Below are 113,944 nucleotides of genomic sequence, written 5' to 3' on the forward strand. Positions count from 1 at the left end.
CGTCATCGAGCTTTTGCCGCAGGCGCCCGGAAAGGAAGGCGAAGCCTTCGAGCAGGCGCTCGACATCCGGATCACGCCCGGCCTGGCCGAGAAACGGCGCCAGCGCCGGGCTGCGCTCGGCGAAGCGCTTGCCCAGTTGGCGCAGGGCGGTGAGTTCGCTTTGGTAGTAGTGGTTGAAAGACATCTATCTATCCTTGATCAGTCGGAGCCATTGGTGGGTTCAACCAAATACTCGATCCATTCATCGCTGGCCTCGTGTTGTTTCAGGTAGGCCATGCGGACTTCATCGGAGGCGTGTTGCCAAAGAGGCATACAAAGCGATGACATACCAAAGCTGTAACTTTTTGCAGGCTCATTACTTACTCCCCAACATGCTTTTGGCTTTGGGGGTACACCAAGTGCTGACGTCGTCCCTCTGAAAGCCTGGGCAAGGCTGATCCTTGCTCATCAGCAGGTATTCGCGCCCTGGCTCATAGGTGAAGTGGTAGTAGTTGTCGTTGTCTTCGGCATAGAGCCAGTACGAGCTTGATCCCTCGTTGATGACATAAGGATCGAGAGTGAAGATCGAGGCCTCTTTGGGTACGAAGTTCTCGCGATCCATAACTAGCATCAAGCCATTGCCGACCACTCGGGTGAACAGCAGCACGCCCAGCAGGACGGCCGCTATGGCCAGAAAGACAGCGCGTTTAGCGTTCATAGAAATACAAAGTCGCGGCGCCCGTTTTGGCGCGATCAAGAAGATCCATGGCATCGCTGGCGTATTTTTCGGCCAGAGGGCCTGAGCCGTTGTAGCCACCGATAACCGCCTTCAGTTCCTGCTCTGTCAGGCTGCCCTTGTGGCAGGGGGTGCCGGTCACGCGGTCAATCAGTTCGCGCAGGTGGGCGGCGGCGTAGTAGAGGTCAGCCTTCCAGTCGTCGCCGGGAATGCGGGTGTCTTGGTTGTAACCGAAGATGCGGTACTGGACGTCCTCCGGCATGGGCCGCTTGCAGTAGTAGTTTTCGGTATAGGTTGCAGCCTTTCGTAGCGTGTTACGGCTCATGTTGACGAAGCCGCTAGAACTGCCGGCGATCCTGTCCGGAACGATGTCGAATGCGACCTCGTCGACGATGGCGAGAAAGGTGGTGAGCGAGCGCTCACCGAACTGCAGGGCCTGCAGTGTCTTGCTGGCTCCGGGGCCGTTCTCCTGTTGCAATATCACCGCAAGCAGGATGTGGGGAATGCCATGGTATTTGGCGGCATCCCTGATCCAGCCGCGAATTTCGGAGTCCGAGAATTCGGTTCTGAGAACTTCGTTACCCTCGGGGGCATACCACATGATCTGCAGGGGCGAGGGCAGGTCGCCCGTATAACTGGGTACGCTCGCGTACTCGTGAAGGGTGGTCACTTCCTGGCCAGTACAGCGACAGTACGACAGCACTTCCGGTTCGGTTTGCTGCACCTCTGTCGAGGTGGACGTACCCGCTTTGACGTAGGTGACACCGTCTTTCTGTCGGGTGGGTTGATCGGCCATCTCGCGCCTCCTCAGAATTCGATGAAAACTTCGAGCGGCTCGGCCGCGCCGTGCGGTGCCAGGCGATGCGTCATCCCCTGCGTATCCGTCACCCCGGCCTCTTCGCTTCCGTCCTGACGAACGATCAGATAGCGGGTGTTGGCCAGTGGATCCCCGAGGCTATTGGTGAGCTGGTACTGAGCATCGAAGCTGCCCGGGAAGGACAGTGTTGATGGCGAAACGAATGAGGCGGCGGAGTGTGCCGTGCCAATCAACACCGTCCCCGACCCACTCACCACCACATTGCCGTGACTCCCCACACTCCCCACCACTGCCGCCGGCTTGCCGTTGATCAGCACGGTAGGAATTACCGCGCCGGACATGGCGCCGCCGCAGGCGGAAGGGTCACCCATGCGCGCAGCCGGCAGGCTGTCGAACAGCACGTCGGGCGAACCGGCGGCGATCGGGTTGGTGCCGTGGCCGGGAATCGGGCAGGCGGTGGGGTCGCTCAGGCGGGCGGCGGGTTTACCGGACATGTGAGGCTCCTGGGTTGACCTTGACCTGACCGCTGCCATCCAGGCTCGCGGAGAAACTGACCTGGCGCTTGATGCCGTCCATTTCCAACATGGCGTCGATGGCGAAGGCCTGACGCAATGGGTCATGGGTGCGCGGCAGGGATATCACCCGCACCTGGGTCAGTCTCGGTTCGTACGCTTCGATGAAGCGTTCGATGGCGATACGCGCCTGCTGCAGCGAGTCGTGCAGCGACAGGCGCATATCGTTCAAATCGGGCAACCCGTAGTCGGGCAGCGTTTGCACGCTGCCCGCACGGGTGCTGAGCATCTTGGCCAGATGGGCAGCCACCGAGGCCATGGCGGCGACCTCGCGGCTCCAGCCGGCACGTTGGCCGGCCTCGCCACCGAGGCGCTCGAACAGGCTGCCGTATCCGTTCATCGATGCTTATTCCTTGTCCAGCTTGCCAACCAGCGACAGGGTGAAGTCGGCACCCATGTACTTGAAGTGCGGGCGCACGTTCAGGCTGACGCGGTACCAGCCCGGCTCGCCTTCGACATCGCTGACGATGACCTGAGCGGCGCGCAGCGGACGACGGCTACGCACTTCGGAGCTGGGGTTCTCCTGGTCGGCCACGTACTGGCGGATCCACTTGTTGAGTTCCAGCTCGAGGTCGGTACGTTCCTTCCAGGCACCGATCTGCTCGCGCTGCAGCACTTTCAGGTAGTGGGCCAGGCGGTTGACGATGAACATGTAGGGCAGCTGGGTGCCCAGCTTGTAGTTCAGCTCGGCGGTCTTGCCTTCTTCACTGATGCCGAAGAACTTCGGCTTCTGCGCGGAGTTGGCGGAGAAGAACGCGGCGTTGTCGCTGCCCTTGCGCATGGTCAGGGCGATGAAGCCTTCTTCGGCCAGTTCGTACTCGCGGCGGTCGGAGACCAGCACTTCGGTCGGGATCTTGGTTTCGATCTCGCCCATGCTCTCGAAGTGGTGCAGCGGCAGGTCTTCCACCGCGCCACCGCTCTGCGGGCCGATGATGTTCGGGCACCAGCGGAACTTGGCGAAGCTGTCGGTCAGGCGGCTGGCGAAGGCGTAGGCGGTGTTGCCCCACAGGTAGTGCTCGTGGCTGTTAGCCACGTTTTCCTTGTAGACGAAGGTCTTCACCGGGTTGTCTTCCGGGTCGTACGGGTTGCGCAGGAGGAAGCGCGGTACGGTCAGGCCGACGTAGCGGGCGTCTTCCTGCTCGCGGAAGCTCTGCCACTTGGTGAATTGCGGGCCCTCGAAGTGGTCTTTCAGATCCTTCAGATCCGGCAGGCCGGTGAAGGTCTCCAGGCCGAAGAATTTCGGGCCGGCCGAGGCGATGAACGGGGCGTGGGACATGCAGGCCACCGAGGCGACGTACTGCAGGGTCTTGACGTCCGGGGCGCTCGGATCGAAGTAGTAGTTGGCGATCAGGGCGCCGACCGGCTGGCCACCGAACTGGCCGTACTCGGCGGTGTAGATGTGCTTGTACAGGCCGGACTGAACGATTTCCGGGCTGTCCTCGAAGTCATCGAGCAGATCCTGCTTGGAGGCGTTGAGGATCTCCAGCTTGATGTTCTCGCGGAAGTTGGTGCGATCCACCAGCAGCTTGAGGCCGCGCCAGGCGGATTCCAGGGCCTGGAACTGCTCGTGGTGAAGGATTTCGTCCATCTGCCGGCTGAGCTTGGCGTCGATCTCCGCGATCATGCGGTCGACCATGGCCTTCTTCACCGGCTCGTTTTCGTTCTGCGGCTTGAGCAGCTCTTCGATGAAGGCCGACACACCGCGTTTGGCGATGTCGTAGGCTTCGTCGTCGGGGGTCAGCTTGGTTTCCGCGATGATGCGGTCGAGGATGCCGAGGTCGGCGGCGCTTTGGCTGCTTTCTACGGCTGCGCTAGTCGTGCTCATGGATATGCGTCCTTGTCAGTTGAGTATCAGGAGTCGAGCTTGTCTTGAGCGGCCAGGCCCAGTTCGCCGAGCACGCGGTCACGCGAGTCGTCGTCGGAGAGCACGCTCTCGATGGCCTTGCGGAAGGCCGGCGCGTTGCCCAGCGGGCCTTTCAGTGCGACCAGGGCGTCGCGCAGCTCCATCAGTTTCTTCAGCTCCGGTACCTGCTCGACCAGGTTGGCCGGGTTGAAGTCCTTCATGGAGTTGATCTTCAGTTGCACGGCCAGCTCGTCGTCGGTCTCTTCGTCCTGCAGACGGTTCGGCACGGCGAAGGTCAGGTTCAGCTCCTGCTTGGCCAGTACTTCATCGAAGCTGTTCTTGTCGATGCTGATGGGCTTGCGGTCTTCGATCTTGCGATCGTCGGCACGCTGGGTGAAATCGCCGAGCACCATGAGCTTCAGGGGCAGTTCGATTTCTTCCTGGGCACCGCCAGTGGCGGGTTTGAAAGTGACGTTGATGCGTTCCTTGGGGGCTACCGAGCCTTCTTTGGCCATGGGTGTTCTCCTTTGCGTTTATGGCCCGGAGGCCTTTGGTTGGGCGTGTTGGCGCCTTAGTCCAGCACCACCTCGAGGTCGAGGTGGCACAACCTGCGATAGATCTCGTCCTTGCTGTCGCGCACTGCATGGTTTTGCGGCAATAGCTCGCAGCAGTTGTGCAGCAGACGCAGCACATCGAGGGCGAGATCGGGTTCCCACTCGCCGAGGCCGGAGGCCTGCAGCGTCTGGTCGAGTGATTCGAGTTGGGTCTTGGCCAGGTCGTACTTCTTCGCGGCGAAGCACAGACGGGCCAGGGTCAGTTGCCAGAAGAAGCGTTCGCGGCCACCACGGGCGCGCGACATGCCTTGCTTGAGCTGTTGCACGGCGGCTTTCAGGCCGTCCTTGCGCAGGCCGGGCAGTACCTGCTGCAGCGCCTCTTCCCAAGGCGGCGTGGCGCCCTGCTCGTTGGCGGCGGGCTTCTTCTCCACTTCCGGTGTCTGCAGGTGCGGCAGCACGTGGGCGCCGATCCAGGCACGGGTTTCGGCATCGGCGAAAGGTACGCCGTCGTGGAAACGCAGCTCGTCCAGGCCGGGCACGCGCTGCAGGAACAGGGCGAGCTGGATTTCCACCTCGCGCATGGCCTGCTCGGCCTTGAGCTCCTGCAGGCATTCCCAGACCAGGCGCTGGCCATCGAGCCAGAACGGCGCACGGGCGATGCTGGCTTCCAGGTCGGCGAGCAGGTCGGCGTAGGCGCCCTGGGCAAAACGCTCTTTATAGGAGGCCAGCTTGTCGGCCGGCAGGCCGCGCAGGGCGGTGATGTGCTCGGCGTTACGCTCGGGCAGCGACTCGATGGGCAGCCACAGCAGGGTGCGCGCCAGACGCAGCGGCTTGAGGTCGGTGGCCTTGTTCTTCAGCCACCAGGCGCACAGCGGCCGGGCGGCGTCCTGCTGGGTGCGCAGGGCCTTGTGTGCGTCCTTCTCGTTCTCGATGGGGCCGCTGCCGGTGATGATCTGGGTGGCGACCTGCTTGACCTGGGCGATGGCGGCGCCTACTGCGCCGGGCTCGGCCTGGCCCTGGCTGGCACGCTTGATCTGCTCATCGAGACGACGGCACAGCGGCAGCAGCAGCGGCGATTCTTCGCCGAGATGAACCGAGAGGCTGGCTTCGAGGCCGTGCAGGTGTTCGGCCAGGCGACGGAACAGTGGCAATTGCTCGCTGATCGGCACGTGGTCGGCCAACGCCTGCTCCAGGCGCGGCAGCAGCCAGTTGATGGCAGCGGCGCGGGTACGCGCCTTGCGGGGGTGCAGTTCGTGCCAGTGGTGTTCGCAGAGGTAGTGCAAAAGGTTCAGACCGGCCTGCAGGCCGGCGAAGGATTCGCGCTGGAACAGGCCCCAGGTCAGCCAGGTGGCGGCGCGCAGATCCTTGGACTGGGTGGTCAGCAGGTTCTCGCTGCCCTCGCGCACCTTCTGCCAGTCGATACCGCCAGTGTCATGCAGGGATGAGGCTTTGCCCAGTTCGGTTTCCAGCATTTCGTATTCGCTGGAATAACGCACATCCTCGCCTGCAAAGTTGCCCTCGATAATAGGCGTCTTGGCGAGGTTGAGATAATGAGCGGTCAGCTTGCTGGAGTATGTCATTCCATGACTCGATTATTAAAAGTGGGCAACTTAAACGGAATCACAAGCTGCCATCAAAATGATGGCAGTGCGCCGTTTTGCGCAACTTTTTGCGCAGTCGTTTGTGCAACAACTTGCGCAAGATCCTTATAGGTTGGGCATCCTAGCCCCATGAGCGGAGGTGGGCAACCATCCAAAGTGTGATATGCCTAACATTCAGGGATATCTATCAAATTATTGCAGGCGACTCGTTCAGGCATGTTGCACATGCACTTGGGGCAATCCGTTATCGATGTTTTGCCTTTCAGAAAACATATCGGATGTATGTAGGAAATAACTTACTGGCAAATTAGTGGCGCATCACATTTGCTGGCTTTCTGATATTGCCGTTTGTGATGCCGGCCGCTGTTTTCATGCGGGCTTTATGTCAGGGCGGCCGGCGAAGGTGAGCAGGTTTCAGGCATCGAGCGCTGTGCTGTGAAGGCGTAATTCCAGGCGGTGCCGTTCGTCGGGTTGTAGCTGCAACATGTCTTCGAGCAGGTTCGCCGTCTCGATGCACAGCATGCCCTGCCAGGCGTCATCGGCGAATTGCGACAGGCGTCTGGCCTTGTCGATCCAGGGGTTCCACAGCACGGCCGAGTGCGAACCCCGGGCGTCGAGGTGGATGCGCCGCTTCCAGAGCGGGTCGACGATGCTCAGGCGCTCAGGTGTACCGAGGTAGATGCGATCCACCTCACTGCTGAAGGTCGCAGGCCCGTCCTGTTGCAGTTCGCGCCAATCCTGCAGCGTATCGATGTAGCGGCAGCCCTGCAGCCCTTCGACGTGCACCTGGCGGATGTCGCTGACGGCGAAGTAGCTATGCAGTGCCTGGCTCAGGGCCAGGAGCGTGTCGCTGCGATTGTGGGTTTCCAGGCTCATGCTCAGATCTTCACCGAGGCGCACGATGAAGGTCAGGCCGACATCGCGGGGCCAGCCAGGCAGGGGCGCCTCGCGTGTGTCGTAGGCGAAGCGCAGGGTTACCGCGTCAGCCTCTTCGTTGATACCCAGCAGCTCCCAGTCTCGCGCACGCACCAGGCCGTGGGCCGGCGGTTGGTCATGGTGATAGTGCGCCTGCACCGCCTGCGGGTTGCGCCGCAGGTCACCGAACCAGGGCCAGCAGATGGGCACGCCGCCGCGCACGCTCTGCCCTCGCTGATAGGCGGCCTCGGGACTGAGCCAGATCAGTGGCGGCTGCCCGTCCTGGGCATAGCTGAGGATTTGCGCGCCCTGCTGCGCCAGCAGCAATTCGCTGCCTGCGCAACGGATGCGCCAGCAGGTCAGTTGATCCAGTTCCAGGCATTCGACTTGAGGGCTGCTCATGACGCGTCTCGCTTTGCTGAATGAGGTATGGGGAAATGAAACGCCCGTCGCGAAGACGGGCGTTTCGAGCGGCTTGCAAACCTGTATGACCTACTGGCCGTAGACCTGTTCCGGCAGCCAGGTGATCAGCCCCGGGAAGATATAGGCAATTACCAGCAGCAGAATCTGGATCAGGATGAACGGCACCACGCCTTTGTAGATGGTGCTGGTCGCCACACTGGCCGGGGTCACCCCGCGCAGGTAGAACAGGGCGAAGCCGAAGGGCGGGGTGAGGAAGGAAGTCTGCAGGTTCAGCGCGATCATCACCCCCAGCCAGATCGGATCCAGGCCCATGGCCAACAGCACCGGGCCGACGATCGGTACCACCACGAAGGTGATCTCGATGAAATCGAGGATGAAGCCGAGCAGGAAGATCACCAGCATCACCACGAAGAAGGCGCCGAGCACGCCGCCGGGCAACTGGGCGAACACGTCCTCGATCAGCACTTCGCCGCCAAAGCCGCGGAACACCAGAGAGAACAGCGAGGCGCCGATCAGGATCAGGAAGACCATGGCGCTGATTTCGGTGGTGCCGTAGGCCACTTCCTTGAGCTGGCTGAAATTCAGCTTGCTCTTGCTCAGGGCCAGCAGCATGGCACCGACGGCGCCCAGAGCCGCCGCTTCGGTCGGCGTGGCGTAACCGGCGAGGATCGACCCCAATACCGCGCCGATCAGGATCAGCGGCGGAATCAGCGCCTTGCCCAGCTTGCCCCACTCGATCGCGCCCAGCTCCTCTTGTGGCAATGCCGGCAGTTTCTTCGGCTGAAAGATCGCCACGAAGATGATGTAAACGATGTACAGGCCGACCAGCAGCAGGCCCGGCAGCAGGGCACCGACGAACAGATCGCCGACCGAGACGGTCTTCGGCGAGAAGATGCCCATCTTTAGCTGCGCCTGCTGATAGGCGCTGGACATCACGTCACCCAGCAGCACCAGCACGATCGATGGCGGAATGATCTGCCCCAGGGTGCCGGTGGCGGCCAGGGTACCGGTGGAAATCGCCGGGTCGTAGCCGCGACGCAGCATGGTCGGCAGCGCCAGCAGGCCCATGGTCACCACGGTGGCGCCGACGATACCGGTGCTGGCAGCGAGCAGGGCGCCGACCACGCACACCGAGATCGCCAGGCCGCCGCGCAGGGTGCCGAACAGGCGCGACATGGATTCGAGCAGATCCTCGGCCACCCGTGAGCGTTCCAGCATCACCCCCATGAACACGAACAGTGGCACCGCGAGCATGGTCTGGTTGTTCATGATGCCGAACAAGCGGTTCGGCAGGGCACTGAGGTAACCGGCATCGAAGGTGCCGGTAAGCGCACCGATGCCGGCGAACAGCAGGGAAACACCGGCCAGGGTGAAGGCCACTGGGAAGCCGGCCATCAGGGCCGCACAGATGCTGACGAACAGCAGAATCGCCATCAACTCAGCCATGCTTCACCTCCACAGCCGGCAGGCGACCGCTGATGACATAGAGCGCCTTGATGGCGTTGGACAGCCCTTGCAGCACCAGGCTGACCACCAGCACCAGGATGATGCTCTTCTGCAGGTAGACGAAGTGCAGGCCGCCGGACTCGCTGGAGGCCTCGTGGGTGGCCCAGGAGTTGGCGACATAGTCCCAACTGGCCCAGCCGAGGAACAGGCTTACCGGCAGCAGGAACAAGAGGGTACCGAGCAGATCCACCAGGGCCTGCCGGCGGCCGCTGAATTTCTGATAGAAGATGTCCACGCGCACGTGGCCGTTGCGTTGCAGCACCCAGGAAGCCGCGCCCATGAAGACCAGGTCGTGGGCATAGAGCACCGACTCCTGCAGGGCGGTGGCGCCAATGCCGAAACCGTAGCGCAGCACCACGACGATGGCCGTACCGACCACCAGAAACAGGGTCAGCCAGGCGCAGGCCTTGCCGAACCCGGCGTTGAGGCTGTCGATCAGGGATGCAAGAGCGAGGGGAAGTGATGGCTTGTCGGACATAGTGAGTCCTTTATCGTTATTGGAAGGAGGCAGGGCGTAGGTGGCACGCCATGACACGCACGCCCTTGTGAGGCGCCGGCCGGCGATTCTAGGCAGGCTGCCGGCCCGGCAGCAATGCCCATGCAACTTTAGTCGTAGCGACTAGGCTTGAGAGTCACCTGGCCCTATGTTAATCAAGCCCGGTCTGCCGTCGGCGATCCCGTGGTCAGACCAATACAACAACAAGGAGCATTGCATGAAACGTCGCGACATACTCGCCGCAGCAGGTGTGGGCCTTGCGGCCACCGCGCTGGTGGGCTGCAAAGAAGAAGCGAAGAGTGGCGCACCCCAAGAGGGTTCCAGCTCGCAGACCTTCACCTGGAAGATGGTCACCTCCTGGCCGAAGAACTTCCCGGGCGTCGGCGTGGGGGCCGAGCGCTTCGCCAAGCTGGTCGATGAAATGAGCAATGGCCGCCTGAAGGTCAAGGTCTACGCCGCTGGTGAACTGGTGCCGGCGCTGGAAGTGTTCGACGCCGTCTCCCGCGGCACCGCTGAAATGGGCCATGGCGCGCCTTACTACTGGAAAGGCAAGGTGCCGGCCGCGCAGTTCTTCTGCGCCCTGCCGTTCGGCCCCAACGCCCAGGAAATGAACGCCTGGCTGCATTACGGCGGCGGCCAGCAGCTCTGGGAGGAGGTATACAAGCCGTTCGGCGTACTGCCGATGGCCTGTGGCAACACCGGCGTACAGACCGCCGGCTGGTTCAACAAGGAAATCAACTCGGTCGACGACTTCAAGGGCCTGAAGATGCGCACCCCAGGCTTGGGCGGCGAAGTGCTGACCAAGATGGGCGGCACCGTGGTCAACATGCCGGCCGGCGAGATCTTCACCGCCCTGCAGACCGGCGCCATCGACGCTACCGAATGGATCGGCCCGTACAACGATCTGGCACTGGGTCTGCACAAGGCTGCCAAGTACTACTACACCCCGGGCTGGCAGGAGCCGAGCGTGCAGTTCGAGCTGGACGTCAACCTCAAGGCCTGGGAAACCCTGCCGGCTGACCTGAAAGCCATCGTTCGTGCAGCCGCACGTGACGTCAACGGCGACATGCTCGACGACTACAACGCCAAGAACATGGAAGCCCTGGAGCAGCTCAAGGCCGATGGCGTGGAAGTTCGCCGCCTACCGGACGCCGTGCTGGCACGCCTCAAGGAAGTGGCTGCCGAAGTGGTCGAGACCAGTGCCGCTGCCGATCCTGCGGCCGCCAAGGTCTGGGCGCAGCAGAAGGCCTACCTCCAGCGTCTATACGACTATGCTGAAGTGGCAGACAAGGATATCTACAACATCCGCGGCTAAGCCTTCGCTGCACAGCAAAACGCCGGCTTTTCAGCCGGCGTTTTCGTTAGGATTCCCGGGTTGCGCCCCGGCTGTCAGCCGCGACGCGGCGGCACCGGGCGGGTGCGGCCGCTGCCATCGATGGCGACGAAGACGAACACCGCTTCGGTAACCTTGCGCCACTCGTTGGACAGCGGGTCGTCGCTCCACACCTCGACCATCATCTGGATCGAGCTGCGCCCCACTTCCAGCGTCTGGGTATAGAACGAAAGCTGCGCGCCCACCGCCACCGGCACCAGAAAGGCCATGCGGTCGATGGCCACCGTGGCTACGCGGCCGCCAGCGACCTTGCTGGCCATGGCCGTGCCGGCGAGATCCATCTGCGACACCAGCCAACCGCCGTAAATGTCACCGAAACCATTGGTCTCGCGCGGCAGCGCGGTGATCTGCAGGGCCAGGTCGCCCTGAGGGATCGGATCTTCCTGTTCGTAGTCGTTCATGGCTCGAGACTCACGGCGCGGTTGTTGGTCTGGGCGCGAACCCTGGCGGTAGAAGGCCTGGCGAGTATAACGGCTGAGCGGGCGGTGAGCGACCATTGCGGCGTAGAGGCGCTTGGCTGAAGCGCAGCGCTCGGGTAAAACGCACGACCCTGAAAGCGGTCATCGGGCAGGATGCCTTGAGGCTTGCTCGGCGTTGTTTTTTATCTATTTGATTTTAAAGGCTTTGTGTAAAAACCAAGTCTGGCACGGGCAGTGCAACCTTTCTGTCAAACGCCTCCAGAACGGGGCGTAGAGCGTCAAACACAAGACTCATGGCCCTCGCGGGCCGCCTTGAACCGCAATACTTGAGGAGAACTGCCATGCTGAGCTGGGCACTGACCTTTCTGATCATCGCCATCGTCGCTGCCGTACTGGGCTTCGGGGGTATCGCCGGCACCGCTGCGGGGATCGCCAAGATCCTGTTCGTGGTCTTCCTGGTGCTGTTCGTCATCTCCTTCTTCATAGGCCGTCGCCCGCGCATGTAAGGAGGACGCGATGCAGACACTTCACGCCTTGGCCGCCGCCCTGCTTCTGGGCGGCGCCGTGGCGGCTCATGCCGCCGACCGTGACGCCATGTTCCAGCCCAGCGAGCTGCTCGGCAGCGACAGCGAGTACCGCGAAGCCTGGCAGGACATGGTCGAAGATGAAAAACGCCTGCCGGAGTGGGTGATGAACCTCAGCGGTACTGCCACGCCCATGCAGGCTGTGGACAGCGAAGAGGGGCGTTTCCTCGTCGGCCAGGTCTGCGAGGCGCACAACTGTTTCAACCAGCGCGTCTACGTGGCCTTCGACTGGGACAAGGACGATGCCTACGCGCTCTACGTGCAAGTGCCTGATGGCCTGCCAGAGGATCGCGCGCCGAGCGAGCATGCCAGCCTGCGTTGGCTGGGTGAGCCGGACGAGGAAGTACGCAAGCTGTTGCAGGAGCAGCTACGCAGCGACCCCAACTGGTTCTGAGCCCGCCGGATCACCCGCAGCCGCGAACTCATTGATCAATGAGCCGTGGCGGTTGCGCTGCTTGCGCCCCATCGCCACGGCTGTCGCGCTATCATCCCCGGCCAGTGCAACGAGGGGGTGAGGCATGCTCAATGGCCTGTGGCTGAGCTTTTTCCTGATAGCCGCGGTGGCGGGGTTTTCCCGCTGGCTGATCGGCGACGATCCGAGCGTATTCGCCGCCATGGTCGAGGCCCTGTTCGCCATGGCCAAGCTGTCGGTCGAGGTCATGGTGCTGCTGTTCGGCACCATGACGCTATGGCTCGGCCTGCTGCGCATCGCCGAACAGGCCGGCCTGGTCGATATGCTGGCGCGCCTGCTCGGCCCGCTGTTCGCCCGTCTGATGCCGGAGGTGCCGCGCGGCCATCCGGCGCTGGGGCTGATCACCATGAACTTCGCCGCCAATGGCCTGGGCCTGGATAATGCCGCCACCCCCATCGGCCTCAAGGCCATGCGCAGCCTGCAGGAGCTGAATCCGAACAAGCTGGTGGCGAGTAACGCGCAGATTCTCTTTCTGGTGCTCAATGCCTCGTCGCTGACCCTGCTGCCGGTGTCGATCTTCATGTACCGGGTGCAACAGGGCGCGCAGGATCCGACCCTGGTATTCCTGCCGATCCTGCTGGCCACCAGCGCCTCCAGCCTGGTCGGCCTGCTGTCGGTTGCGTTCATGCAGCGCCTGCGTCTGTGGGATCCGGTGGTGCTGGCTTACCTGGTGCCGGGTGCCTTGCTGCTCGGCAGCTTCATGGCGCTGTTGGCCGGGCTCAGCGCCACGGCGCTGGCGGCGCTGTCATCGCTGCTGGGCAATCTGACCCTGTTCTGCGTGATCCTCGCCTTCGTGCTGGTTGGCGCGCTACGCCGTGTCGCGGTCTACGAGCAGTTCATCGAAGGCGCGCGCGAAGGCTTCGACATTGCCAAGAGCCTGCTGCCCTATCTGGTGGCCATGCTCTGCGCCATCGGCGTGCTGCGTGCTTCCGGTGCGCTGGAATTCGGCCTCGACGGCATCCGCTGGCTGGTGGATCTGTTGGGCTGGGACACGCGCTTCGTCGACGCCCTGCCCACCGCACTGGTCAAGCCCTTCTCCGGTAGCGCGGCGCGCGCCATGCTGATCGAGACCATGCAGGCGCAGGGCGTAGATAGCTTCGCTGCGCTGGCAGCGGCGACCATTCAGGGCAGCACGGAAACCACCTTCTACGTGCTGGCCGTGTACTTCGGTGCGGTGGGCATCCAGCGTGCACGCCACGCCGTGGGCTGCGCCCTGTTGGCCGAACTGGCCGGGGTGATCGCGGCGATCTCGGTGACCTACTGGTTTTTCGGCTGAGGCGGCGCTCGCTTTCGTGCGACCGCATGCGGAAGGAGGGATGCCGGGCGGGCCCGCTGCTGGCAGCGCTCGCCCGGCCATGCCGGTCAACTGTCGCCGAGGCGGAAGCCGACCTTGAGGGTGACCTGATAGTGGCCGACCTTGCCGCCCTCGATATGGCCACGGGTGCTCACCACCTCGAACCAGTCCATGTTGCGTACGCTCTTGGCGCATTCGGCCAGCGCGTTGTCGATGGCGTCTTCGATACTGCTGCGGGACGAACCGACGAGCTCGATCATCTTGTAGGTGTGGTGGTCGGTCATGATGGACTCCTTCGTCTTGGGTGTCTTCTTCAGACTAGCCCGCTACGCATAAGTGTCATCGACCGCTACCTCGACCTCAGAACTGCACTCGATAGGCTGGGGTGAAGGGGCGCTCATGTCACCCAGCCGGGCATTGATCCAACTGACGCCATCCTCGATCCCGCCAAAGGGGTACAGGTGCCAGCCGATGCGGCCCAGTTGCCTGCCGCCGAGCCCCGCCTGCAACTGATCCCAGTAACGCTCGGCACCCACGCGCTGCATCAGGTTGGTCATCGACAAGCCATAGCGGCGCAGGATGGAGGCAGAGGTTGCCACACCGAACTGGCGGGCGAAGCGCAGCAGCTTGCCGACATCGGCCGGGCCGGGCACGCCGATGCGCACGGGGGTTGCGATGCCCTGCTGGCGCAATTGCTCGATCCAGCGCACTACTGCCTCGGCGTCGAAGCCGAACTGAGTGGTGATCTCCACGGCGCAGCCGGCTTCACGGAGAAAATCCAGCTTCCATTTCAGGGCGCGCATGAGTTCGTCCCTGGCGATCTTCGGGTGCCCTTCCGGGTAACCGGTGATCACCACCTGCTCGATGCCGTGGCGCTCCAGCACGCCGCTGGCCAGCAGCGCCAGAGAGTCCTGATAGGGCCCGGCTGGCGTGCTCGGGTCACCACCAACGAACATGAAGCGTTTCGGCGCGGCCTGGGCGATCAGCGCGCCGATCAATTCGTCGCGATCCGACTCGGAGCGTAACCGGCGTGAGGAAATGATCGGCACCGGCTCGGCGTCGCAGGCACGGATGACCTTCGCCGCATGGATACGCTGGGCATGGTCTTCGTTGCCGAGAAAGGCAATGTTGATCGGCGTGCCAGCCGGTATCGCCGCTCGCGCCTGCTCGACTTCGTGGATGCCCTTGCCGGTCACTTCCAGCGTATAGGGGGTGAAATTGCTGCACGGGTTGGACATCGATGCCTCGTCTGAACCGGCCAGGCCGCTGAGCGGGAGGAAAGTCCGGGCGATGCTAGCAACCGACCGCGTGCGCCGCGTCGCTGGTAGCGTCACGCCGTGCTGCAGAGGCGACCAGGGTGGTCAATCCGGAGTTGCCGCCAACTCTTTCGTCAGCCAGTGCGCCAGCCGCTCGCTGCGCGGATCGGCGCGGCGCGTCCACAGCGCCAGGTAGCCACTGGTTTCGACGAAGCCCCAGGGCGCGACCAGGCGCCCGGCGCGCAGGTCGTCGGCGACCAGGGTCTGCGGCGCGATGGCCACGCCGAGCCCAGCCGCGGCTGCCTCCAGCAGATAGTAGAGATGCTCGAAACCCTGGCCCAGTTGCAGCCGCTCGGGTGCCAGCCCTTGGGCATGCGCCCACTGTGGCCAGGCCTGCGGGCGCGAGGTGGTGTGCAGCAGCGGCTCGGCGTACAGCGCGTCGGCATTGGCCGTGGCCAGTTGCGCATGATCGGCATAGCGCGGGCTGAGCACCGGGCCGATGCGCTCGGGCGCCAGCTCGAACACCTGCATGTCAGCGGGCCAGGGCGGGTCGGCAAACAGCAGGGTGGCGTCCACTTCGGCGCTGCGCGGATCCAGCTCGCCCTGGCTGGCCGATAGCTGCAGGCGCAGATCCGGCAGCTCACGCTGCAAGCGATCCAGGCGCGGAATGAACCAGCGTGCCAGCAGGCTGCCGGGGCAACCGAGCACGACGGGACGCTCTTCAGTTTCGCGGCGCAGCGTGGCGCAGGTATCGCGTAGGCGCTCGAAGGCCTCCGAAGCGGCATCGCGCAGGCGCACACCAGCGGCGGTGAGCTTCACGCCACGGCCGTCCTTGTCGAATAGGACGAGGTCGAGCTGCTCCTCGAGCACGCGAATCTGCCGGCTGACCGCACCATGGGTGACGTACAGCTCTTCGGCGGCGCGGCTGACGCTCTGCAGGCGGGCGGCCGCCTCGAAGGCGCGCAGGGCATTGAGTGGGGGCAGGTCGTGGCTCATGGGAGAGGTGATTTTTCCTGACGAGTCAGGGGCATCTAATCACGTTCACCGCCGGGCGCCAACCTGCCGCGCCAATCAGTCCTGCTTGATGCGATGTTCGACGCCGGTGGTTTCGATCTGCGGCTCGTCACCGCTCCAGGTCAGTTGCTGATTGAGGCCGTTGACCTCGATCTGCGTCGGGCCATCGAGGTCGAGTTCGAGCACGTTGCTATCACCGTAAATGGCGATCTGTGCCGGTTGCTGGTCGTTGCCGCGCACCTCGGTTTCTACCTGGTGTTCGCTGCCACTGACTTCGAGACCGGTGACACGCTCGCCCTCGATGCGGTTCTTCACGCCGGTCACCACCAGGCTGGCGGCCTTGCCGAAATTTACCTGCTGCTCGGAGCCATTGACCTCGACCTGGCCACAGTCACCGGTGAGGCGAAACCGGTTGCCATTGCCGGTCACGATCACGTCGAGCCCCTTGCACGGCACCTCGCGCGATACGCCGATGCCATGCAGATCCAGTGTTTGCGCCTGGGCCGTACCCAGACACGCCGCCACCATGCCGCCCACCACCAATACCTTGTGCATTCGCTTTCTCCCTGGAAGAACGGCCCCGTGGCCGCAGCTCCTGGGACTGATCAGGCGCGGCCGAGTTCTGTACCGCCCGGCGTCGAGTATGGAAATGAGGCGTGGCGCACAGATATGATCTGTGAGATTTTCTGACGAATCATCTCAATCAAATCGCTTTTCGCCGCGCCTCATGGGGATAGAATGGCCCCATCACTCAATCGCCCTGCCAGCCCAGTGCTGTCGACAATGGAGCACGCCATGACCTCATTTCGCACCGGCCCCGACGCTCGCGGCCTGTTCGGCCGCTTCGGCGGTCAGTTCGTCGCCGAAACCCTGATGCCGCTGATCAACTCGCTGGCTGCCGAATACGAGAAGGCCAAGAGCGATCCGGCCTTCCTCGAAGAACTCGCCTACTTCCAGCGCGACTACATCGGCCGCGCCAGCCCGCTGTACTACGCCGAGCGGCTCTCCGAGCATTTCGGCGGGGCGAAGATCTACCTCAAGCGCGAAGACCTGAACCACACCGGCGCGCACAAGATCAACAACTGCATCGGCCAGATCCTCCTGGCCAAGCGCATGGGCAAGCAGCGCATCATCGCCGAGACCGGTGCCGGCATGCACGGCGTGGCCACCGCCACCGTGGCTGCGCGCTTCGGCATGCAGTGCGTGGTGTACATGGGCACCACCGACATCGATCGCCAGCAGGCCAACGTCTTCCGCATGAAGCTGCTCGGCGCCGAGGTGATCCCGGTCACTGCCGGCACCGGCACTCTCAAGGACGCCATGAACGAAGCCCTGCGCGACTGGGTGACCAACGTCCACAACACCTTCTACCTGATCGGCACTGCCGCAGGTCCCCACCCGTACCCGGCCATGGTGCGCGACTTCCAGTCGGTGATCGGCAACGAAGTGCGCGGGCAGATCCTCGAGAAGGAAGGGCGTCTGCCCGATTCGCTGGTGGCCTGCATCGGCGGTGGCTCCAACGCCATCGGCCTGTTCCACCCCTTCCTCGATGACCAGAGCGTGCAGATCGTCGGCGTCGAGGCAGCCGGCCACGGCATCGACACCGGCAAGCATGCGGCGAGCATGGCCGGTGGCGCGCCGGGCGTGCTGCATGGCAACCGCACCTTCCTGCTGCAGGACGACGACGGCCAGATCACCGATGCCCACTCGATTTCCGCCGGCCTCGACTACCCCGGCGTCGGCCCGGAACACGCCTGGTTGCATGAGATCAAGCGCGTCGAATACGTGCCGATCAGCGATGACGAAGCCCTCGAAGCCTTCCACCAGTGCTGCCGCCTGGAAGGCATCATCCCGGCCCTGGAAAGCGCCCACGCGCTGGCCGAAGCCTTCAAACGTGCACCCAAGCTGCCCAAGGATCACCTGATGGTGATCAACCTGTCCGGTCGTGGCGACAAGGACATGCAGACCGTGATGCACCACATGCAGGACAACCAGGAGAAGCACGCATGAGCCGCCTGCAAAGCCGTTTCGCCGAACTGAAAGCGGAAAACCGCGCCGCGCTGGTGACCTTCATCACCGCCGGCGACCCCGACTACGCCACCTCGCTGAGCATCCTCAAGGGCCTGCCGGACGCTGGCGCCGACGTGATCGAACTGGGCATGCCCTTTACTGACCCGATGGCCGACGGCCCGGCCATCCAGCTCGCCAACATTCGTGCGCTGGCCGGCAAGCAGGGCATGCAGCAGACGCTGCAGATGGTTCGCGAATTCCGCCAAGGCAACCAGAGCACGCCGCTGGTGCTGATGGGCTACTACAACCCGATCTTCGTCTACGGCGTCGAGCGCTTCATCAGTGACGCCAAAGAGGCCGGCGTCGACGGCCTGATCGTGGTCGACCTGCCGCCTGAGCACAACGACGAGCTGTGTGAACCGGCGCAGAGTGCAGGCATGGACTTCATCCGCCTGACCACCCCGACCACCGACGACGACCGCCTGCCCACCGTGCTGGCTGGTAGCTCCGGGTTCGTCTACTACGTGTCGGTGGCCGGCGTGACCGGTGCCGGCGCGGCGACCATGGATCACGTCGAGGAAGCTGTGACGCGCCTGCGCCGCCACACCGACCTGCCCGTATGCATCGGCTTCGGCATCCGCACCCCGCAGCACGCTGCCGAAGTGGCCAAGCGCGCCGAGGGCGCGGTGGTCGGCTCGGCGCTGATCGACAAGATCGCCGAGGCGAAAAGCCCGCAGCAGGCCATCGACGGCGTGCTCGGCCTGTGCCGCGAACTGGCCGAAGGGGTACGCGGCGCGCGCCGCTGATACCCCTCTCTGGCATACGAGAAAGCCGCTGGCGGAGCGATCCATCAGCGGCTTTTTTCATGGCTTTGTAGCCTGGGTCGAGCGTAGCGATACCCGGGAATTGGTTGATGGGTTTTGCGAGGCTCTACCCATCCTACGCGATCAGTGTTCCGAGCCTGCCCGCTTGAGCAACTGCTTGCAACGCTCGGACAGGTGCATCACACGCAGGTGCTTGCCGGCGCGTTCGTAGCGTTCGCGCAGGGTTTTCAGCGCGGCGATGGCCGAGTAGTCGACGAAGCTCAGGTGGCGGCAGTCCAGGGTTACCTGCTGCGGGTCGTCGGCCGGCTCGAACTGCGCCAGGAAGGTGGTGCAGGAGGCGAAGAATAGCGTGCCGTGAGCGCGATACAGCTTGCTGCCGTCAGCCTGCATATCGCTGTCGGCGTACAGTTCGCGGGCGTGCTGCCAGGCGAAGTTGAGCGCGGCGATGACGATGCCGCATAGCACGGCGGTGGCCAGGTCGGTGGCCACGGTGATGGCGGTCACCGCGACTATCACCAGCACGTCATTGGCCGGCACCTTGCCGGCCACGCGCAGCGAGCCCCAGGCGAAAGTCTGCTGCGCCACCACGAACATCACCCCCACCAGCGCGGCCAGCGGAATGCGCTCGATCAGCGGTGAGAGGAACAGCACGAAGAGCAGGATCATCACCCCGGCGACCACGCCGGACAGCCGCCCACGCCCGCCCGAGCTGAGGTTGATCACGGTCTGGCCGATCATCGCGCAGCCGCCCATGCCGCCGAACGCACCGGAGACCATGTTGGCCGCACCGAGCGCCACACACTCACGGTTGGTCATGCCGCGGCTCTGGGTAATCTCGTCGGTGAGGTTGAGGGTCAGCAGGGTTTCCAGCAGGCCGACCAACGCCATCAATACCGCGTAGGGTGCGATGATTTGCAGCGTTTCCAGATTCCAGGGAATGTCCGGCAGGGCGAACTGCGGCAAGCCGCCGGCTATGTGCGCCATATCGCCAAGAGTGCGCGTGGGCAGATCGAGCAGGTGTACCAGCAAGCCGACGCCGAGAATCGCCACCAGCGCCGGCGGTACCGCGCGGGTCAGCTTCGGTAGCAGATAGACCACCGCCATGGTCAACGCCACCAGCCCTAGCATCCAGGACAGCGCAGCGCCCTGCAGCCAGCCACCGTCGGTATGGAAGTGCTCCAGTTGCGACATCGCGATGACGATCGCCAGGCCGTTGACGAAGCCCAGCATCACCGGGTGCGGCACCATGCGGATCAGCTTGCCCAGGCGCAACAGGCCGAACGCCAGCATGATCAGGCCGCCGAGCAGCACCGTGGCCAGCAGGTACTGCACGCCGTGCTGCACCACCAGGGCGACGATCACCACCGCCATCGAACCGGCCGCGCCGGAAATCATCCCCGGCCGGCCGCCGAACAGGGCGGTGAGGGTGCAGATGATGAAGGCGCCGTACAGGCCCATCAGCGGGTTGAGCTGAGCCACCAGGGCGAAGGCAATGCACTCGGGCACCAGGGCGAAGGATGAGGTTAGGCCGGCCAGCAGGTCGGCACGCAAGCGTGCGGGTTTCATGAGCAACAACGAATGGTCGAGCAAAAAGGGCGCGCATGGTAACCCCCGAGGCCACTGGCAGCCACCCGTCATGCCTCTGGCTCTCGACAATCACCTCCCGTAGGGTGGACAACGCTTTTTTGTCCACCATCGGATCGTTAGGTGGTGGACGGGTGAAGCGTCGTCCACCCTACGCATGATGACCACAATGAACAGGAGACGCCTGATGAGCAAAAACCTGCTGATTACCGGCGCCAGCCGCGGCATCGGCCGTGCCACCGCCCTGCTCGCCGCAGCGCAAGGCTGGACGGTCGGGGTGAACTACCGCAGCGACCGCGCCGCCGCCGATGAGGTGGTGGCACGGATCTCCGCCCTGGGCGGCAAGGCTGTCGCTCTGCCTGGTGATGTGGCGGTCGAAGAGGACGTACAGCGTCTGTTTGCGGCCATGGACGAGCTTGGCCCGCTGCATGGCCTGGTGGTCAACGCCGGTATCGTCGCCCCACCCATGCCGTTGCTGGACATGAGTGGCGAGCGCCTGCGGCGCATGTTCGAGGTCAACGTGCTGGGCAGCTATCTGACCGCCCGTGAAGGCGCCCGGCGCATGGCCCGTAGTCGCGGCGGCGAGGGTGGTGCGATGGTGCTGGTGTCGTCGGTGGCCGCCAGCCTCGGCTCGCCCTTCGAGTACGTCGACTATGCCGGCGCGAAAGGCGCCATGGACGTGCTGACCCGCGGCTTGGCCAAGGAGCTGGGCGGCGAGGGCGTGCGGGTCAATGCCGTGCGCCCGGGGCTGATCGATACCGAGATCCACGCCAGCGGCGGCCAGCCGGATCGCGCCGAGCGCCTGGGCAAAGCCACGCCGCTGGGCCGTGCCGGGCGTGCCGAAGAGGTCGCCGAGGCCATCCTCTGGCTGCTCGATGACAAGGCCAGCTACACCACTGGCGCACTGATCGATATTGCCGGCGGGCGTTGAGCGAGTTGCTGGCAGCCGGCCGGATCGGCAGACTCTTGCACGAAACGCCAGCAACCCGCAGGCGTCCGTGACCGAAGCGCAACAATGAAGACCAGCCTGGAAGAAATGCTCGCCTTCGTCAGCGTGGTCGACAGCGGCTCGATCAGCGCCGCCGCCGAACAGCTCGAGCAAACCGCGTCAGGGGTGAGCCGGGCGCTGAGTCGCCTGGAGGAGAAGCTCGCCGTCACCCTGCTGCGGCGCACCACCCGGCGCCTGGAGCTGACCGAGGAGGGCGAACTGTTCCTGGCTCAGGCGCGGCGCATCCTGACCAGCGTCGAGGAAGCCGAGGAGCAGATGGCCCTGCGCCATCAGGCTCCGGCCGGGCGTCTGCGCATCAACACTGCCTCGCCCTTCATGCTGCATGTGATCGTGCCGTTGATCGGCGAGTTTCGCGCGCTTTATCCGCAGATCGAACTGGAGCTCAACAGCGACGACCGCATCATCGACCTGCTGGAGCGACGCACCGATCTGGCCATCCGCATCGGCCACCTACCGGACTCCAGCCTGCACGCCCGGCCGCTGTGCCACAGCCGCCGGCGGGTGCTGGCCAGCCCTGAATATCTACGTCAGCACGGCACCCCGGCACGCACCGAGGCGCTGGCCGGGCATAGCCTGCTCGGTTTCACCGAACCCGACAGCCTCAACGAGTGGCCATTGCGCCATGCCCTTGGCGAGCGCTGGCGCATCGCCCCAAGCCTGTGTGCCTCCAGCGGCGACACCCTGCTGGCACTGGCGCTGGCCGGTGAGGGCCTGGTGTGCCTGTCGGACTTCATGACCGCTGCCGCCCGCGCCAGCGGTGCGCTGGTGGAGGTGCTGGCCGAGCAGCGTGTCGAGGTGGGGCAGCCGATCAATGCGGTGTACTACCGCAACACCGCGCTGGCTTCGCGTATCACCTGCTTTCTCGATTTCCTCAGCGAACGGCTGGGCAACCCGAATTGACGTAATCCGGATTACCTCCGAGTTACGCGGCACAAGCGCAACAAAAAAGGTTCTTCGCGGAATCTCGGGTAAGTAAGTCTTGACACTGGACTGGCAAGTTTGTGTGTGATCTTGTCGGCATGCATTGGTGTTCTGGACGCCGCTTTGGGTGTTTTCAGGTATTCCGGGTTTCGCCCCCTCGGGCGACTCACTTTTCTTTGAAATGCGCAAAGAAAAGTAAGCAAAAGAAACGCACCCCCGCCATCCGGGTCTCGCTTCGCTCGACTCCCCTCACTCCGGCATTGCTCCGGGGTCGGCTTACAAGGGCCATCCCTGGCCCTTTAAGCCTCTCGCGGCATCCATGCCGCTCGCCCCCTGCGCAATGCCTGCGTTCGGCCTCCTGAAGGGGGAGTTAGCGCGCCTGAACGTACAGTTATTCCGAGCATGCGCGGCGTGTTCTAGTAGCGATGAAGTCGCGATTGGGGCGTCGAATTAAACCAATAGTTTCATTCGAGCAGTTTCATGCATTGAACAGCTTGCCGGCTTGCAGCCGGCATTCAGGTCAGCCCTAAGGCTGACCCATGTTCAAGCACTCCACGCTAATTCTGGGTTACCTAGGGTTCAGGCGCGTGCAGAGCCCGCCCAGGAGGGCGAACGGAGTCGTCGTGGAAGAGGTTGAGCGACATGGATGTCGCGAAAGTCGCGATGGGCCAGGGATGGCCCACCGCGGCGGGCCTCTGGAGCGGCGATGGAGTGAGCGAACCCTGGCGCAGCCAGGGCCGGATGAAAGGGCGGAGGTTTTGGTTACTTTTGCCCCAAAAGTGACTCGCCCGGGAGGGCGAAACCAAAAAACATCAGCAAAAACGCGGCAATCCGGAACAAGCACTCACACAAACTTGCCAGTCCGGTGTCAACCAGGTATTCCCCCTGAAAATGCGATGAACCACAAAAAAGGGCGACTCATCGAGTCGCCCTTTTTGGCATCAGCGCTAGATCACTGCTTGGCCTGCAGGCTCCACTCGGCCAGCTTCTGCTGCTTGTAGCTGAGTGCGGCGGCCGGCACCGGGGAGACCTTGCCGGTTTCCAGCCAGCGCTTGAGGCGGTTGGCGTCGGCCATATGGGTGTACTTGCCGAAGGCGCCAAGGACCACGAAGGCCACCTGGCGGTTGGCCATGGTGGTGGCCATCACCAGGCAACGGCCGGCGGCGTTGGTGAAGCCGGTCTTGCTCAGGTAGATGTTCCAGTCGGCCTTGCGCACCAGGGCGTTGGTGTTGCGAAAACCCAGGGTGTAGTTGGGCTTGCGGAAGGCCATGGTGGCTTCCGAATCGGTGGTGAACTGGTGGATTAGCGGGTACTGGCGGGCCGCCTTGACCATCAGCGCCAGGTCACGGGCGGTGGAGACATTGTCTTCCGACAGGCCGGTGGGTTCGACGAAGTGGCTGTGGGTCATGCCCAGCGCCTTGGCCTTGGCGTTCATCGCCTTGATGAAGGCCGTCTGGCCGCCCGGATAATGGTGGGCGAGGCTGGCCGCCGCGCGGTTTTCCGAGGACATCAGCGCCAGGTGCAGCATGTCGCGGCGGCTCAGTTCACTGCCCACGCGAACGCGGGAGAACACGCCCTGCATTTCCTTGGTGTCGCGGATGTTGACGGGCAGCACCTCATCCAGCGGCAGCTTGGCGTCGAGCACCACCATGGCGGTCATCAGTTTGGTGACCGAGGCGATCGGCAGGCGCAGGTCAGGGTTGCTGGAATACAGCTCCTTGCCGGTCTTCAGGTCGACCAGCAGTGCACTGCCGGCGGCCAGTTCCTGCTTGGGTTGGGCCACAGCGGCCTGGAGGTTCGAGACAGCAAGGCTGCTGCACAGCAGCATGCCCAAAATCGAATGACGGAGTTTCACGGTTCACTTCACCGGTTGGAGTGTGGGAGCCGCTGGCGGGTGATGGAAAACGACCGGCTAGAGCGGCGGTGCTCAGTATAAGGATCACGTTTGGCTATTGCAGTATGGCCCGATCAAACGCTCGCTGCCGACGAATCCAGCTCCGCCTGCAACCAGTCGACGAAACGCTCGGTCAGGCGCTGGCGACGCTTGCGCTCGGGTAGTACCAGGTAATAACCAAGTGCCGAGTGCGCCTCGGCGTCACCCAGGCGACAGAGCAGCCCCTGAGCGAGCAGTTCATCCACCAGATGACGCCAGCCGATGGCCACGCCTTGCCCGGCAATGGCGGCCTGGATCAGCAGGGTGTAGTTGTCGAAGCGCAGCGCACCGGGCGTCGGCATGCTGGCGATGCCAAGGGCACGGAACAGGCTATCCCAGTCGAACCAGCGCGAGCGATGTTCAGGGCGCAGGTGCAGCAACGGCAGGTCAGTCAGCGCCGCGACCGGCAGCGGTGGCTGGCGTGCGCCGAGCAGGCGCGGGCTGCACACCGGGAACACCTCTTCGCGGAACAGCAGATGGGCCTCGCCGTGCTTGAAGCGGCCATCACCGAAGCGAATCGCCACGTCGATGTCACTGGGCACCGTGGCCGGGTCACGCTCGCTGGTGATCAGGCTGACGTCCACCTCCGGGTACAGGCGGTTGAAGCGCTGCAGACGCGGCATCAGCCAGTAGGCGGCGAAGGCGAAGTCGGTGGCCACCTGCAGCACCTCATGCTGCTGGCGCGTGGTGACGGCGACGAGCCCGGCATCGAGACTGGCCAGCCCTTCCTGCACATGGCTCAGCAGCAACTCGCCGGCCTCGGTCAGGACGATGCCGCGATAGACGCGGTCGAACAGGCGTGTGGCCAGTTGCTGCTCAAGGCGCTTGATCTGCTGGCTGATGGCCGGCTGGCTGCTACCCAATTCACTGGCGGCGGCGGTGAAACTGAGCTGGCGCGCCGCCGACTCGAACACCCGCAGCGCGTCGAGCGACAGTCCATCGATGGCTTTAAACATAAGCTCTGCTTATCCAAGGCATGTTTCACAGCCGGGTTTACCCTGCTGCCGTTCTACCGGAATCATGGCTCCCGCACTGTCGCATAAACCAACAGTATGGAATACCCGCCACCATGAAGCGCCCGAACATCCTCTTCATCATGGCCGACCAGATGGCCGCGCCAATCCTGCCGCTGCACGATGCCGCTTCGCCGGTGCAGATGCCCCACCTGATGAAGCTGGCCGAGCAGGCCGTGGTGTTCGATTCGGCCTACTGCAACAGCCCGCTGTGCGCGCCGTCGCGCTTCACCCTGGTCAGCGGCCGCTTGCCGTCGAAGATCGGCGCCTACGACAATGCCGCGGAATTTCCCGCCGACGTGCCGACCTATGCCCACTACCTGCGCCGCCTCGGCTATCGCACGGCGCTGTCGGGCAAGATGCACTTCTGTGGCCCGGATCAGCTACACGGCTACGAGGAACGCCTGACCAGCGACATCTACCCCGCCGATTATGGCTGGGCAGTGAACTGGGACGAGCCGGACGTACGTGCTAGCTGGTACCACAACATGTCCTCGGTGCTGCAGGCCGGCCCCTGCGTGCGCAGCAACCAGCTCGACTTCGACGAGGAGGTGGTATTCAAGGCCCGCCAGTACCTCTATGACCACGTGCGCCTGACGCCCGAGCAGCCATTCTGCCTGACCGTGTCGATGACCCACCCGCACGACCCCTACACCATTCCCCGCGAATACTGGGATCGCTACGAGGGCGTGGACATTCCTCTGCCGCGCCAGCACATCGAGCAAAGCGAGCAGGACCCGCACTCACAGCGTCTGCTCAAGGTCATCGACCTGTGGGACAAACCGCTGCCCGAGGACAAGATCCGCGACGCCCGCCGCGCCTACTTCGGCGCCTGCAGCTATATCGACGACAACATCGGCAAGCTGCTGAAGACGCTGGAAGAATGCGGCCTGGCCGAGGACACCCTGATCGTCTTCTCCGGCGACCACGGTGACATGCTTGGCGAGCGCGGCCTCTGGTACAAGATGCACTGGTTCGAGATGTCCGCCCGCGTGCCACTGCTGGTGCATGCGCCGCAGCGCTTCGCCGCGCATCGCGTCAGCCAGTCCGTCTCCACTCTCGATCTGCTGCCAACGCTGGTGGAACTGGCCGGCGGCCAGGTCGACCCGGGCCTGGAGCTGGAAGGTCGCTCGCTGCTGCCGCACCTAAACGGCGAAAGCGGCCACGACGAAGTGCTCGGTGAATACATGGCCGAGGGCACCACCAGCCCGCTGATGATGATCCGCCGCGGGCCATGGAAGTTCGTCTATTCCGAGCAGGATCCGCTGCTGCTGTTCAACCTCGAAAGCGACCCGCAGGAGCGCCGCAACCTGGCCGAATCCAGTGAGCACAAGGGCATCCTCGCCGGTTTCCTCGCCGAGGCCCGCGAGCGCTGGGATGTCCCGACCATCCACGCCGCCACCCTGGCCAGCCAGCGCCGCCGCCGCCTGGTGGCCGAAGCGCTGAGCCAGGGCAAGCTGACCAGTTGGGATCACCAGCCCTGGGTCGACGCCAGCCAGCAATACATGCGCAACCACATCGACCTCGACGATCTGGAGCGCCGCGCCCGTTTTCCTCAGGTATGAACCTTTACCCACTGCCGCCCCCAAAAGGACACCTCTAAAAACTACCTGCGTTGCCATCACTGCGTTAAAAACAGGCTCAAAATGCTCATTTACAGCTCGTAAACTCCGCTTTTTCGCCTGTTTTTGCCTTGCGCTGGCTGCCTCGCCTACGTTTTCAGAGGCGCCCAACACAGAAGAAAAAAGGAGAGACGCCATGAACCGATTCAATGCGCTGTTACTCGCCACCGCGCTCAGCAGCGCCGGCAATGTCTGGGCCGAGGATGCAGCCTGCAGCACGGTCAAACTGGGTGATCCGGGCTGGAGCGATATCGCCGTGACCAACGGCATCGCCAGCTTCCTGCTCGACGGCCTGGGCTACCAGACGCAGAGCCAGACCCTGGCGGTGCCGATCATCTTCGCCGGCCTGCAGAAGGGGCAGATAGACGTCTTCCTCGGTAACTGGATGCCGGCGCAGCAGAGCAACTACGACAAATTCGTCGCCAGCGGCGAGGTGGACAAGCTGGCGCAGAACCTCGAGGGTACCGAGTACACCCTGGCCGTGCCGACCTATGCCTATGAAGCCGGGGTGAAGACCTTCGCCGACCTCGACAAGCACGCCGACAAATTCGGCAAGAAGCTCTACGGCATCGCTTCCGGTTCGCCGGCTAACGAGTCGATCAAGCAGATGATCGCCGCCGACGAGTTCGGCCTCGGCGACTGGAAACTGGTGGAGTCCAGCGAGCAGGCGATGCTGGTGCAGGTCGGTCGCGCGGTGAAGCGCGATCAGTTCGTGGTATTCCTCGGCTGGACACCGCATCCGATGAACGTGCAGTACGACATGAAATACCTCAAGGGCGGCGAGAAGTATTTCGGCGACAGCGGCCAGGTCAACACCCTGGCGCGCAAGGGCTATGCCGCGCAGTGCCCGAACGTCGGCAAGCTGCTCACCAACCTGCGCTTCACCCAGGACATGGAGAACAGCATCATGGATCAGGTACTGAGCAAGCAGGCCAGCAACGACGCGGCGATCAAGGCCTGGCTCAAGGCCAACCCGCAGGTGCTCGATGGCTGGTTGCAGGGCGTCACCACCCGCGATGGCGGCGACGGCCTGGCGGCGGTGAAGGCGCGGCTGTAACGGCTCTCATCCGGTAGGAGCGAACGGGCGGCGTTCCCCTTCATTCGCGATAGGATGTGGCACAGTGTGCCGACTCTGATCGCGAATGAATTCGCTCCTACCGACCGTGGTCACGCTTGAGCCGGATCGTTCTGGCAGCGGCTGCCGGGCCACGTCGTTTACACTTCACCCTTTGGTTCATCTCAAACCCGTAGACGATGCCGCTACCCGACCTCCAGACCCTGTTGCCCTTCCTGCGCTGGCTGCCCGGTATTCGCCGCAGCACCCTCGGCAACGACCTGCTGGTGGGCCTGACCGGCGCCATCCTGGCGCTGCCGCAATCGCTGGCCTACGCCCTGATCGCCGGGCTGCCGGCCGAATACGGCCTGTACGCGGCCATCGTGCCGGTGATCATCGCCTGCCTGTGGGGCTCGTCCTGGCACCTGATCTGCGGGCCGACGGCGGCGATTTCCATCGTCCTGTTCACCAGCGTCAGCCCCATGGCCAAGGCCGGCAGCGAGGATTTCATCGCCCTGGTGCTGCTGCTGACCTTCCTGGCCGGGCTGTTCCAGTGGCTGCTTGGCCTGCTGCGCTTCGGCGCCCTGGTGAACTTCGTCTCGCAGTCGGTGGTGCTCGGCTTCACCCTGGGCGCAGCGCTGGTCATCGCCATCGGCCAGGTGCCCAATCTGCTCGGTGTCGAGGTGCCGAGCCAGGCCACGGCGCTGAGCAGCCTGCTGCAGATCGGCCAGCACCTGCCCGAGACGCACTGGCCGAGCCTGGCGCTGGCCCTGTTCACCTTTTTGCTGAGCCTGGGCGTGCGCCGTCTCTGGCCCAAGGCGCCGGCGTTGCTGATCGGCCTGGTGGTCGGCAGCCTGCTGGCCTGGTTGCTGCCGGCGCGCTACGCCGAACAGATCGCCCTGGTGGCGCCCTTCGCCGGCAACCTGCCGCCTGTAACCGCGCTGCGTTTCGACCTCGACGACGTGCTGCGCCTGCTGCCGGCGGCCGTGGCCTGCGGCATGCTCGGGTTGGTCACCAGCCTGTCCATCGCCCGCGCCCTGGCGGTGAAGTCGCACCAGTTCCTCGACGCCAACCAGGAAGTGCGCGCCCAGGGCCTGTCCAATATCGTCGGTCCCTGGTTCTCCGGCTCGCTGTCGGCCGGCTCCTTCACCCGTTCGGCGCTGAACCTGCAAGCCGGCGCACGCACGCCGCTGGCGGGAATATTCTCGGCACTGCTGGTGGCGCTGTTCGCCCTGTTCGGCGCTGCCCTGCTGGCGCATATCCCGCTGCCGGTGATGGCTGCGGGGATCCTGCTGATCTGCTGGGGGCTGGTGGATCTGCCAGCGATTCGCGCGCTGCGCCGGGTCAGCCAGGCCGAATTCGTGGTGATGCTGCTGACCTTCGCCGCCACCCTGGTGCTGGAGCTGCAGACGGCGATCTATGCCGGCGTGCTGGCGTCGCTGTTCTTCTACCTCAAGCGCACCTCGCAGCCACGCGTGCGCCTGTGGCGCAATGACGACGAAGATGTGCTGCGCATCGAGGGCTCGATCTTCTTCGGCGCCTGTCACTACATCCAGCAACTGCTGCAGAACAGCCACGCGCCGCGCGTGGTGATCGACGCCCGGCACATCAACTTCATCGACTATGCCGGTGTCGAGATGCTGCACCAGGAGGCCCGCCGCCTGCAGGTGCTGCAGCGCAGCCTGGTGCTGCGCCAGGCGCGGCCGCAGGTGGTGGAGGAAATTCGCAAGCTCGAAGGCGCCGAGCACTGCCCGCTGGTCTTCGAGGACTGAGAGCCTGTTCACGATCTCGCGAGCTAGAGCCAGGCAAGGCGAAATCAGGCGAAAAACGCTCGGAGTCGCGTTCGACTTTACGAGTTGTAAATGAGCATTTTTGACGGGGACGCCTCGTCTGGGCTCGCACGCGAGGCTGGTTTCAACGCAGCATGGCCGACGCGCAGCAGATCGTGAACAGGTTCTAAGCCTCTCGCTTCAAGCCTTGGCCATCTCTAGACTACGCAGCCTCGTTCACCGGAGGCCGCCATGGACATCTTCAGCATCGCCGTACTGATCTTTCTGGTCACCGACCCGTTCGGCAATATCGCCATCTACATCGCTGCGCTGAAGAACGTCGAGCCGCGCCGTCGCCTGTGGGTCGCCGCCCGCGAGTTGCTGTTCGCCCTGGCCTTGTTGCTGCTGTTTCTCACCTTTGGTGACAAATTCCTCACCGGGCTCGGCCTGTCGCGAGAGGCGACCGCCATCGCCGGCGGTATCATCCTCTTCGTCATCGCCATGCGCCTGATCTTCCCCAGCCCGCAGGGCCTGCTCGGCGACGTGCCCGACGGCGAGCCGATGCTGGTGCCGCTGGCCACGCCGGCCGTGGCCGGGCCCTCGGCCCTCGCGGTGCTGATGACCTTGCGCAACACCCACACCGGGCCGCTCTGGGAGCTGTACCTGGCGCTGATCCTGGCCTGGGCGGCGACGGCATTCATCCTGTTGCAGGCCTCGTTCCTGCAGCGTTTTCTCGGTAACCGCGGGTTGATGGCGGTGGAGCGGCTGATGGGCATGCTGCTGATCATGCTCAGCGTCGACATGCTGCTGGACAACCTGCAAAGCGTATTCAGTCACCTATGAAATCTTTCTGCCTTGCCCTCATCCTCGTCGTGCTTGCCGGTTGCACTGGCGGTCTGCGCATCGACGACAGCCACACCGCGGTCGGCCAGAACAGCCGCGTGCAATACGTCGTGCTGCACTACACCTCGGCCGACCTGGCACGCTCGCTGGAACTGCTGACCAGCACCGACGTCAGCAGCCACTACCTGATCGGCGACCGGCCAGCGACGCTCTATCGCCTGGTCGATGAAAACCGCCGCGCCTGGCACGCCGGCGTCAGCGAGTGGCAGGGGCGCACCTGGCTGAATGCCTCGACCATCGGCATCGAGCTGGTCAATCAGGGTTACTACGACACGCCCAAGGGCCGCTACTGGCAGCCCTTCGCGCCGCAGCAGATCGATGTGCTGGTGGCCCTGCTCAAGGACATCGTGCGTCGGCACCAACTGCCGCTGGGCTCGATCATCGGTCACAGCGATATCGCGCCGCAGCGCAAGGTCGACCCGGGGCCGTTGTTCCCCTGGAAGCGTCTGGCCGACGAGGGCCTTGTCCCCTGGCCGGACGAGGCCCAGGTGGCGCGCCAGCAGGCACTGTTCGCCGCCAGCCTGCCCAGCGTCGAGTGGTTCCAGGAGCAACTGGCCCGCCAGGGCTACACGGTGTCGCGCAGCGGCGAGCTGGACGAGGCCACGCGCAACGTCATCGCCGCCTTCCAGATGAAATACCGGCCGGCCAACTACGACGGCCAGCCGGACGCCGAAACCGCCGCGCGCCTGTTGGTGCTCAACCAGCAGGCGGCAGGCTAGGCGCCGCTCAGCTCGCTCAACCGACGGGCCAGCACCTGGAGGTCGTAAGGTTTGACGATGCTGTCGGTGGCGGCAGTAGTGTCGCGGGCACGCACTTCTGCGAGCAATTCGCGCTCGTCGTAACCGCTGGCGAACAGTACCGGTAAGGTCGGCCTTAGCCGCCGCGCGGCTTGCACCAGCTCGCGCCCGTCCATGCCCGGCAGGCCAATGTCGCTCATCAGCAGGTCGACCGGCTGCTCGCTGCGCAGCAGCTCCAGAGCGCTGGCGCCGTCGCGCAGGGCGTGAACCTGGTAGCCGAACTCCTCCAGCACTTGCGTGGTGAGTTGGCGCACCACGTCATCGTCCTCGACCAGCACGATGGTCTTGATGGTGGCGGAATCGGTATAGGTCATGAAGTTCTCGGTTTCGGCGCGCAGAATGCGCGAATGTTTGGCAAACTGCGGTGTCTGCTCGTGGTCAGTGTGCCACAGGCCTCTCCCCTAGAATAAGCAGCAGCGAGACAAGCATCGAATGGACGTCCCAGTGTCGAACCAGTCCGCCATGGACGACGCAGCCTTTCGTCGAATCCTCAATCGCAATGTCAGCCTGCCGCTCGGTCTGGGTCTGGCTGGTGCGTTGTTCTTCGCCTTCATGGTCGGTTACCTGCTCAATGCGATCCGTTGGGTCGATCACTCCGATGAGGTGCTCAACCGAGCCAGCGAGGTGTACAAGCTGACCCTGGACATGGAAACCGGCATGCGGGGTTTCCTGCTCAGTGGCGAGGACGACTATCTGGCGCCCTATGAACAGGCGCGCAGCAAGTTCAGGCCGCTGACTGATCAGCTCATCGCACTGGTCGCCGACAACCCGTCACAGGTGCAGCATCTGCAGCGCGTACAGGCCTTGCAGGAGCAGTGGGACAGCTTCGCCGAGGAGGTCATCGGCAGTCGCCGAAGTGGTGAAAGCTTCAGGGCCGAGATCGGTCGTGGCCGTGGCAAGAGTCTGGTGGACGGCATGCGCCGGGAGCTGGACAGCTTCATCAACAACGAGCGCGAGTTGCGCCAGGGGCGCAATGACGAGGTGCGTGGCACCACCACGTGGGGGGCCGGTATCTACCTGGCCGTCAGCATTCTGTTCAGCGCCCTGCTGGCCCTGTTCGGTCGCCGCGAGTTGCTCAACCTCTCGCACCTCTATTCCCAGGCCATGTCCAAACAGGCCGAGTACACTCAGGAACAGAGCCAGCGGGCCTGGATGGGGGATGGCCAGACCCGGTTGACGCAGCGCCTGCTCGGCCAGCCGCAGGTGCAGGAACTGGCGGATCGTTCGCTGGAATTCCTTGCCGAATACCTCGACTGCGTGGTGGCCGCGTTGTACCTGCGCGACCCTCAGAGCGGCGATCTGCGGCGTATCGCCGGCTACGGCTTCAGTGCCGATGCCCAGTCGAAGGAGCAGTTCTACAACGGTGAAGGCCTGGTCGGGCAGGCGGCGCGGGGGCGGCGTCTGGTCTGCCTGGATGACCTGCCGGCCGACTACATCAAGGTGACCTCCAGTCTCGGCGAGGGGCAGCCGGTCAGTGTCGCCCTGGTGCCGCTGCAATCGGAGGATCGTGTCAACGGCGTGGTCGAGCTGGCCTTCATGCGCACCCTGGAGCCGCGCGAGCGCGAATTCCTCGAAGCCATCGCCGGCAGCGTCGGCACCGCGCTGGAGGCCGCGCGTTATCGTCAGCGTCTGCAGGAAATGCTGATGGCGACCCAGCAGCTCAACGAAGAGCTACAGACCCAGCAGGAAGAGCTGCGTGCGGCCAACGAGGAGCTGGAACAACAGGCGCGGGTACTCAAGGAGTCCCAGGCCCATCTGGAAACCCAGCAGGCCGAGCTGGAACAGAGCAACGAGAAACTCTCCGAGCAAGCGCAGATTCTCGCCGACCAGCGTGATGAGCTGGATCAGCGCAATACCACCCTGGGTCGCATTCAGGCGCAACTGGAAGAGCGCGCCGAGGAACTGCAGCGCGCCAGTCGCTACAAGTCGGAATTTCTCGCCAACATGAGCCATGAGCTGCGCACGCCGCTCAACAGCTCGCTGATCCTGGCCAAGCTGTTGGCGGAAAACGCCAAGGGCAACCTCGACGACGAGCAGGTCAAGTTCGCCGAATCCATCTACTCGGCCGGCAACGATCTGCTCAATCTGATCAACGACATTCTCGACATCGCCAAGGTCGAGGCCGGCAAGCTGGAGGTGCGCCCCGAGCGCACGCCCTTGGCGAGCATGCTCGAAGCCCTGCGCGACGTATTCGTACCCCTGGCTGGCGAGCGCGGTCTGAGCTTCGTGATCGAGGAGCAGGATGACTTGCCTGCCGTGCTGTTCACCGACCGCCAGCGCGCCGAGCAGATCCTGCGCAACCTGCTGTCCAACGCCTTCAAGTTCACCGAGCATGGTGGCGTGACCCTCAGCGTGTCGCGTCACGATGCGCAGACCCTGGCCTTCGCCGTGCGTGACAGCGGCATTGGCATCGCCCCGGATCAGCAGGAAGTGATCTTCGAGGCCTTCCGCCAGGCCGACGGCACCACCAACCGACGCTATGGCGGTACCGGCCTGGGCCTGTCCATCTCGCGTGACCTGGCCGGCATGCTCGGCGGCAGCATCGTGGTCAGCAGCGTGCTGGGTGAGGGCAGCACCTTCACGCTGTTGCTGCCCGAGCAGATGGCGGCCGAGGGTGCTGAGAATCAGGTCGTCGTGCCGGCTGCGTTGCCAGCACCAGCGCCAGTTGCGACCGTGACGCCGCCGGTGCCGGCGCCCGCCCAGGTGCCGCGTGCACCCCTCGCCTTCGAGGATGACCGCGCGCACCTGGCCGAGCATGGCGGGCGGCGCGTGCTGGTGGTCGAGGATGAAGTGCGCTTCGCCCGGATTCTCTTCGACCTGGCCCACGAGCTGGGGTACGCCTGCATGGTGGCTACCTGCGCCGACGAGGGTCTGGAACTGGCGCGCCGGTACCGCCCGGACGCCATCCTGCTCGACATGCACCTGCCCGACGGCTCCGGCCTCGGCGTGCTGCAGCGTTTGAAGGACGACGCGCAGACCCGCCACATCCCAGTGCATGTCGTCTCGGTGGACGACCACAGCGAGGCCGCGTTGCACCTGGGAGCAGTGGGCTATGCGCTCAAGCCCACCAGCCGCGACCAGCTCAAGGCCGTGTTCGGCAAGCTGGAGGCCAAGCTCAACCAGCAGGTCAAGCGCGTGCTGCTGGTGGAGGACGACCCGCTGCAACGTGACAGCATCGCCCGCCTGATCGGCGACGAGGATATCGAGATCATCGCCGTGGCCCTGGCTGGCGAGGCGCTGGAGAAGCTGCGCGACACGGTATTCGACTGCATGATCATCGACCTCAAGCTGCCCGACATGCTCGGCAACGAGCTGCTGCGGCGCATGGCCGAGGAAGACATCTGCTCCTTCCCGCCGGTGATCGTCTACACCGGGCGCAACCTGACCCGCGACGAAGAGGCCGAGCTGCTCAAGTACTCGCGCTCGATCATCATCAAGGGCGCGCGTTCGCCGGAGCGCCTACTGGACGAGGTCACCCTGTTCCTGCACAAGGTCGAGGCCGAGCTGTCCAGCGAGCACCAGCGCATGCTCAAGACCGCGCGCAGCCGCGACAAGCTGTTCGAGGGCCGGCGCCTGCTGCTGGTGGACGACGACGTGCGCAACATCTTCGCCCTGTCCAGCGCCCTGGAACAGAAGGGCGCCACGGTGGAGTTCGCCCGCAACGGCGTCGAGGCACTGGCCAAGCTGCGCCAGTACGACGACATCGATCTGGTGCTGATGGACGTGATGATGCCGGAGATGGACGGTTACGAAGCCACCCGGCAGATTCGCCTGCAGCCGCAGTGGAAGCACTTGCCGATCATCGCGGTCACCGCCAAGGCGATGAAGGATGACCAGGAGCGCTGCCGCGAGGCCGGGGCCAACGACTATCTGGCCAAACCCATCGACCTGGATCGGCTGTTCTCCCTGATCCGCGTATGGATGCCCAAACTGGAGCGGCTGTGATGCCCGACGAGATCGAGCTGCGCCTGCTGATCGAGGCCATCTATCTGCGCTACAGCTATGACTTTCGCGACTACTCCAAGGCTTCGCTCAAGCGCCGCGTGCGCCAGGCTCAAGCGCAACTGGACTGCCCGACCATCTCGGCCTTGCAGGAGCGCATCCTGCACGAGCCGCAGGCCTTCATGCAGCTCTTGCAGTACCTCACCATCCCGGTCAGCGAAATGTTCCGCGACCCCAGTTACTTCCTCACCCTGCGCGAACAGGTGGTGCCGCTGCTGCACACCTACCCGTCGCTGAAGATCTGGGTGGCCGGTTGCAGCACGGGTGAGGAGGTCTACTCCCTGGCCATCCTGCTGCACGAGGAAGGCCTGCTGGAACGCAGCATGATCTACGCCACCGACATCAATCCCTACTCGCTGGAGAAGGCCGAGCAAGGCATCTTCGCTCTCGACCACCTGCGTACCTACACCCAGAACTACCAGCTCTCCGGTGGCAAACGGGCGTTCTCCGACTACTACTCGGCGGCCTATGACCGCGTGCTGTTCGACAAGTCGCTACGGGCCAACGTGACCTTCGCCGACCACAGCCTGGCCACCGACAGCGTGTTCGCCGAAACCCATCTGGTGTCGTGCCGCAACGTGCTGATCTACTTCAACCGCGACCTGCAGGATCGCGCCCTGGGCCTGTTCCACGACTCCCTCTGTCATCGCGGCTTTCTCGGCCTGGGCAGCAAGGAGAGCCTGGACTTCTCCGCCTATGCCCAGCAGTTCGAGGCGCTGTCGCGCCCCGAGCGGATCTTCCGCAAACGATGAGCGGGCAACCGATCAACCTGCGAGGGCAGGTTCGCGCGCCGCTACAAGCGCTGGTGATCGGCGCCTCTGCCGGCGGCGTGGAAGCGCTGTTGCAGCTCCTGCGGGGCCTGCCGCCGAGCTATCGGCTGCCGGTGGTGTGCCTGCTGCACGTACCGGATCGCAACGACAGCCTGCTGGCCGAACTGTTCGCCCGTAGCTTGCAACTGCCGGCCAAGGAGGCCGAGGACAAGGAGTACCTGCGCGGCGGCGTGGTTTACGTGGCGCCGGCCGGTTATCACCTGTCCATCGAGAGCGATCACAGCTTTTCCCTCAGCCGCGAAGAGCCCCGGCATTTCTCCCGGCCATCGATCGACATTCTCTTCGAGTCCGCCGCCGACGCCTATGGCGAGCACCTGGCCGGCGCCTTGCTCACAGGTGCCAACGAGGACGGCGCCGCCGGTCTGTTGGCCATTCAGCAGGCCGGTGGCCTGACCCTGGTACAGGAGCCCGCCGACGCTCAGGTACCGACCATGCCGGAAGCCGCGCTGGCGCTGCTGCAACCGGACTTTCTCCTGCCCCTAGCCGCCATGCGCGTACTGCTGACCGAACTGGATACCCCGCCATGCTGAGAAAGATCGAAGCCAAGGTGTTGATCGTCGACGACCTGCCAGAGAACCTGCTGGCGCTGCGCTCGCTGATCCACAGCGACCAATGCAGCGTGTACCAGGCCAGCAGCGCCGACGAGGCACTGGCACTGTTGCTCGAGCACGAGTTCGCCCTGGCCATCCTCGACGTGAAGATGCCGGGCATGAATGGTTTCGAGCTGGCCGAGCTGATGCGCGGCACGGAGAAGACCAAGCGCATCCCGATCATCTTCGTCAGTGCCGCTGGCCGCGACATGGATTACGCCTTCCGTGGCTACGAGAGTGGCGCGGTGGACTTCCTGCACAAGCCGCTGTCGGCCTTCGAGGTACGCAGCAAGGTGACCATGTTCGTCGAGCTGTATCGCCACCGTAAGGCCCTGAGCCTGCAACTGGAGGTGGTCGAGGCGGCACGGCGCGAGCAGGAGGCACTGCTCGCCGAGCTGCGCGAGACCCAGGCCGAGCTGCAGAAGGCGGTGCAGATGCGTGACGCCTTCATGTCCATCGCCTCGCACGAGCTGCGCACCCCGCTCAACGGCCTGATCCTCGACGTGCAACTGCGCAAGATGCGTCTGGAACAGGGGCGCGAGGACGCCTTCAGCCCAGACAAGCTCAAGGAAATGATCGCCCGTGACGAGCGCCAGCTACGCAGCCTGACCCGTCTGATCGACGACATGCTGGATGTGTCGCGCATCCGCACCGGCAAGCTTTCCGTGCGCCCGCAGCCGGGTGATCTCGGTGTGCTGGCCGGCAGCGTGGTAGAGAGCCTGGCCGCGCAGTTCGCCAGCCAGGGCAGCCAGGTCGAACTGCAGGTGGACGGCCCGGCACCGGTGCTGATGGACGAATTCCGCATCGAGCAGGTGCTGGCCAACCTGCTCACCAACGCCCTGCGCTACGGCGCTGGCAAGCCGGTGTCGGTGCGGGTGAGGGGGGAGCAGGAGGTCGTCCGGGCCGAGGTGCGGGATCAGGGCCTGGGCATTTCCGAGGCCGATCAGCGCCGGGTGTTCGAGCAATTCGAGCGTGTATCGGAGAGCAACGTGCCTCAGGGGCTGGGGCTGGGCCTGTTCATCAGCGAACAGATCGTCCAGGCCCATGGCGGGCGCATCGAACTGAGCAGCCGCCTGGGCGAGGGCTCCTGTTTCAGCGTCGTGCTACCCCGTCATGATTGATCGTGCAAAATGCACGTGATCTGATTCATGCATCTTGCAAAGTGCATGGATCAGATGCCCTGGGTCATGATGTAATTCTTTGATTTGTAAGGATTTTATCTGCATTTTTGGATTGGCATGAGCGCTGCAACTGACAGTCGTGTAAGCCCCGACTGATCTGCTGATGGAGAAGCGTCATGTACCTCGTCCGACTGAGCCTGTTCTGCGCCGCTGCATGCCTGATCAACGGGGCTTACGCCAAAGATTTCTCGGATGCCTTGGGTGCCAGTGCCAAGACGGCCGAATTTACCGTGGCTACCCCGCAGGTACGCGACTATCGCGTCGGCGCGATGCAGGGCGATACCGCTGAGTTGAAGCGACAGGCAGCGCAAGGTATCGGCGACGACGCCCGCTGGCTGCGCATTTCCGATCAGCGTGGCAGCGCCGTCGTCAAGCGCGAGCCCCGTCCGGTTTCCAGCGGCCCGCGCTGGGTGTTCTGAGCGACAAGGAGCCCCTCATGTCCAGAAGTGCTGTCGTCCTGCTGATCATGACCCTCGCGAGCCTCGCTGCCCTGTGGCTGAGCCCCGAGCTGGAGGCCAACCTGGCCTTGCTGCTCAAATGCGCCAGCGGCGCCTTCGGCCTGGGCTTTTTCGTCGCCCTGATGGCCGGCCGACGCATCAAGTTCGACCCGGTTCTGCGCTGAACTGATTCAGACGAAAAACGCCGCGAAGATTCGCGGCGTTTTGCTGTGTGTGACAAATGTCAGATCGGCAGGCTGAAGCTGAAGGTGGCGCCTTCGCCGGGGCGTGAGCGCACCTCGAGGCGGCCCTTGTGCAACTGCACGATCTCCCGCGACAGCGCCAGCCCCAGGCCGGCGCCGCCCTTGCGCCGACCAACCTGTACGAAGGGCTCGAAGACCCGCCCCTGCTGCTCGAAGGGAATGCCTTCCCCTTCGTCCTTGACGCTGACGACCACCTGCTCACCGCTGCGTTGCGCCAGCAACTGCACCTTGTCGCCCGAGTTGCTGTGGCGCAGTGCATTGCTCAGCAGGTTGTCGAGCACGCGTTGAATCTGCCCGGCATCCAGGCAGAGGTGCGGTAGCCCATCCTGCAGGGAACAGCTCAGATCCACGCCACGTTCGCTGGCCTTTTCGCTGAAGCGTTCGCAGCTCTGCTCGATCATCGCGGCCAGGTCGCAGGGGTGGCGCTGCAAGGTCTGCAGACCATTCTGATAGCGCGAGAAGTTGAGCAGATCGTCGATCAGTTGCACCAGGCGATGCATTTCCTCGTCGACGGTGCGCATCAGCTCCTGTTCACGCCCGCCCGCTGGCAGCGGCAGGCGTTCGCGTAACAGGCTGAAGGCCATGTGCATGCCGGTGATCGGCGTGCGCAGCTCATGTGAGGCGCGCAGTACGAACTCGTTGCGCACCCGCTCGAAGGCGCGTTGCTTGGTGACGTCGCGCAGCACCATCACCGCCCCCACGCTGCCGCCCTCAGGTAGTTGTACCGGCGTCAGCGACCAGGCCAGCAGGCGCGCCTCGCCGTTGCGGTCGATCTGCAGATCGGCGGGCGCTTCGCGTAGCAGCTCGCCAGCCAGTACCTGCTGTAGCGCTTCGTCCACTGCATGGCCGGGCAACAAGGGGCCGATGGGTTGGTGCTGAATGTCGGCGTGCCACGACAACTGACGCAGCGCCACCGGATTGGCGTGCTCGATGCGGCCCTTGGCATCGAGGATGATCAGACCGTCATCGATGCTGTCGAGCACGGCCTTGAGGCGGCCTTCGCTGTTACGTAGCTGGTACAGGTTGCTGGAATGGTATTGGCGCAGGGCCTCGGTCATCAGGCCGAAGCGTCGGCTCAGCAGGGCCAGCTCGAACACAGGCGACACCGGCAGCACCACGTCGTACTGACCCTTGCCGACCCTGTCGGCGGCGCGTACCAGCAGGTCGATCGGTGCACCGAAACGGCGAGCGATGCCGTTGGCGGTGAGCACGCCGATCACCAACACCGACAGCCCCATGAAGGTGAGCAGCGCGGCGAGCAGTTGCGAACTCTCGCGGCCCTGTCGTTCGGCTTCGCTGACCTGCAGGACGACCTTGTTCTGCTCCTGCAGAAGGTGGTTGCGCAGGTGCTGGAAGGCCTCGATGAAGGGCTGGTAACCGGCGAGGTTGTGCGGTGTCTGCCCGGCGGGGGTACCGGCCTCGGCGGCCTGTTCCATCAGCGCATAGAGCCTGGCGCTTTCTTCCAGCCCGTGCACGTAATCCTCTTGCAGGTTCTTGCCGGCAAGCCCTTCGGCGAGAGTCTCGCGAAAGGTTCGGCGGATGTTTGCCAGCGCCTGCGGATCGGGTTTCTGATCGATCAGAATGACCAGCTCGTCGCCCAGGTACTGGCGCAGTTTCTGGCCGATCTGCGCAGCCTTGAAGCTGTACTGGATCAGGGTGCTCTGGCTGCTGGCGACCTGGGTCACGCTGTACAGCCCCAGCAGCAGCCCGAGCAAGGCCACGGTGATCAGCGCGGAGATGCTCAGGAACAGACGGGTGCGAAGCTTCATCGACAGCTTCATGGGGTTTTCGCGCTCACAGGTTGTATTGCTTGCGTTTGCGATAGAGGGTCGAGGCATCGATACCCAGGGTCTTGGCCGCCATGTCGAGGGTATTGCTGCTGGCCAGTACCGCGGCGATATGCGCCTTCTCCAGCTCCTCGAGGCTCATCGGTGCGCCTATTCGCACGGCACCTGCTGGGGCTTCCGGGCTACCACCCAGGCCCAGGTGGGCGACCTCCACCGACTCCTGTTGGCAGATGATGCTGGCGCGCTCGATGACGTTGCGCAGTTCGCGGATGTTGCCCGGCCAGTGATAGGCCTGCAGCGCCGCTACCGCCTCGGGGCTGAAGGCACAGGCCGGACGGCCGTAATCGCTGACGAAGCGGGCGAGAAAGCGCTCGGCCAAGGACAACACGTCCTCGTGGCGTTCACGCAGTGGCGGCAGCTTGAGGGTGATGACGTTGAGGCGGTAGAGCAGATCCTCGCGGAAGCGCCCCGCACGTACCATCTCGTCGAGATCCAGATTGGTGGCGGCGACGATGCGCACGTCGGCGCGGCGGGTCACCGGGTCGCCGACGCGCTCGTACTCCTTGTCCTGGATGAAGCGCAGCAGCTTGGGTTGCAGCGCCAGGGGAAAGTCACCGATCTCGTCGAGGAACAGGGTGCCGCCATCGGCCTGGCTGACCCGGCCCTGGGTGCTCTCGCTGGCGCCGGTGAAGGAGCCCTTGGCATGGCCGAACAACTCGCTTTCCATCAGCTCGGCGGTCAGCGACGGGCAGTTGATGGTCACGCAGGTGCGTTTGGCGCGGCGGCTCCAGCCGTGGATGGCGCGGGCCAGTTCGCCCTTGCCGGTGCCGGATTCGCCGAGGATGAGAATGTTGGCATCGGTGCTGGCGACCTGCCGGGCGGTTTCCAGAATCGCCATCATCGCCGGGCTGTGCGAATCGAGGCCGTCCTTGGGCTGGCGTACCTCGCCTTCCAGCGCTTCCAGGCGTGCCGCCAGGGCGCGGACTTCCAGTTGCTTGGCGGCGGCCAGGCGCAGTTGATCGGGCGAACAGGGTTTGACCAGATAATCGGCGGCACCGGCCTGGATGGCATCGACGGCGGTGTCCACGGCCGAATGCGCGGTGACGATCACCACGCGCATCCAGGGCGCCTGCACGCGCATCTGCGCCAATAGCTCCAGGCCGTTGTCCTCGCCCAGGCGCAGGTCGAGGAAGCACAGGTCGAACACCTGGCGTTGCAGCAGGGCCTCGGCTTGCGCGGTGCTGCTGGCCCCCGCCACTTCATAACCTTCATCCTCCAGGCAGTAGCGGAAGGTGCGCAGGATCGCGGCTTCGTCATCCACCAACAGGATGCGTCCGCCGATCTGTCCTGAATCTGCCATGTCATGCTCCATATGCGGGTATGTTGCAGCTTAGTTAGGGAAAAACCGTGCAAGTTGCAAGGCAGGTGCAAATCAATCCTGCAGGCTGCATGCCGGCCTTTTGCTATTATTTTTCATATCTATTTGATTTATAAGGTATTTATTTAAAATTTCGGGCTGGCATAGCAGTTGCGAGGAAGAAAATATCTTTTTCGTACAGGAGTCAGTCATGCCACGCTTCAAACCTCTGCTGCCAACCGTCACCCTGGCCCTGGTGCTCGGCACCCTGCCATGGGTCGGTCATGCCGCCGAGAACGGGCTGGAGCAGCAACTGGTTGGCGCACGCCAGGAAGGCTCGATCTGGACGGCATTCGCCCTCAATCGCCATCTCAATCCGTTCAAGCTCGACATCGAAGTCGACGACGGCCGGGTCACGCTCAGTGGGCGGGTGGAGAGCGAGGTACAGAAGGAGTTGGCCGAGCAGGTGGCGATGAGCGTCGAAGGTATCAAGTCGGTGGACAACCGCATCGAGGTTGACCCCCAGGTCGCCGAGGATAACCCACCCGGTATGGTGCAACGCCTGGAAGACGCCACCCTGGCGGCCACGGTGAAGTCCAAGTTGTTGTGGAACAGCAACACGCGCGGCCTGGACATCCAGGTGCGCAGCGAGAATGGCGCCATCACTCTCAGTGGCCAAGCCCATACCGCAGTGGCCAAGGAGCTGGCCGGTGAGCTGGCGGCCAATACCGACGGCGTGCGCGAGGTCTTCAACCACCTCAGCATCAGCACCGCCGACAGCACCAGCAGCGAAGTGCAGACGGCGGTGCAGGAGGCCCGCGAAGACATCAGCGACGCCTGGATCACCAGCAAGGTTAAGGCCAGCTTCCTCTATAGCCGCAACCTCGACGGCCTGAACATCGAGGTGGGCACCCAGGACGGTCTGGTCACCCTGCGCGGCAAGGTGCTGAGCAACGCCGAGAAGCGTATGGCAATGGACATCGCCCGCAACATTCGTGGCGTCCGCGGTGTGGATGCCGATGCCCTGCTGGTGAGTGGCTGAGCCCGGTGGGCCGTCTTCGCGGCCCTACATTCACATGAGTCCCATCGCCAAGGAGAACCTCCATGAGCAGCAAGACCGCACAACTGAACGAACTGATCGAGATCACCCGTGACGGCAAGCGCTTCTACGAGCATGCCCACGACGAGGTGAAGGATATTCGCCTGCAGGCCCTGTTCCGTGACATGGTGCGCGCCAAGACCCAGGTGATCGATGCGCTGGCGGTCAAGGTGGCCGCCAACCAGAGCGAGCCGGCCAGCGGCGGCACCCTGATGGGCAAGCTGCGCCAGGTCTACGCCGATACCCGCGCGACCCTGGCCAAGGATGAAGACGCCGCCTACGTCGCCCAACTGGAAGAAGCCGAGGATCGCATCCTGCATGCCTTCGAGGACGCCCTGGAAAGCGCCGAGGAGGATGTGCGCGTGCTGCTGGCCGTGGAAATGCCCAAGGTACGGGCCTGCCATGACCGGATGCGGGCGCTGAAGGACGAGATGTCCTGACTTCTTTCTGAGCCAGCCCTGCCTTCGAGCCCCCTGCGCAATGCGTTGGGGGCTTGCTTCGTTTAGGGGGATGCTTGATTGGCGAAACCAAAAACACATCAGCAAAAACGCGGCAATTCTGAACGGCCCCCGAAAATCCGCACAAGGCTGTCCGCTATCAATACTGCCCCCACGACGCCACGAACGAACCTTTCCCTGCATCAGCGCACGAAACCGACGTCGTTCATCTAACTGTCACATTCCTTTCATAGAGTGTTCACGCGGCCTGCTGATACTTGGGCCCGTTCCATCCAACACTAATCCTGCTAGGAGCAAGGCATGAAACTGAAGCGTTTGATGGCGGCCCTGACGTTCGCCGCTACCGGCGTAGGCGCCGTAACCGCAATGGCTGCCATCGACCCGGCTCTGCCGACCTATGAAAAGACTTCCGGTGTATCGGGCAACCTGTCCAGCGTCGGTTCCGATACCCTGGCCAACCTGATGACCCTGTGGGCAGAGGATTACAAGAAGCTCTACCCCAACGTGAACATCCAGATTCAGGCCGCTGGCTCCTCCACCGCGCCACCCGCTCTGACCGAAGGTACCTCCAACCTCGGCCCGATGAGCCGCATGATGAAGGACAACGAGCTGCAGGCCTTCGAGGAAAAATACGGCTACAAGCCGACCGCCATCCCGGTCGCCATCGACGCCCTGGCCGTGTTCGTGCACAAGGACAACCCGATCAAGCAACTGACCATGCAGCAGGTCGATGCCATCTTCTCCAGCACCCGTCTGTGCGGTGAAGCCAAGGAAATCAAGACCTGGGGTGACGCTGGCCTGACTGGCGAGTGGACGAGCAAGCCGATCCAGCTATTCGGTCGTAACTCGGTATCCGGCACCTACGGCTACTTCAAGGAAGAAGCCCTGTGCAAAGGTGACTTCAAGTCCAACGTCAACGAGCAGCCGGGTTCGGCTTCCGTCGTACAGTCGATCTCCAGCACCGTCAACGCCATCGGCTACTCGGGCATCGGTTACCGTACTGCCAGCGTCCGCGCCGTACCCCTGGTGAACAAGAAGGGTGAGGTCGAGGAAGCCAGCGAAGCCAACGCCCTGGCTGGCAAGTACCCGCTGTCGCGCTTCCTGTACGTCTACGTCAACAAGGCGCCGAACAAGCCGCTCGATCCGCTGGAAGCGGAGTTCGTGAAGCTGGTGCTGTCCAAGCAGGGTCAGGAAGTCGTGGTCAAGGATGGCTACATCCCGCTGCCGGCCAAAGTGGCTGAGAAGACCAAGAAGGAACTGGGCCTCTAATAGCCCCGTTGGAGCGCAGGTCTCTGCACCATGCGCTCCGCACGACACGCCCGCGAATCTTGCGATTCGTGGGCGTCGTCACGTCACCATGCTGTAATTTTTCTGTCATACAAGCCCGATAGATTGAAGCACCTCACATTATGCGGGCTGTGTCCGCCGTGCCCGAGACCTCCTCATGAATGACCTGGCCAATAACCGCATGAGCGCTTCCGATACTCATCGAATCGATTTCGATACCCCAGTCCTGCTGCGCAAGCGCCGTATTCGTGCGCTGAAAGATCGCGCCGCGCGCTGGTACGTTTCCATCGGTGGTCTGGCCGTGTTGGCCTGTATCACCCTGATCTTCTTCTATCTGGCCTATGTGGTCGCGCCGATGTTCGCCGGCGCCGAGCTGGAGGCGCGCAAGGCGCAGCAGCCGGCCTGGCTGGCCGAGCAGGGCGAGCCGCTGATGCTTGGCCTCGAGGAGCAGAACAAGGTGGCCATGCGCCTGTCGCGCAGCGGTCTGGTGCAGTTCTTTACCCTCAAGGATTCCGCGCCACTCAAGACAGAGCAGATCGCGCTGCCCGAGGGTGTCAGCATCGTTTCCCATGCCGAGGACCAGCCCGGTAGCCATCGTGCTGTGCTGGGCCTGTCCAACGGTCAGGCCCTGGTGTTCCAGACGGCCTACAAGGTGACCTACCCGAACAACGTCAAGACCATCAGCCCGCAGATCGTCTATCCCTTCGGTGACACGCCGATCACCCTGGATCCGCAGGGCCGTGCACTCGAGCACGTGGCGATGAGCGAGAACGACCGCAGCCTGATGCTCAGCGGCTCCAGCGGCGCCGAGCTGCATGTGCTGAATATCAGCCGCGAAGAGAACATGATGACCGGCGAGGTCAGCCTCGACGAAACCCGTATCGAGCTGCCGCAGATCGCCGAGCCGGTCAAGGCCATGGTCATCGATCCGCGCCAGCACTGGCTGTTCGTGATCCATGGAAAGGCCACTGCCGATGTCTTCGATCTGCGCAGCAAGGCCCTCAATGGCCGCTATACCCTGCTGCAGGACGACGCCGAGGTCACCACAGTGCAGTCTCTGCTTGGTGGCATCTCGCTGATGATCGGCGACAGCCAGGGTGGCATCGCCCAGTGGTTCATGGTGCGTGACCACGATGGCAAGTCCGAGCTGACCCGCATCCGTGACTTCAAGCTGGGCCAATCGGCGATCACTCAGATCATCCCCGAGGAGCGCCGCAAGGGCTTCCTGGCACTGGACGCCACCGGCGACCTGGGCATCTTCCACAGCACCGCACACCGCACCCTGCTCGTCGAGAAAATCGCCGACGGTAGCGCCATTGGCGCCCTGTCGCCGCGTGCCAACCGCCTGCTGGTGGAGTCCGATGGCAAGTTGCAGCGCTTCTACATCGACAACCCGCACCCGGAAATTTCCTGGAGCGCGCTGTGGGGCAAGGTCTGGTACGAGAGCTATGACGAACCCAAGCAAGTCTGGCAGTCCACTTCTGCCAACACCGACTTCGAGCCCAAGCTGAGCCTGGCGCCGCTGACCTTCGGGACCCTCAAGGCCGCCTTCTACGCCATGCTGCTGGCCGCCCCGCTGGCTATCTGTGCGGCCATCTACACCGCCTACTTCATGGCTCCGGCGATGCGCCGCAAGGTCAAGCCGGTGATCGAACTGATGGAAGCGCTGCCGACGGTGATCCTCGGTTTCTTCGCCGGTCTGTTCCTGGCGCCCTATGTCGAGGGGCATCTGCCCGGCATCTTCAGCCTGTTGCTGCTGACGCCGATCGGCGTGCTGCTGGCCGCCTACGCCTGGAGTCGCCTGCCGGAGCGCGTGCGTCTGCTGATCCCGGATGGCTGGGAAGCGGCGCTGCTGATCCCGGTGATCCTGCTGGTCGGCACCGTTTCGCTGAGCATGAGCGGCCATCTGGAGAACTGGTTCTTCGGTGGCGACATGCGCATGTGGATCAGCAACGATCTGGGCATCACCTTCGACCAGCGCAACGCCCTGGTGGTCGGTCTGGCCATGGGCTTCGCGGTGATCCCGAACATCTACTCGATCGCCGAAGACGCCGTGTTCAGCGTGCCCAAGAGCCTGACCCAGGGCTCCCTGGCCCTCGGTGCCACGCCCTGGCAGACCATGACCCGCGTGGTGATCCTCACCGCCAGTCCGGGCATCTTCTCGGCACTGATGATCGGCCTGGGCCGTGCCGTCGGTGAAACCATGATCGTACTGATGGCCACCGGCAACACGCCGATCATGGACATGAACATCTTCCAGGGCCTGCGCACCCTCGCCGCCAACGTTGCGGTGGAGATGCCGGAATCCGAAGTGGGCAGCACCCACTATCGCGTGCTGTTCCTCTCGGCGCTGGTGCTGTTGTCCTTCACCTTCGTGATGAACACCTTGGCAGAGTTGATACGTAACCGCCTGCGCAAGAAATACGCGTCGCTCTGAGAACTGGGGAAGACAGATGTCCTTGAAAAGAAAAGAGCAAAACTTCGGCACCTGGTTCAAGGGTGGCTCACCCTGGGTGTGGATGACGGCAAGCGGCGTGTCCATCGCCGTGATCGTGACCCTCGGCCTGCTTGCCGTGATCGCCATGCGCGGCCTGGCCCACTTCTGGCCGGCCGACGTGATCCAGGCCACCTACCAGATTCCTGGCGAGGCGCCGCGCGTGGTAGCCGGTGAACTGGTGCAGGAAGAGCAGGTGCCGCGTGCACGCCTGGCCGCTGCCGGCCTGCCGGTGGATGTCGAGGGTGGCGAGTTCCTCACCCGTGAGCTGTTCAAGGTGGGTAACCGCGACGTGTTCGGTGCCGACTTCAGCTGGACCGTGGCCGAGTGGATGAGTGGCCAGCACACCCCGGACGCGTTGATGGTGATGGAGCGCCGCGAGTGGGGCAACTTCTACGGCTACCTGGTGAACGTCAAGCAGAGCGGTCAGGTGGTCGCCGAGGGTGACGCTGCCTGGCACGACCTGCAGCAGCGCATTGACCGCGTCGACGAATTGCAGGCCGAGCTGGGCCGCTTGCAGAAGCGCGACATCGGCAGCATCAACCACGGCCTCGAGCAACTGCGCCTGCAAAGTCGCAGGCTGGAGCTGGATGGCAAGCTGGATGCCGCTGCCCAGGCCGATCTCGCTGCCCAGCGCGCCGAGCTCGATGCCCGCTACAAGACGCTCGAAGCCAAGCTGATCGACCTCAACCAGCAATTGGCGCGTGACAGCGTGACGGTGAAGACCGCCGATGGTCGTGAGCAGGAAATCGCCCTGAGCAAGGTGGTACGGGCCTACCAGCCCAACGCCATGAGCACCGGCAGCAAGCTCGCCTTCTATTTCGCCAAGATGTGGGAATTCGTCAGCGACGAACCGCGTGAGGCCAACACCGAAGGTGGTATCTTCCCGGCCATCTTCGGCACCGTGATGATGACCCTGATCATGGCCGTGATCGTCACCCCGTTCGGCGTGCTGGCTGCCATCTACCTGCGCGAGTACGCCAAGCAGGGCACCCTGACCCGCATCATCCGTATCGCGGTGAACAACCTGGCGGGCGTGCCGGCGATCGTCTATGGCGTGTTCGGCCTGGGCTTCTTCGTCTACGTGCTGGGTGGCTCGATCGACCGCCTGTTCTTCCCCGAGGCCGCACCGGCGCCGACCTTCGGCACCCCCGGCCTGCTCTGGGCCTCGCTGACCCTGGCGATTCTCGCCGTGCCGGTGGTGATCGTCGCCACCGAGGAAGGCCTGGCGCGCATTCCGCGTGCCCTGCGTGAAGGTTCGCTGGCGCTCGGTGCGACCAAGGCCGAGACGCTGTGGAAGGTGGTGCTGCCGATGGCCAGCCCGGCGATGATGACCGGCATGATCCTCGCCGTAGCCCGCGCCGCAGGCGAAGTGGCACCGCTGATGCTGGTGGGGGTGGTCAAGCTGGCGCCGAGCCTGCCGGTGGATGGCAACTACCCTTATCTGCACCTGGATCAGAAGATCATGCACCTGGGCTTCCACATCTACGACGTCGGCTTCCAGAGCCCCAACGTCGAGGCTGCCCGCCCGCTGGTCTACGCCACCGCTTTGTTGCTGGTACTGGTGATCGTACTGCTCAACATGAGTGCGATCTTCATTCGGAACCACCTGCGCGAGAAGTACAAGGCGCTGGATCATTAACCGCAGCTGCAAGCCTCACGCCGCAAGCTTCATGTGGAAGCGAGCGGCTGCTGACTTGCCGCTTGTAGCTTGCAGCTTGTAGCTGTGAACGGAGTGAACTCATGCAACACGAAGTACACACCCACGGTATCGACATGGCCGCCCTCGGCCGCGAGAAGCAGAGCCTGAGCCTGGCCGACGAGACCGTCGCCCTGGAAGTGCCGGGCCTCAACCTGTTCTACGGCGACAAACAGGCGCTGTTCGATGTGTCGATGAACATCCCCAAGCAGCGCGTGACCGCCTTCATCGGCCCGTCCGGTTGCGGCAAATCCACACTGCTGCGCACCTTCAACCGCATGAATGACCTGGTTGACGGTTGCCGTGTAGAGGGCGAGATTCTGCTCGACGGGCAGAACATCTACCAGAAGGGCGTGGACGTCGCCGAGCTGCGTCGCCGCGTCGGCATGGTGTTCCAGAAGCCCAACCCCTTTCCCAAGAGCATCTACGAGAACGTGGTCTACGGCCTGCGCATCCAGGGCGTGAACCAGAAGCGCGTGCTCGACGAGACCGTGGAATGGGCACTGAAGAGTGCCGCCCTGTGGGATGAAGTGAAGGATCGCCTGCATGACTCGGCACTGGGCCTGTCCGGTGGTCAGCAACAGCGTCTGGTGATCGCCCGTACCGTGGCCGTGCAGCCGGAAGTGCTGTTGCTCGACGAACCCTGCTCGGCGCTGGACCCGATCTCCACCCTCAAGGTCGAGGAGTTGATCTACGAGCTCAAGAGCAAGTACACCATCGTCATCGTCACCCACAACATGCAGCAGGCGGCGCGCGTCTCCGACTACACCGCGTTCATGTACATGGGCAAGCTGATCGAATTTGGCGACACCGACACCTTGTTCACCAACCCGGCCAAGAAACAGACCGAAGACTACATCACCGGTCGCTATGGTTGAGTGCAGCTACAAGCCGCACGTTTCAAGCGGCAAGCAAGCGCGAACCTGACGACGATTAACTTGCAGCTTGAAGCATGGAGCTTGAAGCTCGCGGAGCGACGAAGATGATCAACAAAGAAAACCTGAACCAGCATATTTCCCAGCAGTTCAACGCCGAGCTGGAAGAAGTGCGCAGTCACCTGTTGGCCATGGGTGGCCTGGTGGAGAAGCAGGTCAACGACGCCGTCACCTCGCTGATCGACGCCGATTCCGGCCTGGCTCAGCAGGTGCGCGAGATCGACGATCAGATCAACCAGATGGAGCGCAACATCGACGAGGAGTGCGTGCGCATTCTCGCCCGTCGTCAGCCGGCGGCCTCCGACCTGCGCCTGATCATCAGCATCTCCAAGTCGGTGATCGACCTCGAGCGCATCGGCGACGAGTCCACCAAGATTGCCAAGCGTGCCATTCAGCTCAGCGAGGAAGGTGAAGCGCCGAAGGGCTACGTGGAAATTCGTCACATCGGTGATCAGGTGCGCAGGATGGTGCGTGATGCCCTGGACGCCTTCGCCCGCTTCGATGCCGAACTGGCTCTGGCCGTGGCGCAACACGACAAGACCGTCGACCGCGAGTACAAGACCGCGCTGCGTGAACTGGTCACCTACATGATGGAAGACCCGCGCTCGATCTCCCGCGTGATCAGCGTGATCTGGGTGCTGCGTTCGCTGGAGCGCATCGGCGACCATGCGCGCAATATCGCTGAACTGGTGATCTACCTGGTGCATGGCACCGACGTTCGCCATATGGGCCTGACCCGTATGCGCGAAGAGGTAGAAGGCAAGTCGGATAACTGACTCCTGAGCGGTTGAGCCTCGCTCGGGGCTCCCAGAGAAACCGGTGCCAGGGATGGGTATCGGTTTTTGGGTTCTTGGCTGTGCTTGAGTCCGGTTAGTCTTTCGCTCCCCTGCAAGCCGCACCAGAGCACCTGCTGCCGCAGCCCATCGGTAATTTGCACGATATCCGTGGTTTTCCATTGGCCTTAGGCGACTGGCCATGACTATGCTTAACGCCATTGAAACAGGAGTGGCCGATGAGCAAAGTCAGTGTGCTGGTGGTGGATGACGCGACCTTCATCCGTGATCTGGTCAAGAAGGGGTTGCGCGATAATTTTCCCGGCGTGCAGATCGAAGAAGCCGTGAATGGGCGCAAGGCCCAGCAGTTATTGAGTCGGCAGAGCATCGACCTGGTGCTCTGCGACTGGGAAATGCCGGAAATGTCCGGCCTCGAACTGCTGACCTGGTGCCGCGAGCAGGACAACCTCAAGACCACGCCCTTCATCATGGTGACCAGCCGCGGCGACAAGGAGAACGTGGTGCAGGCCATTCAGGCCGGGGTGTCGGACTTCATCGGCAAGCCCTTTTCCAACGAGCAGTTGGTCACCAAGGTGAAGAAGGCCATGAGCCGCGCCGGCAAGCTGCAGGCGCTGCTTTCCGGTGCGGCGCCCAAGCTGCTCGGCAGCGGTGCGCTGGCCAACGATTCGCTGGCGGCCCTGACCGGGGGCAAGGCCGAGGTGGTCAAGCCGACGGCAAAACCCGCCGCCGATGCCGCCGCCGTTTTCGCCAAACCGGCAGCGCCGACGGCCAAGGCGGCGGCTCCCACGGGACGGGGCCAGGGCCAGCTACGTCTGCCTGGCGGCACCATGGCCTGCGTGATCAAGGCGCTGAGCCTCAAGGAGGCGCTGCTACTGGTCAAGCGCACAGAATTGTTACCCCAGGTGCTGGAGAGCGCCGTGCTCGATCTGGAGCAGGGCGAAGCGGCGGAAACCGCGCGGCTCAATGGTTACCTGCATGCCGTGGCGGCGTTCGAGCCCAAACCGGACAGCGAGTGGCTGCAACTGACCTTCCGTTTCGTCGACCGTGACCCGCAGAAGCTCGACTACCTGTCGCGCCTGATTGCCCGAGGCACCGCGCAGAAGCATTTCAGCCCTGGCGCGTAGCCGGATGCAATCCAGGGCTCTTGCGCAGCAGGTCGACCAGCGGCGGTGAGCCGGTTCACAGCCTGACGGTCGGTACCTCGCATGTACCAGGCAGCGCTGCTAGTCTTCATGGCCCGGATAGCGAAAAGCCATAAATTCCGAGTTGTCATGCTAGGGCGTCTTATTCTTCTCTGCAGCCTGCTGGCCCTGAGCGGCCAGGCCACTGCGCTGACCATCTACAAGTACGTCGACCAGAACGGCGTGGTGACCTATAGCGACCAGGCCGCGCCTGGCGCCCAGGTGTTCGTGTTCAACGACCGCATGGTCGAGCGCCTGGACACCCAGGTGAAGCTGGAAACCCGCAAGCACGAGGCCGGCGAAACCCTGCTGGTGCGCAACGACCTGTTCGCGCCGGTGGAGGTCGAACTGAAGCTGGAACAGGTGCAGAACACCATCGGTGCCCCGGAAAAACCCATCCGCTGGGTGCTGCCGCCGCGCAGCCAAATCCGTCTCGCCACGCTGACCGCCGAAGACCCCGGCAAACCCCTGCACTACAAGCCGAAATTGCGGTACGCGCTGGGCGACCCGCGCCTGCAACCGAGTATCCATCGTTACCCGCTACCCTGGCGCGGTGGCCCCTTCCGCCAGACTCAGGGCGCCAATGGCACCTACAGCCACTTCACCGCCAAGGGCCGCTATGCGGTGGACATCGCCATGCCCGAAGGCACGCCCATCGTCGCCGCCCGCGCCGGTGTGGTGGTCAAGACCGAGAACCAGCAGAGCGGGCGCGGCAACAACCCGGCCGGCAACTTCGTGCGCATCCTGCATGACGACGGCACCATGGGCGTCTACCTGCACCTGATGAAGGGCTCGGTGACAGTGCGTGAAGGCCAGCGTGTGGAGACCGGCAGCCTGCTGGCGCGCTCCGGCAATACCGGCAACAGTACCGGCCCGCATCTGCATTTCGTGGTACAGCGCAACGTCGGCCTGGCCGTCGAATCCATTCCCTTCAGTTTCAGCCAGCCGGTCAACAGCCTGCCCAACTTCGCTGTGGGTGGCGAATAGCACAGGACACGCCCGGCATCGTCCCGAATGCATCCGGGCTAGCAGGCCGTTGAAAAACGTCGGCGAGGCAGGCAAGACAATACCGATGGCGGCCCCGCAAAAATGGCCGAAAAAAGCACTGGGCCCGCACTCGGGTTTACGTGCTGTAAATGAGCATTTTGACTGGGCTCGCACGCGAGGCCATTTTTAACGCGGTATTGCCAACGTAGGTAGTTTTTCAACAGACTGCTACGGGCCGGCCCAAGGCCCGCAGCAATAAAAACGGCGACCCGAAGGTCGCCGTTTTGCTTGACGCTGTAATCGTTCAGCCGATCTCGATCATCTCGAAATCCATCTTGCCAACGCCGCAGTCGGGGCAGAGCCAGTCTTCCGGCACGTCTTCCCAGCGGGTGCCGGGTGCGATGCCGTCATCCGGCCAACCCTGGCTCTCGTCGTAAATCAGCCCACAGACCACGCACTGCCACTTCTTCATATCGACCCTCGGGTGAATCTCACGGTGCCGGCAAGCTACCGCAATTGCGCGCATGCGCCAAGCCGGCCGGCGACAATCGTCGCCAGCCGGCGGCCAACCAAAGTCGGGTCATGCGGCGCACTAGCCTCAGCCACTGGCCATCAGCGGATCGCTCAGCGCCATGCCGTACATCGCCAGCAACGCGATGCCGCCGGCCATGATCAGGTAGTACAGCGTTGGCAGCAGGGTCTTGCGCAGGGTGATGCCCTCGCGCCCGAGCAGGCCCACGGTGGCCGAGGCCGCCACCACGTTGTGAATGGCGATCATGTTGCCCGCCGCCGCGCCCACCGACTGCACTGCCACCATCATCGCTCCGGACACCCCGAGCAACTGCGCGGCATTGAGCTGGAACTGCGAGAGCATCAGGTTGGAGACGGTGTTGGAGCCGGCGATGAAGGCGCCCAGTGCGCCCACCGCCGGGGCGAAGAAGGGGTAGATGCTACCCACGCTGTCGGCCACCAGTTGCGCCATGGCCACCGGCATGGACACCAGCTCGCTGCCGTTGACCCCCGAGTTGATCAGGATGCGCACCATGGGAATGGTGAAGATCAACACGAAGCCGGCGCCGAGCAGGGTCTTGCTCGACTCGCTCACCGCTGCCTTGAGCTCGGCCAGGCGCATGCGGTGCAGGAAGAAGGTCACCAGCACCACCATGCACAGAATGCCGCCGGGCAGGTACAGTGGCTCGATGGTGCCGGATACACCCGTCTCGCCGAGGATGTCCTTCCAGCCGAAGGTAAAGCTCATCAGCGCCGCCTTCACCTCGGGGAAGCTGCGCGAGATCACCAGGAACACCGCCAGCAGCAGGTAGGGCGCCCAGGCCATGGGCACCGAGACCGGGGCCTTGCCGGCCACCTCGTCCAGCTTCATTTCGATCCTGCCCATCCACTCCGCTGGCCAGTCCTTGGCATCGGCGAAGTCCCAGTTGTCCTTTGGCAGCAGGAAGCCGGCCTTGGCTGCCGGCACCACGATGGCCAGGCCGACCAGGGCACCGATCATCGAGGGAAATTCCGGGCCGAGGAACACGCCGGCTGCCATGTACGGCAGGGAGAAGGCGAAGGCGGTGAAGATGGCGAACGGCGCGATGGCCAGGCCTTCCTTCCAGCTCTGATTGCGGCCGAAGAAGCGCGTCATGATCATCACCATGATCAGCGGCATCAGCAGGCCGATCAGACCGTGGGTGATGGCCACCCGCGAGTAGATCAGGTGGAAGAAGGTTTCCCAGGTGCTGCCGTTGGCCACCAGTTGCTCGGTGATGCCGGTTCTGTCCAGGCCGGCGCCGACGCCGACGAGGATCGGCGTGCCCACCGCACCGAAGGACACCGGCGTGGACTGCACCATCATCCCCAGCACCACCGCGGCCAGCGCCGGGAAGCCCAGGGCCACCAGTAGCGGCGCGGCCACTGCGGCCGGGGTGCCAAAACCGGAGGCGCCTTCGATGAAGCAGCCGAACAGCCAGGCGACGATCAGTGCCTGCACGCGCCGATCCGGGCTGATATTGGAGAAGCCCCGGCGAATTGCCGCGATGCCGCCGGAGTGCTTGAGGGTATTGAGCAGCAGGATGGCGCCGAAGATGATCCACAGGATCGCGGCCGTGAGAATCAGCCCCTGCAGACTGGAGGCGATGACCCGGTTGAGGGACATGTCCCAGGCCAGCAGGCCGATCAGGGCGGTGAGGACGAACACCAGCGGCATCGCGTACTTGGCCGGCCAGCGAAAGCCGATCAGCAGCACACCCGCCAGCACCAGCGGCACGAAGGCCAGGATGGACAGCAGCGTTTGACTCATGGATTGGTTCCTTCTTGTTCTTGTGAACCACAGTTTTCCGGGGGGTAACCCGGCGCCACGCATCTGGAAGGGCCGGGCACCACGGCGCCGGCCTTTCCGCGAGCAGTGGCGGCGGGGATCACCCACCACCACGCTCATGCTCGAAAGCCCTGATGGTCAGCAACCGTCAGGGCCCGTTACTGCTCTTTCACGCCATCCCCGGATTACGCCAGCGGCTGATCCAGGCTACGCGCGGATATTGCTCAAGCCTCCTGCTTGAAGCGCAGACGCCAGGCGTGCAGCAGCGGCTCGGTATAGCCGGACGGCTGCTCGCGGCCCTTGAACACCAGCTCACTGGCAGCACGGAAGGCATGGGACTGCTCGAAGTTCGGCGCCATGGGGCGATAAGCCGGATCGCCAGCGTTCTGCCCGTCCACCACCTTGGCCATGCGCTGCAGCGTCTCGCGTACCTGGGTTTCGCTGACCACGCCGTGGTGCAGCCAGTTGGCGATGTGCTGAGCCGAAATGCGCAGGGTGGCGCGGTCTTCCATCAGGCCGACGTTATGGATATCCGGCACCTTGGAGCAGCCCACGCCCTGTTCGACCCAGCGCACCACGTAACCGAGGATGCCCTGGCAGTTGTTGTCCAGCTCCTGCTGGATATCGCTGGCGCTCCACGGCCGTTCGGCACTCACCGGCACACTGAGCAGATCGTTCAGCAGGCTGTCGCGCTGGCTGGCCAGGTCGATCAGCTCCAGCTCGCGCTGCACCGCTTGTACGTCAACCTGGTGGTAGTGCAGGGCATGCAGCACGGCAGCGGTGGGCGACGGCACCCAGGCGGTGTTGGCGCCGGCCTTCGGGTGGCCGATCTTCTGCTCCAGCATGGCCGCCATCAGATCCGGCATGGCCCACATGCCTTTGCCGATCTGCGCGCGGCCACGCAGCCCGCAGGCCAGGCCGACCAGCACGTTGTTGCGCTCGTAGGCCTGGATCCAGGCGCTGGATTTCATATCGCCCTTGCGCAACATGGCGCCGGCTTCCATCGCCGTGTGCATCTCGTCGCCAGTACGGTCGAGAAAGCCGGTGTTGATAAAGGCCACGCGCGCGCTGGCCGCCTCGATGCAGGCCTTGAGGTTGACGCTGGTGCGTCGCTCCTCGTCCATGATGCCCATCTTCAGGGTATGGGCCGGCATGCCCAGCAGTTGCTCGACACGGCCGAACAGCTCGTCGGCGAAGGCCACCTCGGCCGGGCCGTGCATCTTCGGTTTGACGATATAAACGCTGCCGGTACGCGAGTTGCCGCGGCGCTTGAGGTCATGCAGGGCGATCAGGCTGGTGACCACCGCATCGAGGATGCCCTCGGGAATTTCCAAGCCTTCACCGTCGAGGATCGCCGGGTTGCTCATCAGATGGCCGACGTTGCGCACGAACAGCAGCGAGCGACCGTGCAGGGTCAGTTCGCTGCCATCGGCGGCGGTGTAGACGCGATCCGCATTGAGGCGGCGAGTGATGCGTTTGCCGCCTTTTTCCAGCTCCTCGGCCAGATCGCCCTTCATCAGGCCCAGCCAGTTGCGGTACACCACCACCTTGTCGGCGGCGTCGACGGCGGCCACCGAGTCCTCGCAGTCCATGATGGTCGACAGCGCCGCTTCCATCAGCAGGTCCTTGACGCCTGCGCCGTCGGTGCGGCCGATGGGGCTGCTGGCGTCGATCTGGATCTCGACGTGCAGGCCGTTGTTCTTCAGCAGCACGGCGCTTGGCGTGGCGGCCTCGCCCTGGTAGCCGACGAATTTTTCCGGTTGCGCCAGGGAGGTCTGCACGCCGCTGCGCAGGGTCACCTGCAACTGGCCGGCGACCACGGCATAGGCGCTGGCCTCGGCATGCGAGCCTTGGGCCAGTGGCGCGGCCTGGTCGAGGAAGGCGCGGGCGAAGGCGATTACCTTGGCGCCGCGTATTTCGTTGTAGCCCGGGCCCTTGCTGGCGCCACCCTCTTCGCTGATCGCATCGGTGCCGTACAGAGCGTCGTACAGCGAGCCCCAGCGGGCGTTGGCGGCGTTCAGCGCGTAGCGCGCATTCATCACCGGCACCACCAGTTGCGGGCCGGCCTGGGTGGCGATCTCGCTGTCGACCTTGGCGGTGGTCGCCTTGACCTTATCCGGTTGCGGTAGCAGATAGCCGATGGATTCGAGGAAGGTGCGGTAGGCGCTCATGTCGGTGATCGGGCCGGGATGGGCGCGATGCCAGGCGTCCAGCTCGCTCTGCAGGCGATCACGCTCGGCCAGCAAGGCACGGTTGCGTGGTGCCAGGTCATGCACCAGGGCGTCGAAACCGCTCCAGAAGGCCGCCGCCTCGATACCGCTGCCGGGCAGCACTTCACTTTCGATGAATTGCTTGAGCTCGGCGGCTACCTGCAGACGCTGACATTGCACGCGTTCGGTCATTTCCTGTTCTCCTGTCTGTTCGCGCCCCCTACCTTTGGGAGAGGGACTGGGGGAGAGGGCCTGGGCGTTGCCTGTTGGCACCCTCTTCCGTCACTTCGTGACACCTTCTCCCGAAGGGAGAAGGGCATCAGTTGGCGGCTGCGCCGCATGTTTAAAGAGCGGCAATCCCCGCCCTGGCCACCTGTGCATCCTGTTCGGCCTTGACCCCGGATACGCCCACGGCGCCTATCACCTGGCCGTCCACCAGCAGCGGCACACCGCCCTCCAGCGAGGTGAGCAGCGGCGCGCTGAGGAAGGCGCTGCGACCGCCGTTGACTATCTCCTCGTAGCCCTTGGTTTCGCGGCGGCCGATGGCGGCGCTGCGCGCCTTTTCGGTGGCGATGTAGGCGCCGATAGGCGCGCAGCCGTCGAGGCGTTCCAGGGCCAACGGGTGGCCGCCGTCATCGACCACAGCGATGGCCACGGCCCAGCCCTGTTGCTGCGCTTCGCTGCGGGCCGCCTGGAGGATCTGGCTGACTTCGCGCTGGCTGAGTACGGCTTTGTGTTGCATGGCATACCTCGTGTTCGTGGCTTTTATCCCCTTTCCCGCTTGCGGGAGGGGGTTCAGTTGTAGGGTGGATGTCGCTTTTTACATCCACCGCTTTGGTGGATCGATGAAGTCTCGTAGCCCGGATGCAATCCGGGAGTTGCGGCATGGGTTTCCCGGATTGCATCCGGGCTACGGCGTGATCAGTGCATGGCCTCCTCGACTATCTCGATCCAGTGCCGCACCGGCGTGCGCCCAGCGCCGTCCAGATGGGTCTGGCAGCCGATATTGGCGGTGACGATGGCATCCGGTTTGCCGCTTTCCAGGGCGTTCAACTTGTCGTCGCGTAGCTGCCTGGACAGCGCCGGCTGGGTCAGCGAATAGGTGCCGGCCGAGCCGCAGCACAGGTGGCTGTCCGGCACGGCAGTCAGGCCGAAACCGAGGCGCGTCAGCACGCCTTCAACAGCGCCGCCGAGCTTCTGTGCATGCTGCAGGGTGCAGGGGCAATGGAAGGCCAGGCGCTGTTCGGCGCGTACTTGCAGCTTCTCCAGTGGCTCGCCTTGCAGCACTTCGACCAGATCCTTGGCCAGGGCGCTGACTCGCGCCGCCTTGCTCGCATAGGCCGAATCGCCAGCCAGCAGATGGCCGTAGTCCTTGACGAAGGCGCCGCAGCCGCTGGCGGTCTGCACGATGGCCTCAATGCCGGCTTCGATGGCCGGCCACCAGGCGTCGATGTTCTGCCGGGCGCGTTGCAGGCCGGCTTCCTGGGCGTTGAGGTGGTAGTCCACGGCGCCGCAGCAGCCGGCCTCGCGAGCCGGCGTGACGCTGATGCCGAGGCGATCCAGCACGCGCGCAGTGGCGGCGTTGGTGTTGGGCGATAGCCCCGGCTGCACGCAGCCTTCGAGCATCAGCACGCGGCGCGTGTGCTGTTGCGTTGGGCGCGGCTTGGCCGGGCGAACTTCGCGCGGCAGCTTGGCCTTGAGCGTGGCCGGCAGCAGCGGGCGCAGGGCCAGGCCGGCCTGGGTCAGCGCCTTGAACAAGGCCGGGCGCGGCACCACGGCGCGCAGGCCCTGGCGCAGCAGGCGTTCGTTCAGTGGTCGAGCTACCTGGCTTTCGGCGACCTCGCGGCCGATATCCAGCAGGTTGTGGTACTGCACACCGGATGGGCAGGTGGTTTCGCAGTTGCGGCAGGTCAGGCAGCGATCCAGGTGCTGCTGGGTCTTGGCGGTCACTTCGCCGCCTTCGAGCATCTGCTTGATCAGGTAGATGCGCCCACGCGGGCCGTCCAGCTCGTCGCCGAGCACCTGATAGGTCGGGCAGGTGGCATTGCAGAAGCCGCAGTGCACGCAGGAGCGCAGGATGCGTTCGGCTTCCTCGGCGCGCGGCAGGCGCTTGGCCTGTTCACTCAAATTGGTCTGCACGTCTTATACCTCGGCGTACATGCGGCCAGGGTTGAAGATGCCCTGGGGGTCGAGCTGGTTCTTGAGCTGGCGCTGGTAGCGCAGCAGCGGCGCAGCCAGCGGCTGGAAGGGGTGGGCGTGGCCGGCAGCGAAGCAGGTGGCGTGGCCGCCGAGCTTGGCCGCCACGCGCTGGATCAGCTCGCCATCGGCGTCGGTCTTCAGCCAGCGCTGCGCGCCGCTCCAGTCGATCAACTGGCGGCCGGGCAGGTCGAGCAGACCGCTATTGGCCGGCAGCGACAGACGCCACAAGGTGCCGCTGGCGCCGAAGAACGGCAGGCGCTGTTCGCGTAGCTCATGCCAGTAGCCGTTGTCGATCTCTTCGCCACCGAGGCGCTGGCGCGCGGCCTGAACAGAGCCTTCGCCACCTTCCAGGCGCAAATGCAGCGCTGCACCGTCGTGGCTGGCGGCGCTGATCGGCAACGGCTGCTGGCCCCATTCGGCGAGCTTGTTCAGGGCATGCAGGGCGTCCACTTCCAAACGCAGGCTGAGCACCTGTCGCGGTTTGGGCAGCACCTTGAACGACACCTCGGCGAGCAGGCCAAGGCAGCCGAAGCTGCCGGCCATCAGCCGCGACAGATCGTAGCCGGCGACGTTCTTCATCACCTCGCCGCCGAAGCGCAGCAGCTTGCCCTGGCCGGTGATCACCCGGGTGCCGAGCACCTGATCACGCACCGAGCCGGCCCAGGGGCGGCGCGGGCCGGACAGCCCGGCGGCGACCATGCCGCCGAGGGTGGCGCCATCGCCCAGGTGCGGCGGCTCGCACGGCAGCATCTGGTTGTTGGCCTGCAGCGCGGCCTCGATCTCGGCCAGCGGCGTGCCGGCGCGGGCGGTCAGCACCAGCTCGGTGGGGTCATAGCTGACGATGCCGCGATGTTGGCGGGTATCCAGCACCTCACCCGGGGTGGCGCGACCCAGATGAGCCTTGCTGCCGCTGCCCTGGATGCGCAGCGGTGTGGCGCTGTTGAGCGCGTGGTTGACCTGTTCCAGCAGAGCGGCGCTGGCATCGAAATCATGCTGCATCAGAAACGCTCCAGTTCCGGGAAGGGCAGTTGGCCGTGGTGCACGTGCATGGCGCCGAACTCGGCGCAGCGGTGCAGGGTGGGGATGTTCTTGCCCGGGTTGAGCAGACCGCTGGGGTCGAACGCCGCCTTCACCGCATGGAACAGGGTGATCTCGTCGCTGTTGAACTGCGCGCACATCTGGTTGATCTTCTCGCGGCCGACGCCGTGCTCGCCGGTGATGCTGCCGCCGACCTTGACGCAGAGTTCGAGGATCCTGCCGCCGATGGCCTCGGCGCGCTCCAGCTCGCCGGGTACATTGGCATCGAAGAGGATCAAGGGGTGCATGTTGCCGTCGCCGGCATGGAACACATTGGCCACGCGCAGACCGTATTCCTCGGACAACTCGGCGATGCCACGCAACACGCCGGGCAGCTCGCGACGGGGGATGGTGCCGTCCATGCAGTAGTAGTCCGGCGAGATGCGCCCGACCGCGGGGAAGGCGTTCTTGCGCCCGGCCCAGAATTTCACCCGCTCGGCCTCGTCGCGGGCCAGGCGCACCTCGGTGGCACCGGCCTTCGCCAGCACCTCGCGTACCCGTTCGCAGTCGTCGGCGACGTCGGCCTCCACGCCATCCAGCTCGCACAGCAGGATGGCTTCGGCCTCCACCGGGTAGCCGGCGTGGATAAAGTCTTCGGCGGCGCGAATCGCCAGGTTGTCCATCATCTCCAGACCGCCGGGGATGATGCCGGCGGCGATGATGTCACCCACCGCGCGACCGGCTTTTTCCACCGAGTCGAAGGCTGCCAGCAGCACCTTGGCCACCTGCGGCTTGGGCAGCAGCTTGACCGTCACCTCGGTGACGATGCCGAGCATGCCCTCGGAGCCGGTGAACAGCGCCAGCAGGTCGAAACCCGGCGCATCCAGGGCGTCGCTGCCGAGGGTCATGAACTCGCCCTCGACAGTGAGGATGTCCACCTTGAGCAGGTTGTGTACGGTCAGGCCGTACTTCAGGCAGTGCACGCCGCCGGCGTTCTCGGCGACGTTGCCGCCGATGGAGCAGGCGATCTGCGAGGACGGGTCGGGGGCGTAATACAGGTCGAACGGTGCGGCGGCCTGGGAGATCGCCAGGTTGCGCACGCCGGGCTGCACGCGGGCAAAACGCCCTTCGCGGTTGATCTCGAGAATCTGGTTGAAGCGCGCCATCACCAGCAGGATGCCTTTCTCCAACGGCAGCGCGCCGCCGGAAAGCCCCGTACCGGCACCGCGCGCCACCACCGGCACGCCACGGGCGTGGCAGAGCTTGAGCAACTGCTGCACCTGCTCGATGCGCTCGGGCAGCACCACCAGCATGGGCGTGGTGCGGTAGGCGGACAGGCCATCGCACTCGTAGGGCTTGAGGTCTTCCTCTGTGTGCAGGATGTCGAGGTCGGGCAGGCGCTGGCGCAGCTCGGCCAGCAGGGCGGCCTTGTCGACCTCGGGTAGCGCGCCGTCGATGCGCTCGTCGTACAGAATGCTCATGGCAGGCTCGTTCGTGGACGCTTTTGTTATGGGCGGTCATGTCGCGACCTTGGCCCGCATGTTTAGGCGGCCTGCTGCCCTTCGTCCATCTTTGCTGGTACTGGTACGACCAGTTTCTTTCGCCAGGCTTTCAGCTTAAAAGGCATGAGATGCGCGTGGTATAAGGCTTCATGGCAAGGGCTGGCTAAGGCTGGAAAGCATCTGATCGACTGGTACGACCAGTGAGCGAGGGCGTGATGGAGGTGAAACAGAACACGGCAAGACGTCAGGTCAGTGACGTGGTGGCCGAGCGTATCGAGCGGCTGATCGTCGATGGTGTACTCAAGGTGGGCCAGCCGCTGCCTTCGGAACGGCGCCTGTGCGAGAAGCTGGGCATCTCCCGCTCGGCGCTGCGCGAAGGGCTCAAGGTACTGCGTGGGCGCGGCATCATCGACACCGCCCAGGGCCGCGACTCACGGGTGGCCAAGCTCAGCGGCGAGCGTGACGCCAGCCCGCTGATGCACCTGTTCAACTCACAGCCGCGCACCCTGTACGACCTGCTGGAAGTGCGCGGCCTGCTCGAAGGCGAGTCGGCGCGCCTGGCGGCGTTGCGCGGCACCGATGCGGATTTCGTTTTGCTCACCCGGCGCTACGAGGAAATGCTCGCCGCCCATGCCCAGGAGCAGCCGGTCGATCCCCGTGAACATGCGCGCCTAGACCATGCCTTCCACCTGGCCATCTGCGAGGCCTCGCACAACCCGGTGCTGGTGCACACCTTGCAATCGCTCACCGACCTGATGCTCAGCACCGTGTTCGCCTCGGTGAACAACCTCTACCACCGCCCGGCGCAGAAGCGGCAGATCGACCGCCAGCATTCGCGCCTGTACCACGCGGTGATCGAACGCCTGCCGGAACAGGCTCAGCGCGCGGCGCGCGACCATATCCACAGCATCCGCGACAACCTGCAGGAGATCGAGCAGGAAGAGCAGCGCCTGGTGCGGGCAAGCATGCGCTTGGAGGGGTGGGGGTAGACCTGCGGTGAGTATGCGACCAGTCGTCCGCTTCTTGACTGCTCGCACAGAATGATGGCGCTTTAACAGCTATTATCGCGCCCTTTCTCGCAGCCACTGGGCCCTGATGCCCGCCGCCGCTGCCAGTCTCATTCCTACAAGAATCCCGCCTCAAGGGTTCAACCGTTGCCGGTGGCGCATGCCTCCGGTGCATTGCCTCGTTCCCGAATTGGAGTACCGACGTGTTGAAGAAGTACCTGATCCTCCTCGCCCTGGGCCTCACGGCGCTGGTGAGTGCGCCTCTCTGGGCCGCCGTGCCCACGGATTCGGAAGCCATGAACATGGCTGGCCTGCAGCGCTCCCTGGGCCAGCGCATGGCCAAGGACTACCTGATGATAGGTGCGGACGTGCGTGTGGACGCCGCCCAGCGCCAGTTGCAGGAAACCATCGAGCGTTTCGAGGCCAGCCAGAAGGCGCTGGGCGAGTATGCGCCCAACCCCGAGATCAAGGCCGCGTTGGCCAAGGTCGATGCCACCTGGGCCACCTATCGCCAGCAACTCGAGGCCAAGCCGGAGCAGGCCAAGGCCGCCGCCCTGCTGGCCACCAGCGAGACCCTGCTGCAGCAGACCCAGGCCGTGACCGATGCGATGGCCAAGCACCTCGGCGAGATGGGCGCCACGGTCAACCGCAGCGGTTGGGCGCGCGTGCAGACCCAGCGCATCGCCATGCTCTACATGGCCAAGTCCTGGCGCGTGCAGGTGCCCGATCTCGATGCCAAGCTGGACAAATCGGTCAAGGACTTCGAGACCATCCTCGGCGAACTGGAAGCGCGTGGCACGCCGAACGAAGAAATCGCCGCCGCCCAGCGCCGCGCGCGTGCTCACTGGGGCTTTACCCTCAAGGGCATCGACCTGCACGCCGAGCGGGATTTCGTCCCTACCGTGATCACCGTCAGCACCGACTCGCTGTTCCGCCAGCTCAACGAGCTGACTCGCCTGTACGCCGGGTTGCAAGCCAGCGAGACCTGATGAACATTCTCTAGCTCGTCACCTTGGCGACCCGCTTTTGCGCTATAAACAAGCGCTAGTCGGGCAGAGGTGACGGCATGAGCGAAGCAACTGATCAGGCGGTCTACAAGACCCTGCTGGAGTCGACCCGAGCGATCCCCTGGAAGATCGACTGGAAGACCATGACCTTCGCCTACATCGGCCCGCAGATCGAGAGTCTGCTGGGCTGGGCGCAGGCCAGTTGGGTCAGCGCCGAGGACTGGGCGGCGCGCATACACGAGGATGATCGTGAGCGGGTCGTGGAGTTCTGCATCTCGCAATCGCAGAACGGCGTCGACCATGAGGCCGACTACCGCGCGCTGACCGCCGCTGGCGACTATGTGTGGATTCGCGACGTGGTGCATGTGGTGCGCAACGACAAAGGCGAAGTGGATTCGCTGATCGGCTTCATGTTCGACATCAGCGAACGCAAGAAGACCGAGGAACAACTGCTGACCCTGCAGAAGCAGTTGGAAGAATACTCCTACAAGGACGGTCTTACCGGCGTGGCCAACCGGCGCATGTTCGATACGGTGCTGGCCGGCGAGTGGGCCAACGCCCAGCGTACCCAACAGCCCTTGTCGCTGATCCTGCTGGATATCGATCACTTCAAGCAGTTCAACGACCATTACGGCCATATCCAGGGCGACGATTGCCTGAAGAGCGTCGGCCAGGCGCTGAGCCGTGCTGCCAGCCGGCCACGGGACTTCCTCGGCCGCTTCGGTGGCGAGGAGTTCGTGCTGGTGCTGCCGGAGACCGACGAGGCTGCTGCCCTCCATATCGCCGAGCGCTGCCGTCAGCAGGTGCGCCAGCAGCGCATACCCCACGAGCGCTCATCGGTGTCGTCCCTGCTCACCATCAGCCTCGGCGTGGGCACCATCGTGCCGGGCGCGCACGACCGTCCGCTGGATTTCCTCAACGCCGTGGACAAGCTGCTCTATCAGGCCAAGCAGCTTGGACGTGACCGGCTGGAAGTGGCCAAGGCGCCTGCCCACTCGATCCGCGACGATGCCGCCGATACCCAGGCTTGAGCCATCATTAACCTGAGCGTAACGATAGCGCTCGCTGCTTGATTGATGACCTCGCAGTCAGGCTCCTAAGGTGCCTCCACGACAGCGGAACTCGTGGAGTCATCGATGACAACAACAATATCCCCACCGCCGCAGTGGTCGCGTCGTCGCGCGGAAAAGGCGCGGCGGCTCGATCAGGTGCGCAATCTGGCCGATGGCGTGGTGTTGCCCAGCGACAAGATAGTCGCGGCACTCGAAGCGCTGATCGCCCCCGGCGATCGCGTGGTGCTGGAAGGCAACAACCAGAAGCAGGCGGATTTCCTCTCCCGCTCGCTGGCCAAGGCCGACCCCGGCCGCCTGCACGACCTGCACATGATCATGCCCAGCGTCAGCCGCGCCGAGCATCTCGATCTGTTCGAGCGTGGCATCGCCCGCAAGCTCGACTTCTCCTTCGCCGGGCCGCAGAGTCTGCGCATTGGCCAATTGCTCGAAGACGGGCTGCTGGAAGTCGGCGCCATCCACACCTATATCGAACTCTACTCGCGCCTGCTGGTGGACCTGATTCCCAATGTCGCCCTGGTCGCCGGCTTCCAGGCCGACCGCCACGGCAATATCTACACCGGCCCGAGCACCGAGGACACCCCTGCGCTGGTGGAGCCCACCGCGTTCAGTGACGGCATCGTGATCTTCCAGGTCAACGAGATCGTCGACGAGCTGCCCCGTGTGGACATCCCCGCCTCCTGGGTCGACTTCGTGGTGGTGGCCGACAAGCCGTTCTATATCGAGCCGCTGTTCACCCGCGACCCGCGCCATATCAAGCCGGTGCACGTGCTGATGGCGATGATGGCGATCCGCGGCATCTACGAAAAACACAAGGTGCAGTCGCTCAACCACGGCATCGGTTTCAACACCGCCGCCATCGAGCTGATCCTGCCGACCTACGGCGAATCGCTGGGGTTGAAGGGCAAGATCTGCCGCAACTGGACGCTCAACCCGCACCCGACGCTGATCCCGGCCATCGAGACCGGCTGGGTCGAGAGCGTGCACTGCTTCGGCACCGAACTGGGCATGGAGAACTACATCGCCCAGCGCCCGGACGTGTTCTTCACCGGCCGCGATGGCTCAATGCGTTCCAACCGCATGATGTGCCAGTTGGCCGGGCAGTACGCGGTCGACCTGTTTATCGGCGCCACGCTGCAGGTGGACGGCGATGGCCATTCTTCGACCGTGACCCGTGGGCGCCTGGCCGGTTTCGGCGGCGCGCCGAACATGGGCCACGACCCGCGCGGCCGGCGTCACAGCACACCGGCCTGGCTGGACATGGCGACGCCTGGCGGCGAAGGCCCGGTGACCCTGCTCGAGCGCGGCAAGAAGCTGGTGGTGCAGATGGTCGAGACCTTCCAGGAGGGCGGCAAGCCGACCTTCGTCGAGCGCCTGGATGCGGTGGACGTGGCCAAGAAGGCCGGCATGCCGCTGGCGCCGATCATGATCTACGGCGACGACGTCACCCACCTGCTCACCGAGGAAGGCATCGCCTACCTGTACAAGGCGCGCACCCTGGAAGAGCGGCAGGCGATGATCGCCGCAGTCGCCGGCGTTACCGCCATTGGTCTGCGTCACGACCCGAAAGACACCGCACGCATGCGCCGCAAAGGGCTGATCGCCCTGCCCGAAGACCTCGGCATCCGCCGCACCGATGCCAGCCGCGAACTGCTTGCGGCCAAGAGCATCGCCGAGCTGGTCGAGTGGTCGGGCGGCCTGTACAACCCGCCCGCCAAGTTCAGGAGCTGGTGATGAATGCACTGACTGCAATTCAGCCCCAGCTTTCATTAGGGGATTGGCTGGCCGACCTGGCGGTCGACGCGCTGATCGACGAGGCCGACCTGTCGCCCAAACCCGGGCTGGTCGACCGGCGTGGCAGCGGCGCGCACACCGATCTGCACCTGGGCCTGATGCACGCCTCGGCGCTGGCCCTGTGGCCCAGCTTCAAAGCCATGGCCGAGGCCGCCCAGCAGCGTGGCGAGATCGGTCTACAGCTACGTGAAGACGTGGGCCGCATCGGTCGCGAAGGCGAAGTGGAGATGCTGCGCGTTACTGGCGGCGTCAACACTCATCGTGGTGCGATCTGGGCGCTCGGCTTGCTCAGCAGCGCAGCGGCGCTGGACGTGAACATGCTTGCGCCCGCACAGGTCGCCCTGCGCGCCGCACGCTTGGCGCTGCTCAACGACCGCGCTGCTCCCGTCACCGGCGACAGCCATGGCGCCCAGGTCTGCCGTCTGTACGGCGTGCATGGCGCCCGTGAGGAAGCGCAGCTTGGCTTCCCCGCGGTGATCCAGCAGGCGCTGCCACAACTGGCGCGCAGCCGCGCTGCCGGGGCAGGGGAGCAGAACGCCCGCCTTGATGCGCTGCTGGCGATCATGACCCAACTGGCCGACACCTGCGTGCTGTACCGCGCCGGCATGGCCGGGCTGACCAGCATGCAGAGCGGCGCCCGCGCGGTGCTCGCCGCCGGCGGTTGCGCCAGCCTCGACGGTCGCCGCCTGCTGCGCGAGCTGGAGCGCGACATGCTGCACCTGCGTGCCTCGCCTGGCGGCGCTGCCGATCTGCTCGCCGCCACCCTGTTCCTCGACCGCCTGCAGCATGGCCTGCCGGCGCAGCTTGGGAGTCTGTGAAATGGAAACCCTGTCTTTTCAATTCCCCGCCGGGCAACCGGCCCAGGGTCGCGCGCTGGTGGGTTGCGTCGGTTCCGGCGACCTGGAAGTGCTGCTCGAACCCGGCCAGGCCGGCACCCTGGCCATTGAAGTGGTCACCTCGGTCAACGGCAGCGCGCCACGCTGGCAACTGTTGTTCGAGCGCATGTTCGCTGAGCAACCAGTCCCGGCGCTGAACATCGCCATCCACGATTTCGGCGCCACCCCCGGCGTGGTGCGCCTGCGCCTGGAACAGGGCCTGGAGGAACTGAACCATGGCTGAGCAGAATATCCAGCGCCTTTTGGCGCAGCGCAGTTTCACCGAGCTGGGTGCCCGTGAGCGGGCTCGCGCACTGCTCGATGCCGGCAGCTTCCGCGAGTTGCTCGATCCCTTTGCCCGGCTGATGTCGCCCTGGCTGCCCAAGCAGGGCATCGTGCCCCAGGCCGATGACGGCGTGGTGGTGGCCAAGGGGCTGATCGATGGTCAGCCGGCCGTGGCGATTGCCATCGAAGGTGCCTTCCAGGGCGGCAGCCTCGGCGAAGTGGGCGGCGCGAAGATTGCCGGCGCCCTGGAGCTGGCGGCTGAAGATAATCGCAACGGCACACCGACCCGCGCCGTGCTGCTGCTGGAAACCGGTGGCGTGCGCCTGCAGGAAGCCAACCTGGGTCTGGCAGCCATCGCCGAGATCCAGGCTGCCATCGTCGAGCTGCGCCAGTACCAACCGGTGATCGGCCTGGTCGCCGGCCCGGTCGGCTGTTTCGGCGGCATGTCCATCGCCGCCGGGCTGTGCAGCTACCTGCTGGTCACCCGCGAGGCGCGCCTGGGGCTCAACGGCCCGCAGGTGATCGAGCAGGAAGCGGGCATCGAGGAGTACGACTCGCGTGACCGCCCGTTTATCTGGAGCCTCACCGGCGGTGAGCAGCGCCACGCCAGCGGCCTGGTCGACGGCTACGTGAGTGATGACGTCGATGCCATTCGCCGCGAGCTGCACGGCCTGTTCGCCAAGGGCAAACCGACTCAGGAGCGCAGCCGGCGCCACGCCTGGTTCCTGCAGCGCCTGCACGCCGTCGACACCTCGATTCAGGCCGATGCCGCTGCCGTGCGCAACGCTTACCAGGGAGCATGAACATGACAACTGCTCAGCAACAACGTGGTCCGCACTGGTTCCAGGCCCTGGCCGGCAATGCTCAGCCGCTGCAAGGGCTGCCTGCCTCGCTGCGGGTGGCCGATGGCGAGCTGGCCGGCCAGGCGGTGCGCTATCTGGCCGTGATCGCCGATCCCAGCAATCCATTCCCCCGCGCCCGTAACGGTGAGGTTGGCCTGCTCGAAGGCTGGGGGCTGGCGCAGGCCGTGGATGAGGCCATCGAGGCCGACCGCGACCAGGCGCACAAGCGCGCGCTGATCGCCATCGTCGACGTGCCCAGCCAGGCCTATGGCCGCCGCGAGGAAGCCTACGGCATTCATCAGGCGCTGGCCGGCGCGGTGGACGCCTATGCCCGTGCCCGCCTTGCCGGCCATGCAGTGATCGGTCTGCTGGTGGGCAAGGCCATGTCCGGCGCCTTTCTCGCCCACGGCTACCAGGCCAACCGCCTGATCGCCCTGCGCGATGCTGGGGTGATGGTGCATGCCATGGGCAAGGCCGCTGCCGCGCGCATCACCCTGCGCAGCGTCGACGAGCTGGAGGCGCTGGCCGCCAGCGTGCCGCCCATGGCTTATGACCTCGACAACTACGCCTCGCTTGGCTTGCTGGCTGACGTGCTCGATGTCGAGCAGGCGACGCAGCCGACCAGCGCCGATCTGGCTCGCGTGCAGGAGGCCCTGGGCCGCGCCCTGGCCGATATCGCCGGCAGCCCGCGCGATCTGCGTAACCGTCTGGGCGCCGCCAATCGCGCGGCCTCCTCGCAGGTACGTGAGGCCTTGCGCGCGCAGTGGTGAACAGATCGCGCACGGCCACCGTAGGGTGCGCCGTGCGCACCATTAACCGCAGCGGTGCGCATGGCGCACCCTACAGAGGAAAGATCGATGCACCCCACACCCCGTCCACATGATCTGCTCTGGGGCCTGCTTCCTGAGCATCTGCCGCAGGAGGCGCCGGCCTGGGCTTGCGCCGCCCTGGGCGGGCATGTGCCGGTGGTGGTGCGGCGTGCTCCCGCCGAGCCCGGCTGGGTGGCGGTCGGCATACGTGGCGCGGCGCGTGAGCAGCGCTATGCCACCTGGATGCGCCTGAGTGATATCAGCCGCCTGGTCAGCCCGCAGGCGGTCGCCCGTGCCGGCCGCTGGCGCAATCATGCTCAGCCTCATTGGCCGGCATTACGCGCGCTGAGCCAATTGGCGCCACGTCTCGACGACCTCGGCCTGGCCTGGGGTGTCACCGGCAGCCTGGGCTTCGAGCTGGCCAGCGGCATTGCTGCCGCGCATGCGGACAGCGATCTCGACCTGCTGCTGCGCGCGCCCGAGCCGGTTTCGCGGGCCGAAGCGCGGGCATTTTGCATGTTGCTGGACGAGGCGCCAGGGCGTATCGACCTGCAACTGGAAACCCCGTACGGCGCCGTGGCGCTGCGAGAATGGGCCGGCGACTCGTCGCGCGTATTGCTGAAAACCCTGGACGGCCCGCTGCTGGTTCGCGACCCCTGGCAAACGCAGCAGGTGGCGGCATGAGCACGCTCTGGGCCTTTCCCGGCCAGGGCGCGCAGCAGCCCGGTATGCTCCAGGCGTTGCCCGATGCACCGGTGGTGCAGGCCTGTATCGAGCAGGCCAGCGCCGCCCTGGGCGAAGATGTGCGCCTGCTGGATTCGGCCGAGGCCCTGCGCGACACGCGCGCCGTGCAACTCTGCCTGTTGATCGCCGGTGTGGCCGCCGCGCGTCTGCTGGGTGCATGCGGCCATCGCCCGGACTATGTTGCCGGCCTGTCCATCGGCGCCTATGCCGCTGCCGTGGTGGCCGGCGCGCTGGATTTTGCCGATGCCGCACGTTTGGTCGCCTTGCGTGGCGAGCTGATGCAGCGTGCCTATCCCACTGGCTACGGCATGACCGCCATCCTCGGTCTCGACCAGGCCAGCGTCGATCGCCTGCTGGCCGACGCCGAAGGCCCGGTGTACCTGGCCAATATCAATGCCGAAACCCAGTTTGTCATTGCCGGCAGCGATGCCGCCATGGCCAGGGTGGCCGAGCGCGCCCGCGTGCTCGGCGCCGGCTGCGCCAGGCGCCTGGCCATGAGCGTGCCGTCGCACTGCGAGCTGCTCGATGCGCCGGCCCACAAGTTGGCCGCCGCCTTTACCCGCATCGAATTGCGCGCGCCGCAGGTGCGCTACCTGAGCAGCAGCTCGGCGCGGCTGATCCGTGACCCCGAAACCTTGCGCGACGACCTGGCTTACAACATGAGCCGCGTCGTCGACTGGCAGGCCACGCTCGTCACCGCCTATGAGCGCGGCGTGCGCCTGCATCTGGAACTGCCTCCCGGCAGCGTGCTGACCGGCCTTGCCCGCCGCGTCTTTGAACCCGGCCAGGCCATCGCCTTCAGCGGTGCCCGTCTGGATACACTCGACGCCATGTTGCGTCAGGAGGTGAGCCGCGACCGCTGAGCCGTAGCCTTTACCGAAGCACAAGAACAACAACTTCAAACGAGGACAACAACAATGATCATCTACGGTGTCGCCTTTCTGGCGTTCTGCACCCTGGCAGGCATCTTCATCGGTGAACTGCTGGGCAAACTCATCGGCGTGCCCGCCAACGTCGGCGGTGTCGGCATCGCCATGATGCTGCTGATTTTCCTCGGCAGTTACCTGAACAAACGCGGCCTGTTCACCGGCAAGTCGGAACAGGGCGTGGAGTTCTGGAGCGCCATCTACATCCCCATCGTAGTCGCCATGGCCGCCCAGCAGAACGTCTACGGTGCGCTCAAGGGGGGCCCGATGGCGATTCTCGCCGGTACCGCTGCGGTGGTTATCGGCTTCGCCTTGGTGCCGGCACTGAGCCGTATCGGGCAAAAGAAGCCTGAAACCGATGCCGCCCCCTCCCTGACCAAAGCGCCACGGTGACTGCCATGTACGAATCTTTGATGAAGGTCATCACCGGCTACGGCCTGCTCAGCGGCTTCGCCATCATCGGCATCACCATGTGGGTGTCGTACTGGATTTCCGACAAGTTCACCAAGGGGCGCCTGCACGGCTCGGCCATCGCCATCCTGCTCGGGTTGTTGCTGTCCTATATCGGCGGGGTCTATACGGGTGGGCAGAAGGGCCTGGTGGATATCCCGCTGTTCGCCGGCATCGGCCTGCTCGGCGGCGCCATGCTGCGCGACTTTGCCATTGTCGCCACCGGCTTCGGCGTCAGCGTCGAGGAACTCAAGCGCGCAGGGTTCGCCGGAGTGCTGGCGCTGTTCGTCGGGGTGTTCACCTCCTTCATCGCCGGTGTGGCGGTGGCCATGGCCTTCGGCTACACCGACGTGGTCAGCCTCACCACCATCGGCACCGGCGCGGTGACCTATATCGTCGGCCCGGTGACGGGGGCTGCCATCGGTGCCAGCTCCGACGTGATGGCGCTGTCGATTGCCGCCGGGCTGATCAAGGCGATTCTGGTGATGGTGGCCACGCCCTTCGTCGCTCCCTATATCGGCCTGAACAACCCGCGTAGCGCGGTGATCTTCGGCGGCCTGATGGGCACCTCCAGCGGCGTGGCCGGCGGCCTGGCGGCCACCGATCCCAAGCTGGTGCCCTATGGCTGCCTGACCGCAGCCTTCTACACCGCCCTGGGCTGCCTGCTTGGCCCATCCTTACTCTACTTTCTGATGCGCGGCCTTCTGGGCTGACCTTTCGCCCGTCGTCATGGCGGGCTTTTTATTCGACCCTCTGAGGGCAGACCTGCCTGTGCCAAGCCGCGCAGGCAGGGGCAGGTGCCTTCATTCAGGCAGTTGGCAGCCTTTCTGACGCAGCGACTCGATCACCCAGCTACGGTCGTTCTGGCCGGCAGTGATGCGTTCGAGCTGAGCGATTTCCGCGCGGTTCTTGGCGTCGGCGCGCTCGTAGACCCCGGCCACTTCGTCGTAGGGCACGCACAGCAGGCCGTCGTCGTCACCTATGACCAGATCGCCCGGTTCGATGACCATGCCGTCGATGGCGATTGACACGTTGATTTCGCCCGGGCCGTCCTTGTAAGGGCCACGGTGGGTGATGCCAGCAGCGAACATCGGGAAGTCACCCGCGCGGATGGCGGCGGCATCACGGATCGCGCCGTTGATGACGATGCCGGCAACTCCGCGCGTGGCGGCATAAGCCACCATCATTTCACCGATCAGGGCGTTGCTCAGGTCGCCGCCAGCATCCACCACCACCACATCGCCGGGCTCGGCGATATCCAGGGCGTAGTGCAGCATCAGGTTGTCACCCGGACGGGCCTTGACCGTCAGAGCCGGGCCGGCCAGAACGCCGCCGCCGTGCATCGGACGCAGGCGTGAGCCGCCGGCGGTCATCCGGTTCATCGAGTCGCTGACGCAGGCGACGGGGACGTTGCGGAAACGCTCGACCCACTCCGCGCTGACTTTGCGACTGGCAGACAGAACCCTGAATCCGATGGACATGATTGATACCTCGTGTCGATGACAGTTGTTGTGATTTTATGAAACGCTATTTCATAAATATCATTGAGAGGTGTCGATATACAACTGCCGAGCGGCTGGCTTGGGTGCTCTTTGTGGGGTTTTTGTGCCAAATCGACAGAATGGACTGCCAGATGCATCCATTTGTCCAGGTGGGGGAAGTGAGATATTGAAATGGCGTTTCTTTGTGGTAGGCTGGATTCACCGCCGCCGGGTTCCCCGCCCGCAAGCAGGCGAACTAACAAGAACAAGGTACGCACCATGAATCGAAGCATCCTGGCTGCGGGCTCGGCACCAGCCGTAACTGCCATGGCATCTGCTGCCGAACGTCCGGCTCAGCTCCATGCGTCGCTCGACGAACGCCTCTCCACCATCGCTGCTGACAAGCCTCGGGCAGGTGCTGCCCGCCGGGTTGTGTTCTGCCGTGAGCGGTCTGGTGTACCTCTCTCATCCTCGCCGCGAAGCCGCATGACGAGCGCCTTCGCTGCAGGGCGCTGACCCCGTTCAATTACAACAAGACGGCTTTTCGCAGTTGCCATGCCGCGCAGAGGCTTGCGTGGCGCACCGGCATCTCGTCAGGCCACGGCCATACAGACGTTGTCACGAGGACCTGATCATGGGATTCGCCAAGAACTATCTGCTTTCCAGCCTGCTGCTGATCGGTAGTACCGCCACCGGTGTGGCGCATGCTGCCAACTGGACCGGCTACACCTATTCCGCCGTTTCCACCACTGCCGCCGTGCAGGGCATGGAGCGGATTTCCCAGCGTATCGACAAGGAAACCGATGGCGACCTGTCGATCACCCTGCACCTGGGCAAGACTCTGCAGATTTCCTCCACCGACATCACCCAGGCTGCCGGTGATGGCATCGTCGATTTTGCCGCCGACCTGTTCTTCTCCGGCAACGTGCAGATCGCGCGCATCCTCAACCTGCCCATGCTGATCAACAACGAAGAGGAGTGGGACAAGGCCTACAAGATCATGCAGCCCTACCTCAAGGCAGGTTTCGCCAAGCAGGGCGTGACCTACCTGGGCAGCTATCGCTACCCGCAGCAGACTCTGTTCACCCGCTTCGAGATGCACGCGCTGAGCGATCTGGCCGGGCGCAAGATTCGCGTCACTTCGCCGGAGCAGGGGGCCTTCGTCGAGGCTTTCGGCGGCTCGGCGATCACCCTGACCGGCACCGATGTGCCCAGCGCCCTGGAGCGTGGCGTGATCGATGGCGTGCTGACCGCCAGCGCCGGTGGGGCGAAGAACTGGCATGAGTTCCTGCCGAACAACTACCGTCTGCCGGTCAACTACGCCTTCAGCGCGCTGATCGCCAACCGGGACTCCTACGAGGATCTGTCCGACGCCACCCGCGAGAAACTCGATGCCATCGTCAGCGACGAGATCGTCAAGATCGACCAGGGCTTCGTCGAGGACGAAGCGCTGCAGAAGCAGAGCCAGGCCAAGGCCGGTATGAAGATCGTCGAGGTCGATGCCGCGACCATCGCCGCCGCTCAGCAGAAGCTGGCGCCGTTCTGGCATGAATGGGCGAAAGGTGCCGGTGCCGATTACGAGAAAATCCTCGGCGAAGTGCTGCAAGCCCTCGGTAAGTAACGCCTGGAGCGAACGATGAGCGAAGTTCATCTGCATGCTGGTCAGCCGATATCGGCTGGCCGCGTATTCGACGGCGTGGCGACGATGGTGCGCTGCATCACCGGGCTGGCGCTGGTACTGCTGGTACTGCTGGTGTGCGCGGAGATCGTGGCGCGCTTCTTCTTCAACCATTCGCTGAAGGTCGTGGAAGAGCTGGCGGGTTACCTCGTCGTCGGCCTCACGTTGTTCGGTGCCAGCCTCAGCTTGCGTAGCAACAGCCTGTTCCAGGTCGGTTTTGTCCTGCATGCGCTGTCGGCCGGGCTGCAACGCCTGTTCAACCTGTGTTTCCAGCTAGTCTCGCTGGGCGTCTGCGGCGTGCTGATCTGGCAGACCTTCAAGCTGGTCATGAGCTCCTACGCCCGCGGCAACGTGGCGCCCACCACGCTGATGACTCCGCTGTGGCTACCGCAGTTGCTGGTACCGCTGGGCCTGCTGATGATCGCTCTGTTCATCGTCGAGCACCTGATCGTCACGTTGCGCGGCGGGAGGGTCGACTGATGGATGCTGCCATCGCTTTCATCGTGCTGCTGGTGTTGATCATCGGTGGCCTGTGGGTGCAGTTCGCGGTCGGTGCCGCGGCGCTGGTCTATCTCTTTCTGTTCAAGGGTGTCGCTGGCTGGAAGGCCCTCGGCCTGGTCAGTTGGGGCTCGGCCAACAGCTTCACCCTGGCAGCCATTCCGCTGTTCATCTTCATGGCCGAGATACTCCTGGCCAGCGGTCTCAGCGGGCGTCTGTACAACGGCATTGCGCCCTTCGTGAAGCGTCTGCCTGGCGGCCTGCTGCATACCAATATCGTCGGCAGCGGGGTGTTCGCTGCCGTGGCCGGCGGCAGCGCGCCGACGGCGGCGGCGATGTCCACCGTGGCCCTGCCGGCGCTGTCGGCACGTGGCTACAACCGGCGCCTGGTGGCGGGTTCGCTGGCGGCTGGCGGCACCTTGGGGATCCTCATTCCGCCGTCGATCACCATGATCATCTACGCCACCTTCACCGAAACCTCGATCGCCAAGCTGTTCGCGGCGGGCCTGGTGCCGGGCATTCTGCTGGGCGCCTGCTACAGCCTGCTGATCATGGCGCGGGCCATCGCCAACCCGAACCTGGTGCCGCGCGACACGCAAAAGCGCGAGTGGCGCGACTACCTGCATGCCTTGGGCGACGTGTTTCCCTTCGGCCTGCTGATCATGATGATCCTGGGCAGCATCTACAGCGGGATGGCGACACCGACCGAAGCCGGTGCCCTGGGCGTGGTCGGCGCCATGCTGATCGCCGCGCTCTACCGGCGCCTGAACCTGGCGATGCTGAGCGAGGCGCTGTCGCGCACCCTGCTGATGAGCGGCAACGTGCTGTTCATCGTGTTCATCTCGATGATCTTCGCCTATGCCACTGCGCTGTCCGGTGTGGGTGAGCAACTGGTCGACTGGGTGTCCCATGCCGGGCTGTCCAAGCTGGGTCTGCTGCTGATCCTGATGCTGGTGTTCGCCATCCTCGGCTGCTTCATGGAAGGCCTGGGGATGATCGCCATCATCGTGCCGGTGATCTTCCCCACCCTGATGGCCATGGGCGTGGATCCGATCTGGTTCGGCATCTTCGTGGTGGTGCTGGTCGAGCTGGGTCAGTTGACCCCGCCGCTGGGGGTGATTCTCTTCGTGGTGGCCGGCTCGGACTCCGAGACCAAGGTGGAGGACGTGGTGATGGGCGTGCTGCCGTTCTTCGGCATCATCCTGGCCTTCCTGCTGCTGCTCATCGGGGTGCCCGATATCGCCCTGTGGCTGCCCAATCTGACCGCCGGAGGTTGAACCATGGCATTTCCCCATCCCGACCCGTTGTTGATCGAGGCCGAGGTATTCACCCAATTGCCCGCATCGTTGCGCCGCCCGGGTGCGCAATCCTACTGGGCGGACAAGAACCGCCGCGGTGCGCCGGTGGACAGCTTTATCGAGGGGCCGTCCTTCGATCTGCAGGGCAACCTGTGGTTCGTTGACATCCCCTTCGGGCGCATCTTCCGTGCTTCGCCCGGCGGCGAGGTGGAGCTGATGGCCGAATACGACGGCCAGCCCAACGGCCTGAAGATCGATGCCCAGGGGCGCATCTTCATCGCCGACTTCCGCAACGGCATCATGACCCTCGACCCGGCCAGCGGTAAGGTCGAGACCGTCCTCGGTGATGCCGATACCGAAGGCTTCAAGGGCTGCAACGATCTGCACTTCGGCCCGGACGGCGCGCTGTATTTCACCGACCAGGGACAGACCGGCCTGCAGGATCCCAGTGGCCGTGTCTATCGCTGGTACCCGGACAGCGGCCGCCTGGATTGCCTGATCGACAAGGTGCCGAGCCCCAACGGCCTGGTGCTGGATACGGCCGGCCATACCCTGTACGTCGCGGTGACCCGCGCCAATGCGGTCTGGCGGTTGCCGCTCGCGCAGAGCCAGCGGGTGGTCAAGGCCGGGCTGTTCCTGCAATTTTCCGGCGGGCGTGCAGGCCCCGACGGCCTGGCGTTGACCCGTGACAACGGCGTGGTGGTCTGTCAGACCGGCATGGGTCTGGTGTGGGTGCATGATGCTCTCGGTATTCCGATTGCCGTGGTGCGCTCGCCCAAGGGGCTGGGCACCACCAACTGCGCCTTCGGCGGGCCGGACGGACGCACGTTGTATATCACCGAGTCCGATTCCGGTTCGATTCTGCGCGCCGAGCTGCCGGTGGCGGGGCATCCGATGGCCTCGGGCTGGGGCCAGCGCTAGCTAAGCGCGCGAGCCGAGGCGTGGCCGTATTGGTACTGATCTACGCGCAACTCGCTGCAAGGCTGGCGCATCGGGTTGCCGGGGCTCGATAATGCCCGGCAAACCGATAAATCGCCTGTCGCTGAGGAATACCCGATGATCAAAACACGCCCCCGCCCGGCCGTCAGTGGCGTCGCGTCGGCCGACCGCGTTCTGACCGTATTGACGGCATTCAAAGTGGGTGATGTTTCCCTGGGGCTGGCCGAGTTGGCCGAGCGTACCGGCCTGAACAAGAGCACCATCATGCGCCTGACGGTGTCGCTGGAAACCTTCGGCCTGATCAATCGCATGGCTGACGGGCGCTACCAGCTCGCCAGCGAGGTGATGCGCCTGAATGCCGTCTACCAGGATGCCCTCGACCTGGAACGCCACGTCATGCCCGTGTTGCAGGCGCTCACCGACGAAACCGGTGAAACCGCCTCCCTCTATGTACGTCATGGCGCTTATCGCCTATGCCAGTATCGGGTCAATTCACCGCATCGTCTGCGTCTGCACCTGCAGCCGGGTGACATGCGGCCGATGGACAACGCCGCTGGCGCCCAGGCCTTGCGCACCAGCATCGACAAAGCGCTCAGCCTCAGCGAGCCGTTCTACTCCAGTGGGGTCACCGACCCCCATGCAGCAGCCATGGCGCTGCCGATCTTCGGTGCGGGTGATGAAATGGTCGGGGCGCTGATGATCTCCGGGCCAGCCAGCCGGCTCACCGCCGAGCGTGCCGGTATTCTTCGCGAGGTGTTCTGCAAGGCTGCTGCCGGCCTGGCCCGCAGCCTGGGCTGCAAGGCCGAGTTCCCCTGGGGCTGAAGGCCTGCAGAACTGTGACGGAGCGCCAGTCTTCCTGACCGGGCGCAGCTCATGAGTCGTCGCTAACGTACCCAAGGCGTTTGCCGGGTTCCCGCCTTCCAGGGAGAGGGGCCGGCCAACGCATGCGCATGATCATTTATAGAAACGACATTTCCTTTTGATGGTCTGTATCCATTCTGGGGCTGGCCTGTTATCGCTAATTCTCCTGCTGATGCAGGGATATTCCTTGCTTGAGGCTGTATGTCAGATTTTCTGAATTGCGTATTTTTGAAACGATGTTTCTTTATGGTAGTCTTTCAGCAGTTCCGGCCAGGGTAGCCCTGCCGTTGGTGAACATAAAAGAACAAGGTACGCACCATGAATCGAAGCATCCTGGTCACAGGCCCGGCGCTTTCGCCATCTGCCATGGCATTCGCCGCCGAACAGGGCGTCAAGGTCATCCCGACCCGGCCCTACGCGCCGCTCGACGAACTCCTCGCCATCATCGTCGCCGAAAAACCCGGCGCGGCCATCGTCCGTCAGGGCAAGTTCGGTCGTGAGCTGATCGAGGCCGCGCCCGATCTGAAGATCATCGCCAAGCATGGCGTGGGTTACGACACCATCGACATCCAGGCTGCTGCCGAGCGCAATATTCCGGTGACCATCGCATTGGGGGCCAACGCCCAGTCGGTGGCCGAGCATGCCTTCGCGCTGATGTTCGCCGTGGCCCGTCAGGTGGCCTGGCTGGACGGGCGCATGCGTGCGGGGCACTGGGACAAGGCCACCGCCAAGGGCGTGGAGCTGTCCGGCAAGACCTTGGGTCTGGTCGGTCTGGGCTCGATTGGCGGGATCCTGCTCGATCTGGTCGCGCCGCTGAAGATGCAGGTGCGTATCTTCGATCCCTACCTGAAAAATCTGCCCGAGCGCGATAATGTCAGCCGCGAGAGCGACTTCCAGCGCCTGCTCGAAGAGTGCGACGTGATCAGCCTGCACTGCCCGCTGACCGCCGATAACCGTCACCTGATCGGTGCCGAGCAGCTCAGGCGGATGAAGCCCAAGAGCATCCTGGTCAACACTGCCCGTGGTGAGCTGATCGACAGCCAGGCGCTGATCGCGGCGCTGCGTGCCGGCGAGATCGGCGGGGCTGGTCTGGATACCTTCGAGCAGGAACCGCCGGCGGCCGATAGCGAGCTGTGGTCGCTGGACAATCTGGTGGCCACGCCGCACGTGGGCGCCAATACCCAGGAGTCGCAGGATCGTGTCGGTCTGCTGGCGGTACAGCAGATCGTCGCCCAGTGGGCCGGCGAAGCGTTGGAGACGCGCTGTGTGGTCAACCGCCACCTGTTGCCAGGCGCCTGATGCAAACCGGGCGCCGCCAATGGCGCCCGTTCCCACAATAACAACAAGGGAAAACCCATGACTGTGCTACTTGCCAGCGATACGCTTCGCCAGGTGCTTCGTGCCCTCATGGTCGTGCTGCTGTGGAGCGTCGTATCCATGGCCAGCGCCGCCGATTACCCGAGCCGCGCCATTTCGCTGATCGTGCCGTATGGCGCGGGCGGCACCACGGACATTTCCGCCCGGCGCCTGGCGGCGCTGGCCGAGCCGCTGCTGGGTCAGCCAGTGGTGGTGGAGAACCGTCCCGGTGGCGGTGGCATCAATGCCATGCGCGCGCTGGCGGCGGCCAAGCCCGATGGCTACGCGCTGATCGCCACCACCTCGTCGCCGTTGTTCGTGACCCCGGCACTGCGCCCGGTTGGCTACGACCCGATCGGTGATTTCACTTCGTTGATGAACTATTCCGGCCCCTACCACGGCGTGCTGGTGCGGGCCGACAGTCCTTATCACTCGCTGGATGAGCTGATCCGCGCGGCGGCTTCGGGCAAGCGCCTGACCTACGGCACCGCTGGTGCGCTGAGTGGCCCGCGGCTGACCTTCACCGCGCTGGCACGCAAGACCCATGCAGACCTGCAGCACGTGCCCTTCAGCAGTGCCTCCAGCGTCACGGCGGCGTTGCTCGGCGGACATATCGACATTGCCCTGGTGCCCGCCTATCGCGACCTGGTCAGGAGTGAGCGCCTGCGTTTGCTCGGCGTGCTCGACGACAGTCGCGACCCGGATTTCCCGCAGGTGCAAACCCTGACCGAAGCCGGCTACGCCATCGAATTCCCCTCCATCGTCGGCCTGATGGTGCCGCGCGGGGTGCCCGTCGAGCGCGTCGAGCGCCTGCGTGCGGCGTTCGCCGAAGCGGCAGCCTCTGAGGCTTTCGCGCGAGACATGGACAAGCTCAGCCAGCCGGTGCGGATCATGTCCGGCGCGCATATGGATGAGGTGATCCAGCGCAATCTGCTGGTCTACCGCAACCTGGCCGAGGAGCTGAAGCGATGAGTGCCAAGCTGTCCGGCGGCGAGGCCGCCAAACCCTGCCGTTTCGGCCTGCAGAGCCTGGCTGCCACGGTCATCCTGCTGCTGGCGCTTGCTGGCCTGGTCGCCCTGAAAAGTCAGGTATTGGTATTCGACTTCGGCGACAGTGGCCCGGATGCGCGGTTCTTCCCACGGTTGATTCTCGCCCTGCTGGTGCTGGTCACCGGCCTGCGCCTGTGGTTGCGGCGCGCAGACCTCGAAGAGGCGCCGGGCGCGGTGCTGGACTGGGGGCGTGTGCTGCTGATTGGCCTGCTGATCGCCGTTGCCGTGCTGCTCATGGATGCGCTGGGCTTTCTGCTCTGTGCGACGGCGGTCGGTGTGCTGCTGGCCTGGGTGCTGGGTGAGCGGCGGCTGCTGTTTGGCCTGCTGCTGCCGTTGGCGGTTGCCGTGCTGGTCGCTTTCGGTGCGCGCTACGCGCTGAACATTCCTCTTCCCTGACTGGCGGAGCCTGCCATGCTTCTCGAAGCCTTTTATGCATTGTTCGACATCTGGGTGCTGGTCGCGGCTGTCTGCGGTGTGGTCGTCGGCATCATCATCGGCGCCATTCCGGGCCTTGGCCCGACCATGGCCATCGCCCTGCTGATTCCGGTGACCTTCGGCATGTCGCCGGTTCCGGCGATCATCCTGTTACTGGGGGTTTACCAGGGCGCGATCTTCGGCGGTTCGATCTCCGCCATTCTGCTCGGCGTGCCGGGTACGCCTTCATCGGCTGCAACCGTGATCGACGGATACCCCATGGCGCGACAGGGGCGAGCGGGGGAAGCGCTGCGCGTGGCGCTGTATGCCAGCGTGTTCGGCAACCTGTTCAGTTGTGTGGTGCTGGTTCTGCTGGCACAGCCGCTGGCCGCCTTCGCCCTGGACTTCGGCCCGGCGCAGATGGCTGCGCTGATGTTCTTCGCGCTGTCGATCATCGTCCTCTTCGGCGGTGGTTCCCGGCTCGATTCGGCGATCATGGTGCTGGTCGGCATCGCCGCCGGCGTCGTCGGTCTCGATCCCATCGAGGGCCTGCCGCGCTTCACCTTCGGCAGCTTCTCGGCCGAGGATGGCCTGCAGTTGATTCCGGTGCTGATCGGCCTGTTCGCCATGTCCGAAGTGCTGCAACAGGTCTTCGACCGCCGTCGTGGTGAGCTGCCGCAGGCCGATCCGGTGGCGGTGGATGGCGGCAAGGTGGGCTTTCTGGCCATGTGGCGGATGCGCAGTACGCTGCTGCTGTCGTCGCTGATCGGCACCTTCGTCGGCATCCTGCCGGGCATCGGCTCCACCGTGCCGGCCTTCGTCAGCTACAACCTGGCGCGCTCGCGCTCGTCACGCAAGGATGCTTTCGGCAAGGGTGAAGCGGAAGGTGTGGCTGCGCCGGAGGCGGCCAACAACGCGGTGACCGGCGGGGCGCTGGTGCCGACCCTGGCGCTGGGCATTCCCGGTGATGCGGTGACCGCCGTGATCCTCGGCGCCTTCATGTTGCAGGGCCTGACCCCCGGGCCGTTCCTGTTCCGTGACCACGGCGTGGAGATCTACGCGATCTTCCTGGCGCTGATCCTGCTGTCGATCCCCTGCGTGATCTTTGGCCTGGCCATGTTCCGTGGCGCGGTGCACGTGATCCGCATTCAGGCGCGCCACCTCTATCCGCTGATCGCCATTCTCGCCCTGTTCGGCGCCTATTCGGTGAACAACAACCTGTTCGACGTTGGCGTCATGCTCGCCGCGGGTGGTGTCGGCTTCGCCCTGCGCCGTGCCGGTTTCCCGCTGCCGCCGCTGTTGATCGGCCTGATTCTCGGGCAGCCGCTGGAGCAGAGCCTGCGCCAGGCATTGTTGGCCGGTGGCGGCAGTGCCGACATCTTCCTCAACTCGCCCATCGTCCTGGCACTGCTCGGGGTGACCCTGCTGTGCATGCTCGGGGCGGCCTGGCAGCACCTGCGCCAGGCGCGTCGCGGAGTCTGATCATGCGCCTGCCAGCCGTAGCACCGATGTGCGATTGCCATATCCATGTGTTCTCGCCGACTCGTGCCTATGCCGAGGCCAGCTATCAGCCGCCGCGCAAGAGCATCGAGGCGTTCCGCCAGGAGGCGCAGGTCGATGGCATGCGCCGTGCGGTGCTGGTGCAGGCATCGATCGATGGCAGTGACAACGGCCATCTGCTCGAGGTGCTGCGCAATACCACGGATATCGAGCTGCGCGGCGTGGCGATGATCGACGAGCACAGCCAGAACCTCGCTGATCTGGCCGCCGCCGGTGTGCGCGCAATCCGCATTCAGGATCGCACTCGCCTCGGTATCAACGACCTGCCGCGCCTGCCGGCCCTGGCCGCGCGGGCGGCCGAGCAGGACTGGCATGTCGAGCTGAATACCGAGCCGCAGCGTTACGCGGCGCTGCAGGCTCGGCTCGGTGAACTGCCGGCAGGGCAGGCGTTGGTGCTCGATCACTTCGGCCAGATCGCTCCCGGCAGTGCCGAGGATCTCGCCGGCCTGAGCCGTCTGCTCGACAGCGGGCGGGTGTGGGTCAAGCTGGCGCCGACCCGAGTCAGTCGTCGGCCTGGCCTTTATGACGACCTCGCCGCGCCGCTGCGCCATCTGCTCACGCACTACCTCGAACGCTGCCTCTGGGGTAGCGACTGGCCGCATGTGATGACGGCCGAGCCGTTGCCGCAGTCGGCGGACATGCTGGCGTTCCTGCAGCGCGAGCTGAATAGCCGTCAGTTGCAGGCCTGTCTGGTGGACAACCCGGCTTGGCTATACCGTTTCTAGACTTTAAATAATGGAACGATGTTTTCATTTATATGGTTTGGTGGCCTGAGGCTGGCTGGTTGGGCTGTGGGTTGCCTTCATCGCGATTCTGCTGTTTTTTCGGGATAAAGCATTTCATTCCGCATGATCTGTGTGCTTTGCACAGGTTTCCCTGTGGGCGCGACTGCAATGAAACTGAAATGTCGTTATTGAAATGGCATTTCTATATGTTAGGCTTCAGCCTATTCGCGGCAGGCCCGATCTGCCTCTGGTGAAATAGAACAACAAGGTTCGCACCATGAGTCGAAGCATCTCCCTGGCGGGCGCCTGGCTGCAGCCTTGCCCGCTGTCCATTGGCGCTGCTGCGCCGAGCTATCAGCCCCACTCCTCATGCGTCTGCTGCCTTGCGCCGCAGCCTGCGCCTGCCGCTGCCCGGCTGGCGCCTGTCTCCTGCTGTTTGACAATCTGACCGGCCTGCCTGCCGGTCGTCAGAACGGCGCGCCCGGGTTTTGCCGGGGCGCCTTTGCATAGAGAAAAAGGGCCAAGGCAGTAGTTGCCACGGCTATCAGGAAGCCCCAACGAGGATCGCCCCATGATCGGCAAAATCACAAGAAAGCTAACGGCCAGTGCCCTGTTCGCCCTGGCCATGTCGACTCTCCCGGCTCAGGCGGATGATTATCCGCAGGGCAATATCGATTTCATCGTGCCGTTCCCGCCAGGTGGCGGCACCGACATCTCCGCGCGTCAGCTGACCCAGCAGATCAGCGAAAGCACCGGCTGGACCTTCGTGGTCGAGAACCGCCCGGGCGCCGGTGGCAACATCGGTCTGGCACAGCTGGCCCGGGCCAAGGCCGACGGCCTCAACCTGGCCATCGGCCAGACCTCCAACCTGGCGGTCAATCCGAGCCTGTACAAGGACATCCCCTATGACCCGCTGAAGGACTTCCGCCAGATCGCGGTGATCTCCACCCAGCCCATGGTCATCGTCACCCGCAGCGATTCGCCGATCAAAGACCTGCCCAGCTTTCTCGCCGATGCCAAGGCCGAACCAGGCCGTCTGCTGTTCGGCACACCCGGCTCGGGCACCGTGGCGCATCTGTCGCTGGAGCTGCTGCAAAGCAAGGCCGGCATCGAGCTGACCCACGTGCCGTACCCAGGCATCGCCCAGGCCATCAGTGACGTGATGGGTGGCGTGGTCGACATCTACATCGGCAGCATGCCCAGCGTCCTGCCGCATATCCGCGCCGGCTCGCTGCGGCCGCTGGCCGTCACCTCGGCGCAGCGCAGCCCGATCCTGGCGAACGTGCCGACCGTGGCCGAAAGCGGTTTCGCCGGTTTCGAGACCGCCGACTGGAAGGCCGTGGTCGGCCCGGCAGGGCTCTCCGACGAGCGCGTCGCTCAGCTCAACAAGGTGATCAACGAAGCCCTGAGTTCGGACAAGGTGCGTCAGGCCATGGAAGCCGAGGGCAGCACCGTGCTCAACGAAGACAGCGCCTACTTCACCAACCTGCTGACCCAGGAGATCGAGCGCTGGCACGACGTGATCAAGGTCTCCGGCGCCACTGTCAACTAAGGCTGCAGTTGCCGGGCGCAGCGTGTATCGCGCCCGGCCTGCCGAGGAATTCGCAATGTCACAGCGTAACTATCAGGACGCGATCAGCGGCCTGCTGATTGCGGGGTTCGGCGTGGTGGTCGCGCTGTACGCGGTCAACCACTACAACATCGGCAGCATCCAGCGTATGGGGCCGGGCATGTTCCCGGTCGCCATGGGTACCGCTTTGGCTGTGCTCGGCGCGCTGCTGGCCCTGTTCGCCTGGTGGCGTCCGGGCCTGCGTGAGGGCATGCCGGTACAGTGGCGCCCGGCGCTGCTGGTGCTCGGTGCCATCGGTTTCTTCGCCGTGGTGGTCACCTTCTCCGGGCTGATCCCGGCCGTGCTCGGCGTGGTGCTGATCTCCGCCATGGCCGACCGCAAGACTCGCGCGAAGCAGGCGTTGTTGCTCGCCGCCGCGCTGGCGCTGCTCGCCTACCTGATCTTCCAGCTCGCGCTGGATATGAATTTCGACCTGTTCTGAGGGGTGCCGGCATGTCCTTCGCTGACAATCTGCTGATCGGCATGGAGACCGCCTTCTCCTGGTACAACCTGTTCTACTGCTTCGTCGGGGTGTTCATGGGCACCTTGCTCGGGGTCATCCCGGGCATCGGTGTGCTGGCGGCCATCTCCATGCTGTTCCCGATGACCTTCCACCTGGAGCCTACCGCCGCGCTGATCATGCTCGCCGGTATCTGGTACGGCACCAGCTACGGCGGTAGCACCGCGTCGATCCTGCTCAACGTGCCGGGCACCCCGTCCAGTGCGGTGACCTGCCTGGACGGCTACCCAATGGCCCAGCAAGGTCGCGGCGGCGTGGCGTTGTTGATGACCACCGTGGCGTCGTTCTTCGGTGGTTCGTTCGGCATCATCCTGCTGATGAGCCTGGCCTCGACCATCAGCCACTACGCCCTGAGCTTCTCCTCGGCGGAGTATTTCGCGCTGATGCTGCTGGGCCTGGTGGCGGCCTCGAACATTTCCGGCGGCTCGCTGCTCAAGGGCCTGATCATGGTGGCTTTCGGCATCCTCTTCGGCACCGTTGGCAGCGATATCTACACCGGCACACGGCGCTTCGACTTCGGCGTGCTCGACCTGGCCGACGGCATCAACCTGGTGGCGCTGGCCATGGGGTTGTTCGGCGTCGCCGAGGTGATCGCCAGCATCGGCAAGGTCGATGGTGGTCAGGTCGACCGCCGCTCATTGCGCCTGGCGGCGATGAAGCCCAGCCGTGACGACCTCAAGCGCTCCTGGTGGCCGATGCTGCGTGGCTCCAGCATCGGTTCGTTCTTCGGCACCCTGCCAGGCACCGGCCCGTCCATCGCGGCATTTCTCGCCTATGCCACCGAGCGTCGTCTGGCGCGCGAGCCGGAGCGTTTCGGCAAGGGCGCTATCGAAGGCATCGTCGCCCCGGAATCGGCCAACAACGCCGCTGACCAGACCGCTTTCATTCCCACCCTGGCGCTGGGCATTCCCGGCAGTGCGACCATGGCGCTGATGCTCGGTGCCTTGATGATCCACGGCATTGCCCCCGGCCCACAGTTGATGGCCGAGCAGCCCTCGCTGTTCTGGGGCCTGGTGATCAGCTTCTGGATTGGCAACCTGCTGCTGGTGATCCTCAACGTGCCACTGATCGGCCTGTGGGTGCGCCTGCTGATGGTGCCGTACCACCTGCTGTTCCCGGCGGTGCTGATGTTCGTCTGCATCGGCACCTACAGCGTCAATCACAGCGCCTTCGACGTGCTGGTGGTGACCCTGTTCGGCGCCTTCGGTTACGCCATGCGTGTGCTCGGTTTCCCCGCTGCGCCGCTGCTGCTGGGCTTCGTGCTCGGGCCGATGATGGAGGAGCATTTCCGCCGCGCCATGCTGTTGTCGCGTGGGGATTTCATGACCTTCGTCGAGCGGCCGATCAGCGCGACCGTGCTGGCCTTCACCGTGCTGGTGCTGCTGCTGGGCTTGCGCCCGCTGCTCTCGGCCTGGCGCAAGCCGAAGCCGGTCTGAGTCGCGCGTTGCCAGTGCCCTGAGCTTTGCGCGGGTTCAGGGCCTGGCCGGTTTGCCAGTCGCCTTCACGACGACTGCCGGCTGTACATCCGGCACTCGGCCAGCAGCGCCAGCAGGTTGGGGTCGCGCTCGCGCGCCTTGAGGAACACCACGCCGATATGCTGCTGCAGGTGGTACTTGGCCTGCAGCGGGATCAGCTTCACCCGGTTCTCGTACACCGCCGCCACCCGCCCCGGCAGCAGGGCGTAACCCACCCCTGAGCTGACCATGCTGAGCAGGGTGAAGATGTCCTTGACCTGCATCGCCACCTTGGGCTCGAAACCGGCCTGCTGGAACACCCGCTCGCCGTCCCGGAAGGTGGCGTAGCCCTGGGTCAGGGTGATGAAGGTGTCGTTGCGCAGCTCGGCCAGATCCACCTCGGCGTGATCGGCGAATGGCGAGTCATTCGGTGCGGCGAGGAAGATGTCATCGGAGAACAGCGCCAACTGCTCGCAGTCCGGGTCGCTGATGCCGTCGTCGAGGGCGATGAGGATGGCGTCCAGTTCCATGTTCTTCAGCTTGTACAGCAGGTCGACGTTGGAACCGAGCACCAGGTCGATGTTCAGCTCGCTGCGCCGCAGCTTGAGGCCCATGATCAATTGCGGCACGGTCTTCACTGTCAGCGAATAGAGCGCGCCGAGTTTGAAGCGCTCGGCGCCGAAGCCGGCCGCCTCGCGGGTCAGGCGCACCATCTCCTGGGCATCCTGGATCAGCTTCTGGGCTTTCTCTTCCAGCACGTAGGCGCTTTCCAGCGGGATCAGGTTGCGTCCCTCGTGCTTGAACAGCGGGCAGCGCAGCGCGCTTTCCAGCGAGTGGATGGCGCGGTGCACGCTGACATTGCTGGTCTGCAGCTCGCTGGCGGCGCGCGCCAGGTTGCCGCTGCGCATGAAGGCGAGAAAGACCTCCAGCTTCTTCAGGGTCAGTTCTTCATCGATCAGCATGGGCCTGTCCTATTCCAGCGATGGCCGATTGTGCCGCATTCGATGATCCATGCGGGGGGATTCCCGGCGACTGCGCTGCCAGGCCCGCATGCCTGTCAGCTCCAGTCGCGCGGCTCTAAAGCCGAAAACGCGTCAGCAGCGTATTCAGCGCCACGGCCAGGCGCGACAGCTCCTGGCTCGCCGCAGTGGTCTGGTCGGCGCCAGCCGAACTCTGCAGCGACAGATCACGGATATTGACCAGGTTGCGGTCAACTTCGCGGGCCACCTGCGCCTGCTGTTCCGATGCGCTGGCAATGACCAGGTTGCGCTCGTTGATGGTTCCGATGGCCTCGGTGATCGTATCCAGTGCAGCACCAGCGGACTGCGCCAGTTCCAGGGTCGAGTCGGCGCGCTCCATGCTGGCGTTCATGGTAGCCACGGCCTGCTCGGTTTCCTTTTGGATGGCGCCGATCATTTGCTCGATCTCGCCCGTGGACTGCTGGGTGCGCTGTGCCAGCGCCCGTACTTCGTCGGCTACCACGGCAAAGCCACGTCCTTGATCGCCGGCACGCGCCGCTTCGATGGCTGCGTTGAGGGCCAGCAGGTTGGTCTGGTCGGCGATGGCGCGGATGACATTGACCACCTGACCGATATTGCGCACGTTGCCGGCGAGCAGGCTGACTTCTTCCCCCGCGCTGCCGATGTCCGCTGTCAGCAGGCGGATCGAGTCGATGGTTCGGCCGACCTGGGCATGACCATGGCGCGCACTCTGATCGGTATCGCGTGTGGCTTGCGAGGTGTTCACGGCATTGCGCGCCACTTCCTCCACCGCTGCGGTCATCTCGGTCACGGCAGTGACGGCCTGCTCGATTTCGGCATTCTGTTGATACAGGCCACGCCTGCCGTCTTCGGTGACCGCGTGCAGCTCCTCGGACGAGGAGGCCAGCAGGCTGGAGGAGTCGGCGACCTGTTGCAGGGTGTCGCGCAGGTTATGGCGCATGGCGTCGAGTGCCTGGAGCAACTGCGCCGGTTCATCCGTCCCCGCGTCGGAGATGTCGTGGTTGAGGTCGCCAGCGGCGATGTCTTGGGCGATGCTGACGGCCAGAGCTAGTGGTTGGGTGATACTCCGTGTGAGCAGCAGCGCGAGGACAATGGTGCTGGCGATGGCGGCTACAAGGGCGATGAGCACGACCTCAATGGCGTTGCTGTAGGCTGACTTGCTTTCGCTAGCAGCCAGCTTGGCGCCTTTCTCGTTCTGTCGTACCAAGGCCTGTAAGGCGACGACGACGGCATTGGCATGCGCGCTCAAGTCGCCTGCGACCAGTTGTTGAACCTGAGCTTCATCGCCCGCGCTCATCGCATTCATGACCTGCGCCTGCGTGTTCATGTAGCGTTCGCGCTCATCCCGAAAACGCTCATAGACATGCTGCTCTTCGTCTGAATTGATCAGCGCGACATAGGCCTGCTCGGCTTGCTCAAGGAGATGCTTGCACTGTTCTATCTTCGCCTGATCGGCGGCCCGTTGCTGGGCGTCGCGGATGATATGAGCGCGCAGAGTCAAGGCGCGCACCCTGGACATGTTCATGCTTATGTCTTCGAGGGCCAGGACGGCGGGCAACCACTTCCTTTCGATGGCATCGGATGCCTCGTCCATGCGCTTCATCTGCGCCAGGGTGATGGTGCCCAGCAGTAACACCAGCAGGGCCAGCAGGGCGAAGCCCGCCGCCGCTCGCGTACCGATACGGAGTTTTCTCAACAACATACGAACCTCATGACAGAACGGAGAGCTTGGCTCGGCTCAGTGGGATGGGCGGGGTGAGCGCTAGCGAGGTATCCGCTGAATGCCGGGCAGGTCGGCGAGTGCGAAGTCCGGGCGGCCGAACAGGTAACCCTGCAGCCAATCGCTGTCGAGGCTCCTGGCGCGCTGCAGGTCTTCTTGCGTCTCGATGCCCTCGACGATCACGCAGGGCGCCAGCGTCTTGCACAGCTCCAGCAGGTACTTGAGGGTTCGCTCGCCTTGTGTGGTGGTGCGGGCACGCTGGATATAGCTCTGGTCGATCTTGATGATGTCCGGCTGGCTTTGCTGGATGAAGGCCAATGTGCCGAAGCCCGAACCGAAGTCGTCTACCGCTACCTGGCAACCGCTGTTGCGCAGGTGCGTCACCAGTTCCACGGCGCTGCTGTGGCAGGGCGGTACGGTGCTTTCGGTGATTTCCACGACCAGCCGCCGAGCCACCGCATGGTCGGCCTCCAGCGCTTCCAGCGTGCTGTCCCAGTCCTGATCCCAGACCGTGCTCAGGGCCGAGATGTTGCAGCCCAGGGTGAGCGTGGGATGCGCCTGCAGCAGGCTGATCAGGGTGCTCAGCACTCGGTGATCCAGCGGGCGGATGACGTGCAGGCGTTCGAGCAGCGGAAAGGGGTTGAAGCCCAGCCCGCCACCTTCATGGCGCAACAGGCTTTCTCGATAGAGAATCTGCTCGGGGTCATGCGCGGCGACCACCGCCTGGAAGGCCAGGCAGAAGTGGCCGCGCTGCAGTTCATCGTAGAACAGATGGGCGCGTTGCAGGTCGTCCAGTGCCTCCGGGGCGATGGGCGGCATGAGAGAGGGGGTGCGGATCATGCCCGCGCCTCTTGGCAGAACCTGCATATCGCTGGGCCGTACATCTTTCATTCCTTTGCTGAGGCCGTTGTCGAGCAGAGCAACGCGGGTGACGGCGAGAGCCAAACGCCCTTGCCGATGCGGGTTTAAACAGAGCCTGGAGAGTGGTGACGCTGTCGCGATTGCGCCTGCCTGGGCAGGGCGCTCCGCCGCGCAGGCAGCCTGGCGGCAGTGGGCTGACAGGCCTCCGCTGTTCTCGGCGAAGGCTGTGAACGGCTAGACACTATCGTCCCATTCCGGGGCTGGGCAGGAGAAGTGTTCTCAGATACAAATCGCATGTCCACGGAGTCACCCCTGTTGCCCGTGGCTCGAACGAGATACAGGAGTTTCGATGCATTCGCTTACCACGTCCTGCTTCCAGGTGCTGCTCAAGGCCTTTGCTGGCCGTGACTCAGCTATCCCGGGGCTGGAGCAGATGCTTGCCAGCGCTGCCCAGATTCCCGTGCTGCAGGTCTACCGTTTTCTCGAGGCGCAGGTGGCCGAGAGCGGTGACCTGGATCTGGGCTTGCGTGCCTACGCACATTTCCATCCCAGCCTGCTGGGGGTGAAGAGCTACGCCATGATGTCCAGCGCGACCCTGAAGGACGCATTGCAGCACATGGTGGATTACCACCCGCTGACCAGTGATGGCTCGCACCTGTTTCTGGAGCAGGATCAGGAGCAGCTCAGGTTGGTGGGGCTGGAAATAGGGGCCGTGCGGCGTCAGGCTCCACGGGCCTTCATCGATGCCGGGGCGGCCCTGGCACTGGCTGCGGTGCATTGGCTGGCGCCCTTCCAGCGGCCGATGCCACTGATGCTGGAGCTGACCTATGCGCAACCCGAGGACACTCGAGCACTACGGCGGCTGTTCGGCGCCGAGCTGCGCTTCGGCGCTGCCAGGAACTGCATGACCTTCAGCCTGGCCGATGGCGCGATTGCCTTGCCGACGGCAGCGCCAGCTCTGCATCCATTGCATGTCGAATACGCCAGAACCTGGCTGGACGAGCAGATCGACGGCTCGCTGGAGGCCAGAGTCCGCCGGGTGCTCAGCACCCAGCTCAGCCTGGGTATCAGCCCTGGCCTGGGCGAGGTGGCGGATCAGCTCGGCATGAGCAGGCGCAGCCTGCAGCATGGCCTGATGCGCGACGCGGTGAACTTCACCCGTTTGCTCGACGACGCGCGGCGGCGGCATGCGTCCAGCCTGTTGCGCAACAGCACACGCAGCCTCAAGTACATCTCCGCGCAACTGGGCTTTCGTGACCAGAGCAGCTTCCACAAGGCCTGCATGCGCTGGTTCGGCGTGTCGCCCCAGCACTATCGGCTCGCCCCCGCCGCGCTCGAGGGCAGCGCCTGAGCAGCAGCCAGGCGCGTCCGTCGATTGTTGGCTCTGCCGGGGGACAAATCTGTTGTTGTCACTTATCATACGTCTGACAACTGCATAGACGGTTGTTCATCCCGGCGCTGCAGCCGGGCCTCATTCAGTGTCCCCGGGTGACCTCGTCGCCCCCTCTGACAGGAGAACACCATGCTGAGTCTGACTGGCCACAACTACATCGGCGGTGAGCGCCGCGCCGCCGGCACCACCTCGCTCCAGAGCCTCGACGCCAGCAGCGGTGAAGCGCTGCCCTACAGCTTCATCCAGGCCACGCCGGAAGAAGTCGATGCCGCCGCCCAGGCTGCCGCTGCCGCTTACCCCAGCTACCGCAGCCTGTCGGCCGTGCGCCGTGCCGAGTTCCTCGAGGCCATCGCTGACGAGATCGACGCCCTGGGCGATGACTTCGTCGCCCTGGTTTGCCGTGAAACCGCGCTGCCGGCTGCCCGCATCCAGGGTGAACGTGGTCGTACAAGTGGCCAGATGCGCCTGTTCGCCAAGGTGCTGCGCCGGGGTGATTTCTACGGTGCCCGTATCGACCGCGCCCTGCCGGATCGCCAGCCGCTGCCGCGCCCAGATCTGCGCCAGTACCAGATCGGCGTCGGCCCGGTCGCCGTGTTTGGTGCCAGCAACTTCCCCCTGGCCTTCTCCACCGCTGGTGGCGACACCGCGTCCGCCCTGGCGGCCGGCTGCCCGGTGGTGTTCAAGGCGCACAGCGGCCACATGGCCACTGCCGAATGCGTGGCCGATGCGGTGATTCGCGCCGCCGAGAAAACCGGCATGCCCAAGGGCGTGTTCAACATGATCTTCGGTGGCGGCGTCGGCGAGATTCTGGTCAAGCACCCGGCCATCCAGGCGGTCGGCTTCACCGGCTCGCTGAAGGGCGGCCGCGCCCTGTGCGACATGGCTGCCGCCCGTCCGCAGCCGATCCCGGTATTCGCCGAGATGTCCAGCGTCAACCCGGTGATCGTCCTGCCGGGCGCGCTCGCGACCCGTGGCGCTACCGTGGCCAAGGAATTGGCCGGTTCCGTGGTGCTGGGCTGTGGCCAGTTCTGCACCAACCCGGGCCTGGTCATCGGCATACGCAGCGCCGCGTTCAGCGATTTCGTCGCGGCCCTCAGCGACGCCATCGCCAGCCAACCGGCGCAGACCATGCTCAATGCCGGCACCCTGCGCAGCTATGCCAGCGGCCTGGCGCACCTGCACGGCCACGCCAAGGTCACCCACCTGGCGGGCAACGAGCAGGCCGGCAACCAGGCGCAGCCGCAACTGTTCAAGGCCGACGTCAGCATGCTGCTCGAAGGTGACCCGTTGCTGCAGGAAGAAGTCTTCGGCCCGACCACCATCGTCGTCGAAGCCGCCGACAGCGCCGAACTGACCCGTGCCCTGCAGAGCATGCACGGGCAACTGACCGCCACCCTGATCGCCGAGCGTGACGATCTGAGCGCCTTCCGTGACCTGCTGCCGCTGCTGGAGACCAAGGCTGGCCGTGTGCTGCTCAATGGCTACCCGACCGGCGTGGAAGTGTGCGATGCCATGGTGCATGGCGGCCCCTACCCGGCCACCTCCGATGCCCGTGGCACCTCCGTCGGCACCCTGGCGATCCACCGCTTCCTGCGCCCGGTGTGCTACCAGAACTACCCGGATGAAGTGCTGCCCGAAGCCCTGCAGAACGCCAACCCGCTGGGCATCCAGCGCCTGGTGGATGGCGTGCATACCCGTGATGCGCTGAGCTGATCGCGCTCTGCTGGTGACGGAAAGCCCCGGCTGCCAACCCGGGGCTTTTGCATATCTGCCGTTCCTCCGCTCACCGAGTGGGGGATCTTCCAGGTGCTTGCACGCCCTGGCAGAGGGCAGCAGTGGATGAGAAAGGCGAACTGAACTGCGAGGCGTGTGGCCGGGTCTGTTTAAGTACCCCTCATGGAATGCAAAGGAGCACCGCATGGATCTTATCCGTATCCTCATCGCCATCCTGCTGCCGCCGCTGGGCGTTTTTCTGCAGGTGGGTTTCGGCGGCGCGTTCTGGCTGAACATCCTGCTCACCCTGCTGGGCTACATTCCCGGCATCGTGCACGCGGTGTACATCATCGCCAAGCGCTGAGGTCTGTTCCGAGCCCATTCGCCTACCCATAACGTCGAACGCGCTTTCTCCCCTCTCCCGCTTGCGGGGCGACAGCGGAAACAGCGAAGCACTGCTTCGCCCGCTGTCGCGACCTGAGCTCTGCGAAGGGCTGGGGCACAGGGTGGGCCGGGGGAGAGGGCAGAAAATAGCGCTGCAATTTCCTTATCCGCCCCTGGCTACGGCCCGCCACTTCTCAATGGCGAAGCCCCTCACTCCCGCCGCAAGAAGTGCACACTGAACAACTGCGCCGGGTCGCGCCACATGGCCACGGAAGCGAAGCCGCAGTCGCCTGCCAGCTCGCGAAAGCCGCCCGGCGTGTACTTGTAGGAATTCTCCGTGTGCAGCGTCTCATCGGCGGCGAAGTCGAACACGCGGTCTTCGATGCGTACTCGTTGCGCCTGGCGGCTGACCAGGTGCATCTCGATGCGCGACTCGGCCTCGTTGTAGAAGGCCCGGTGCTCGAAGCGGCGCGGGTCGATATCGCAGTCCAGCTCGTTGCGCATGCGCTCGAGCAGGTTGAGGTTGAACAGCGCAGTGACCCCGGCCTGATCGTTGTAGGCGCGCTCCAGCACCTGGCGATCCTTGACCAGATCCACGCCGATCAGCAAGCCACTGCCCGCCGGCAACGCCTGATGCAGGTTGCGCAGAAAGGCGCGGGCCTCGCTCGGGTCGAAATTGCCGATGCTGGAGCCGGGAAAGAACGCCAGCGGGCGTTGCCCCAGTGCGTCGGCGGGCAGCTTCAGCGGTAGGCTGAAGTCGGCGCACAGGGCGTGCACATCCAACCAGCGATAGTCGGCCGCCAGGCGCCGGGTGCAGATCTCCAGAAACTCGCGGGAAATATCGATGCCCAGGTAACGCGCCGGGCGCAGGGCTTCGAGCAGCAGGCGGATCTTGCGGCTGGCGCCGCTGCCCAGCTCCACCAGGCTGGCGTTGCGCCCGGCCAGCTCGGCGATATCCTTGGCCGCCAGACGCAGGATGGTCTCTTCGGTTCGCGTCGGGTAGTACTCCGGCTGCTGGCAGATCAGCTCGAAGAGCTGCGAGCCGCGATGATCGTAGAAGAACTTCGGCGACATCGCCTTCGGGCTGGCCGCGAAGCCGCGCAAGGCTTCCTTGCGCAGGCTTTGCTGTTCCGGGCTCAGGGATTGTTCGTGGGTGCGGATTGCCAATGCCATGCTCAAAGCTCCTTGGCCAGGCGCAGGCCGGAGAACTGCCAGCGCATCGTGGGGTAGAAGAAATTGCGGTAGGTGGGGCGCACGTGATCCTCGGGTGTGGCGCAACAGCCGCCGCGCAACACCATCTGCCCAGACATGAACTTGCCGTTGTACTCACCCAGGCTGCCGCCCAGCGGACGGAAACCGGGGTAGGGCCGGTAGGCGCTGGCCGTCCATTCCCAGACATCGCCATAGAGCTGCTGCAGACCATCCCCCGCGCCTGCGGCCACCGGCTGCAGGTGATCGTTCTCGACGAAGTTGCCCCACAGCGGCTCGTCCTGCGCGGCCACCTCCCATTCCTCTTCGCGCGGCAGGCGTGCCTGCGCCCAGGTGGCGAATGCCTCGGCCTCGTAGTAGCTCAGGTGGCAGACCGGCGCATGCAGATCCAGCTCGCGCGGCCCGCCCAGGGTCAGCTCCAGCCAGTCGTCGCCCTCGCGCAGCCAGTACAGCGGCGCCTGCCAGCCGGCGCGTTGGATATGATCCCAGCCGTCCGCCAGCCACAGCGCCGTGCTGCGGTAACCGCCATCACGGATGAACTGCAGATACTCGCCATTGCTCACTGGCCGGCTGGCGAGCTGGAAGGCCTCGACGAACACCCGGTGGCGCGGCCGCTCGCAATCGAAGGCGAAGCCCTCGCCGGCATGGCCGACATGGCGCAACCCGGCGGGAAAATCGATCCAGCGCAGCTCGCTTGCCGCCGCGCCGCCCGACTTGAGGTCGCGGCGATAAACCGGCCGCAACGGGTTCTGCGCCAGGATGTGCTTGATATCCATCAGCAGCAGCTCCTGATGCTGCTGCTCGTGCTCCAGGCCCAGCTCGATACGCTGCAGCGCCTCATCGGCCAGCGCGCTGCCGGGCTGGAGCAACTGCTCCATGGCCAGGTCGACATGGCTGCGATAGGCGTACACCTCGTTCACCGTCGGCCGCGACAACAAACCCCGCCGCGCCCGCTCGAAGGGCGCGCCATGGGTCTGATAGTAGGAATTGAACAGATGGTCGTAGCGCTCATCCAGCGGGCGATAGCTCGGCAGGAAGGGCTTTAGCACGAAGGCCTCGAAGAACCAGGTGACATGGGCCAGGTGCCATTTAGGCGGGCTCACGTCCGGCATGCTCTGGATCACATAGTCTTCAGGTTCCAGCGGCTCGCAGAGCCGTTCGCTGGCGGCACGCACCCGCTGGTAGCGCTGCCATAACTGTTCGAGTCGAGAAGGTGAGGCGTCGATCCTGCTGGCGCGGTCTCGCATATCGCGCATCCTTTGCTGGCGTCGCGAAGCGCGACGGTTCTTAAAACCGACTGGGCGATAAGGGCAAAGGTTCAGGGAAAAGTGTGGCGTTTATATGGCAGGGGGCGATGGGCGCAATGCGCCCTAGTCTGATGTGGCGATCAGGCCGATCGGGGGCGGTTTTTCGTTTGAGCGACTGCATTACAGCCGAGGTGACGTAGATAACCTCTGACCATCCGCATTTAGGTAACATGCGCCGTTTAGTTTTTGCAGCCGTGAGCCAGCTTGCTCCGGCTGCCAAGCGTTCAGACTCGGAGCATCTGCAGTGAACCACGCGGTCCACAACAAACTGGTTTCTTTCATCTGGTCGATTGCCGACGACTGCCTGCGTGACGTGTATGTGCGCGGCAAATACCGCGACGTCATCCTGCCCATGGTGGTGCTGCGCCGCCTGGATGCCCTGCTGGAGCCGACCAAGCCCAAGGTGATGGAAGAGCTGGCATTCCAGCGTAGCGCCATGAGCACCACCGAGCTGGACGACAGCGCCCTGCGCGCGGCCTCCGGCTACGTGTTCTACAACATCAGCAACTGGACGCTGAGCCAGCTCTACAAGACCGCCACCAACAACCAGCAGATTCTCCAGGCCAACGTCGAGGAATACCTCGATGGCTTCAGCGACAACGTCAAGGACATCATCCGCCGCTTCAACCTCAAGGCCCAGGTGCGCCACATGGCCAGCAAGGATGTGCTGCTGGACGTGCTGGAGAAGTTCACCTCGCCCTATATCAACCTCACCCCTGCAGACGCGGAAGACCCCAAGGGCAACCGCCTGCCGGCTCTGAGCAACCTGGGCATGGGTTACGTCTTTGAGGAACTGATCCGCAAGTTCAACGAAGAGAACAACGAAGAGGCTGGCGAACACTTCACCCCGCGTGAAGTGATCGAGCTGATGACCCATCTGGTCTTCGACCCGATCAAGGATCGCCTGCCCAACGTCATGACCATCTACGACCCGGCCTGCGGCAGCGGCGGCATGCTCACCGAGTCGCAGAACTTCATCGAGGAGAAGTACCCCGCGCAAGGCACCACGCGCGACGTCCACCTGTACGGCAAGGAAATCAACGACGAGACCTATGCCATCTGCAAGTCGGACATGATGATCAAGGGCAACAACCCGGCCAACATTCGCCCCGGCTCCACCCTGTCGGTGGACGAGTTCGCCGGCAGCCGCTTCGACTTCATGCTGTCCAACCCGCCTTACGGCAAGAGCTGGGCCAGTGAGCAGAAATTCATCAAGGACGGCAGCGAAGTCATCGACCCGCGCTTCAAGGTCGCCCTGCGTGACTACTGGGGCCACCTCGAGGCGCAGGACGCCACCCCGCGCTCCAGCGACGGGCAACTGCTGTTCCTCATGGAAATGGTCAGCAAGATGAAGGCGTCAGGCGACAGCGGCCTCGGCTCGCGCATCGCCTCGGTGCATAACGGCTCCAGCCTGTTTACCGGCGACGCTGGCGGTGGCGAGAGCAATATCCGCCGTTACCTGATCGAGAACGACCTGCTCGACGCCATCATCCAGTTGCCCAACAACCTGTTCTACAACACCGGCATCACCACCTACATCTGGCTGCTGTCGAGCAACAAACCGGCGCAGCGCCGGGGCAAGGTGCAACTGATCGACGCCAGCCTGCTCTACCGCAAACTGCGCAAGAACCTCGGCAACAAGAACTGCGAGTTCGCCCCTGAACATATCGAGCAAATCACCCAGACCTACCTTGACCTCGCCAGCATCGACCGCCCGGCTGGCGGCGACGGCATTGCCGCGCAGGTATTCGACAACCGCGATTTCGGCTACCACAAGGTCAGCATCGAGCGGCCAGACCGGCGCAAGGCCCAGTTCAGCGCCGAGCGCATCGAAACCCTGCGCTTCGACAAGGCCCTGCGCGAACCCATGCAGTGGATCTACCAGCAGTGGGGCGACGCGGTGTACCAGGACGACACCCTGGCCCAGCACGACAAGGCCATTCTCGCTTGGTGCGAAGAGCAAGGTCTGGAGCTCAACACCAAGCAACGCAAGAAGCTGCTGAGCCTGGAAACCTGGGCTAAGCAATCGCTGCTGGTCACCGTGGCCAACTACCTGATGCAGGCCATCGGCCAAGAGGAGTTCGACGACTTCAACCTGTTCGCCAAACGGGTGGACAAGGTGCTCAAGCAACTGGGCAAGGACGCCGGCATCAAGCTCGCCGCCAGTGAGCGTAATCAGATACTCAATGCCGTGAGCTGGTACGACGAAAACGCCGCCAAGGTCATCCGCAAGGTGGAGAAGTTCGACCGCGCCGAACTGGCTGCGCTGCTCGCGCGCTTGGGCTGTAATGAGGTCGACCTACCGGATTTCGGTTACTACCCGAGCGACAAGGCCGGTGAATTTATCACCTACGAGCCCAACAGCGACCTGCGCGACAGCGAAAGCATCCCGCTGGCCGATTCCATCCACCGCTTCTTCAAGGCCGAAGTGCAGCCTCATGTGACAGAGGCCTGGATCAATCTGGAGTCGGTAAAGATCGGCTACGAGATCAGCTTCAATAAATACTTCTACAAGCATCAGCCACTGCGCAGCATGGAAGAGGTGGCGCGGGAAATCGTGGCGCTGGAGCAGCAGGCGGAAGGGTTGATTGCGGAGATTTTGGGGCTGGAGGTTAAGGATGTGTCGGGGGTGAAAGTTGCTTGAGGCGCATTACGACTTGAAGACTTACCGCTCGTACCAGCCTTCAGGTGCTGACTATTTTGAGGCAGCGCCCGAGCATTGGTTGGTAGTGCCCGGCATGCTGGCCCTGACTGAAAATCGTCGAGATAACAAAGGAATGAAGGAGAGCCAAGTGCTCTCCCTTAGTTATGGACGGATTATCGTCAAAGCAGAAGAAAAGCTTGTGGGTTTGGTTCCAGAGTCATTTGAAACCTATCAACTAGCTATGCCAGGCGACATCATCATCCGTTGCACTGACTTGCAGAACGATCAGACCAGCCTGCGCACAGGGCTTGTAAAGGATCGCGGCATTATCACGTCGGCCTATCTCTGTCTGGGCGTAAGAGAGGGCTTTCAATACCGCTACGTCCATTATCTCCTTCATCTTCTGGACATCTCAAAAGCCATTTATAAACTGGGCAGCGGGCTCAGGCAGAACTTGAGTTTTGATGACTTCAAGCGGTTGCCGGTACTAAAGCCTTCGTATGAAGAGCAATTACTGATTTCTGATTATCTTGACCAGAAGTCAGCACAAATTGATCAGGCAATCCAGATCAAGGAACGCCAGATCGAACTGCTGAAAGAACGCAAGCAGATACTGATCCAGCAGGCTGTAACCCGTGGCCTTGATCCGCATGCACCCATGCGGGACTCCGGTATCGAATGGATTGGCGAGATTCCGGCGCATTGGGAAGCTCTACCAAGTCGCTATCTGTTTCGTGTGGTGAGACGTAATGAGCGAGACGGTACAGAACCAAAGCTTTCTGTCACGCAGAGCAGTGGCATTGTGCTGACTTCAGAAATGCAAGAAAACTCAACTCAAGCTGAGTCATTTGATACATTTCAGGTTTGCCACGAAGATGACTTAGTGCTCAATAAATACAAGGCCCATCTTGGCGTTTTCTGGAGAGCTCCCCTGCGGGGTGTCATAACTAATAACTACACAGTGTTCAGAGCTCTACCTAGGGCCGACAGCAAGTATTATGAGATTTTATTTCATACGCCTGTATACCAATCGATTTTCAGGTCGCTGGTGTATGGCGTGACGGAAGGCATGATGCCGCTATATACCAATGATTTCTACTCAATGCTTGCCATTGCTCCACCCAAAATAGAGCAAATAGAAATCGTCGCGTACATAAACAAAAAAGGCCAGGAGCTTGATGTGGCAATCAAGAATATTCTAGGTCAAATTGAAAAGCTAAAAGAATACAAAGCCACCCTGATCAATAGCGCCGTGACCGGCAAGATCAAGGTGCCGGGTGTGGTGGAGCCAACCGAGATCGAGGAACGGGAGATCGCCTGATGAGCGTGGAGCGCGACCTGAGCTATCTGCAATCGCTGTTGCGGGAGCTGTGCGCGCTGCCGCAGGAAACCGAGTGGGTGGAGTTCAAGCAGGGCAACGACGATGCGCCGCTGATTGGCGAATACATCTCCGCCCTGGCCAATGCTGCCGCCCTGCTCGGCAAGGAGTACGGTTACCTGCTGTGGGGCATCGACGATGCCAGCCATGCCGTGATCGGCACGGCCTTCAAGCCTTCCGCCGCGCGCCATAAGCAGCAGGAGCTGGAAAGCTGGTTGCTGCAGAAGACCGCGCCGAAGATCCACTTCCGCTTCTTCGAGTTCATCGCCACCGAGGGCCTGCCGGTAGTGATTCTGGAAGTCCAGGCGGCTCGCCATACGCCGGTGCAGTTCGATGGCGTGGAATATATCCGCGTCGGCTCCTACAAGAAGAAGCTGCGCGAGTTTCCGGAAAAGGAGCGGGCGCTCTGGCGCGTGTTCGACCGCGTGCCCTTCGAGCAGCAACTGGCCGCGCAGAACCTCGGCATCGACCAGGTGCTCAAGCTGCTCGATTATTCGGCCTACTTCGACCTCACCCACCAGCCTCTGCCGGAAGGGCGCGAGGCGATCCTCGCTGCGCTGGCTGCCGATCGTATGATCCAGCGCAGTGACAGCGGGCAATGGCATATCTGCAACCTGGGCGCGATCCTCTTCGCCAAGCGTCTGCAGGACTTCCCAGTGTTAGGGCGCAAGGCCGTGCGGCTGATCCACTACAAGGGCAACGGCAAGCTGGAAACCCTGCGCGAGCTGACTGGCAACAAGGGCTATGCCCTGGGCTTCGAGGGCTTGATCGACACCCTGAAAACCCTGCTGCCGGCCAACGAGGAAATCGGCAAGGCGTTCCGCCAGGAAGTGCCGATGTACCCGGAGCTGGCCCTGCGTGAGCTGGTGGCCAACGCCATCATCCACCAGGACTTCAACCTGAGCGGCACCGGGCCGATGATCGAGCTGTTCGAGCGCCGCCTGGAAATCACCAACCCTGGCGTGCCGCTGGTCGACCCGCAGCGCTTTCTCGACAGCCCGCCGCGCAGCCGTAACGAAGGGCTGGCCTCCTTCATGCGCCGCATCGGCATCTGTGAGGAACGTGGCAGCGGCATCGACAAGGTGGTGGCGCAGACCGAGCTGTACCAGCTACCGGCGCCGATCTTCGAGCAGACCGACGAACACACCCGCGTGGTGCTGTTCGCCCATCAGGACTACCGCGACATGGGCCAGGAGGATCGTATTCGTGCCTGCTACCAGCACTGTTGCCTGAAGTACGTGAATCGCGAACCGATGAACAACACCTCGTTGCGTCAGCGCTTCCAAATCGACGAAGGCAATAGCGCCATGGTCAGCCGTATCATCAAGCAGACCATCGAGGCGGGGTTGATCCGTTTGTATGATCCGGCTGCCAACCGCAAGGCTTATCGTTATGTGCCTTGCTGGGCCTGACCGATCTCATTTGACGGTCATTTGACTGGCGCACTCTTGGCGACAGGGAAATCAGGCCAAAGGCCCCGGTTTTAGGCGCTTGCCGGCCTGTCGCTCATTTGCCGGCCATTTGACTGAATGTCTAGCGCTGGACGAATAAGCCGATTCGTTAGACATTCGGCAGGCGCTCAGCCAGCTCCGCTACTGGCTGCGATGCCAGATAAATCAGTGGGTTAGTGGCAGTTCAGGTAGGTGATGGCAAATGTCTAAGCCCTTCCTGGCCAAATGGTTTAGACATTTGTACCCCGCGCCGGGCTAGCCTGGCGCAGGCAAGAAGGACAGGCACAAGGAAGCCGGCATGGTAAGCAAGACCAACGAACGGGCGCTGGAAGCCAGCATCGAGAAGTATCTGACCGGCACCTGCCTGGAAGAGTTGGCGGAGGTTCGCGAGGGTGCCGCCGAGCAGCCCTTCAGTGCCAACCATGGCTATCGCCTCGGGCGCGCCCAGGATTTCAATGCCCGCTATGCGGTCGATACCCGTGTGCTCTGGCAGTTTCTGCAGGACAGCCAGAGCGAAGCGCTGGACTGCCTCAAGCAGCGCTACACCGATTGGGATTTGCGCATCTTGGAGCGTTTCGACCGCCTGGTGAGCAAGTACGGCGTATTGCATCTGCTCAAGCGCGGCCTGGCCATCGACGATGTACACCTTGACCTGATGTACCCGGCGCCGCTGGCCAATAGCTCGCAACGAATCAAACAGCAGTTCGCCGCCAATATCTTCAGCAGCACGCGGCAGGTGCGTTATTCCCTGAGCAACACCCTGGAAGAGCTGGATATGGTGCTCTTCATCAACGGCCTGCCCTTCGCCACGTTGGAGCTGAAGAACCCCTGGACGGGGCAGACAGCGCGCTATCACGGCCAGAGGCAGTACAAGCAGGAACGTGACAGCAGCCAGCCGCTGCTGCAGTTTGGCCGTTGCCTGGTACACATGACGGTGGACACCGACGAGGTCTATATGACCACCCGGCTGGCGGGCGCCGCGACCTTCTTTCTGCCGTTCAACAAGGGGCACAACCACGGTGCCGGCAACCCACCGAACCCTGACGGGCATCGCAGCGCCTATCTGTGGCGCGAAATTTTCAGTCGCGAGAGCGTGGCCAACATCATTCAGCATTTCGTGCGTATGGATGGCAGTAGCAAGACACCGCTGGCCAAGCGCACGCTGTTCTTCCCGCGCTATCACCAGCTCGATGTGGTGCGCCGCCTGGTGAAGCACGCCAGTGAGCATGGCGTGGGGCAGCGTTATCTGATCCAGCATTCGGCGGGCTCGGGCAAGTCCAACTCGATTACCTGGGCGGCTTATCAGTTGATCGAAACCTACCCGGCTTCACTGGCGGTTGCTGGCGCGCGGGCGTTGAGCGAGCCGTTGTTCGACTCGGTGATCGTGGTGACTGACCGCCGCCTGCTGGACAAGCAGTTGCGCGAGAACATCCGCGAGTTCTCCGAGGTGAAGAACATCGTCGCGCCGGCGCTGAAGTCCGCCGATCTCAAGCAGGCCTTGGAGCAGGGCAAGCGCATCATCATCACCACCATCCAGAAATTCCCAGTGATCGTCGATGGCATCGACGACATGGCGGGCAAGCGCTTCGCCGTGATCATCGACGAGGCGCACAGCTCGCAGGATGGCAGCGCCCACGGAACGATGAACCGGGTGATGGGTGGCGACGAGCTGGATGACACGCAGGAGAAGATCCTCAGCGCCATCAAGAAGAGCAAAATGCGTGGCAATGCCTCCTACTTCGCCTTCACCGCTACGCCGAAGAACAGCACGCTGGAAAAGTTCGGCGAGCGGCAGGCCGATGGCCGCTTCGAGCCCTTCCACTTGTATTCGATGAAGCAGGCCATCGAGGAGGGCTTCATCCTCGACGTGTTGGCCAACTACACCACCTATCGCAGCTATTACGAGATCAAGAAGTCCATCCAGGACAACCCGCTGTTCGACAAGCTGAAGGCGCAGAAGAAGCTGCGTGCCTATGTCGAGCGCGACCAGCAGACCATCGATGCCAAGGCAGAGATCATGCTGGAGCACTTCATCGATCAGGTCGTCACGCCGAAGAAGCTCAAGGGCCAGGGCAAGGGTATGGTCATCACCCAGAACATCGAGGCTGCCGTCCGCTACCACAAGGCCATCAGCCGCATGCTGGCGGAGCGCGGTAAGCCGTTCAAGGCGCTGATCGCGTTTTCCGGGGAGAAGGTGGTCGATGGTATTGAGTACAGCGAAGCGCAGATCAACGGCTTTCCCGAGGCCGATACGCGGGATCAGTTCGATACCGAGGAATACCGCCTGCTGGTGGTGGCCAACAAATACCTGACCGGCTTCGACCAGCCCAAGCTGTGTGCCATGTACGTGGACAAGAAGCTGCAGGACGTCCTAGCCGTGCAGGCGCTGTCGCGCCTCAATCGCTCGGCGCCCAAATGGGGTAAGAAAACCGAGGATCTGTTCGTGCTCGACTTCTTCAATGAAGTGGATGCCATCAAGAAGTCCTTCGATCCGTTCTATACCGCGACCAGCCTGTCGCGCGCGACGGACATCAACGTGTTGCACGAGCTCAAGGATCAGCTCGACGAAGTGGGTGTGTATGAGTGGCCCGAGGTGGAGTCGTTCGCCAGGCAATATTTCGACAATGTCGAGGCGGGCCAGCTAGGTGTGCTGATCGATATAGCGGTCGAACGCTTCGACCATGAGCTGGAGTTGGAGGAAGAGGCCAAGATCGACTTCAAGATCAAGGCCAAGCAGTTCGTGAAGATCTATGGCCAGATGGCTTCGATCATGCCGTATGAGATCGTTGCCTGGGAAAAGCTGTTCTGGTTCCTCAAGTTCCTGATTCCCAAGCTCAAGGTGCAGGACAAGGACGCCGATGAGATCGATGCCCTGCTCAACTCAGTTGATCTGGCCTCTTATGGACTGGAGCGGGTCAAACTCAACCACCAGATCGTGCTGGATGAGGCGGACACCGAACTGGATCCGGCTAACCCCAACCCGCGTGGGGTTCATGGTGGGGATGAGGACAAGGATCCGCTGGATGAGATCATCCACACCTTCAACGAGCGATGGTTCCAGGGTTGGGGTGTGACCACCGAGGAAAAACGGGTGAAATTTCTCAGCATCCTAAAGGGCATTCAGGAACATCCGGACTTCGAGAGCAAATACCAGCAGAGCCATGACAATGACCACAAGAATCTGGCGTTCGAGAAGATTTTCGATGAGGTGATGCTGATGCGTCGCCGCCAGGACTTGGAGTTGTATCGACTGGTGGCTAGCGATGCGGCCGTCCGGTCTACCCTGCAGCAAGGTTTGCGCGGGCTTTTGGGCTAGCAGGCTATTGAAAACTACCTGCGTTGTTATCTCCCGGATTATTTGGCATTCAACGCGCTGCCCCGGCTCGGCAACGTCCACACCACCAGCGCGTCAACCACGATTGAGGCTTGTGCTGTGCTGGTTGGGCTTGTCGATGGAAGTGTGGCAATTCGCCCAGTGCGATCCACAGCTCACCCTGCCACTCCAGCAGATTGACCTGCTGGTTATCCCAGCTCATCAGACAGCGCGACGGCTCATGAGCTGCCTCCACCATACTGTCGCGCAGCGCCGGCAAGGCCACATGGCTAAGCCAGCGGCGTAGATGGCGGTTCTCCGGGTGCGAAAAGCGCCACAACGCCCTGTAAATACCCGACTCACTGAGCACCTCCACCGCCTCCAACTCCCCACTGGCCAGTTGGAAGTGCACCACCTGCACCTGGTCGGCATCCATCAGCCGGCAGATGCGTTCCGGGTGGCGATGACCCAGCAAGCGGGCAAACTCATGGGCACAGACCCACGGCTGGCGGTCGATCATGACGCCGCGTAACGGGCGGTTATGGCGCATCAGCACGATGGGGGTATAGGCGTCTTCCATAAGGCCTCCAGCGATTTAGTCTGAATTATCTGAAAATCAGATATCTGGAGATTAGATATACCGTACTTGTCCTGTCAACGGACGGATGCCTCCTGTGGAAAAGTCGGTTTATCGAGACGAAAACCTCGTCTTCTTGAAATTGCTCAAACAGTGTCGGGTCGAGGCAGGGTTGACCCAGGGCGATTTCGCCAAAGCGCTCGACCGCCCACAATCATTTGTCAGCGACGTAGAACGCGGGCTGCGCCGGTTGGATCTGATCCAACTACGGGATATTTGTCAGGTGCTGGGCATTAGCTTGAGCAGCTTTGTGCAGCGTTTTGAGGAGGAGTTGGCTGGTGATAATGACGGAGGGGAAAAAGGGAAGAGCTAGGGCGACAGATAGTGGTACACCCAGAGCGGTGTGCCTCTGAAAATAAATCTGTCCCCGATTTCGTGGTCCCCGATTTCGTGTCGTAAGGCAGGCCTATTACCCGAATACTAGTATGCTCAATATTATTAATATTAAAGTTGCATATATAGAGTCAATGACTCTCTTTATTCGGCCATAGTTTTCAATTGCCTCTCTGATAGGGCGCCTTGATATTTTTTTAAGCTCGCTTTCGGGAACTAGGGAACTAAGGCCTTTACTCCAGCTTCTGCGGAATCTTATCTGGGTGCGAATGAATATTTTGTTCTGGTAGCCAGTGAGAAGAATGCTAGTTGCTAGCCAAGCAATCGTTGCTACTAGCAGAAATGATGCACTTTCCTTGGTGATAATGCTTTTTGCAATCAGCGTTTGTCTTAATGTTGCAATTATGAATGTTATGCTCGCATCGCGAAGAAGGCTGGATGTAAGGGCGCTTGTTTTGTCAATTATTTTGTTGGTTTCATCGGATACTGTTTTTCGAATGTCGGTTATTGCTTTTAGTAGCTCGCCAGTTTTAACTAGTAAGTGATTTTTATAGTCTTCTCGAGAGCTTGAGAGAGAGGGTTTAATAGTTCTTGAAATGTATCTGATCCAGGGTTCAGATTTTTTGGGGTCGTTGTGGGAGAGTCGCTGGCATAGCAGTGTATGCCTTATCTCGGCTTCTCTCGATGTTTCAAAAATCCAATTGAGAGCGTCGTGAATGTTGGAGTGTTCGTCTCGTGTGATTGCTATGGCGCGGTTGTCATGCTGTAGGTCTAAGGTCTTACTTCCTTTAATTGAGTAATGTGTATTTCCATCGATGACTGATATTTCAGATGCTAAGAGTATGGATGCTTTAGGTGTGGCAATATCTAGCCATTTTAAAAATAAATCATCAAGCATGTCGGGCTTGCAAGGGGTTATCCAAAATAAGTGGTGGTAGTTGATTTGTGAGCCTGTATAGTCTTTTATTATTTTTCTGGGGTCGATTAGGTCTATGTCTCTCTTGTCTTCTTGTGCGCTGCTTTTGAGGAGATCCCACTTGGAGATGTTGCAGGTCAAAGTCCTGAAATCGTTAATATCTTCATGTATGAAGATATTCTTGGACTTCGCTATCTCGCTTGATTCAAGGTTTTTTAAAAATCCTTGAATAGAGAAAAAATAGTTGTCTCCATGAGTTCTGGCTTTGTTGAAAACAACTAATTCGATTTTGAAGTTTGATAGGTCGTCCAGTGTTGGGAGATTTATCCTTTCATCAAATTCATCGCTTATTTGGAGTGAAAAATTAAAGTCCCCCTGGGCTGCTAGGTTGTTCAGTTCAAAGGCCAAAAGGTTGTCTACAGCGTTTTGGGGGCGATAAAATGCTGCATCTAATGACTCCCCTTCAAGCGAGAGTCTTGAAAAAATATCAATCATCCGCTTCGTCTTCCAAGACATACTGGTCGGTGACTATTCGGATTATTTTTTTTGCACCATCCTCTTCAAAGAAGATGTTTTTATCTATGTCACTGCTCGTGTAAATAACTCTTACTCCCTCGTAGGTCTGCTTTATTTTCTTGGAGCCTTGCTTTATCGCTTCATGAGATATTTCAAATTTCTCGTTTGATATTTTCTTCTTTTTCAAGGATGCGGCGAAAGCTTTTCTTACTTTTTCTTCTTTGTGTGCCTCGCCGAAAGCCGCTGTTAGAATTTGCTCGTGATTTTCCGGGTCAAATTCTACGGTGTCTTTTACAGCTTGCCGTATCTTGCTCTTAAGCCTTCTTCTTATTTCTGGTGGGATTAGAGCTGATTGAGATTTTGCTGTTTCTTCTAGTGCGGCTATAAGTCTCTCTGTTAATAGTGTGCTTGTGAACAGGCGGTCGGCTTGCAAGTAGATCTTTAGTTTATCGGTAATGTCGCCCTTGTTCCCGCTTCTGTCAGTGCAGACTATACTGGACTGAGGGCAATTAATATCGAAAAATATGGATTTCTGAATGGCTTTTTTATCTTGTACAAAATTGTTAAGAAATTGGTTGAGGATAGGTTTTGATTTGCCGTCTTCTAGTGTTTTTGTGGTGTACGAAATTACACTCATGTCGTCATATTTTATTATCGCTCCGTACGTTTTATCTTTATTTTTTATTTTTAGGAGCATCAGTGCGCCAGGTATAAGCCTTTTGTCTGACTGAAAAAGCTCCTGGAACTTCTCTGCAAGCCGTTCAGATGTATCAACAAAAGCGTGCTGACTTGTCAGCGCCGTCTTTACCTGATCCTTTACCCAAGAGTCATCTTGGAATCGGTATTTAGTCCCTTTGATTGTTTCTCTTAATCGGTCAATAAAGAATTTAGAGTAATCCTCAGGCGTTTCTACCTCCATGAGAATTTTTGGGGCGTTTAAGTTGGGACTTACTATGTGGAATATTATTCGCTCCAGTTTTGCCTCGTCTGTGATGTGGTATTCAGTCTCTTCTATATTTTCTTCTGCCATTATTGGTTTCTTCTTTTAATGTTGATGCATTGTTGTTAGGAAGTGTTAGTGCTGTTTTAGGATTATAGCCCTTGCATTATTCTGCACTTGGGGAAAGCCGAGCACCCCCAGAGCTTTTTTCCCGCCTTCGGCCCTGTCTTCACCGTGCGAATTAGCAATGCATTGCCGCATTTCGGGCATTGCCGTTCGGCTGTGGGTTCACTCCGGCGCTTGAGGTTCTGCACGTGCTCGCGCTGGGTGGCGAGGTTTGGCGCGCGGCGGCCGGTTTGCAGGGCGTGCAGCATGGCGTCGACTTCAGCCTCGTTGAATACCGGCTGCTGGAATGAGTGGATATAGCGGATAAAGCCGATGCCCTGGGTGACGTTGGCCGGCACCTCGGTCTTGAAGGTGCTGCCGCCGACGAAGGTGATGACCGAGTGCAGGTGTTCGGGGCTGACGCCCAGAGTGGCTTCCAGTGCCTTGAGGTGCTTGTAGTTCTGCCGCAGCGGGTTCTGGAATTTGAAGGTGCGTTTGTAGAGCTTCTGCGTCCACTGCGCCTGTTTCTCGCCGCCGAAGATCCAGCCGCTCATGTTCTTCGTTTCCAGCACGAAGAGGCCGTATGGCGAGAGGAAGACGTGGTCGATCTGCGTGGTGCCGTCCGGCGTGTTCAGGGTGACGTTGTGCAGGCGGCGGTAGGTTTGTTTGTCCAGTTGCCAGTGGGCGAACAGGCGCACCAGCAGTTCACCGATCTGCCCCTTGGCCCAGGGCGATTTGAGCAGGCCGAGCAGCAGGGCTGCTGGGATAAGCCAGGCCAGCATGCCCCACACCTGGGCGACTATCGGGGTGAAATCCATTTTTCTTCCTTGGGCGGCTGCTTGAAGGACGGGCGAGCAGATGTGCCGAAATCCAGATGCCTGGCACTGCTTCGGATAATGGCTAATTGCTTTCAAGTGCTCAAGGGGATTGAGACCATCGTCCTATGGTGCGATGACGCACCAAAGGCTGATCCAGTCGCCTCAGATGCTCAGCGTGCTATCTGGTATCGAGTACTGCGCCCTCCACCGGGCAGCCGCTCGATACAGCCCTTCTCCAGCAGGTCGCTCAGATGACGGGTCGCGGTGGCTTTGGAGACCTTGGCCACGGCCTGGTATTGCGCCGCGCTGATGCCGTTCTCGAAACCCGCTTCACCGCCATCGAGCAAGCGGTTAAGCACTTTGATCTGCTCGGCTGATAGCGCCTGACTGCGGTGCTTCTGCCAGAAGCGCGCCTTGGCCAGTACCCGGTCGATGCGGGCCAGGGCCTGTTCCAGGCTTTTGAGCAAGGTGGCGAGAAACCATTGCAGCCAGGCGGTGATATCCAGGCTGCCTTTCTGGCTGGCTTCGAGGGTGCGGTAATAGCCGACGCGGTCGTCGAGGATGCTCGCAGACATCGCGTAAAAGCGAATGGCCTGCTGTTCGCCTTGAGCCAATGCCAGATCGGTGATAGCGCGGGTAAGGCGGCCATTGCCATCATCGAAGGGGTGCAGGGTCACGAACCAGAAGTGGGCGATGCCGGCACGCAGAAAGGGGTCGAGCCCGGTATCGCTGCGGCTGCTCTCGAACCAGGCGAGAAAGTCCGCCAGTTGTGCTTCCAGCCCGGCGCGGGGTGGGGCCTCGAAATGCACGGTCGGGCGGTCGATACGACCGGAAACCACCTGCCTAGGCTCTTCGCCGCGCAGTGCGCCGATGCGCAGTGGCTGAGCCAGCAGTTGGTCGTCGCTGGGGAATAGCCAGCGGTGCCAGGTGAACAATCGCTGTATATCCAGCGGCTGTTGATGCGTATGAGTGGCATCGAGCAGCAGCTCTACCAACCCTTCGGAACGGGAGGTGGTGCGGCCTGCTTCGTTCAGCCCCAGGCGCTTTGCCAGCGATGAGCGCACCGAGTCGACATTCAGTTTTTCACCCTCGATGGCAGAGGAGGTGAGGATGTTCTGCAGCATGGCATCCAGGCTGCTCTGTGCTTCGGTATCGCTGCCCACCGCGCCGAGCATGCCGAGCAAGCGCCCTTGTGCCTGGGTGCAGGCGCGCAGCAGCGGGGCAAGCGCTTCGGTTTGCCAACCGAAGTGCGGCCAGTCGGGCTGCTGCCAGATCCAGAGCGGGTCATTCATAAGGCTGTTCATCTGTGAGCCGATTAACGAGCCTATTCGGCTCATTGGGTGAGCCGATAATGGCGGTTATTCGGCTCAGTGTCCAATCGTCCCTTGCTCTATAACCTGCCGCGTTCAGTGTGGATTCGCATGTGGGCAGCAGCTACTCGGAGCGGCTAATCGCTTCGCACCCCTGGCCGTCGCTAGCCGCTGTCCTGCAAGTCGCGAGGCAGGACGAGCATCTGCTCGCCCTGCCTCGGCCTTGCGCTCAACGAGCTGCCTGGGTTTTTTCCACCGCCTGGATGATCACCTTGGCCACGTCGGCCGGGCGTGACTGCTGCGGCACGTGGCTGGCGGCGAGCTCGGTGGTCTGCGCGCCGATCTTCTTGGCGAAGTCGCGCTGCATCTCCGGCACGATCATGCGGTCATCGCTGGCGACGATGTACCAGGACGGTTTCTGCTGCCAGGCCGCGACGCTGGTGCGCTCATCGAAGGCGGCTGCGCGGATGGGGCCCTGCGTGGCGGCCATCACCGCGGTCTGCTCGGCCGGCAGATCCTGGGCGAAGTCGGTGGCCATGCCCTGGGGCGTCAGGTACAGGAAGCCATTCTTGTCCGCCGCGATCTGGCTCGAGCCCGGCGCGGTGCGATAACCCTCGTAGAGCTCCTTGCTGGCCTGGCCGACGTTCGGGGCAAAGGCCGCGACATACACCAGGCTGCGCACCTTCTCGTCGGCGCCGGCCTGGCTGATCACCGTGCCGCCCCAGGAGTGGCCGACCAGTACCACGTCGCCTTCCTGATTGTTCAGTACGCGCTGCGTGGCAGCTACGTCGTCGGCCAGCGAGGTCAGCGGGTTCTGCACGACGGTGACTTTGATTCCTTTGTTCTGCAAAAGCGGCACGACCTTGGCCCAGTCGGAGCCGTCAGCGAAGGCGCCGTGGACGATGACCACCGACGCTTTGCTCTCGGCCGCCTGGCTGCTGGCGGTGAAGAGGGGGCTGGCGATGGCGAGTGCGAGGATGAGGGGCTTGGCGTTGAACATGATTGAATCTCCTGTGCTTGGGGGAGTTCAGTGTCGATAATGCGCCGGTGTCGCGGTATCGGTCGTTTATCCGAGGCGGGCGAAAAAAGGAGAGCTGCAATGCAGGTGAATGACGCCGTCGCGCTCGAAGACGCCATGCTGGCCCTAGCCATGGTGGGTGACCTGAGCATGGGCCAGCCCATCGATCAGTCGCGCCGCACCGCGCGTCTGGCGCAATGGCTGGTGCAGGCCTGTGGCGGCAATCAGGCGCAAGTCGATGCGGCGCGGCAAGTGGCGCTGTTGCGTTGGTCCGGTTGTACCGCCAACGCCGATGGCTTCATGCGGCTGTTCGGGGATGACGTCGGCGGGCGCCGTGACATGCTCGCGCACACTCTGGATGCGGCCGGCCAGCGCGCCATGCTGCGTACTACACCCTTGGCCGTGGTGCACTGCGAAGTGGCCGGCGAGGTGGCCCGCACGCTCGACCTGCCGGCGGAGGTGGAGGTGGGGTTGCGGCATATCTTCGAGTGCTTCGATGGCAGCGGCCGGCCGCTGGGCCTGCGTCACCCCGACATCCCCGAGGTGGTCTATCCGGTGGTGCTGGCCGGCGATCTGGAAATCCTCTCGCGCGTGCATGGCCTGGAAGCAGCATTGCAGTGGATCGGCGCCCAGGGCGATCGGCGTTACCCGGCCGCGCTGGTGGCCGAGCTCACCCGCCAGGCAGCCGACTGGCTGCACGCCCTGCGCTCGCCAGAGGGCAGCCAGGCCACCAGCGGCGCGGCGGTTGCCCTGACTCTGGTGGGCGATGTGATCGACCTCAAGCTGCCCTGGCTGGCCGGTCATTCACGCCAGGCCGCAAGCCTGGTGCGCGATGCCGGCTGGCTCTGGGGCTTGCCCGAGCCGCGTATCGAGCTGCTGGCCAAGGCGGCATTGATCCATGGCCTGGGCCGTGCGGCGGTGCCCAATCGAATCTGGAGCACACCCGGCCCGCTGCTCGACGGTGACCTCGAATCGGTGCGCCTGGTGCCGTACTGGACGCACCGTGCCTGCAGCCAGATCGGCGGCCTGAGCGAGGTCGGGCAACTGGCCGCGCATGCCTACGAGCGGCTCGATGGCAGTGGTTATTTCCGTTCTTTGAGCGGCGACGCCCTGGGCGCCGAACACCGCCTGCTGAGCGCTGCGCTGGCCTGGCAGGCACTGCGCAGCGAGCGCCCATGGCGCGCTGCATTCAGCGATGGCCAGGCCGCCCGATTGCTGCAGGACGAGGCCGAGCAGGGCCGCTTCGACCCACGCGCCTGCCAGGCGGTGATCAATGCCGCACACGGCGAACAGGCGCCGCTGGCCAGCAAGCCCGGCAACGGTCTGCTCAGCGAGCGCGAGACGCAGATTCTGCAGCGCATCAGCAGCGGGGCGAGCAACAAGGAAGTGGCGCGCGACCTGGGCATCAGCCCGAGCACGGTGCGTACCCATGTCGAGAGCGTGTTTCGCAAGCTGCAGTGTTCGACGCGTGCGGCTGCGACCTTGAAGGCGCTGACGCTAGGGGTGATCTGAGGCGGCGAATCAGTCGCCCCCGCCATCACCGCCCGAGCCGAAATCCCCGTCGCCGAATCCTGGGCTGGAGTCCTGCCCGCTCAGGCCACTGCGTTTTCTGCCATGAGGGCGGCGTCTTGGCCGCGAGCGTTGCCAGGAATAGATGAAGAGCACCACGAATGTGATGGCGATCAGCGGCAGAATATCCATGCATGTTCCCCCTGCTACACAGGTACCGATTGCTGGTCTGATACAGCTCGGCCATTTCCAGTTGCGTCAACCAGGGCTGACCCTCC

Annotated in this window: 104 protein-coding genes and 1 pseudogene (1 of these 105 cut by a window edge); 62 read left to right on the plus strand and 43 right to left on the minus strand. The window is 63.4% G+C overall.

Going from position 1 to position 113,944, the window contains the following annotated elements; all coding sequences use genetic code 11:
• From tssF to OU800_RS00550, 11 genes are all read right to left on the minus strand, one after another.
• Window positions 1-184 carry the beginning of a type VI secretion system baseplate subunit TssF gene (gene tssF / locus OU800_RS00500; RefSeq protein ID WP_268180306.1) on the minus strand. It extends 1,607 nt beyond the left edge of the window, so the window shows 184 of its 1,791 coding nt (coding positions 1-184); its start codon is at window positions 182-184; the stop codon falls past the left edge of the window.
• Window positions 185-355: 171 nt separating this feature from the next.
• Window positions 356-697 carry a hypothetical protein gene (locus OU800_RS00505; RefSeq protein ID WP_268180308.1) on the minus strand — a complete coding sequence of 114 codons (342 nt, stop codon included), beginning with the start codon at window positions 695-697 and terminating at the stop codon, window positions 356-358.
• Window positions 687-1,511: a hypothetical protein gene (locus tag OU800_RS00510; RefSeq protein WP_268180310.1), complete on the minus strand. Its 825-nt coding sequence runs from the start codon at window positions 1,509-1,511 to the stop codon at window positions 687-689. The genes OU800_RS00505 and OU800_RS00510 overlap by 11 nt, the downstream gene beginning before the upstream one ends.
• An 11-nt stretch (window positions 1,512-1,522) precedes the next feature.
• Complete coding sequence (locus OU800_RS00515; RefSeq protein WP_268180312.1) at window positions 1,523-2,026, minus strand: PAAR domain-containing protein; 504 nt, start codon at window positions 2,024-2,026, stop codon at window positions 1,523-1,525.
• Window positions 2,016-2,444, minus strand: coding sequence for a type VI secretion system baseplate subunit TssE (gene tssE / locus OU800_RS00520; RefSeq protein WP_268180314.1), 429 nt, complete (start codon window positions 2,442-2,444; stop codon window positions 2,016-2,018). The genes OU800_RS00515 and tssE overlap by 11 nt, the downstream gene beginning before the upstream one ends.
• A 6-nt stretch (window positions 2,445-2,450) precedes the next feature.
• Window positions 2,451-3,929, minus strand: coding sequence for a type VI secretion system contractile sheath large subunit (gene tssC, locus OU800_RS00525; RefSeq protein ID WP_268180316.1), 1,479 nt, complete (start codon window positions 3,927-3,929; stop codon window positions 2,451-2,453).
• Window positions 3,930-3,955: 26 nt separating this feature from the next.
• Window positions 3,956-4,462, minus strand: coding sequence for a type VI secretion system contractile sheath small subunit (gene tssB, locus OU800_RS00530; protein ID WP_159971587.1), 507 nt, complete (start codon window positions 4,460-4,462; stop codon window positions 3,956-3,958).
• Between the two features lie 56 nt (window positions 4,463-4,518).
• A complete protein-coding gene (tssA, locus tag OU800_RS00535) occupies window positions 4,519-6,081 on the minus strand; it encodes a type VI secretion system protein TssA (RefSeq protein WP_268180319.1) in 1,563 nt (520 codons plus the stop codon).
• A 435-nt stretch (window positions 6,082-6,516) separates the two neighbouring features.
• Window positions 6,517-7,419, minus strand: a complete 903-nt coding sequence (locus OU800_RS00540; protein ID WP_268180320.1) for a D-hexose-6-phosphate mutarotase — start codon at window positions 7,417-7,419, stop codon at window positions 6,517-6,519.
• 90 nt (window positions 7,420-7,509) lie between these two features.
• Complete coding sequence (locus OU800_RS00545) at window positions 7,510-8,886, minus strand: TRAP transporter large permease (RefSeq protein ID WP_268180322.1); 1,377 nt, start codon at window positions 8,884-8,886, stop codon at window positions 7,510-7,512.
• Window positions 8,879-9,424, minus strand: a complete 546-nt coding sequence (locus OU800_RS00550; RefSeq protein ID WP_268180323.1) for a TRAP transporter small permease subunit — start codon at window positions 9,422-9,424, stop codon at window positions 8,879-8,881. Before OU800_RS00550 ends, OU800_RS00545 begins: the two co-directional genes overlap by 8 nt.
• A gap of 235 nt (window positions 9,425-9,659) precedes the next feature.
• Between OU800_RS00550 and OU800_RS00555 the strand changes: the two genes are divergently transcribed.
• A complete protein-coding gene (locus OU800_RS00555) occupies window positions 9,660-10,757 on the plus strand; it encodes a TRAP transporter substrate-binding protein (protein WP_268180325.1) in 1,098 nt (365 codons plus the stop codon).
• 74 nt (window positions 10,758-10,831) lie between these two features.
• On the opposite strand, the gene OU800_RS00560 is transcribed toward OU800_RS00555, so the two are convergent.
• Complete coding sequence (locus OU800_RS00560; RefSeq protein WP_268180327.1) at window positions 10,832-11,236, minus strand: acyl-CoA thioesterase; 405 nt, start codon at window positions 11,234-11,236, stop codon at window positions 10,832-10,834.
• A 359-nt stretch (window positions 11,237-11,595) separates the two neighbouring features.
• Here OU800_RS00560 and OU800_RS00565 point away from each other — a divergent pair, with 359 nt between their 5' ends.
• The 3 genes from OU800_RS00565 (at window position 11,596) to OU800_RS00575 (ending at window position 13,586) form a co-directional block, all read left to right on the plus strand.
• Window positions 11,596-11,760 (plus strand): DUF1328 domain-containing protein, encoded by a 165-nt coding sequence (locus tag OU800_RS00565; protein ID WP_268180329.1) that lies wholly within the window; start codon window positions 11,596-11,598, stop codon window positions 11,758-11,760.
• Between the two features lie 10 nt (window positions 11,761-11,770).
• Entirely contained in the window at window positions 11,771-12,232 is a 462-nt protein-coding gene (locus OU800_RS00570; protein ID WP_268180331.1) for an inhibitor of vertebrate lysozyme family protein, read from the plus strand.
• 124 nt (window positions 12,233-12,356) lie between these two features.
• Window positions 12,357-13,586 (plus strand): nucleoside recognition domain-containing protein, encoded by a 1,230-nt coding sequence (locus OU800_RS00575; protein WP_268180333.1) that lies wholly within the window; start codon window positions 12,357-12,359, stop codon window positions 13,584-13,586.
• An 86-nt stretch (window positions 13,587-13,672) separates the two neighbouring features.
• Here OU800_RS00575 and OU800_RS00580 read toward each other — a convergent pair whose 3' ends face one another.
• The 4 genes from OU800_RS00580 to OU800_RS00595 form a co-directional block, all read right to left on the minus strand.
• Complete coding sequence (locus OU800_RS00580; RefSeq protein WP_268180335.1) at window positions 13,673-13,888, minus strand: dodecin; 216 nt, start codon at window positions 13,886-13,888, stop codon at window positions 13,673-13,675.
• A gap of 42 nt (window positions 13,889-13,930) precedes the next feature.
• Window positions 13,931-14,842: a methylenetetrahydrofolate reductase gene (locus OU800_RS00585; protein WP_268180337.1), complete on the minus strand. Its 912-nt coding sequence runs from the start codon at window positions 14,840-14,842 to the stop codon at window positions 13,931-13,933.
• Window positions 14,843-14,965: 123 nt separating this feature from the next.
• Entirely contained in the window at window positions 14,966-15,856 is an 891-nt protein-coding gene (locus tag OU800_RS00590; RefSeq protein ID WP_268180339.1) for a LysR family transcriptional regulator, read from the minus strand.
• 75 nt (window positions 15,857-15,931) lie between these two features.
• Complete coding sequence (locus OU800_RS00595) at window positions 15,932-16,429, minus strand: DUF3060 domain-containing protein (protein ID WP_268180341.1); 498 nt, start codon at window positions 16,427-16,429, stop codon at window positions 15,932-15,934.
• 240 nt (window positions 16,430-16,669) lie between these two features.
• Here OU800_RS00595 and trpB point away from each other — a divergent pair, with 240 nt between their 5' ends.
• Window positions 16,670-17,884, plus strand: a complete 1,215-nt coding sequence (gene trpB, locus OU800_RS00600) for a tryptophan synthase subunit beta (protein ID WP_268180342.1) — start codon at window positions 16,670-16,672, stop codon at window positions 17,882-17,884.
• A complete protein-coding gene (trpA, locus tag OU800_RS00605; protein WP_268180344.1) occupies window positions 17,881-18,690 on the plus strand; it encodes a tryptophan synthase subunit alpha in 810 nt (269 codons plus the stop codon). The genes trpB and trpA overlap by 4 nt, the downstream gene beginning before the upstream one ends.
• 141 nt (window positions 18,691-18,831) lie before the next feature.
• Here trpA and OU800_RS00610 read toward each other — a convergent pair whose 3' ends face one another.
• A complete protein-coding gene (locus tag OU800_RS00610; RefSeq protein ID WP_268180346.1) occupies window positions 18,832-20,274 on the minus strand; it encodes a SulP family inorganic anion transporter in 1,443 nt (480 codons plus the stop codon).
• 205 nt (window positions 20,275-20,479) lie between these two features.
• Here OU800_RS00610 and OU800_RS00615 point away from each other — a divergent pair, with 205 nt between their 5' ends.
• Together OU800_RS00615 and OU800_RS00620 are read left to right on the plus strand one after the other, a co-directional pair.
• On the plus strand, window positions 20,480-21,223 hold the full coding sequence (locus tag OU800_RS00615) for an SDR family oxidoreductase (RefSeq protein ID WP_268180348.1): 744 nt from the start codon (window positions 20,480-20,482) through the stop codon (window positions 21,221-21,223).
• A gap of 84 nt (window positions 21,224-21,307) precedes the next feature.
• A complete protein-coding gene (locus OU800_RS00620) occupies window positions 21,308-22,201 on the plus strand; it encodes a LysR substrate-binding domain-containing protein (protein ID WP_268180350.1) in 894 nt (297 codons plus the stop codon).
• 973 nt (window positions 22,202-23,174) lie between these two features.
• Here the strand turns inward: OU800_RS00620 and pbpG are convergent.
• Both pbpG and OU800_RS00630 read right to left on the minus strand, forming a co-directional pair.
• Window positions 23,175-24,050: a D-alanyl-D-alanine endopeptidase gene (pbpG, locus tag OU800_RS00625; protein WP_330221416.1), complete on the minus strand. Its 876-nt coding sequence runs from the start codon at window positions 24,048-24,050 to the stop codon at window positions 23,175-23,177.
• Between the two features lie 140 nt (window positions 24,051-24,190).
• Complete coding sequence (locus OU800_RS00630) at window positions 24,191-25,111, minus strand: choline sulfate utilization transcriptional regulator (RefSeq protein ID WP_268180354.1); 921 nt, start codon at window positions 25,109-25,111, stop codon at window positions 24,191-24,193.
• Window positions 25,112-25,224: 113 nt separating this feature from the next.
• Between OU800_RS00630 and betC the strand changes: the two genes are divergently transcribed.
• From betC to OU800_RS00655, 5 genes are all read left to right on the plus strand, one after another.
• Window positions 25,225-26,733, plus strand: coding sequence for a choline-sulfatase (betC, locus tag OU800_RS00635; RefSeq protein ID WP_268180356.1), 1,509 nt, complete (start codon window positions 25,225-25,227; stop codon window positions 26,731-26,733).
• A gap of 193 nt (window positions 26,734-26,926) precedes the next feature.
• Window positions 26,927-27,847 (plus strand): choline ABC transporter substrate-binding protein, encoded by a 921-nt coding sequence (locus tag OU800_RS00640; protein WP_268180358.1) that lies wholly within the window; start codon window positions 26,927-26,929, stop codon window positions 27,845-27,847.
• 197 nt (window positions 27,848-28,044) lie between these two features.
• Window positions 28,045-29,616, plus strand: a complete 1,572-nt coding sequence (locus OU800_RS00645; RefSeq protein WP_268180359.1) for a SulP family inorganic anion transporter — start codon at window positions 28,045-28,047, stop codon at window positions 29,614-29,616.
• A 249-nt stretch (window positions 29,617-29,865) separates the two neighbouring features.
• On the plus strand, window positions 29,866-30,456 hold the full coding sequence (locus OU800_RS00650) for a MarC family protein (RefSeq protein ID WP_268180360.1): 591 nt from the start codon (window positions 29,866-29,868) through the stop codon (window positions 30,454-30,456).
• A complete protein-coding gene (locus OU800_RS00655) occupies window positions 30,453-31,235 on the plus strand; it encodes an N-acetylmuramoyl-L-alanine amidase (RefSeq protein WP_268180362.1) in 783 nt (260 codons plus the stop codon). The genes OU800_RS00650 and OU800_RS00655 overlap by 4 nt, the downstream gene beginning before the upstream one ends.
• Here OU800_RS00655 and OU800_RS00660 read toward each other — a convergent pair.
• Window positions 31,232-31,627 (minus strand): response regulator, encoded by a 396-nt coding sequence (locus tag OU800_RS00660; RefSeq protein ID WP_268180363.1) that lies wholly within the window; start codon window positions 31,625-31,627, stop codon window positions 31,232-31,234. The two genes, OU800_RS00655 and OU800_RS00660, sit on opposite strands and share 4 nt — an antisense overlap.
• A gap of 130 nt (window positions 31,628-31,757) precedes the next feature.
• Between OU800_RS00660 and OU800_RS00665 the strand changes: the two genes are divergently transcribed.
• The 6 genes from OU800_RS00665 (at window position 31,758) to OU800_RS00690 (ending at window position 38,538) form a co-directional block, all read left to right on the plus strand.
• On the plus strand, window positions 31,758-35,258 hold the full coding sequence (locus OU800_RS00665) for a response regulator (protein WP_268180365.1): 3,501 nt from the start codon (window positions 31,758-31,760) through the stop codon (window positions 35,256-35,258).
• The gene (locus tag OU800_RS00670; protein ID WP_268180367.1) at window positions 35,258-36,067 is read left to right on the plus strand and encodes a CheR family methyltransferase; all 810 of its coding nucleotides are present in this window, start codon (window positions 35,258-35,260) and stop codon (window positions 36,065-36,067) included. The genes OU800_RS00665 and OU800_RS00670 overlap by 1 nt, the downstream gene beginning before the upstream one ends.
• Complete coding sequence (locus tag OU800_RS00675) at window positions 36,064-36,675, plus strand: chemotaxis protein CheB (protein ID WP_268180369.1); 612 nt, start codon at window positions 36,064-36,066, stop codon at window positions 36,673-36,675. The genes OU800_RS00670 and OU800_RS00675 overlap by 4 nt, the downstream gene beginning before the upstream one ends.
• Window positions 36,669-37,856, plus strand: a complete 1,188-nt coding sequence (locus OU800_RS00680; protein WP_268180371.1) for a hybrid sensor histidine kinase/response regulator — start codon at window positions 36,669-36,671, stop codon at window positions 37,854-37,856. The genes OU800_RS00675 and OU800_RS00680 overlap by 7 nt, the downstream gene beginning before the upstream one ends.
• 176 nt (window positions 37,857-38,032) lie before the next feature.
• A complete protein-coding gene (locus OU800_RS00685) occupies window positions 38,033-38,335 on the plus strand; it encodes a hypothetical protein (protein ID WP_268180372.1) in 303 nt (100 codons plus the stop codon).
• A 17-nt stretch (window positions 38,336-38,352) separates the two neighbouring features.
• On the plus strand, window positions 38,353-38,538 hold the full coding sequence (locus tag OU800_RS00690) for a PA3371 family protein (protein WP_268180374.1): 186 nt from the start codon (window positions 38,353-38,355) through the stop codon (window positions 38,536-38,538).
• A 59-nt stretch (window positions 38,539-38,597) separates the two neighbouring features.
• Here the strand turns inward: OU800_RS00690 and OU800_RS00695 are convergent, their stop codons facing one another.
• Window positions 38,598-40,397 carry an ATP-binding protein gene (locus OU800_RS00695; RefSeq protein WP_268180376.1) on the minus strand — a complete coding sequence of 600 codons (1,800 nt, stop codon included), beginning with the start codon at window positions 40,395-40,397 and terminating at the stop codon, window positions 38,598-38,600.
• Window positions 40,398-40,410: 13 nt separating this feature from the next.
• The gene (algB, locus tag OU800_RS00700) at window positions 40,411-41,763 is read right to left on the minus strand and encodes a sigma-54-dependent response regulator transcription factor AlgB (protein WP_268180379.1); all 1,353 of its coding nucleotides are present in this window, start codon (window positions 41,761-41,763) and stop codon (window positions 40,411-40,413) included.
• Between the two features lie 208 nt (window positions 41,764-41,971).
• Here algB and OU800_RS00705 point away from each other — a divergent pair, with 208 nt between their 5' ends.
• The 9 genes from OU800_RS00705 (at window position 41,972) to OU800_RS00745 (ending at window position 52,694) form a co-directional block, all read left to right on the plus strand.
• Window positions 41,972-42,802 (plus strand): BON domain-containing protein, encoded by an 831-nt coding sequence (locus OU800_RS00705; RefSeq protein ID WP_268180381.1) that lies wholly within the window; start codon window positions 41,972-41,974, stop codon window positions 42,800-42,802.
• Window positions 42,803-42,864: 62 nt separating this feature from the next.
• A complete protein-coding gene (locus tag OU800_RS00710) occupies window positions 42,865-43,299 on the plus strand; it encodes a ferritin-like domain-containing protein (protein WP_268180383.1) in 435 nt (144 codons plus the stop codon).
• A gap of 318 nt (window positions 43,300-43,617) precedes the next feature.
• Window positions 43,618-44,586, plus strand: coding sequence for a phosphate ABC transporter substrate-binding protein PstS (locus OU800_RS00715; protein ID WP_268180385.1), 969 nt, complete (start codon window positions 43,618-43,620; stop codon window positions 44,584-44,586).
• A gap of 175 nt (window positions 44,587-44,761) precedes the next feature.
• A complete protein-coding gene (locus OU800_RS00720) occupies window positions 44,762-47,041 on the plus strand; it encodes an ABC transporter permease subunit (RefSeq protein ID WP_268180387.1) in 2,280 nt (759 codons plus the stop codon).
• A gap of 16 nt (window positions 47,042-47,057) precedes the next feature.
• A complete protein-coding gene (gene pstA, locus OU800_RS00725; protein WP_442964732.1) occupies window positions 47,058-48,740 on the plus strand; it encodes a phosphate ABC transporter permease PstA in 1,683 nt (560 codons plus the stop codon).
• Window positions 48,741-48,841: 101 nt separating this feature from the next.
• On the plus strand, window positions 48,842-49,675 hold the full coding sequence (gene pstB / locus OU800_RS00730; RefSeq protein WP_268180389.1) for a phosphate ABC transporter ATP-binding protein PstB: 834 nt from the start codon (window positions 48,842-48,844) through the stop codon (window positions 49,673-49,675).
• A 104-nt stretch (window positions 49,676-49,779) separates the two neighbouring features.
• Window positions 49,780-50,508 (plus strand): phosphate signaling complex protein PhoU, encoded by a 729-nt coding sequence (gene phoU, locus OU800_RS00735; RefSeq protein WP_268180391.1) that lies wholly within the window; start codon window positions 49,780-49,782, stop codon window positions 50,506-50,508.
• Between the two features lie 236 nt (window positions 50,509-50,744).
• Entirely contained in the window at window positions 50,745-51,650 is a 906-nt protein-coding gene (locus tag OU800_RS00740; protein WP_268180392.1) for a response regulator, read from the plus strand.
• A 147-nt stretch (window positions 51,651-51,797) separates the two neighbouring features.
• Complete coding sequence (locus tag OU800_RS00745; RefSeq protein WP_268180394.1) at window positions 51,798-52,694, plus strand: peptidoglycan DD-metalloendopeptidase family protein; 897 nt, start codon at window positions 51,798-51,800, stop codon at window positions 52,692-52,694.
• Window positions 52,695-52,998: 304 nt separating this feature from the next.
• Here OU800_RS00745 and OU800_RS00750 read toward each other — a convergent pair whose 3' ends face one another.
• From OU800_RS00750 to glcD, 7 genes are all read right to left on the minus strand, one after another.
• A complete protein-coding gene (locus OU800_RS00750) occupies window positions 52,999-53,166 on the minus strand; it encodes a rubredoxin (RefSeq protein WP_003242223.1) in 168 nt (55 codons plus the stop codon).
• A gap of 126 nt (window positions 53,167-53,292) precedes the next feature.
• The gene (locus OU800_RS00755; protein ID WP_268180396.1) at window positions 53,293-54,993 is read right to left on the minus strand and encodes an L-lactate permease; all 1,701 of its coding nucleotides are present in this window, start codon (window positions 54,991-54,993) and stop codon (window positions 53,293-53,295) included.
• Window positions 54,994-55,235: 242 nt separating this feature from the next.
• Complete coding sequence (locus OU800_RS00760; RefSeq protein WP_268180399.1) at window positions 55,236-57,413, minus strand: malate synthase G; 2,178 nt, start codon at window positions 57,411-57,413, stop codon at window positions 55,236-55,238.
• Between the two features lie 151 nt (window positions 57,414-57,564).
• Window positions 57,565-57,963, minus strand: a complete 399-nt coding sequence (locus tag OU800_RS00765) for a heme-binding protein (protein ID WP_268180401.1) — start codon at window positions 57,961-57,963, stop codon at window positions 57,565-57,567.
• Window positions 57,964-58,142: 179 nt separating this feature from the next.
• Window positions 58,143-59,360, minus strand: coding sequence for a glycolate oxidase subunit GlcF (gene glcF / locus OU800_RS00770; RefSeq protein ID WP_268180403.1), 1,218 nt, complete (start codon window positions 59,358-59,360; stop codon window positions 58,143-58,145).
• A gap of 3 nt (window positions 59,361-59,363) precedes the next feature.
• A complete protein-coding gene (glcE, locus tag OU800_RS00775) occupies window positions 59,364-60,419 on the minus strand; it encodes a glycolate oxidase subunit GlcE (RefSeq protein ID WP_268180405.1) in 1,056 nt (351 codons plus the stop codon).
• A complete protein-coding gene (gene glcD, locus OU800_RS00780; protein WP_268180407.1) occupies window positions 60,419-61,918 on the minus strand; it encodes a glycolate oxidase subunit GlcD in 1,500 nt (499 codons plus the stop codon). Before glcD ends, glcE begins: the two co-directional genes overlap by 1 nt.
• Before the next feature lie 236 nt (window positions 61,919-62,154).
• Here glcD and glcC point away from each other — a divergent pair, with 236 nt between their 5' ends.
• From glcC to madM, 12 genes are all read left to right on the plus strand, one after another.
• Window positions 62,155-62,928, plus strand: coding sequence for a transcriptional regulator GlcC (glcC, locus tag OU800_RS00785; protein ID WP_268180409.1), 774 nt, complete (start codon window positions 62,155-62,157; stop codon window positions 62,926-62,928).
• A gap of 221 nt (window positions 62,929-63,149) precedes the next feature.
• Window positions 63,150-63,935 carry a type IV pili methyl-accepting chemotaxis transducer N-terminal domain-containing protein gene (locus tag OU800_RS00790; protein WP_268180411.1) on the plus strand — a complete coding sequence of 262 codons (786 nt, stop codon included), beginning with the start codon at window positions 63,150-63,152 and terminating at the stop codon, window positions 63,933-63,935.
• 77 nt (window positions 63,936-64,012) lie between these two features.
• Window positions 64,013-64,984 (plus strand): GGDEF domain-containing protein, encoded by a 972-nt coding sequence (locus OU800_RS00795; RefSeq protein ID WP_268180412.1) that lies wholly within the window; start codon window positions 64,013-64,015, stop codon window positions 64,982-64,984.
• Window positions 64,985-65,089: 105 nt separating this feature from the next.
• Window positions 65,090-66,757 carry a malonate decarboxylase subunit alpha gene (gene mdcA / locus OU800_RS00800; RefSeq protein WP_268180414.1) on the plus strand — a complete coding sequence of 556 codons (1,668 nt, stop codon included), beginning with the start codon at window positions 65,090-65,092 and terminating at the stop codon, window positions 66,755-66,757.
• The gene (locus tag OU800_RS00805) at window positions 66,757-67,635 is read left to right on the plus strand and encodes a triphosphoribosyl-dephospho-CoA synthase (protein WP_268180416.1); all 879 of its coding nucleotides are present in this window, start codon (window positions 66,757-66,759) and stop codon (window positions 67,633-67,635) included. Before mdcA ends, OU800_RS00805 begins: the two co-directional genes overlap by 1 nt.
• 1 nt (window position 67,636) lies before the next feature.
• Window positions 67,637-67,936: a malonate decarboxylase subunit delta gene (locus OU800_RS00810; RefSeq protein WP_268180418.1), complete on the plus strand. Its 300-nt coding sequence runs from the start codon at window positions 67,637-67,639 to the stop codon at window positions 67,934-67,936.
• A complete protein-coding gene (locus OU800_RS00815) occupies window positions 67,929-68,780 on the plus strand; it encodes a biotin-independent malonate decarboxylase subunit beta (RefSeq protein WP_268180420.1) in 852 nt (283 codons plus the stop codon). The genes OU800_RS00810 and OU800_RS00815 overlap by 8 nt, the downstream gene beginning before the upstream one ends.
• Before the next feature lie 2 nt (window positions 68,781-68,782).
• Window positions 68,783-69,589: a biotin-independent malonate decarboxylase subunit gamma gene (mdcE, locus tag OU800_RS00820; RefSeq protein WP_268180422.1), complete on the plus strand. Its 807-nt coding sequence runs from the start codon at window positions 68,783-68,785 to the stop codon at window positions 69,587-69,589.
• 87 nt (window positions 69,590-69,676) lie between these two features.
• Window positions 69,677-70,312 (plus strand): malonate decarboxylase holo-ACP synthase, encoded by a 636-nt coding sequence (locus OU800_RS00825; RefSeq protein WP_268180424.1) that lies wholly within the window; start codon window positions 69,677-69,679, stop codon window positions 70,310-70,312.
• On the plus strand, window positions 70,309-71,235 hold the full coding sequence (gene mdcH / locus OU800_RS00830; RefSeq protein WP_268180426.1) for a malonate decarboxylase subunit epsilon: 927 nt from the start codon (window positions 70,309-70,311) through the stop codon (window positions 71,233-71,235). Before OU800_RS00825 ends, mdcH begins: the two co-directional genes overlap by 4 nt.
• Before the next feature lie 54 nt (window positions 71,236-71,289).
• Window positions 71,290-71,691 (plus strand): malonate transporter subunit MadL, encoded by a 402-nt coding sequence (madL, locus tag OU800_RS00835; protein ID WP_268180427.1) that lies wholly within the window; start codon window positions 71,290-71,292, stop codon window positions 71,689-71,691.
• 5 nt (window positions 71,692-71,696) lie between these two features.
• Window positions 71,697-72,461 (plus strand): malonate transporter subunit MadM, encoded by a 765-nt coding sequence (gene madM, locus OU800_RS00840; RefSeq protein ID WP_268180428.1) that lies wholly within the window; start codon window positions 71,697-71,699, stop codon window positions 72,459-72,461.
• 90 nt (window positions 72,462-72,551) lie between these two features.
• On the opposite strand, the gene OU800_RS00845 is transcribed toward madM, so the two are convergent.
• Entirely contained in the window at window positions 72,552-73,229 is a 678-nt protein-coding gene (locus tag OU800_RS00845) for an RraA family protein (protein WP_268180430.1), read from the minus strand.
• 634 nt (window positions 73,230-73,863) lie between these two features.
• On the opposite strand from OU800_RS00845, the gene dctP reads away from it, so the two are divergent.
• From dctP to OU800_RS00910, 13 genes are all read left to right on the plus strand, one after another.
• The gene (gene dctP / locus OU800_RS00850) at window positions 73,864-74,850 is read left to right on the plus strand and encodes a TRAP transporter substrate-binding protein DctP (RefSeq protein WP_268180432.1); all 987 of its coding nucleotides are present in this window, start codon (window positions 73,864-73,866) and stop codon (window positions 74,848-74,850) included.
• 15 nt (window positions 74,851-74,865) lie between these two features.
• On the plus strand, window positions 74,866-75,387 hold the full coding sequence (locus tag OU800_RS00855; protein WP_268180434.1) for a TRAP transporter small permease: 522 nt from the start codon (window positions 74,866-74,868) through the stop codon (window positions 75,385-75,387).
• On the plus strand, window positions 75,387-76,682 hold the full coding sequence (locus tag OU800_RS00860; RefSeq protein WP_268180436.1) for a TRAP transporter large permease: 1,296 nt from the start codon (window positions 75,387-75,389) through the stop codon (window positions 76,680-76,682). The genes OU800_RS00855 and OU800_RS00860 overlap by 1 nt, the downstream gene beginning before the upstream one ends.
• 3 nt (window positions 76,683-76,685) lie before the next feature.
• Window positions 76,686-77,624: an SMP-30/gluconolactonase/LRE family protein gene (locus OU800_RS00865; protein WP_268180438.1), complete on the plus strand. Its 939-nt coding sequence runs from the start codon at window positions 76,686-76,688 to the stop codon at window positions 77,622-77,624.
• A 135-nt stretch (window positions 77,625-77,759) separates the two neighbouring features.
• The gene (locus OU800_RS00870; protein ID WP_268180439.1) at window positions 77,760-78,464 is read left to right on the plus strand and encodes an IclR family transcriptional regulator; all 705 of its coding nucleotides are present in this window, start codon (window positions 77,760-77,762) and stop codon (window positions 78,462-78,464) included.
• A 357-nt stretch (window positions 78,465-78,821) separates the two neighbouring features.
• Window positions 78,822-79,802, plus strand: coding sequence for a hydroxyacid dehydrogenase (locus OU800_RS00875; RefSeq protein ID WP_268180441.1), 981 nt, complete (start codon window positions 78,822-78,824; stop codon window positions 79,800-79,802).
• A gap of 57 nt (window positions 79,803-79,859) precedes the next feature.
• Window positions 79,860-80,831: a tripartite tricarboxylate transporter substrate binding protein gene (locus tag OU800_RS00880; RefSeq protein ID WP_268180443.1), complete on the plus strand. Its 972-nt coding sequence runs from the start codon at window positions 79,860-79,862 to the stop codon at window positions 80,829-80,831.
• On the plus strand, window positions 80,828-81,304 hold the full coding sequence (locus OU800_RS00885; RefSeq protein ID WP_268180445.1) for a tripartite tricarboxylate transporter TctB family protein: 477 nt from the start codon (window positions 80,828-80,830) through the stop codon (window positions 81,302-81,304). Before OU800_RS00880 ends, OU800_RS00885 begins: the two co-directional genes overlap by 4 nt.
• A 15-nt stretch (window positions 81,305-81,319) precedes the next feature.
• Window positions 81,320-82,804 (plus strand): tripartite tricarboxylate transporter permease, encoded by a 1,485-nt coding sequence (locus OU800_RS00890; protein ID WP_268180447.1) that lies wholly within the window; start codon window positions 81,320-81,322, stop codon window positions 82,802-82,804.
• 2 nt (window positions 82,805-82,806) lie between these two features.
• Window positions 82,807-83,607: an amidohydrolase family protein gene (locus tag OU800_RS00895; protein ID WP_268180449.1), complete on the plus strand. Its 801-nt coding sequence runs from the start codon at window positions 82,807-82,809 to the stop codon at window positions 83,605-83,607.
• Window positions 83,608-84,178: 571 nt separating this feature from the next.
• Complete coding sequence (locus OU800_RS00900; RefSeq protein WP_268180451.1) at window positions 84,179-85,159, plus strand: Bug family tripartite tricarboxylate transporter substrate binding protein; 981 nt, start codon at window positions 84,179-84,181, stop codon at window positions 85,157-85,159.
• Between the two features lie 55 nt (window positions 85,160-85,214).
• Complete coding sequence (locus tag OU800_RS00905; RefSeq protein ID WP_268180453.1) at window positions 85,215-85,658, plus strand: tripartite tricarboxylate transporter TctB family protein; 444 nt, start codon at window positions 85,215-85,217, stop codon at window positions 85,656-85,658.
• 11 nt (window positions 85,659-85,669) lie between these two features.
• On the plus strand, window positions 85,670-87,172 hold the full coding sequence (locus OU800_RS00910; protein ID WP_268180455.1) for a tripartite tricarboxylate transporter permease: 1,503 nt from the start codon (window positions 85,670-85,672) through the stop codon (window positions 87,170-87,172).
• A gap of 65 nt (window positions 87,173-87,237) precedes the next feature.
• Here the strand turns inward: OU800_RS00910 and OU800_RS00915 are convergent, their stop codons facing one another.
• From OU800_RS00915 to OU800_RS00925, 4 genes and pseudogenes are all read right to left on the minus strand, one after another.
• On the minus strand, window positions 87,238-88,152 hold the full coding sequence (locus OU800_RS00915; RefSeq protein WP_268180457.1) for a LysR family transcriptional regulator: 915 nt from the start codon (window positions 88,150-88,152) through the stop codon (window positions 87,238-87,240).
• A gap of 115 nt (window positions 88,153-88,267) precedes the next feature.
• Window positions 88,268-89,398, minus strand: coding sequence for a methyl-accepting chemotaxis protein (locus OU800_RS00920; protein WP_442964799.1), 1,131 nt, complete (start codon window positions 89,396-89,398; stop codon window positions 88,268-88,270).
• Window positions 89,399-89,893 (minus strand): annotated as a pseudogene (locus OU800_RS24145) (MCP four helix bundle domain-containing protein); the annotation flags it as partial.
• Window positions 89,894-89,953: 60 nt separating this feature from the next.
• The gene (locus OU800_RS00925; RefSeq protein WP_268180461.1) at window positions 89,954-90,751 is read right to left on the minus strand and encodes an EAL domain-containing protein; all 798 of its coding nucleotides are present in this window, start codon (window positions 90,749-90,751) and stop codon (window positions 89,954-89,956) included.
• Between the two features lie 370 nt (window positions 90,752-91,121).
• On the opposite strand from OU800_RS00925, the gene OU800_RS00930 reads away from it, so the two are divergent.
• The 3 genes from OU800_RS00930 to OU800_RS00940 all read left to right on the plus strand — a co-directional run bounded on the left by OU800_RS00930 (window position 91,122) and on the right by OU800_RS00940 (window position 94,242).
• Window positions 91,122-92,123: an AraC family transcriptional regulator gene (locus tag OU800_RS00930; RefSeq protein ID WP_268180463.1), complete on the plus strand. Its 1,002-nt coding sequence runs from the start codon at window positions 91,122-91,124 to the stop codon at window positions 92,121-92,123.
• Window positions 92,124-92,294: 171 nt separating this feature from the next.
• Window positions 92,295-93,878 carry an aldehyde dehydrogenase (NADP(+)) gene (locus tag OU800_RS00935; RefSeq protein WP_268180464.1) on the plus strand — a complete coding sequence of 528 codons (1,584 nt, stop codon included), beginning with the start codon at window positions 92,295-92,297 and terminating at the stop codon, window positions 93,876-93,878.
• A 205-nt stretch (window positions 93,879-94,083) separates the two neighbouring features.
• A complete protein-coding gene (locus tag OU800_RS00940) occupies window positions 94,084-94,242 on the plus strand; it encodes a YqaE/Pmp3 family membrane protein (protein ID WP_003084988.1) in 159 nt (52 codons plus the stop codon).
• Between the two features lie 230 nt (window positions 94,243-94,472).
• Here OU800_RS00940 and egtD read toward each other — a convergent pair whose 3' ends face one another.
• Together egtD and egtB are read right to left on the minus strand one after the other, a co-directional pair.
• The gene (gene egtD / locus OU800_RS00945) at window positions 94,473-95,435 is read right to left on the minus strand and encodes an L-histidine N(alpha)-methyltransferase (protein WP_268180465.1); all 963 of its coding nucleotides are present in this window, start codon (window positions 95,433-95,435) and stop codon (window positions 94,473-94,475) included.
• 2 nt (window positions 95,436-95,437) lie between these two features.
• Window positions 95,438-96,718, minus strand: a complete 1,281-nt coding sequence (gene egtB, locus OU800_RS00950; protein ID WP_268180466.1) for an ergothioneine biosynthesis protein EgtB — start codon at window positions 96,716-96,718, stop codon at window positions 95,438-95,440.
• 304 nt (window positions 96,719-97,022) lie between these two features.
• Here egtB and OU800_RS00955 point away from each other — a divergent pair, with 304 nt between their 5' ends.
• From OU800_RS00955 to OU800_RS00970, 4 genes are all read left to right on the plus strand, one after another.
• Window positions 97,023-99,422, plus strand: a complete 2,400-nt coding sequence (locus tag OU800_RS00955) for a type I restriction-modification system subunit M (protein WP_268180468.1) — start codon at window positions 97,023-97,025, stop codon at window positions 99,420-99,422.
• 13 nt (window positions 99,423-99,435) lie between these two features.
• Window positions 99,436-100,743, plus strand: a complete 1,308-nt coding sequence (locus tag OU800_RS00960) for a restriction endonuclease subunit S (RefSeq protein WP_268180470.1) — start codon at window positions 99,436-99,438, stop codon at window positions 100,741-100,743.
• Window positions 100,743-102,212: an ATP-binding protein gene (locus tag OU800_RS00965; protein ID WP_268180471.1), complete on the plus strand. Its 1,470-nt coding sequence runs from the start codon at window positions 100,743-100,745 to the stop codon at window positions 102,210-102,212. The genes OU800_RS00960 and OU800_RS00965 overlap by 1 nt, the downstream gene beginning before the upstream one ends.
• 337 nt (window positions 102,213-102,549) lie before the next feature.
• Window positions 102,550-105,567, plus strand: coding sequence for a type I restriction endonuclease subunit R (locus tag OU800_RS00970; RefSeq protein ID WP_268180473.1), 3,018 nt, complete (start codon window positions 102,550-102,552; stop codon window positions 105,565-105,567).
• Window positions 105,568-105,616: 49 nt separating this feature from the next.
• Here the strand turns inward: OU800_RS00970 and OU800_RS00975 are convergent, their stop codons facing one another.
• Window positions 105,617-106,144 carry a BRO-N domain-containing protein gene (locus tag OU800_RS00975; RefSeq protein WP_268180474.1) on the minus strand — a complete coding sequence of 176 codons (528 nt, stop codon included), beginning with the start codon at window positions 106,142-106,144 and terminating at the stop codon, window positions 105,617-105,619.
• 94 nt (window positions 106,145-106,238) lie between these two features.
• Between OU800_RS00975 and OU800_RS00980 the strand changes: the two genes are divergently transcribed.
• Window positions 106,239-106,514 carry a helix-turn-helix domain-containing protein gene (locus OU800_RS00980; RefSeq protein WP_268180476.1) on the plus strand — a complete coding sequence of 92 codons (276 nt, stop codon included), beginning with the start codon at window positions 106,239-106,241 and terminating at the stop codon, window positions 106,512-106,514.
• Between the two features lie 96 nt (window positions 106,515-106,610).
• Here OU800_RS00980 and OU800_RS00985 read toward each other — a convergent pair whose 3' ends face one another.
• From OU800_RS00985 to OU800_RS01005, 5 genes are all read right to left on the minus strand, one after another.
• Complete coding sequence (locus OU800_RS00985; protein WP_268180477.1) at window positions 106,611-107,945, minus strand: hypothetical protein; 1,335 nt, start codon at window positions 107,943-107,945, stop codon at window positions 106,611-106,613.
• Window positions 107,938-108,996 carry a nucleoid-associated protein gene (locus OU800_RS00990; protein ID WP_268180478.1) on the minus strand — a complete coding sequence of 353 codons (1,059 nt, stop codon included), beginning with the start codon at window positions 108,994-108,996 and terminating at the stop codon, window positions 107,938-107,940. Before OU800_RS00990 ends, OU800_RS00985 begins: the two co-directional genes overlap by 8 nt.
• Before the next feature lie 62 nt (window positions 108,997-109,058).
• Entirely contained in the window at window positions 109,059-109,829 is a 771-nt protein-coding gene (locus OU800_RS00995; protein ID WP_268180479.1) for a nuclease-related domain-containing protein, read from the minus strand.
• A gap of 170 nt (window positions 109,830-109,999) precedes the next feature.
• Window positions 110,000-111,121, minus strand: a complete 1,122-nt coding sequence (locus tag OU800_RS01000; RefSeq protein WP_268180481.1) for a Fic family protein — start codon at window positions 111,119-111,121, stop codon at window positions 110,000-110,002.
• 247 nt (window positions 111,122-111,368) lie between these two features.
• A complete protein-coding gene (locus OU800_RS01005) occupies window positions 111,369-112,139 on the minus strand; it encodes an alpha/beta fold hydrolase (RefSeq protein ID WP_268180482.1) in 771 nt (256 codons plus the stop codon).
• 99 nt (window positions 112,140-112,238) lie between these two features.
• Here OU800_RS01005 and OU800_RS01010 point away from each other — a divergent pair, with 99 nt between their 5' ends.
• On the plus strand, window positions 112,239-113,669 hold the full coding sequence (locus tag OU800_RS01010) for an HD domain-containing phosphohydrolase (protein ID WP_268180484.1): 1,431 nt from the start codon (window positions 112,239-112,241) through the stop codon (window positions 113,667-113,669).
• Between the two features lie 9 nt (window positions 113,670-113,678).
• Here OU800_RS01010 and OU800_RS01015 read toward each other — a convergent pair whose 3' ends face one another.
• A complete protein-coding gene (locus OU800_RS01015; RefSeq protein ID WP_268180486.1) occupies window positions 113,679-113,858 on the minus strand; it encodes a hypothetical protein in 180 nt (59 codons plus the stop codon).
• Window positions 113,859-113,944 lie beyond the last annotated feature (86 nt).

Origin of the sequence: Pseudomonas sp. GOM7 (assembly GCF_026723825.1) — a bacterium.
GTDB lineage: Bacteria > Pseudomonadota > Gammaproteobacteria > Pseudomonadales > Pseudomonadaceae > Aquipseudomonas.

Bases quoted from the DNA above. Each gene is read 5' to 3' on its own strand.
- OU800_RS00505 (WP_268180308.1), bottom strand. From the start codon at position 697: ATGAACGCTAAACGCGCTGTCTTTCTGGCCATAGCGGCCGTCCTGCTG.
- OU800_RS00510 (WP_268180310.1), bottom strand. From the start codon at position 1,511: ATGGCCGATCAACCCACCCGACAGAAAGACGGTGTCACCTACGTCAAA.
- OU800_RS00515 (WP_268180312.1), bottom strand. From the start codon at position 2,026: ATGTCCGGTAAACCCGCCGCCCGCCTGAGCGACCCCACCGCCTGCCCG.
- tssE (WP_268180314.1), bottom strand. From the start codon at position 2,444: ATGAACGGATACGGCAGCCTGTTCGAGCGCCTCGGTGGCGAGGCCGGC.
- tssC (WP_268180316.1), bottom strand. From the start codon at position 3,929: ATGAGCACGACTAGCGCAGCCGTAGAAAGCAGCCAAAGCGCCGCCGAC.
- tssB (WP_159971587.1), bottom strand. From the start codon at position 4,462: ATGGCCAAAGAAGGCTCGGTAGCCCCCAAGGAACGCATCAACGTCACT.
- tssA (WP_268180319.1), bottom strand. From the start codon at position 6,081: ATGACATACTCCAGCAAGCTGACCGCTCATTATCTCAACCTCGCCAAG.
- OU800_RS00540 (WP_268180320.1), bottom strand. From the start codon at position 7,419: ATGAGCAGCCCTCAAGTCGAATGCCTGGAACTGGATCAACTGACCTGC.
- OU800_RS00545 (WP_268180322.1), bottom strand. From the start codon at position 8,886: ATGGCTGAGTTGATGGCGATTCTGCTGTTCGTCAGCATCTGTGCGGCC.
- OU800_RS00550 (WP_268180323.1), bottom strand. From the start codon at position 9,424: ATGTCCGACAAGCCATCACTTCCCCTCGCTCTTGCATCCCTGATCGAC.
- OU800_RS00555 (WP_268180325.1), top strand. From the start codon at position 9,660: ATGAAACGTCGCGACATACTCGCCGCAGCAGGTGTGGGCCTTGCGGCC.
- OU800_RS00560 (WP_268180327.1), bottom strand. From the start codon at position 11,236: ATGAACGACTACGAACAGGAAGATCCGATCCCTCAGGGCGACCTGGCC.
- OU800_RS00565 (WP_268180329.1), top strand. From the start codon at position 11,596: ATGCTGAGCTGGGCACTGACCTTTCTGATCATCGCCATCGTCGCTGCC.
- OU800_RS00570 (WP_268180331.1), top strand. From the start codon at position 11,771: ATGCAGACACTTCACGCCTTGGCCGCCGCCCTGCTTCTGGGCGGCGCC.
- OU800_RS00575 (WP_268180333.1), top strand. From the start codon at position 12,357: ATGCTCAATGGCCTGTGGCTGAGCTTTTTCCTGATAGCCGCGGTGGCG.
- OU800_RS00580 (WP_268180335.1), bottom strand. From the start codon at position 13,888: ATGACCGACCACCACACCTACAAGATGATCGAGCTCGTCGGTTCGTCC.
- OU800_RS00585 (WP_268180337.1), bottom strand. From the start codon at position 14,842: ATGTCCAACCCGTGCAGCAATTTCACCCCCTATACGCTGGAAGTGACC.
- OU800_RS00590 (WP_268180339.1), bottom strand. From the start codon at position 15,856: ATGAGCCACGACCTGCCCCCACTCAATGCCCTGCGCGCCTTCGAGGCG.
- OU800_RS00595 (WP_268180341.1), bottom strand. From the start codon at position 16,429: ATGCACAAGGTATTGGTGGTGGGCGGCATGGTGGCGGCGTGTCTGGGT.
- trpB (WP_268180342.1), top strand. From the start codon at position 16,670: ATGACCTCATTTCGCACCGGCCCCGACGCTCGCGGCCTGTTCGGCCGC.
- trpA (WP_268180344.1), top strand. From the start codon at position 17,881: ATGAGCCGCCTGCAAAGCCGTTTCGCCGAACTGAAAGCGGAAAACCGC.
- OU800_RS00610 (WP_268180346.1), bottom strand. From the start codon at position 20,274: ATGAAACCCGCACGCTTGCGTGCCGACCTGCTGGCCGGCCTAACCTCA.
- OU800_RS00615 (WP_268180348.1), top strand. From the start codon at position 20,480: ATGAGCAAAAACCTGCTGATTACCGGCGCCAGCCGCGGCATCGGCCGT.
- OU800_RS00620 (WP_268180350.1), top strand. From the start codon at position 21,308: ATGAAGACCAGCCTGGAAGAAATGCTCGCCTTCGTCAGCGTGGTCGAC.
- pbpG (WP_330221416.1), bottom strand. From the start codon at position 24,050: ATGCTGCTGTGCAGCAGCCTTGCTGTCTCGAACCTCCAGGCCGCTGTG.
- OU800_RS00630 (WP_268180354.1), bottom strand. From the start codon at position 25,111: ATGTTTAAAGCCATCGATGGACTGTCGCTCGACGCGCTGCGGGTGTTC.
- betC (WP_268180356.1), top strand. From the start codon at position 25,225: ATGAAGCGCCCGAACATCCTCTTCATCATGGCCGACCAGATGGCCGCG.
- OU800_RS00640 (WP_268180358.1), top strand. From the start codon at position 26,927: ATGAACCGATTCAATGCGCTGTTACTCGCCACCGCGCTCAGCAGCGCC.
- OU800_RS00645 (WP_268180359.1), top strand. From the start codon at position 28,045: ATGCCGCTACCCGACCTCCAGACCCTGTTGCCCTTCCTGCGCTGGCTG.
- OU800_RS00650 (WP_268180360.1), top strand. From the start codon at position 29,866: ATGGACATCTTCAGCATCGCCGTACTGATCTTTCTGGTCACCGACCCG.
- OU800_RS00655 (WP_268180362.1), top strand. From the start codon at position 30,453: ATGAAATCTTTCTGCCTTGCCCTCATCCTCGTCGTGCTTGCCGGTTGC.
- OU800_RS00660 (WP_268180363.1), bottom strand. From the start codon at position 31,627: ATGACCTATACCGATTCCGCCACCATCAAGACCATCGTGCTGGTCGAG.
- OU800_RS00670 (WP_268180367.1), top strand. From the start codon at position 35,258: ATGCCCGACGAGATCGAGCTGCGCCTGCTGATCGAGGCCATCTATCTG.
- OU800_RS00675 (WP_268180369.1), top strand. From the start codon at position 36,064: ATGAGCGGGCAACCGATCAACCTGCGAGGGCAGGTTCGCGCGCCGCTA.
- OU800_RS00680 (WP_268180371.1), top strand. From the start codon at position 36,669: ATGCTGAGAAAGATCGAAGCCAAGGTGTTGATCGTCGACGACCTGCCA.
- OU800_RS00685 (WP_268180372.1), top strand. From the start codon at position 38,033: ATGTACCTCGTCCGACTGAGCCTGTTCTGCGCCGCTGCATGCCTGATC.
- OU800_RS00690 (WP_268180374.1), top strand. From the start codon at position 38,353: ATGTCCAGAAGTGCTGTCGTCCTGCTGATCATGACCCTCGCGAGCCTC.
- OU800_RS00695 (WP_268180376.1), bottom strand. From the start codon at position 40,397: ATGAAGCTGTCGATGAAGCTTCGCACCCGTCTGTTCCTGAGCATCTCC.
- algB (WP_268180379.1), bottom strand. From the start codon at position 41,763: ATGGCAGATTCAGGACAGATCGGCGGACGCATCCTGTTGGTGGATGAC.
- OU800_RS00705 (WP_268180381.1), top strand. From the start codon at position 41,972: ATGCCACGCTTCAAACCTCTGCTGCCAACCGTCACCCTGGCCCTGGTG.
- OU800_RS00710 (WP_268180383.1), top strand. From the start codon at position 42,865: ATGAGCAGCAAGACCGCACAACTGAACGAACTGATCGAGATCACCCGT.
- OU800_RS00715 (WP_268180385.1), top strand. From the start codon at position 43,618: ATGAAACTGAAGCGTTTGATGGCGGCCCTGACGTTCGCCGCTACCGGC.
- OU800_RS00720 (WP_268180387.1), top strand. From the start codon at position 44,762: ATGAATGACCTGGCCAATAACCGCATGAGCGCTTCCGATACTCATCGA.
- pstA (WP_442964732.1), top strand. From the start codon at position 47,058: ATGTCCTTGAAAAGAAAAGAGCAAAACTTCGGCACCTGGTTCAAGGGT.
- pstB (WP_268180389.1), top strand. From the start codon at position 48,842: ATGCAACACGAAGTACACACCCACGGTATCGACATGGCCGCCCTCGGC.
- phoU (WP_268180391.1), top strand. From the start codon at position 49,780: ATGATCAACAAAGAAAACCTGAACCAGCATATTTCCCAGCAGTTCAAC.
- OU800_RS00740 (WP_268180392.1), top strand. From the start codon at position 50,745: ATGAGCAAAGTCAGTGTGCTGGTGGTGGATGACGCGACCTTCATCCGT.
- OU800_RS00745 (WP_268180394.1), top strand. From the start codon at position 51,798: ATGCTAGGGCGTCTTATTCTTCTCTGCAGCCTGCTGGCCCTGAGCGGC.
- OU800_RS00750 (WP_003242223.1), bottom strand. From the start codon at position 53,166: ATGAAGAAGTGGCAGTGCGTGGTCTGTGGGCTGATTTACGACGAGAGC.
- OU800_RS00755 (WP_268180396.1), bottom strand. From the start codon at position 54,993: ATGAGTCAAACGCTGCTGTCCATCCTGGCCTTCGTGCCGCTGGTGCTG.
- OU800_RS00760 (WP_268180399.1), bottom strand. From the start codon at position 57,413: ATGACCGAACGCGTGCAATGTCAGCGTCTGCAGGTAGCCGCCGAGCTC.
- OU800_RS00765 (WP_268180401.1), bottom strand. From the start codon at position 57,963: ATGCAACACAAAGCCGTACTCAGCCAGCGCGAAGTCAGCCAGATCCTC.
- glcE (WP_268180405.1), bottom strand. From the start codon at position 60,419: ATGCAGCATGATTTCGATGCCAGCGCCGCTCTGCTGGAACAGGTCAAC.
- glcD (WP_268180407.1), bottom strand. From the start codon at position 61,918: ATGAGCATTCTGTACGACGAGCGCATCGACGGCGCGCTACCCGAGGTC.
- glcC (WP_268180409.1), top strand. From the start codon at position 62,155: ATGGAGGTGAAACAGAACACGGCAAGACGTCAGGTCAGTGACGTGGTG.
- OU800_RS00795 (WP_268180412.1), top strand. From the start codon at position 64,013: ATGAGCGAAGCAACTGATCAGGCGGTCTACAAGACCCTGCTGGAGTCG.
- mdcA (WP_268180414.1), top strand. From the start codon at position 65,090: ATGACAACAACAATATCCCCACCGCCGCAGTGGTCGCGTCGTCGCGCG.
- OU800_RS00805 (WP_268180416.1), top strand. From the start codon at position 66,757: ATGAATGCACTGACTGCAATTCAGCCCCAGCTTTCATTAGGGGATTGG.
- OU800_RS00810 (WP_268180418.1), top strand. From the start codon at position 67,637: ATGGAAACCCTGTCTTTTCAATTCCCCGCCGGGCAACCGGCCCAGGGT.
- OU800_RS00815 (WP_268180420.1), top strand. From the start codon at position 67,929: ATGGCTGAGCAGAATATCCAGCGCCTTTTGGCGCAGCGCAGTTTCACC.
- mdcE (WP_268180422.1), top strand. From the start codon at position 68,783: ATGACAACTGCTCAGCAACAACGTGGTCCGCACTGGTTCCAGGCCCTG.
- OU800_RS00825 (WP_268180424.1), top strand. From the start codon at position 69,677: ATGCACCCCACACCCCGTCCACATGATCTGCTCTGGGGCCTGCTTCCT.
- mdcH (WP_268180426.1), top strand. From the start codon at position 70,309: ATGAGCACGCTCTGGGCCTTTCCCGGCCAGGGCGCGCAGCAGCCCGGT.
- madL (WP_268180427.1), top strand. From the start codon at position 71,290: ATGATCATCTACGGTGTCGCCTTTCTGGCGTTCTGCACCCTGGCAGGC.
- madM (WP_268180428.1), top strand. From the start codon at position 71,697: ATGTACGAATCTTTGATGAAGGTCATCACCGGCTACGGCCTGCTCAGC.
- OU800_RS00845 (WP_268180430.1), bottom strand. From the start codon at position 73,229: ATGTCCATCGGATTCAGGGTTCTGTCTGCCAGTCGCAAAGTCAGCGCG.
- dctP (WP_268180432.1), top strand. From the start codon at position 73,864: ATGGGATTCGCCAAGAACTATCTGCTTTCCAGCCTGCTGCTGATCGGT.
- OU800_RS00855 (WP_268180434.1), top strand. From the start codon at position 74,866: ATGAGCGAAGTTCATCTGCATGCTGGTCAGCCGATATCGGCTGGCCGC.
- OU800_RS00860 (WP_268180436.1), top strand. From the start codon at position 75,387: ATGGATGCTGCCATCGCTTTCATCGTGCTGCTGGTGTTGATCATCGGT.
- OU800_RS00865 (WP_268180438.1), top strand. From the start codon at position 76,686: ATGGCATTTCCCCATCCCGACCCGTTGTTGATCGAGGCCGAGGTATTC.
- OU800_RS00870 (WP_268180439.1), top strand. From the start codon at position 77,760: ATGATCAAAACACGCCCCCGCCCGGCCGTCAGTGGCGTCGCGTCGGCC.
- OU800_RS00875 (WP_268180441.1), top strand. From the start codon at position 78,822: ATGAATCGAAGCATCCTGGTCACAGGCCCGGCGCTTTCGCCATCTGCC.
- OU800_RS00880 (WP_268180443.1), top strand. From the start codon at position 79,860: ATGACTGTGCTACTTGCCAGCGATACGCTTCGCCAGGTGCTTCGTGCC.
- OU800_RS00885 (WP_268180445.1), top strand. From the start codon at position 80,828: ATGAGTGCCAAGCTGTCCGGCGGCGAGGCCGCCAAACCCTGCCGTTTC.
- OU800_RS00890 (WP_268180447.1), top strand. From the start codon at position 81,320: ATGCTTCTCGAAGCCTTTTATGCATTGTTCGACATCTGGGTGCTGGTC.
- OU800_RS00895 (WP_268180449.1), top strand. From the start codon at position 82,807: ATGCGCCTGCCAGCCGTAGCACCGATGTGCGATTGCCATATCCATGTG.
- OU800_RS00900 (WP_268180451.1), top strand. From the start codon at position 84,179: ATGATCGGCAAAATCACAAGAAAGCTAACGGCCAGTGCCCTGTTCGCC.
- OU800_RS00905 (WP_268180453.1), top strand. From the start codon at position 85,215: ATGTCACAGCGTAACTATCAGGACGCGATCAGCGGCCTGCTGATTGCG.
- OU800_RS00910 (WP_268180455.1), top strand. From the start codon at position 85,670: ATGTCCTTCGCTGACAATCTGCTGATCGGCATGGAGACCGCCTTCTCC.
- OU800_RS00915 (WP_268180457.1), bottom strand. From the start codon at position 88,152: ATGCTGATCGATGAAGAACTGACCCTGAAGAAGCTGGAGGTCTTTCTC.
- OU800_RS00925 (WP_268180461.1), bottom strand. From the start codon at position 90,751: ATGATCCGCACCCCCTCTCTCATGCCGCCCATCGCCCCGGAGGCACTG.
- OU800_RS00930 (WP_268180463.1), top strand. From the start codon at position 91,122: ATGCATTCGCTTACCACGTCCTGCTTCCAGGTGCTGCTCAAGGCCTTT.
- OU800_RS00935 (WP_268180464.1), top strand. From the start codon at position 92,295: ATGCTGAGTCTGACTGGCCACAACTACATCGGCGGTGAGCGCCGCGCC.
- OU800_RS00940 (WP_003084988.1), top strand. From the start codon at position 94,084: ATGGATCTTATCCGTATCCTCATCGCCATCCTGCTGCCGCCGCTGGGC.
- egtD (WP_268180465.1), bottom strand. From the start codon at position 95,435: ATGGCATTGGCAATCCGCACCCACGAACAATCCCTGAGCCCGGAACAG.
- egtB (WP_268180466.1), bottom strand. From the start codon at position 96,718: ATGCGAGACCGCGCCAGCAGGATCGACGCCTCACCTTCTCGACTCGAA.
- OU800_RS00965 (WP_268180471.1), top strand. From the start codon at position 100,743: ATGAGCGTGGAGCGCGACCTGAGCTATCTGCAATCGCTGTTGCGGGAG.
- OU800_RS00970 (WP_268180473.1), top strand. From the start codon at position 102,550: ATGGTAAGCAAGACCAACGAACGGGCGCTGGAAGCCAGCATCGAGAAG.
- OU800_RS00975 (WP_268180474.1), bottom strand. From the start codon at position 106,144: ATGGAAGACGCCTATACCCCCATCGTGCTGATGCGCCATAACCGCCCG.
- OU800_RS00985 (WP_268180477.1), bottom strand. From the start codon at position 107,945: ATGATTGATATTTTTTCAAGACTCTCGCTTGAAGGGGAGTCATTAGAT.
- OU800_RS00990 (WP_268180478.1), bottom strand. From the start codon at position 108,996: ATGGCAGAAGAAAATATAGAAGAGACTGAATACCACATCACAGACGAG.
- OU800_RS00995 (WP_268180479.1), bottom strand. From the start codon at position 109,829: ATGGATTTCACCCCGATAGTCGCCCAGGTGTGGGGCATGCTGGCCTGG.
- OU800_RS01000 (WP_268180481.1), bottom strand. From the start codon at position 111,121: ATGAATGACCCGCTCTGGATCTGGCAGCAGCCCGACTGGCCGCACTTC.
- OU800_RS01005 (WP_268180482.1), bottom strand. From the start codon at position 112,139: ATGTTCAACGCCAAGCCCCTCATCCTCGCACTCGCCATCGCCAGCCCC.
- OU800_RS01010 (WP_268180484.1), top strand. From the start codon at position 112,239: ATGCAGGTGAATGACGCCGTCGCGCTCGAAGACGCCATGCTGGCCCTA.
- OU800_RS01015 (WP_268180486.1), bottom strand. From the start codon at position 113,858: ATGGATATTCTGCCGCTGATCGCCATCACATTCGTGGTGCTCTTCATC.